General features: G+C 67.9%; 103 protein-coding genes and 2 pseudogenes (1 of these 105 running past the window's edge). 60 read left to right on the forward strand and 45 right to left on the reverse strand.

Translation table 11 applies throughout. The features are described from left to right. The 4 genes from VF329_05415 to VF329_05430 all read left to right on the forward strand — a co-directional run. Nucleotides 1–1,344, forward strand: a 1,344-nt coding sequence (locus VF329_05415) for a DUF222 domain-containing protein (GenBank protein ID HEX7080432.1), incomplete at its 5' end; no start/stop codon positions are given. Nucleotides 1,345–1,573: 229 nt separating this feature from the next. Continuing rightward, nucleotides 1,574–2,917 carry a hypothetical protein gene (locus tag VF329_05420; protein ID HEX7080433.1) on the forward strand — a complete coding sequence of 448 codons (1,344 nt, stop codon included), beginning with the start codon at nt 1,574–1,576 and terminating at the stop codon, nt 2,915–2,917. Nucleotides 2,918–2,994: 77 nt separating this feature from the next. After that, nucleotides 2,995–3,576, forward strand: a complete 582-nt coding sequence (locus tag VF329_05425) for a hypothetical protein (GenBank protein ID HEX7080434.1) — start codon at nt 2,995–2,997, stop codon at nt 3,574–3,576. A gap of 183 nt (nt 3,577–3,759) precedes the next feature. Beyond that, nucleotides 3,760–4,356 (forward strand): FtsX-like permease family protein, encoded by a 597-nt coding sequence (locus tag VF329_05430; GenBank protein HEX7080435.1) that lies wholly within the window; start codon nt 3,760–3,762, stop codon nt 4,354–4,356. Between the two features lie 27 nt (nt 4,357–4,383). Here VF329_05430 and VF329_05435 read toward each other — a convergent pair whose 3' ends face one another. Genes VF329_05435 through VF329_05445 form a run of 3 tightly spaced genes read right to left on the reverse strand, consistent with a single transcriptional unit; the run spans nt 4,384 to nt 6,151 of the window. Beyond that, entirely contained in the window at nt 4,384–4,716 is a 333-nt protein-coding gene (locus tag VF329_05435) for a P-II family nitrogen regulator (protein ID HEX7080436.1), read from the reverse strand. 2 nt (nt 4,717–4,718) lie between these two features. Next, nucleotides 4,719–5,459 carry a DUF1538 domain-containing protein gene (locus VF329_05440; protein ID HEX7080437.1) on the reverse strand — a complete coding sequence of 247 codons (741 nt, stop codon included), beginning with the start codon at nt 5,457–5,459 and terminating at the stop codon, nt 4,719–4,721. After that, nucleotides 5,456–6,151 carry a DUF1538 domain-containing protein gene (locus VF329_05445; protein ID HEX7080438.1) on the reverse strand — a complete coding sequence of 232 codons (696 nt, stop codon included), beginning with the start codon at nt 6,149–6,151 and terminating at the stop codon, nt 5,456–5,458. Before VF329_05445 ends, VF329_05440 begins: the two co-directional genes overlap by 4 nt. A gap of 183 nt (nt 6,152–6,334) precedes the next feature. Here VF329_05445 and VF329_05450 point away from each other — a divergent pair, with 183 nt between their 5' ends. From VF329_05450 to VF329_05460, 3 genes are read left to right on the forward strand one after another with little or no spacing between them, the layout of a single operon-like run. Next, nucleotides 6,335–6,637 (forward strand): DUF2934 domain-containing protein, encoded by a 303-nt coding sequence (locus tag VF329_05450; protein ID HEX7080439.1) that lies wholly within the window; start codon nt 6,335–6,337, stop codon nt 6,635–6,637. Between the two features lie 23 nt (nt 6,638–6,660). Next, on the forward strand, nt 6,661–9,102 hold the full coding sequence (gene ppsA / locus VF329_05455) for a phosphoenolpyruvate synthase (protein ID HEX7080440.1): 2,442 nt from the start codon (nt 6,661–6,663) through the stop codon (nt 9,100–9,102). Further along, complete coding sequence (locus VF329_05460; protein ID HEX7080441.1) at nt 9,080–9,529, forward strand: CBS domain-containing protein; 450 nt, start codon at nt 9,080–9,082, stop codon at nt 9,527–9,529. Before ppsA ends, VF329_05460 begins: the two co-directional genes overlap by 23 nt. Nucleotides 9,530–9,539: 10 nt before the next feature. Here VF329_05460 and VF329_05465 read toward each other — a convergent pair whose 3' ends face one another. From VF329_05465 to VF329_05475, 3 genes are all read right to left on the reverse strand, one after another. After that, on the reverse strand, nt 9,540–10,802 hold the full coding sequence (locus VF329_05465; GenBank protein ID HEX7080442.1) for a glycosyltransferase: 1,263 nt from the start codon (nt 10,800–10,802) through the stop codon (nt 9,540–9,542). Between the two features lie 88 nt (nt 10,803–10,890). Then, nucleotides 10,891–11,847: a universal stress protein gene (locus VF329_05470; protein ID HEX7080443.1), complete on the reverse strand. Its 957-nt coding sequence runs from the start codon at nt 11,845–11,847 to the stop codon at nt 10,891–10,893. A gap of 294 nt (nt 11,848–12,141) precedes the next feature. Next, nucleotides 12,142–12,378 (reverse strand): hypothetical protein, encoded by a 237-nt coding sequence (locus VF329_05475; GenBank protein ID HEX7080444.1) that lies wholly within the window; start codon nt 12,376–12,378, stop codon nt 12,142–12,144. A gap of 103 nt (nt 12,379–12,481) precedes the next feature. Here VF329_05475 and VF329_05480 point away from each other — a divergent pair, with 103 nt between their 5' ends. From VF329_05480 to VF329_05490, 3 genes are all read left to right on the forward strand, one after another. Further along, nucleotides 12,482–13,285, forward strand: coding sequence for a hypothetical protein (locus tag VF329_05480; GenBank protein ID HEX7080445.1), 804 nt, complete (start codon nt 12,482–12,484; stop codon nt 13,283–13,285). A gap of 315 nt (nt 13,286–13,600) precedes the next feature. Beyond that, on the forward strand, nt 13,601–14,896 hold the full coding sequence (locus VF329_05485) for a hypothetical protein (GenBank protein ID HEX7080446.1): 1,296 nt from the start codon (nt 13,601–13,603) through the stop codon (nt 14,894–14,896). An 84-nt stretch (nt 14,897–14,980) separates the two neighbouring features. Further along, entirely contained in the window at nt 14,981–16,090 is a 1,110-nt protein-coding gene (locus VF329_05490) for a CapA family protein (GenBank protein HEX7080447.1), read from the forward strand. Nucleotides 16,091–16,114: 24 nt separating this feature from the next. Here VF329_05490 and VF329_05495 read toward each other — a convergent pair whose 3' ends face one another. The 6 genes and pseudogenes from VF329_05495 to VF329_05520 form a co-directional block, all read right to left on the reverse strand. Next, nucleotides 16,115–16,354, reverse strand: coding sequence for a DUF1496 domain-containing protein (locus tag VF329_05495; GenBank protein ID HEX7080448.1), 240 nt, complete (start codon nt 16,352–16,354; stop codon nt 16,115–16,117). A gap of 83 nt (nt 16,355–16,437) precedes the next feature. Then, nucleotides 16,438–16,742 (reverse strand): annotated as a pseudogene (locus VF329_05500) (TCP-1/cpn60 chaperonin family protein). A gap of 30 nt (nt 16,743–16,772) precedes the next feature. Then, entirely contained in the window at nt 16,773–18,590 is a 1,818-nt protein-coding gene (locus tag VF329_05505; GenBank protein ID HEX7080449.1) for an adenosylcobalamin-dependent ribonucleoside-diphosphate reductase, read from the reverse strand. A 60-nt stretch (nt 18,591–18,650) separates the two neighbouring features. After that, nucleotides 18,651–18,884 carry a hypothetical protein gene (locus tag VF329_05510; GenBank protein ID HEX7080450.1) on the reverse strand — a complete coding sequence of 78 codons (234 nt, stop codon included), beginning with the start codon at nt 18,882–18,884 and terminating at the stop codon, nt 18,651–18,653. Nucleotides 18,885–19,026: 142 nt separating this feature from the next. Beyond that, complete coding sequence (locus VF329_05515; protein HEX7080451.1) at nt 19,027–20,616, reverse strand: AbgT family transporter; 1,590 nt, start codon at nt 20,614–20,616, stop codon at nt 19,027–19,029. A gap of 44 nt (nt 20,617–20,660) precedes the next feature. After that, a complete protein-coding gene (locus VF329_05520; GenBank protein HEX7080452.1) occupies nt 20,661–21,155 on the reverse strand; it encodes a DUF1269 domain-containing protein in 495 nt (164 codons plus the stop codon). A gap of 268 nt (nt 21,156–21,423) precedes the next feature. Between VF329_05520 and VF329_05525 the strand changes: the two genes are divergently transcribed. The 4 genes from VF329_05525 (at nt 21,424) to VF329_05540 (ending at nt 27,194) form a co-directional block, all read left to right on the forward strand. Further along, the gene (locus VF329_05525; protein ID HEX7080453.1) at nt 21,424–22,995 is read left to right on the forward strand and encodes an MFS transporter; all 1,572 of its coding nucleotides are present in this window, start codon (nt 21,424–21,426) and stop codon (nt 22,993–22,995) included. Between the two features lie 22 nt (nt 22,996–23,017). Further along, nucleotides 23,018–24,607, forward strand: coding sequence for an MFS transporter (locus VF329_05530; GenBank protein ID HEX7080454.1), 1,590 nt, complete (start codon nt 23,018–23,020; stop codon nt 24,605–24,607). After that, nucleotides 24,608–25,510: a hypothetical protein gene (locus VF329_05535; protein ID HEX7080455.1), complete on the forward strand. Its 903-nt coding sequence runs from the start codon at nt 24,608–24,610 to the stop codon at nt 25,508–25,510. 148 nt (nt 25,511–25,658) lie between these two features. After that, the gene (locus VF329_05540) at nt 25,659–27,194 is read left to right on the forward strand and encodes a M17 family peptidase N-terminal domain-containing protein (GenBank protein ID HEX7080456.1); all 1,536 of its coding nucleotides are present in this window, start codon (nt 25,659–25,661) and stop codon (nt 27,192–27,194) included. A 17-nt stretch (nt 27,195–27,211) separates the two neighbouring features. Here the strand turns inward: VF329_05540 and VF329_05545 are convergent, their stop codons facing one another. Both VF329_05545 and VF329_05550 read right to left on the reverse strand, forming a co-directional pair. Further along, a complete protein-coding gene (locus VF329_05545) occupies nt 27,212–28,084 on the reverse strand; it encodes a YihY/virulence factor BrkB family protein (protein ID HEX7080457.1) in 873 nt (290 codons plus the stop codon). A gap of 97 nt (nt 28,085–28,181) precedes the next feature. Then, entirely contained in the window at nt 28,182–29,204 is a 1,023-nt protein-coding gene (locus tag VF329_05550) for a DUF481 domain-containing protein (GenBank protein HEX7080458.1), read from the reverse strand. Between the two features lie 132 nt (nt 29,205–29,336). On the opposite strand from VF329_05550, the gene glsA reads away from it, so the two are divergent. The 6 genes from glsA to VF329_05580 all read left to right on the forward strand — a co-directional run bounded on the left by glsA (nt 29,337) and on the right by VF329_05580 (nt 36,285). Further along, a complete protein-coding gene (glsA, locus tag VF329_05555; GenBank protein ID HEX7080459.1) occupies nt 29,337–30,356 on the forward strand; it encodes a glutaminase A in 1,020 nt (339 codons plus the stop codon). 240 nt (nt 30,357–30,596) lie between these two features. After that, the gene (locus VF329_05560) at nt 30,597–31,211 is read left to right on the forward strand and encodes a TetR/AcrR family transcriptional regulator (GenBank protein ID HEX7080460.1); all 615 of its coding nucleotides are present in this window, start codon (nt 30,597–30,599) and stop codon (nt 31,209–31,211) included. An 89-nt stretch (nt 31,212–31,300) separates the two neighbouring features. Continuing rightward, the gene (locus tag VF329_05565; GenBank protein HEX7080461.1) at nt 31,301–32,551 is read left to right on the forward strand and encodes an efflux RND transporter periplasmic adaptor subunit; all 1,251 of its coding nucleotides are present in this window, start codon (nt 31,301–31,303) and stop codon (nt 32,549–32,551) included. Continuing rightward, nucleotides 32,541–34,079, forward strand: a complete 1,539-nt coding sequence (locus tag VF329_05570; GenBank protein HEX7080462.1) for a DHA2 family efflux MFS transporter permease subunit — start codon at nt 32,541–32,543, stop codon at nt 34,077–34,079. Before VF329_05565 ends, VF329_05570 begins: the two co-directional genes overlap by 11 nt. Before the next feature lie 92 nt (nt 34,080–34,171). Continuing rightward, nucleotides 34,172–35,143, forward strand: a complete 972-nt coding sequence (locus VF329_05575; protein ID HEX7080463.1) for an NAD-dependent epimerase/dehydratase family protein — start codon at nt 34,172–34,174, stop codon at nt 35,141–35,143. A 290-nt stretch (nt 35,144–35,433) separates the two neighbouring features. Then, nucleotides 35,434–36,285 (forward strand): hypothetical protein, encoded by an 852-nt coding sequence (locus VF329_05580; GenBank protein ID HEX7080464.1) that lies wholly within the window; start codon nt 35,434–35,436, stop codon nt 36,283–36,285. A gap of 412 nt (nt 36,286–36,697) precedes the next feature. Here the strand turns inward: VF329_05580 and VF329_05585 are convergent, their stop codons facing one another. Beyond that, entirely contained in the window at nt 36,698–37,246 is a 549-nt protein-coding gene (locus VF329_05585; protein HEX7080465.1) for a M56 family metallopeptidase, read from the reverse strand. Nucleotides 37,247–37,263: 17 nt separating this feature from the next. On the opposite strand from VF329_05585, the gene VF329_05590 reads away from it, so the two are divergent. Both VF329_05590 and VF329_05595 read left to right on the forward strand, forming a co-directional pair. Continuing rightward, on the forward strand, nt 37,264–38,202 hold the full coding sequence (locus tag VF329_05590) for an SPFH domain-containing protein (GenBank protein ID HEX7080466.1): 939 nt from the start codon (nt 37,264–37,266) through the stop codon (nt 38,200–38,202). 31 nt (nt 38,203–38,233) lie between these two features. Next, the gene (locus tag VF329_05595; GenBank protein HEX7080467.1) at nt 38,234–38,434 is read left to right on the forward strand and encodes an Arc family DNA-binding protein; all 201 of its coding nucleotides are present in this window, start codon (nt 38,234–38,236) and stop codon (nt 38,432–38,434) included. Between the two features lie 21 nt (nt 38,435–38,455). On the opposite strand, the gene VF329_05600 is transcribed toward VF329_05595, so the two are convergent. From VF329_05600 to VF329_05660, 13 genes are all read right to left on the reverse strand, one after another. Continuing rightward, nucleotides 38,456–39,904 carry an NADH-quinone oxidoreductase subunit N gene (locus VF329_05600; protein ID HEX7080468.1) on the reverse strand — a complete coding sequence of 483 codons (1,449 nt, stop codon included), beginning with the start codon at nt 39,902–39,904 and terminating at the stop codon, nt 38,456–38,458. After that, nucleotides 39,901–41,454, reverse strand: coding sequence for an NADH-quinone oxidoreductase subunit M (gene nuoM / locus VF329_05605; protein ID HEX7080469.1), 1,554 nt, complete (start codon nt 41,452–41,454; stop codon nt 39,901–39,903). Before nuoM ends, VF329_05600 begins: the two co-directional genes overlap by 4 nt. 83 nt (nt 41,455–41,537) lie before the next feature. Continuing rightward, complete coding sequence (gene nuoL / locus VF329_05610) at nt 41,538–43,505, reverse strand: NADH-quinone oxidoreductase subunit L (protein HEX7080470.1); 1,968 nt, start codon at nt 43,503–43,505, stop codon at nt 41,538–41,540. A 2-nt stretch (nt 43,506–43,507) separates the two neighbouring features. Continuing rightward, a complete protein-coding gene (gene nuoK, locus VF329_05615) occupies nt 43,508–43,819 on the reverse strand; it encodes an NADH-quinone oxidoreductase subunit NuoK (protein HEX7080471.1) in 312 nt (103 codons plus the stop codon). Beyond that, nucleotides 43,816–44,400, reverse strand: coding sequence for an NADH-quinone oxidoreductase subunit J (nuoJ, locus tag VF329_05620; GenBank protein ID HEX7080472.1), 585 nt, complete (start codon nt 44,398–44,400; stop codon nt 43,816–43,818). Before nuoJ ends, nuoK begins: the two co-directional genes overlap by 4 nt. Next, nucleotides 44,397–44,951, reverse strand: a complete 555-nt coding sequence (gene nuoI, locus VF329_05625) for an NADH-quinone oxidoreductase subunit NuoI (protein HEX7080473.1) — start codon at nt 44,949–44,951, stop codon at nt 44,397–44,399. The genes nuoJ and nuoI overlap by 4 nt, the downstream gene beginning before the upstream one ends. Beyond that, nucleotides 44,951–45,928 carry an NADH-quinone oxidoreductase subunit NuoH gene (nuoH, locus tag VF329_05630; GenBank protein HEX7080474.1) on the reverse strand — a complete coding sequence of 326 codons (978 nt, stop codon included), beginning with the start codon at nt 45,926–45,928 and terminating at the stop codon, nt 44,951–44,953. Before nuoH ends, nuoI begins: the two co-directional genes overlap by 1 nt. Further along, nucleotides 45,925–48,636 carry an NADH-quinone oxidoreductase subunit NuoG gene (nuoG, locus tag VF329_05635; protein ID HEX7080475.1) on the reverse strand — a complete coding sequence of 904 codons (2,712 nt, stop codon included), beginning with the start codon at nt 48,634–48,636 and terminating at the stop codon, nt 45,925–45,927. Before nuoG ends, nuoH begins: the two co-directional genes overlap by 4 nt. A 128-nt stretch (nt 48,637–48,764) precedes the next feature. Continuing rightward, nucleotides 48,765–50,039: an NADH-quinone oxidoreductase subunit NuoF gene (gene nuoF / locus VF329_05640; protein HEX7080476.1), complete on the reverse strand. Its 1,275-nt coding sequence runs from the start codon at nt 50,037–50,039 to the stop codon at nt 48,765–48,767. Next, complete coding sequence (gene nuoE, locus VF329_05645; protein ID HEX7080477.1) at nt 50,039–50,503, reverse strand: NADH-quinone oxidoreductase subunit NuoE; 465 nt, start codon at nt 50,501–50,503, stop codon at nt 50,039–50,041. The genes nuoF and nuoE overlap by 1 nt, the downstream gene beginning before the upstream one ends. An 83-nt stretch (nt 50,504–50,586) precedes the next feature. After that, nucleotides 50,587–52,422 (reverse strand): NADH-quinone oxidoreductase subunit C/D, encoded by a 1,836-nt coding sequence (gene nuoC / locus VF329_05650; GenBank protein HEX7080478.1) that lies wholly within the window; start codon nt 52,420–52,422, stop codon nt 50,587–50,589. Beyond that, nucleotides 52,422–53,078: an NADH-quinone oxidoreductase subunit B family protein gene (locus VF329_05655; protein ID HEX7080479.1), complete on the reverse strand. Its 657-nt coding sequence runs from the start codon at nt 53,076–53,078 to the stop codon at nt 52,422–52,424. Before VF329_05655 ends, nuoC begins: the two co-directional genes overlap by 1 nt. Nucleotides 53,079–53,080: 2 nt before the next feature. Then, a complete protein-coding gene (locus tag VF329_05660; GenBank protein ID HEX7080480.1) occupies nt 53,081–53,551 on the reverse strand; it encodes an NADH-quinone oxidoreductase subunit A in 471 nt (156 codons plus the stop codon). Nucleotides 53,552–53,871: 320 nt separating this feature from the next. On the opposite strand from VF329_05660, the gene VF329_05665 reads away from it, so the two are divergent. Beyond that, on the forward strand, nt 53,872–54,198 hold the full coding sequence (locus VF329_05665) for a hypothetical protein (protein HEX7080481.1): 327 nt from the start codon (nt 53,872–53,874) through the stop codon (nt 54,196–54,198). Here VF329_05665 and VF329_05670 read toward each other — a convergent pair. From VF329_05670 to VF329_05680, 3 genes are all read right to left on the reverse strand, one after another. Then, the gene (locus tag VF329_05670; protein HEX7080482.1) at nt 54,144–54,491 is read right to left on the reverse strand and encodes a hypothetical protein; all 348 of its coding nucleotides are present in this window, start codon (nt 54,489–54,491) and stop codon (nt 54,144–54,146) included. The genes VF329_05665 and VF329_05670 overlap by 55 nt on opposite strands. 221 nt (nt 54,492–54,712) lie before the next feature. Next, the gene (locus VF329_05675; protein HEX7080483.1) at nt 54,713–54,985 is read right to left on the reverse strand and encodes a helix-turn-helix transcriptional regulator; all 273 of its coding nucleotides are present in this window, start codon (nt 54,983–54,985) and stop codon (nt 54,713–54,715) included. Nucleotides 54,986–55,269: 284 nt separating this feature from the next. Further along, complete coding sequence (locus tag VF329_05680; protein HEX7080484.1) at nt 55,270–55,407, reverse strand: hypothetical protein; 138 nt, start codon at nt 55,405–55,407, stop codon at nt 55,270–55,272. Between the two features lie 189 nt (nt 55,408–55,596). Here VF329_05680 and VF329_05685 point away from each other — a divergent pair, with 189 nt between their 5' ends. Further along, nucleotides 55,597–56,703, forward strand: coding sequence for an alpha/beta hydrolase-fold protein (locus VF329_05685; protein HEX7080485.1), 1,107 nt, complete (start codon nt 55,597–55,599; stop codon nt 56,701–56,703). 135 nt (nt 56,704–56,838) lie between these two features. Here VF329_05685 and VF329_05690 read toward each other — a convergent pair whose 3' ends face one another. Both VF329_05690 and VF329_05695 read right to left on the reverse strand, forming a co-directional pair. Beyond that, on the reverse strand, nt 56,839–58,314 hold the full coding sequence (locus VF329_05690) for a pitrilysin family protein (protein HEX7080486.1): 1,476 nt from the start codon (nt 58,312–58,314) through the stop codon (nt 56,839–56,841). After that, nucleotides 58,311–59,576, reverse strand: a complete 1,266-nt coding sequence (locus tag VF329_05695; GenBank protein HEX7080487.1) for a pitrilysin family protein — start codon at nt 59,574–59,576, stop codon at nt 58,311–58,313. Before VF329_05695 ends, VF329_05690 begins: the two co-directional genes overlap by 4 nt. A gap of 60 nt (nt 59,577–59,636) precedes the next feature. Here VF329_05695 and VF329_05700 point away from each other — a divergent pair, with 60 nt between their 5' ends. The 6 genes from VF329_05700 to VF329_05725 all read left to right on the forward strand — a co-directional run bounded on the left by VF329_05700 (nt 59,637) and on the right by VF329_05725 (nt 65,240). Beyond that, a complete protein-coding gene (locus VF329_05700; GenBank protein ID HEX7080488.1) occupies nt 59,637–60,617 on the forward strand; it encodes a serine/threonine protein kinase in 981 nt (326 codons plus the stop codon). Nucleotides 60,618–60,719: 102 nt separating this feature from the next. After that, nucleotides 60,720–63,122 carry a xanthine dehydrogenase family protein molybdopterin-binding subunit gene (locus VF329_05705; protein ID HEX7080489.1) on the forward strand — a complete coding sequence of 801 codons (2,403 nt, stop codon included), beginning with the start codon at nt 60,720–60,722 and terminating at the stop codon, nt 63,120–63,122. Between the two features lie 105 nt (nt 63,123–63,227). Continuing rightward, a complete protein-coding gene (locus VF329_05710) occupies nt 63,228–63,377 on the forward strand; it encodes a hypothetical protein (protein ID HEX7080490.1) in 150 nt (49 codons plus the stop codon). Between the two features lie 51 nt (nt 63,378–63,428). Continuing rightward, a complete protein-coding gene (locus VF329_05715; GenBank protein HEX7080491.1) occupies nt 63,429–64,097 on the forward strand; it encodes a cytochrome b/b6 domain-containing protein in 669 nt (222 codons plus the stop codon). After that, the gene (locus VF329_05720; GenBank protein ID HEX7080492.1) at nt 64,094–64,519 is read left to right on the forward strand and encodes a hypothetical protein; all 426 of its coding nucleotides are present in this window, start codon (nt 64,094–64,096) and stop codon (nt 64,517–64,519) included. The genes VF329_05715 and VF329_05720 overlap by 4 nt, the downstream gene beginning before the upstream one ends. Nucleotides 64,520–64,751: 232 nt before the next feature. Continuing rightward, nucleotides 64,752–65,240, forward strand: coding sequence for a cytochrome c (locus tag VF329_05725; protein HEX7080493.1), 489 nt, complete (start codon nt 64,752–64,754; stop codon nt 65,238–65,240). A 249-nt stretch (nt 65,241–65,489) separates the two neighbouring features. Here VF329_05725 and VF329_05730 read toward each other — a convergent pair whose 3' ends face one another. Next, nucleotides 65,490–66,416, reverse strand: a complete 927-nt coding sequence (locus VF329_05730; GenBank protein ID HEX7080494.1) for a S1C family serine protease — start codon at nt 66,414–66,416, stop codon at nt 65,490–65,492. A 140-nt stretch (nt 66,417–66,556) separates the two neighbouring features. Here VF329_05730 and VF329_05735 point away from each other — a divergent pair, with 140 nt between their 5' ends. The 4 genes from VF329_05735 (at nt 66,557) to VF329_05750 (ending at nt 72,623) form a co-directional block, all read left to right on the forward strand. Next, a complete protein-coding gene (locus VF329_05735) occupies nt 66,557–67,696 on the forward strand; it encodes an efflux RND transporter periplasmic adaptor subunit (protein HEX7080495.1) in 1,140 nt (379 codons plus the stop codon). Nucleotides 67,697–67,764: 68 nt separating this feature from the next. Further along, the gene (locus tag VF329_05740) at nt 67,765–70,872 is read left to right on the forward strand and encodes an efflux RND transporter permease subunit (protein ID HEX7080496.1); all 3,108 of its coding nucleotides are present in this window, start codon (nt 67,765–67,767) and stop codon (nt 70,870–70,872) included. An 85-nt stretch (nt 70,873–70,957) separates the two neighbouring features. Then, nucleotides 70,958–71,542, forward strand: a complete 585-nt coding sequence (locus VF329_05745) for a cytochrome P460 family protein (protein HEX7080497.1) — start codon at nt 70,958–70,960, stop codon at nt 71,540–71,542. A gap of 133 nt (nt 71,543–71,675) precedes the next feature. Then, the gene (locus tag VF329_05750; GenBank protein ID HEX7080498.1) at nt 71,676–72,623 is read left to right on the forward strand and encodes an aldo/keto reductase; all 948 of its coding nucleotides are present in this window, start codon (nt 71,676–71,678) and stop codon (nt 72,621–72,623) included. Here the strand turns inward: VF329_05750 and VF329_05755 are convergent. Next, nucleotides 72,572–73,735 (reverse strand): immunoglobulin-like domain-containing protein, encoded by a 1,164-nt coding sequence (locus tag VF329_05755; GenBank protein HEX7080499.1) that lies wholly within the window; start codon nt 73,733–73,735, stop codon nt 72,572–72,574. The two genes, VF329_05750 and VF329_05755, sit on opposite strands and share 52 nt — an antisense overlap. Nucleotides 73,736–74,019: 284 nt before the next feature. Between VF329_05755 and VF329_05760 the strand changes: the two genes are divergently transcribed. Further along, nucleotides 74,020–74,778, forward strand: a complete 759-nt coding sequence (locus VF329_05760; protein ID HEX7080500.1) for an SAM-dependent methyltransferase — start codon at nt 74,020–74,022, stop codon at nt 74,776–74,778. A 120-nt stretch (nt 74,779–74,898) separates the two neighbouring features. On the opposite strand, the gene VF329_05765 is transcribed toward VF329_05760, so the two are convergent. From VF329_05765 to dapA, 4 genes are all read right to left on the reverse strand, one after another. Continuing rightward, complete coding sequence (locus VF329_05765) at nt 74,899–75,342, reverse strand: CHRD domain-containing protein (protein ID HEX7080501.1); 444 nt, start codon at nt 75,340–75,342, stop codon at nt 74,899–74,901. A gap of 36 nt (nt 75,343–75,378) precedes the next feature. Continuing rightward, nucleotides 75,379–76,839, reverse strand: coding sequence for a hypothetical protein (locus VF329_05770; GenBank protein HEX7080502.1), 1,461 nt, complete (start codon nt 76,837–76,839; stop codon nt 75,379–75,381). A 147-nt stretch (nt 76,840–76,986) separates the two neighbouring features. Further along, nucleotides 76,987–77,877 (reverse strand): fumarylacetoacetate hydrolase family protein, encoded by an 891-nt coding sequence (locus VF329_05775; protein HEX7080503.1) that lies wholly within the window; start codon nt 77,875–77,877, stop codon nt 76,987–76,989. Next, nucleotides 77,877–78,782, reverse strand: a complete 906-nt coding sequence (gene dapA / locus VF329_05780; protein HEX7080504.1) for a 4-hydroxy-tetrahydrodipicolinate synthase — start codon at nt 78,780–78,782, stop codon at nt 77,877–77,879. Before dapA ends, VF329_05775 begins: the two co-directional genes overlap by 1 nt. Nucleotides 78,783–78,962: 180 nt before the next feature. Here dapA and VF329_05785 point away from each other — a divergent pair, with 180 nt between their 5' ends. The 9 genes from VF329_05785 (at nt 78,963) to malQ (ending at nt 93,348) form a co-directional block, all read left to right on the forward strand. Further along, complete coding sequence (locus tag VF329_05785; protein HEX7080505.1) at nt 78,963–79,382, forward strand: 5-carboxymethyl-2-hydroxymuconate isomerase; 420 nt, start codon at nt 78,963–78,965, stop codon at nt 79,380–79,382. After that, a complete protein-coding gene (hpaE, locus tag VF329_05790; GenBank protein ID HEX7080506.1) occupies nt 79,379–80,893 on the forward strand; it encodes a 5-carboxymethyl-2-hydroxymuconate semialdehyde dehydrogenase in 1,515 nt (504 codons plus the stop codon). Before VF329_05785 ends, hpaE begins: the two co-directional genes overlap by 4 nt. Nucleotides 80,894–80,984: 91 nt before the next feature. Further along, nucleotides 80,985–81,302 carry an aromatic ring-opening dioxygenase subunit LigA gene (locus VF329_05795; protein ID HEX7080507.1) on the forward strand — a complete coding sequence of 106 codons (318 nt, stop codon included), beginning with the start codon at nt 80,985–80,987 and terminating at the stop codon, nt 81,300–81,302. Then, nucleotides 81,299–82,120: an extradiol ring-cleavage dioxygenase gene (locus VF329_05800; GenBank protein HEX7080508.1), complete on the forward strand. Its 822-nt coding sequence runs from the start codon at nt 81,299–81,301 to the stop codon at nt 82,118–82,120. The genes VF329_05795 and VF329_05800 overlap by 4 nt, the downstream gene beginning before the upstream one ends. A 294-nt stretch (nt 82,121–82,414) precedes the next feature. Then, nucleotides 82,415–85,450 carry a TonB-dependent receptor gene (locus tag VF329_05805; GenBank protein ID HEX7080509.1) on the forward strand — a complete coding sequence of 1,012 codons (3,036 nt, stop codon included), beginning with the start codon at nt 82,415–82,417 and terminating at the stop codon, nt 85,448–85,450. Nucleotides 85,451–85,830: 380 nt separating this feature from the next. Next, nucleotides 85,831–88,437, forward strand: coding sequence for an alpha-glucan family phosphorylase (gene glgP / locus VF329_05810; protein HEX7080510.1), 2,607 nt, complete (start codon nt 85,831–85,833; stop codon nt 88,435–88,437). Next, nucleotides 88,434–90,500, forward strand: a complete 2,067-nt coding sequence (glgX, locus tag VF329_05815) for a glycogen debranching protein GlgX (protein ID HEX7080511.1) — start codon at nt 88,434–88,436, stop codon at nt 90,498–90,500. The genes glgP and glgX overlap by 4 nt, the downstream gene beginning before the upstream one ends. Before the next feature lie 80 nt (nt 90,501–90,580). Then, nucleotides 90,581–91,858, forward strand: a complete 1,278-nt coding sequence (glgC, locus tag VF329_05820; protein ID HEX7080512.1) for a glucose-1-phosphate adenylyltransferase — start codon at nt 90,581–90,583, stop codon at nt 91,856–91,858. Continuing rightward, nucleotides 91,855–93,348 (forward strand): 4-alpha-glucanotransferase, encoded by a 1,494-nt coding sequence (malQ, locus tag VF329_05825; protein HEX7080513.1) that lies wholly within the window; start codon nt 91,855–91,857, stop codon nt 93,346–93,348. Before glgC ends, malQ begins: the two co-directional genes overlap by 4 nt. Here the strand turns inward: malQ and VF329_05830 are convergent. Together VF329_05830 and VF329_05835 are read right to left on the reverse strand one after the other, a co-directional pair. Then, nucleotides 93,291–94,760, reverse strand: a complete 1,470-nt coding sequence (locus VF329_05830) for a glycogen synthase (protein HEX7080514.1) — start codon at nt 94,758–94,760, stop codon at nt 93,291–93,293. The two genes, malQ and VF329_05830, sit on opposite strands and share 58 nt — an antisense overlap. A 47-nt stretch (nt 94,761–94,807) precedes the next feature. Beyond that, the gene (locus tag VF329_05835; GenBank protein ID HEX7080515.1) at nt 94,808–96,106 is read right to left on the reverse strand and encodes a citrate synthase; all 1,299 of its coding nucleotides are present in this window, start codon (nt 96,104–96,106) and stop codon (nt 94,808–94,810) included. A gap of 300 nt (nt 96,107–96,406) precedes the next feature. On the opposite strand from VF329_05835, the gene VF329_05840 reads away from it, so the two are divergent. The 12 genes from VF329_05840 to VF329_05895 all read left to right on the forward strand — a co-directional run bounded on the left by VF329_05840 (nt 96,407) and on the right by VF329_05895 (nt 108,235). Continuing rightward, a complete protein-coding gene (locus VF329_05840; protein HEX7080516.1) occupies nt 96,407–97,714 on the forward strand; it encodes a KamA family radical SAM protein in 1,308 nt (435 codons plus the stop codon). A gap of 56 nt (nt 97,715–97,770) precedes the next feature. Further along, nucleotides 97,771–98,775, forward strand: coding sequence for a D-alanine--D-alanine ligase (locus VF329_05845; GenBank protein ID HEX7080517.1), 1,005 nt, complete (start codon nt 97,771–97,773; stop codon nt 98,773–98,775). Further along, on the forward strand, nt 98,765–99,790 hold the full coding sequence (locus VF329_05850) for an ATP-grasp domain-containing protein (protein HEX7080518.1): 1,026 nt from the start codon (nt 98,765–98,767) through the stop codon (nt 99,788–99,790). The genes VF329_05845 and VF329_05850 overlap by 11 nt, the downstream gene beginning before the upstream one ends. Continuing rightward, entirely contained in the window at nt 99,791–101,521 is a 1,731-nt protein-coding gene (locus tag VF329_05855) for an acetylpolyamine amidohydrolase (GenBank protein ID HEX7080519.1), read from the forward strand. It begins immediately after the preceding gene. After that, complete coding sequence (locus VF329_05860; protein HEX7080520.1) at nt 101,518–102,063, forward strand: GNAT family N-acetyltransferase; 546 nt, start codon at nt 101,518–101,520, stop codon at nt 102,061–102,063. The genes VF329_05855 and VF329_05860 overlap by 4 nt, the downstream gene beginning before the upstream one ends. Before the next feature lie 204 nt (nt 102,064–102,267). Continuing rightward, nucleotides 102,268–102,522, forward strand: a complete 255-nt coding sequence (locus VF329_05865) for a hypothetical protein (protein HEX7080521.1) — start codon at nt 102,268–102,270, stop codon at nt 102,520–102,522. 87 nt (nt 102,523–102,609) lie between these two features. After that, nucleotides 102,610–103,386 carry a C39 family peptidase gene (locus tag VF329_05870; protein HEX7080522.1) on the forward strand — a complete coding sequence of 259 codons (777 nt, stop codon included), beginning with the start codon at nt 102,610–102,612 and terminating at the stop codon, nt 103,384–103,386. Then, a complete protein-coding gene (locus VF329_05875; protein ID HEX7080523.1) occupies nt 103,386–104,855 on the forward strand; it encodes a RimK family protein in 1,470 nt (489 codons plus the stop codon). The genes VF329_05870 and VF329_05875 overlap by 1 nt, the downstream gene beginning before the upstream one ends. Beyond that, entirely contained in the window at nt 104,824–106,083 is a 1,260-nt protein-coding gene (locus VF329_05880; GenBank protein HEX7080524.1) for a glutamate-cysteine ligase family protein, read from the forward strand. Before VF329_05875 ends, VF329_05880 begins: the two co-directional genes overlap by 32 nt. Further along, the gene (locus VF329_05885; protein HEX7080525.1) at nt 106,080–106,928 is read left to right on the forward strand and encodes an N-formylglutamate amidohydrolase; all 849 of its coding nucleotides are present in this window, start codon (nt 106,080–106,082) and stop codon (nt 106,926–106,928) included. The genes VF329_05880 and VF329_05885 overlap by 4 nt, the downstream gene beginning before the upstream one ends. Next, nucleotides 106,928–107,692, forward strand: coding sequence for an NYN domain-containing protein (locus VF329_05890; protein HEX7080526.1), 765 nt, complete (start codon nt 106,928–106,930; stop codon nt 107,690–107,692). Before VF329_05885 ends, VF329_05890 begins: the two co-directional genes overlap by 1 nt. Before the next feature lie 216 nt (nt 107,693–107,908). Continuing rightward, nucleotides 107,909–108,235, forward strand: coding sequence for a hypothetical protein (locus VF329_05895; protein ID HEX7080527.1), 327 nt, complete (start codon nt 107,909–107,911; stop codon nt 108,233–108,235). Here the strand turns inward: VF329_05895 and VF329_05900 are convergent. Continuing rightward, entirely contained in the window at nt 108,216–108,881 is a 666-nt protein-coding gene (locus VF329_05900) for a YqgE/AlgH family protein (GenBank protein HEX7080528.1), read from the reverse strand. The genes VF329_05895 and VF329_05900 overlap by 20 nt on opposite strands. A 178-nt stretch (nt 108,882–109,059) precedes the next feature. Here VF329_05900 and VF329_05905 point away from each other — a divergent pair, with 178 nt between their 5' ends. The 4 genes from VF329_05905 to VF329_05920 are packed head-to-tail and all read left to right on the forward strand — an operon-like array spanning nt 109,060 to nt 114,068. Further along, on the forward strand, nt 109,060–110,103 hold the full coding sequence (locus tag VF329_05905) for an agmatine deiminase family protein (GenBank protein HEX7080529.1): 1,044 nt from the start codon (nt 109,060–109,062) through the stop codon (nt 110,101–110,103). 44 nt (nt 110,104–110,147) lie between these two features. Beyond that, nucleotides 110,148–111,119: a deoxyhypusine synthase family protein gene (locus tag VF329_05910; protein ID HEX7080530.1), complete on the forward strand. Its 972-nt coding sequence runs from the start codon at nt 110,148–110,150 to the stop codon at nt 111,117–111,119. A 5-nt stretch (nt 111,120–111,124) separates the two neighbouring features. Then, a complete protein-coding gene (speA, locus tag VF329_05915) occupies nt 111,125–113,110 on the forward strand; it encodes a biosynthetic arginine decarboxylase (GenBank protein ID HEX7080531.1) in 1,986 nt (661 codons plus the stop codon). A gap of 34 nt (nt 113,111–113,144) precedes the next feature. Next, entirely contained in the window at nt 113,145–114,068 is a 924-nt protein-coding gene (locus VF329_05920; protein HEX7080532.1) for a carbon-nitrogen hydrolase, read from the forward strand. Between the two features lie 52 nt (nt 114,069–114,120). Here VF329_05920 and VF329_05925 read toward each other — a convergent pair whose 3' ends face one another. The 3 genes and pseudogenes from VF329_05925 to VF329_05935 form a co-directional block, all read right to left on the reverse strand. Continuing rightward, nucleotides 114,121–114,483, reverse strand: coding sequence for a hypothetical protein (locus VF329_05925; GenBank protein HEX7080533.1), 363 nt, complete (start codon nt 114,481–114,483; stop codon nt 114,121–114,123). Nucleotides 114,484–114,497: 14 nt separating this feature from the next. Then, nucleotides 114,498–114,713, reverse strand: coding sequence for a hypothetical protein (locus tag VF329_05930; GenBank protein ID HEX7080534.1), 216 nt, complete (start codon nt 114,711–114,713; stop codon nt 114,498–114,500). Between the two features lie 187 nt (nt 114,714–114,900). After that, nucleotides 114,901–115,343: pseudogene (locus VF329_05935) on the reverse strand (DUF899 family protein); it runs 7 nt beyond the window's last position.

The following is a 115,343-nucleotide window of genomic DNA, read 5'->3' on the forward strand; positions in this document are numbered from 1 at the left end:
GGAGGCGCCCCGATGGCCACCGACGCCGTTGCCCGCTCCGCGTCCGCTGCAAAAGTCCGGGCCGACCCTCATCCCTCCATCGACGCGCTGGACCGCGAGATCGTGAATCTCGCCGCTCGCATCAACGCCGCGACTTACGACTTCCTCGTGCTCATCCGCTGCTTCGACGAGCGTGCCGGCTGGCTCGCGTGGGCCTTCGACTCCTGCGCCGAGTGGCTGCACTGGCGTTGCGACCTCAGCTTGAACGCCGCCCGCGAGAAGGTCCGGGTTGCGCATGCGCTGAAGACGCTGCCCGCGATCGGCCGGGCGTTCGCCGAAGGCCGGCTCTCCTATTCGAAGGTGCGGGCGCTGACCCGAGTCGCCGGGCCTGCGAATGAAGACGAGCTGCTCACGTTCGCGCTCGGCACCACGGCGGCGCGGGTCGAGGAGCGCTGCCGCGAGCTGCGCTACGGCTCCGGCACCTCCACCCGCGAGGCGGTGCGCGCCCAGGCGAGGCGCGCATTGAGCTTGCACCGCGATCCGGCTCGGGGAACGGTGTCGATCACGGTCGAGCTGCCGCTCGAAGCCGGGGAGCTCGTCGACAAGGCGCTCGACCGGGCGCTGGAGCCGGTGCTCGAGGAGGGCGCCTCCGCAAGCCCCGAGCTTGCCGGCGAGAGCTGGAGTGCGCAGCGCGCGGATGCGCTGGTGGCGCTCGCAAAAGCGTACTTGAGCGGCCGAAAGGACGGCTCCTCCCGGACGTCGGACCATTACCAGGTCACGGTGCACGTCGAGGAGTCGGCCCTCCGCGGAGGCGGGGGCCGCTCGGGGCTGCCCATCGAAACGGTGCGGCGCATTGCCTGCGACAGCGATCTCATGGTGCTGGTGGAGAACCACGAAGGCGAGCCGCTGAGCGTCAGTCGCAGGACGCGGACCGTGCCGACGGCCCTCCATCGGGCGCTGTGGGCGCGGGACAAGGGTTGCCGATTCCCGGGCTGCGGTCGCACGCGGTTCGTCGACGCCCACCACATCAAGCACTGGGCGAACGGCGGCGAACATAGCCTCGAGAATATGCTGCTCCTGTGCACGCGGCACCATACTTGGGTGCACGAGGGCGGCTTCACGATCGAGAAGGACTACGCGGACCGCTGGTTTTTCCGGCGGCCCGACGGGCGGGCGGTGCCGGCGTGCGGCTATCGGCCGGAGGATATGACCGACGACGGCGCCGAAGCCGTGACGGAGTACTTCGACGGCCACGCCTCCGCGGAGGAGCTCGAGGCGGCGCACCCCTTCGCGGAGTTGCGTCCCCCCGCGGAAACGTCGATGGTGAGGGAGGCGCCGGCTTCCACACATTGTTTATGGCGCTGATCAATGACGCGCTGATCGATGGTGCTGGTCGATGGTGCTGCTCGATGGCGCTGATTCGCCGTGTCGATCGAGGAGCGCATCGTGGGCGACAGCGAGAAATTGTCCAAGAACCGTGCATCGGGGCGGCGCGAATATGTTCTCGTCGTTAGATGGCGTATCCTGCCGGCGGTCGGCCGGCCTCTCGAGCCGACTCCGCGGAGGTCGCACGATTAGGAGGGACAACAGGACGATGAAGGCATTCTCATCTCTTGCGATGGCCGGCATCCTCTTCGGCACGTCGCTTCAGGCGCAACAAGTCGTCGATCCCGGTTTCGACAGCGTGGGCCGCGGGTGGCCGCTTGCCGCCGACGCACGCGAGTACGAAGAGGTCGGCCCCGAGTTCTCGTTCGGCGCAGGGGGCGAGTTCGGCGGAACCGCGCGCGGCGGCGACGTGCCGCCGGGCGTGACGCCGCTGCCGGTGGATATCTTCACTACCGACGACTTCTACCGTGACAAGGCTCTGTGGAGCGATCCCCGATACTACCGCTGCAACAGCCCGATCGGCATCGAGGCCGAGTCGGGCGCGGTCGGCAATCCGTTGATCGTCAACAACGACCCGTCGACCGCGGCTTGGGGGCATTGCGACCGGGATTACCCGCGCGAGGCGATGGTGAGCCCGTACCCGTTCGAGAGCGCGCAGCAGCACTACGAGGCGCTGCTCGCCGAGACAAAGAAGCGCGGCGGGCCGACGACGCCGGCGTACGAGGACATCGCGGACTGGACCGGCTTCTATATGCGTCCGAGCGCGACGCCCGGTAACGACTATTGGTACAGAGGGCACCACAATCAGATACCGACGATCCTGTCGCTGCTCACCCCGGAGTATCAGAAGCGCATGGTGCAGCTGGCCTACCACGAGGGCCGCGGCCATGCCCAGTGGCCCTCTCAGTATTGCTGGCCGGAAGGTTTCATGCGCCGCTGGCATGAGGCGGCGGTGCGGGAGCATCAAATCATCGCGACGCCGCAGATCGTGCAGATCTTGGCGGGGGTGGCGCGCAACTTCATCACGAACATCTACATCGGGCGTGAATTCAACATGGAAGGCGCCGTGCCGCGGCTCGGCGCCGACGTGCCCCGCTGGTACGGCGAGACGATCGGCTTCTGGGATGGCGACACGCTGATCACGTGGACGTCGAACATACAGGGCTGGATGGTTCACGGGGCGTTCGAGTTCTCGAACAAGATGCAAACCGTCGAGATCTACACACCGGTCCGCGACGAGGCCGGGAGGTTCTTGGGTTTGAACCATGAGGCGATCTTCTACGACCCCGAGGCGCTCGTAGAGCCCGTCCGCATCATCCGCAACCTCATGAAGCGAAGCGACGTCTCCGAAGGCGACCCCTACACGTTCATCGAGTGCGTGCCGACGATCTATCCGATCGAAGGCAAGGCGTCGCCGGTCGTCCCCGGGCAGGTCATCGAATACGAAGTGCCCGACATCTACGGCCGGCCGTGGGCGCACATCTGGGAGGAGAATTTCGAGCAAGGCATGCAGAGGCCGGAGCCGAACGAGGATATCTTCAATTTCGAGTAAGACCCGGCGGCGTGTGGCACGCTCATTGCACGCCGGTCCCGTCGGCATCATTTCGCGGTGCCGGCGAGGAGACACCGATGGGACCGGTAAATACAGTGACGTCCGCGTGCGCGCTGCTTTTGCTTGGAACGGCCGGTGCTCAGCAAACGCAAACAACTGAAGAGCAAAGCCGGGAAGCAACTGAAGAGCAAAGCCGGGAAGGAATACCTGCGACGCGTCACCAGGAGGAAGCCGTTCGGGAGATAAGCAGCGATCTCTTCGAGCGGCTGGATGAGGACGGCGACGGCGCGATCTCCAGGCAGGAGGCGCAGGCCGAACCTTCCCTGACGGCGAGCTGGAGTCGCTACGATCGGAACGGCGATGACGTGCTCGATTCGGCGGAGTTCTCCGAATTCGACACGAGCGCGACGAGCTCGGCCGAAGGCGGAGACGCGGAAACGGGGCAGAGCGGGCCCACGGAGGAGGGCTTGCCCACGACACGCCACCAGCAAGAGGTGGTCCGAGATCCACGCGTCGAGCAGTTGGACGAGGACGGCGACGGCGCGATTTCGCGGCAGGAAGCGCAAGGCGATGCCCGGCTTTCAGCCGAGTGGGACCAGCTCGACCAGAACGGCGACCAGAAGCTCGACGCGACCGAGCTGGCCCGACTGGAGCAGTAGTCCGCGCGAGCTTTCGGCGCCTGGCCGCGCTGCCCCTGCCCGATACCGCGGCGGCGCGGCCGCGCTTCGGTGAAACCAGTCGGGCGCGAAACCGCGCCCGCCGATGCTCGGTCCCGGTTGCGGGACTCCGGGCTCGTTTGCGGGACGAGCTCTCGTGCCGGTCGTCGTCCACCGCCGGCCCGAATGCTTGAAAATCAATCGTTCCCGCTCGCGCAAGTGCCGGCGGCGTTCACGTTCATGTGGCCGACGCACTTGTTGGTGCGCACCGAGGGGGATCCGATGGCGCTCGCGGGCGCGATCCGTGCCGCCGTCTGGTCCGTCGACGCGGACCAGCCGGTCGCATCGATGCGCTCCATGGAGGAGATCTTCGACGCCGAGCTGGCGAACCGTAACCTCCAGATGATGCTCGTCGGAGGCTTTGCGGTGCTCGCGCTCGTGCTCGCGTCCGTCGGCCTCTACGGCGTGCTGTCCTACGCGGTGACGCAGCGCACCGCCGAGATCGGCGTGCGGATTGCGCTCGGTGCCGAGCGCCGCAACGTGATCGGCGCCGTGCTGCGCAGCGCGGTGCTGCTCGCCGCGTGCGGCGTCGGGCTCGGCATCGCAGGCGCCTTGGCCGTGACCCGGCTGTTGTCGTCGTTCCTGTTCGGTGTGGCTCCGACCGATGCGATCACCTTCACGACCGTGCCTACGCTTCTCTTCCTCGTCGCGCTGGCGGCGGCCTACGTTCCCGCGCGCCGCGCCGCGCGGGTCGATCCGGTCGAGGCGCTGCGGGCGGAGTGAGGGCGGCCGCGAGGAAGCCGAGGACGGTTAATCGTGATCGGACCCCGCCATCATGAAATGCGCTACTCCGACGACTTTGTCGACGGGAAGCACGAACGCAATGCCGCGGCCGGTGGTGTTCAGCTCGGCCGTGCGCACGATCTCGTCGAGAACCGAGTCCACCTGCTCCGAGCCGACCATGGTCAGCACGATCTCCTTCTCCGGCTCGATCGACATCCCGAAGATCTTCTCGTGCTCGTGAATGCCCGCACCGCGGCCGAAGAGCACGGTGCCGCCGCGCGCGCCCGCCTTCACCGAGGCCTCCAGCACGCTGCTGCCCCAACCTTTCCTGACGATGCTGACGATGAGCGAAGCGTTCATGTTCACGACTCCAACCTTTTCGGGCGCTCTTTCATCCGAACGACCAGACCCAGCAGCATCACCGAGATGATCGGTGCGAGCGCAATGAGGGCCACCAGACCCAAGCCCTGGACGAGCGGATCGCGACCGGTAGCGGCGGCCGATGTGCCGAGCGCGAGGGCCAGCAGGAAGGTGTTGGCCAGCGGACCCGTGGCGACGCCCCCGGAATCGACCGCGATCGCGACGAATTCTCGATCGCTGAGCCAGATCAAGACGATGGCGAGACCGTACCCGGGGATCAGAATCCAAAACAGTGGAAGATCGTACCCGATCCTCAGCATCCCGAGTCCCACCGCGACGGCGACGCCCGCACATATGGCCAGCAGCACCAAGCGTTGCCGAATCGCGCCCGCCGACGCCTGCTCGACCTGATCGGCGAGAATACGCACGGCCGGCTCACCCCACGTCGTGACGAAGCCGAGCACCGCGCCGAAAGGCACGAGCAGCCATTTTTGCGAAAAGGCGCCGAGCGTTTCGCCGATGGTGCGGCCGAACGGCATGAAACCGACGGCGACGCCGAGCAGAAACAGAAAGAGCCCGATCGAGGCCATCAGTGTTCCGACCGCGATCCTCGACACCTCGGAGCGCGGCAGCCTGAGAAACAGCATTTGAAACACGGTGAACAGCGCCGCGAGCGGGAGCACCGCGAGCGCGACTCCCCGGGCCGTGCGAACCACGTCCGTCACGAGCGGCAGGTCGCTCATCGCACGAGCCATCCGATGATCAAGAGGACGATGATCGGGCCGACGGATGCCATGCCGAGGAGCCCGAAGCCGTCGTTCACGGCCGAGCGTCCCGCGATCACCGCGCTGACGCCGAGCGCGACCGCCAGAACGACCGGACCGGTCAGGGCGCCCGTCGTCACGCTTCCGGCGTCGTAAGCGAGCGGAATCACCTCCGCGGGCGCGACGAGCGTCAGCGCGATCATCACGGCGTAGACGGCGGTCAACTGCCATGCCATCGAGAAGCCCCATATGATCCGTAGAAAGGCGACGGCCACGAACAGCCCGACGCCGCCCGCGATGATGTAAACGATGGGTTGGCCGGGTAGAGTGCCGCCGGAGACCTCTTCGACTTGCCCGGCGAGCACGAGGACGTCCGGCTCGGCAGCGGTGGTGGCGAAACCGAGCGCGAACGCGACCGCGAGCAACAGCAACAGCGACCCCTTCTCCGCCAGCTTCGCGCCGATGAACCGGCCCATCGGCAGCATACCGAAGTCCACGCCCATCAAGATCAGGAGCAAGCCGAGCGTGACCAGCAGCGACCCCGCGAGATACTGCAGCAGGACCGCCGGCGAGGCGCCGACGAGCACGACCTCGAGCAGGCCGACGACGATGATCAGAGGCGCGACGGCCCTGATGGTTTCGGACAATTTCAGCTTCAGCAGCGTGAGCATCGGCAGCCGATTCGTTCTTTTGGGAAGCGCATGATCCGTAGCGACGGCGGCCGCGCACCGTAAGGCGGCGCCGCCGGCGTCCCGCGCCGCACCGAGGCATACGCGCTACTACTGATATCGCGCCGCATGTCCCCGCGGCGAAAATCAGCCGTAACCCCAGCGACAGACCGGGGGAGAAGCGACATGACCATCATGACCGACGAGGAGCGACGCCGCCAGATGATCGCAGAGGCGGCTTACTTCCGAGCAGAGCGGCGCGGTTTCAGCGGAGGGGACCCGGTGCCCGACTGGATCGAGGCTGAAGCCGAGATCGACGCAAGGCTGCGACGTGAATCGGAGCGCCGCGCTTTGCTCGAGCGGCTCGAGGAGGGATTGGGCTCCCGGAAGCGTGAGCCTCGGCGCAACGGCGGGCGCGGGACGGCGGCGACGCCGAAGAGGAGGCGGGCGAACAGCGGCCTTGCGGGGGACGGCGCGAAGCCGGAATAAAGGTCGGGTCGCGCGGCGATCCGGTGAACGCGAAGACGCAAATTCTTTGGTTCGACCAGGTCGGGCGCGACGACGTGGCCCGCGTCGGCGGCAAGAACGCTTCGCTGGGCGAGATGATTCGAAGCCTCTCGGGGACCGGCATCCGCGTTCCCGAGGGCTTCGCGACGACGGCGGAAGCCTACCGGAGCTTCGTCGAGCGGAACGACCTCGGAGGGCACATTCGGTCGGCGATCGCCGATCTCGGCGCCGGGCGGCTGACGCTCGCGGAGGCGGGAAAGAGCATCCGCGAGGCCGTGCTTCGCTCCGATTGGCCTCCCGAGCTCGCCCGAGAGATCGGCGCGGCTTATCGGGAGCTTTGCCGGCGCTCCGGCATCACCGACGCCGACGTTGCCGTCCGCTCGAGCGCGACCGCGGAGGATCTCCCGGATGCGAGCTTCGCCGGGCAGCAGGAGACCTACCTCAACGTGCGCGGCGAGCGCGCGCTGCTCGACGCATGCCGCCGCTGCTATGCCTCGCTCTTCACCGATCGCGCTATCGCCTACCGGCACGCGAAAGGCTTCGACCACCTGCAAGTCGCACTTTCGGTCGGCGTGCAAAGAATGGTTCGCTCCGATCTCGCCGGGGCGGGCGTCATGTTCTCCATCGATACGGAGACGGGCTTCGACCGCGTCGTGATGATCGACGCCGCTTGGGGGCTCGGCGAGAACGTCGTCAAAGGCGCCGTCGATCCGGACCGGTACCAGGTGTTCAAGCCGTTGCTCTCCGATCCGTCGGTCTCGCCGATCATCGAGAAGAGACGCGGCGAGAAAACGCTCAAGATGATCTACACGGGTGATGCGGCGCGGCCGACGAAGAACGTCGCGACCTCGAAGCTGGAGCGGGCGGCGTTCGTGCTCGAGGACGGCGAGATCCTCGAGCTCGCCCGCTCGGCCTGCGCGATCGAGCGGCATTACGGCCTGCCGATGGATATCGAGTGGGCGAAGGACGGCGAGAGCGGGTGCCTTTTCATCGTGCAGGCGCGCCCGGAGACCGTGCATGCGCGGCGCGAGACGGCCACGCTGAAGACGTACCGCATCGCGCGGAAGGGCCGGCGCCTCGCCGCAGGTCTCGCGATCGGCGACGCTGTCGTCACCGGCCGCGTCTGCATCATCGAAAGCGCTCGCGACATCGATCGTTTCGTCGACGGGGCGGTGCTCGTGACGCGGAACACGGACCCCGACTGGGTGCCGATCATGAAACGCGCGGCGGCCATCGTCGCCGACCTGGGCGGACGCACGTCGCATGCGGCGATCGTCAGCCGGGAGCTCGGGCTGCCGGCGATCGTCGGGGCCGGCAACGCCACCGAGTTGCTTCAGGACGAGCAGGAGATCACCGTCTCGTGCGCCGAAGGCGACGAGGGTTTCGTGTACGAAGGCGCGGCCGAGTTCGAAGTCGAGGAGCTTTCGATCTCCGATATACCGGAGACGAGGACCGAGGTCATGTTGAACCTCGCCAATCCCGCCTCGGCGTTCCGATGGTGGCGACTGCCGGTGGACGGCGTAGGTCTCGCGCGCATGGAGTTCGTGATCAACACGCAGATCAAGATTCACCCGATGGCGCTCGTTCGCTTCGACCGCCTGCAGGACGTCGCGGCGAAGGATGCGATCGCGGAGCTCACGCGCGGCTACGACGACAAGACGCTCTTTTTCGTCGATCGCTTGTCTCGGGCGCTCGCCCGGCTCGCGGCCGCCCACTACCCGAAGCCCGTGATCGTGCGGATGAGCGACTTCAAGACGAACGAATATGCGAATCTGATCGGCGGCGCGGAGTTCGAGCCGGCTGAAGAGAATCCGATGATCGGCTTCCGGGGCGCGTCACGTTACTACTCGCCGCGCTATCGGGAGGGCTTCGCGCTCGAATGTCGTGCGATCCGTCGCCTGCGCGAGGACATGGGGTTCGCGAACGTCGTCGTCATGATCCCGTTCTGCCGCTCGGTCGCCGAAGCGGACCGCGTGCTCGGTGTGATGGCCGAGCATGGGCTGCGGCGCGGCGAGCGAGGGCTCGAGGTCTACGTGATGTGCGAGATCCCGTCGAACGTCGTGCTCGCGGGCGCCTTCGCGCAGCGGTTCGACGGCTTCTCGATCGGTTCGAACGACCTCACGCAGCTCACGCTCGGCGTCGACCGCGACTCGGCCGAGCTGGCGGAGCTTTTCGACGAGCAGGACGAAGCCGTGAAGTGGATGATCGGCACTGTCATCCGCGCCGCGAAGCAGTCGGACGTGAAGATCGGGCTGTGCGGGCAGGCGCCGAGCGACCATCCCGAATTCGCCGAGTTTCTCGTCGAGTGCGGAATCGACTCGATCTCGGTCAGCCCGGACAGCTTCGTGTCCGTCAAGCAGCACGTCGCCGCCGCCGAGGCGGCGCTCGGTTCGAAGGTCGAATCCGCCGCAAGGGAGCATTCCGATGGCCGTCAGCTCAATCTGTAGTCACAACGTCGCCACGATCGGGCCGGACGCGGACGTCGCCGAGGCCGCCGAGCGCATGCGCAAGGAGCACGTCGGCGACCTGATCGTCGCGGAGTTCAAGCAGGCGCGCCTCGTGCCGCTCGGGATCATCACCGATCGGGACATCGTCGTCGCGGTGGTCGCGAAGAAAGTGGATCCGTCCACGCTCACGGTCGGCGACGTCATGAGCGACCGGCTGCTGACCGTGCGCGAGGACAACGGCATCGACTTTGCGCTGCGCGAGATGCGCCGATTCGGCGTGCGGCGTGTGCCGGTCGTGGGCTCGGAGGGTGAGCTCGTCGGCGTCCTGTCGATCGACGACGTCGTCGACCACCTCGCGACTCAGCTCTCGCACATCGGCGACATCATTCGCTTCGGGCAGCGCGCGGAGGCCGAGGCTCGGCCCTGACCGGCCGAAGTCAAATCGCGCCGTCGAGGTGACCGCTCGCGAGGGCCACTCGCGGCAGGAGGACGTGATGGACGATCTCCGGCCACGAGAAGCGCCGAGCGGTCAGCTCGCCGTAGTCGCGAATCGCTCGCGCCTCCTCGGGCGCAGCGCGCAGGCGCGCGAACATGCCGAGGAACTCCTTGGGCTCGCCGGTCTCGAGCACGATGGCGTTTTGACCCGGCAGAGCGTAATCCTCGCCGGTACACCCCGTGCATGCGAGGCCGCCCGCCGCCATCGCTTCGAGCCCCACGAGCCCGAACGGCTCGTGGCTGCTATTGGCCAGCACGGCGTCCGATCCGCGGAACAGCAGCCGCTTCGCGGGCGGGTCGACGTGGCAACAGAGGTTCACGACATCGATCGAGCCGTCGATGTCACGCAGGGCTTCGAGCACGCCGTCGACGCCGGAGTCGCGCCACTCACGATCCAGCCGATTCAGTCCGTGCGCGTCGATCGAGGCGAGGACGTCCCGGCCGTAACTCTCGGAACCTCCGCGCGCGAGGAGCAGGGGCCGCCAGCCCGCACGCTTCATCTCGGCCACCGTCTCGATCGCGGCCATCCAGCGCTTGTCCGGATCCCAGCGCGCCATCTTGACGATGACGGTACGGTCGCGAAAGTGGCGGCGCAGCGCGGCGCACGCGCCGTCGGGCAACGGCTCGAAGGCCTCGGCGGACAGGCCGTTCGGAACGACGAGCGCCTCCACGCCGAGCGGCGTCATCTGATGTTTCATGTACCGGCTGACGGTCGTGATGATGGCCGAGCTTTTGAGGCGGGGCCAATCGATCCGGTCGAACCCGAACGTGTTGTTCGCGTTCCAGAGAACGGTGACCCGGTCGCGGATGCCGGCTCCGGAGAGCAGCCAGCTCAAGTGCATGACGGAGTGGACCGTGTGCCATTCCTCCGCCATCACGACCGCGTGCTCGCCGCGTTTCACGGCGGGCAGGAGTACTTCGTTCACGAGGTACGGGGGCAGAGTCCGGGCGTATTCCTCGTGCTTGCCCCATTCCCCGTCGTAAACACCCCCCGGATGATGACGGCTTACCCACTGAGCCCACCGATGCAAGTGCAGCGGTCCGCTGCTCGTATGCCCGGGCAGGTCGGGATCGCCGACGAACCACAGATGCGTTTCGAAGCCGAGCGCTGCGAGTGTGCGCACCAGTCCGTCGGCCCGAGTCGCGAGTCCGCCGGCCCGCGAGTAGGCGTCCGGCCCTTCGAAAGAGAGGACATGAAACTGCATGATCCGCTGCCCTCGTGGGATTTGTCGGGCGCGATGCGCTTCGTTAGGGTCGGCCTATCGGCCGCCCCGAGGCCATAAGGGGAACTACTTACGCGGCAGGATGCGAGTCGGCTCCGCGGTAGTCCCCCGCGCGTGACAGTCCGACGCCGCCGGCGTTGAGGATGAGGACATCGCAGCGCAAGTGGTCGAGGATTTGCTCTGCGGTACTGCCCAGAAACAGGCGCCGCAGGCCGCTGCGAGAAACGGCGCCCATGACGACGAGATCGGCCTTCAGCTCGTCGGCCAACGTCAACAAGCGTTCCCGCGTCACGCCTTGGCAAACGTGCACGTCACGACGCTCGACGGCATGCTTGTCGGTAAGGGCCCAGACGGCCTCGCGGTGCCGTCGCTTCAGCGTTTCGGTGATCTCGGCGATAGGCAGCGCCAACGGCGCGCTGATCGCATCACCCGAGGCGGCGAGGGCCGCGCCGATATCGAAGGCGTGAAATACGTGCAGCTCTCCGCCCACCGCCGTCTGCACGGCTTTGGCGGCGGACAGGATCTCGCCATCGAGGGTCCCTTGGTCGTCTCGCTTGTGCAGGGGGTCCACGGCGGCGATGACAATCGGCCGTCCGGCCACGGCACGGGGCTTCACGAGCCAAAGCGGGATTCGACTCGTCCTGATCAGGTTCCAATCCGTGTTCGAGAACACGGAGCGATGCAATGCCGGGTGATAATGCGTGTCCTTCATTACGAGATCTACCGCGGACTCGGTCGCTTTTCGTGCGATACCTTCGTGCAGCGGGTAGTCCCAGCGTGCCTCGACGGCGGTCGCCACTCCTTGCTTCGCCGCATCTTGCGCGAGACGCTTCAGCCTTCTCGTATGGTCCAGAATGCGGCTCGCGCGCGACTTCTCCAATGTGGTCCGATCGATGGATGGATCGGCGGCGAGGGCCGGATCGTAGTCGCAGACGAAAAGCTCGAGCGACGCACCCGCGCGCGTCGCGTACCACACTGCGCGCTCCAGCGCGGGTTGCTGCTTTGCTGTGGGGTCGACGACGACCAAGATGCGCTGCATCGGAGAGCCTCACGATGGCGTTGCGGGCGAAGCCGATTCTCGTCGCACGAAAGTATGCGCAGAAATCGGTGGAAGTGGTCGGATTGCCTCGGTAAGTACTTACGCGAGCCGTGACACCGAAGATGGCGGGCAGGCTGCCGGCTCCGGCGCGAATCGCCGGCTTCGTTGCGAGTCGTCGACCGCCGGAGCCGATGCCCGATGGCGGCGGCTAGTGCGTATGGCCAGGGTTTCCGAGGTTGTGCGAGAGTTTACGGGTAGCGGCGGCTTCCGCAGAGCGTCGATTCAGGGGCTGCGGGGGTGGGCGGCTGCGAGCTCCGTCTGGATCGTTTCGAGCAATTCGTCGCCGCGCAGCGGCTTCGTCAGCAGCCGGGCGCGCGCGACGGAGGCGATGTCGATACCTTGACCTGTGGTATTGCCGGTCAAGAACACGACGGGGATTTCCCGCTTCGCTCTCGTGCGCACGGCCTCGACGACCGTCAGTCCCGTTTCGCCACCCCGCAGATGGTAGTCGCTGATCACGGGTCGTACCCTGGTTCGGCACGGAGCGGACGCCGACTTCGAGCGCAAGCAGATTCGCGATGCGTCGGACGATCGACAATCCGAGGCCGAGACCTTCCGGCCGATGGCTGCCTCGATCGACCTGGTGGAACTCCTCGAAGACCGGCTCGATCTGATCGGGAGGAATGCCGACTCCCGTGTCCGTCACTTCGATCTCGAGCGTTCCACCGCAGGCGATCGCCCGGAGCCCCACGGTTCCCCTGTGGGTATAGCGTATGGCGTTCGAGACGAGGTTGCCGAGCAGGCGGCGCAACAGCGCGACATCGGTTCGCACGCCCTCGCCGCAGCGCTCGAACACGAGCTCGAGTCCCTTCTCGTTGGCCTGCGGCTCGAAGTCCGAGACGAGACGCTCGAACACGTCGTCGATGCGGCAGTCGACGAGCTCCGGTACGACTGCGCCGCTGTCGAGCTTGCTGATGTCGAGCACGGAGGCGAGCAAGTCGGACATCGAATCGAGCGCTCGCTGCTGCTTGTCGACGATCATTTCCAGCCGCGGGTTGCCGACCACTTCGCGGCGCGCCACGCGGTTCAACAGGTTCAGGGTTTGGAGCGGCTGGCGAAGATCGTGGCTCGCCGCTGCCAGGAAACGGCTTTTCTCCCGATTCGCTTGAAGGAGCTGATGCTCCGTATCCTTGTGCAGCGTGGCGTCGCGAATCGCGGCGACGACCAACAGCTGGCCGGCATCGGTACGCACCGGGCTCAAGCTGACCTCGACGGGAAACTCGTGTCCGTCCTTGTGCAGCCCATACAACCCGAGCCCGGTGCCCATCGGCTGGGGCTTGGGAGCAGCGGAGAACGCTTCGCGATGCACGAAATGGACGTTCCGGAATCTCGGCGGCAAAAGGACCTCGACGAGCGACTCGTATAGCTCGGAGGGCTCGTAGCCGAAGGCTTCTTTGATTCGGGCGTTGGCGAAGACGATCTTGCCTTCGGCGTCGACGATGACCGTCGCATCGGGCGCGGCCTCGAGGAGGCTTCTGGCCAGTTCGCCGGAAAGATGCATCCGAAAGGTCTCGAGTCCGATCGGAAGACCTCGACATGGGAATTCGTGCCCTGGTAGGTGATGGTACCCGCAAGTGCCGGACATCGTCCACGTCATCGGTAGGTACAAGTCGCAATCCAGCGCCGTGACTCCAATGTGATAGCGTGCCTTTGAACCTCGAATATCGGCGGAATACCGCGAATGCCACGAACCCTGCTCGCGCACGTATTGCCCGCCATCGCTCTGACCGCATCGCTCCTGGCGCCGGCCGCCGCCTGGTCGATGCCCGAGTTCGCAAGGCGCTACAACTTGAGCTGCTCGGTATGCCACGATGCGTTTCCGCGGTTGAACGCTTTCGGCGAGAACTTCGCGGACATCAACTACAAGCTGCCGAATTGGCGGGACTCGCATACGCTCGACCTGGGCGACGAGCGCCTTGCGTTGCCGGAGCGCGCACCGTTCGCCGTCCGCATGCAGGCGTATGTACAGGGGCGTGACGGCGAGGATGTCGACCCGATCACGGGCTCCACCGGGAACGACTCCGACTTCGATTTCCAGGCACCGTACCTGATCAAGCTGCTCTCGAGCTCGCCGCTCTCGGAGGACATCACGTACTACTTCTACGGCATCTTCGCGGAGAAGGGCGGAAACGGCGAGACGCTGATCGAGGACGCTTGGTTTCGCCATGGTGATCTCTTCGGAGCCGGCGTCGGCATGCAGCTCGGTCAGTTCCAAGCCTCGGATCTGATGTTCCCGCGCGAGGTCCGGCTGACGTTCCAGGACTTCTACGCGTATCGTGCGGCCGGGATCACTTATGACCGGGGCGTCATCTTCGACCGGGGCTTCGGCCGATTGGACGTGGCTTTAGGCGCGGTCAACGGCAACGGCATCACGGACAACTTCGCCATCGACAGTCCCGGGTACCGGCGACCGGACGCGATGTTCGACAGCGACAGCCGCAAGAACCTTTTCGGGCGAGTGGGCTTTCCGATCGGGCGCGCCGGAATCGGCGTTTTTGCGCTGACCGGCGAGCAGCGCAGCGCGGCCGGAGTCGCGGGCGAATCGCGCGGCATTCGCAACAGCGACAAGCGAATCCTCGGCCTCGACGCCGCCGGCACGCTTCCGAATGGACGCGTCCATTGGTACGCGCAGGCGTTGTGGAACGACTGGGAGGACTTCCTCGACGCGACGCCCGGGCGCGACTTCGAGTGGTTCGGCGGCTTCGGCGGCCTCGACTACATCCGTAACGATCGCTGGACCTTTTCGGTGCTCTACAACTATGCGGAAGCCGACGACTTCGACGATACGGGCACGATCTTCGAGGGCATTGCCATCGACTCGGTGACCTTCAATGCCTCGTACTACTTCATGCGCAACCTCAAGGTAGTGTTCGAGGTGAATGCCGATCTCCTCGGCGAAGAGCGGGGCGGCCCACCGTTCGTCGGCCATCAGACGAAAGAGCACTATGTGCTCGTCGGATTCGACATGGCCATTTGAAGATTTGAGGCCCCGGCGCCGAACTGCGCTATGGCGGCTGCGCCAGTCCGATCGTTCGATGTTCGCGAGGCGGGGCGGGCCGGGGTGACGCTGCTCTTCCTCTGCGGAGACGTGATGACCGGCCGCGGCATCGATCAGGTGCTGCCGCACCCGAGCGATCCGCGCCTCCACGAGCCGTACGTTCGCGACGCGCGCACCTACGTGGAGCTCGCGGAACGCGCCAACGGCGCCATTCCGCGCCCGGCGAGCTTCGCTTATATATGGGGCGCGGCTCTCGCCGACCTCGCGCGCGTCGCGCCCGATGCGCGCATCGTGAATCTCGAGACCAGCGTAACCCGCAGCGGCGCGTACTGGCCCGGCAAGGGCATCCACTACCGGATGCACCCCGCAAACGTCGGCTGCCTGACGGCGGCCGGCATCGATTGCTGCGTGCTCGCGAACAATCACGTGCTCGACTGGGGGTTCGACGGGCTCGTCGAGACGCTCGACGTGTTGCGGGGGGCGGGGATCCGCACGGCGGGCGCCGGCCGGAACCTCGGCGAGGCGCAGGCCCCGGCATCGATCGAGCTCGGCGCGGGACGCGTTCTCGTGTTCGCGTGCGGCGCCGCGACGAGCGGCATCCCTTCCGCGTGGGCGGCAACGGAGTCGGCGCCGGGCGTCAGGCTGCTGAGCGACCTGAGCCGCGCGGCCGCGCGACGCTTGTCCCGATACATCGAGCCCCTCAAAGCCGCGGGCGACGTCGTCGTCGTGTCCGTGCACTGGGGCGGCAACTGGGGCTACGCGATTCCGGAAGACGAGCGCATCTTTGCCCACGAGCTGATCGACGGCGGCTGCGTGGACGTCGTGCACGGCCACTCGGCGCATCATGCGAAGGGCATCGAGGTCTATCGGGGCAAGCTGATTCTGTACGGCTGCGGCGATTTCTTGACCGACTACGAAGGCATCACCGGTCACGAGCGCTATCGCGGGGACTTGTCCTTGATGTATTTCGTGACCCTGGACGCTTCCTCGGGCCGCCTGCAGCGCTGCGAAATCACACCGCTCAAGATGCTGCGGTTCAGCCTGCAACGGGCCGCCGATGCCGACGCGGCTTGGCTCGCGGCGATGCTCACTCGCGAAGGGGAGGCGCTCGGCACGAGCGCGTCGCTGTCGGCCGACGGCAGGCTGATGCTGCGGTTCCGGGTTCGAGCGTAGCGGCGGGCCGCGGCGCTCGTGCGCTCACGGATTGGTGGGGTCGCTGGGTCCCGCCGGGACCCACAGTCCGTGGTCGCAACGTAGCAGCACGTCCCCGCTCTTGACAGTCGTCCCATGGGGGTAAGCGCTGTCGTTGAAGAAGCACACCGGGTCCCCGGGGATCGACTCTCGCAGCATGTCGGTGTCCTCGTCCTCTTCCCAGGCCACCGGCGAGTTTCTGCGCTCGGGATCCTGCGCACCCACTTGCAGAGTCTTGCCTTCCATGTGTACCTCCTGTGGACGGACCGACTATGTGACCATTACTCGGGAGCGGCAAACGACAGGGCTGCCGGCCGTGGTCGAGGCTCCTAGATCGCCGGCTCGGCCGGCAGGCGCTCCTCGGGCTTCTCCGGCTTCTCGGTCATCGTCGCCTCCGTGAGCAGCAGCACGCTCGCGATGGAAACGGCGTTCTCGAGCGCGAGGCGCACGACCTTGGCGGGATCGACGATGCCGGCCTCGAAGAGATCGACGAACTCCTTGGGGCGGCATCATAGCCGACGTTGCCTGCGCTGCTCAGCATGCGATCGACGATCACGCCGCCGTCCGCGGCCGAGTTCTCCGCAATCTGCCGCGTCGGCGCCTCGAGCGCCCGGCGCAGAATCAGCACGCCGGTCGGTACGGTCAGGCGAACTCGGACGCGCTCCTAATCGGCCTCGCGCTCCGGCACGCAACAGAGCTTCGCGTCCTCCGCCGCGGCTTCGAGCACGGCCCCGGTGACCAGGTTCGGCCGATAGGTGGTGCAGCCCTTCAAGCCCTTGTCGAACGCGTACCGGTACACGTCCTTGAAGCGCTCGAAGGGGAAGTCCGCTGGCACGTTGATCGTCTTCGAGATGGAGTTGTCCACGTACGGCTGGAGCGCGGCCTGCATGTCGAGGTGCGCCTGCGGCGGCAGCTCGAGCGCGCTCACGAACCAGCGCGGCCGCGGCTCCGCGCCGCGCAGCGCGCGCCACCGCTCGAGCGCGTAATCGGTGAGCACGTGCTCGCTGAGCGAGCCGTCCTGCGAGAGCACGCGCCGGCGGTAGTGGAAGTCGAACACGGGCTCGATGCCGCTCGACACGTTGTTCGCGAGCAGGCTGATGGTCCCCGTCGGTGCGATCGCGGTGAGATGGCTGTTGCGGATGCCGTGGCGCGCGATGGCGTCGCGAATGTCCTCCGGCAGCGTGCGCACGAACTCGCCCTCTAGATAGCGGTCGCGATCGAAGAACGGGAACGGTCCCTTCTCGCCGGCGAGCTCCGCCGAGCAGCGGTATGCGGCGTGGCAGATCGTCCGCATCGCGCGAGCAGCGAGCGCGCGCGCCGGCGCCTCGCCGTAGTGGAGCCCGAGCATGATCAGGGCGTCGGCGAGCCCCGTCACGCCGAGACCGGCACGACGGGCGCCGCGCGCCATCTCCGCCTGCTTCGCCAGCGGAAAGCGCGACACGTCGATCACGTCGTCCATCATGCGCACCGCAATGCGTGCCGTCGCCGCGACGGCATCGAGGTCGAGCGCCGCATGCGGCGTGAACGGCTCGCGCACGAACGCCGCGAGGTTGATGGAGCCGAGGTCGCAGGCGCCGTACGGCGGCAACGGCAGCTCGCCGCACGGGTTGGTCGCGCTGATGTGCTCGCGATACCAGAGATTGTTCAGGCGATTGATGCGGTCGATGAAGAGCACGCCGGGCTCCGCGTGGTCGTACGTCGCGCGCATGAGCTCCTCCCAGAGCTCGCGCGCTGGCACGCGCGCATGCACGCGGCAGGGCACGGGCTCCATCGAGCCCGACCACCGCCGCACGATCGTCTCGTTCCCGCCGTCGCCCGGAAACACGAGCGGCCATTCCCGCCCGTCGCGCACGGCCTCCATCAGCTCGTCCGTGACGAGCACGGATAGGTTGAAGTTGCGCAGCTCCCCCGGCGTCTGCTTCGCGCGGATGAAGGTGAGTATGTCCGGATGGTCGCAGCGCAGTGTCGCCATCATGGCGCCCCGCCGGGCCCCCGTGGACAAGAGCGTCGCGCACATCGCGTCCCAGATGCGCATGAAGGAGACCGGGCCCGAGGCGACGCCGCCGACGGCTTTCGCCGGGGTGCCCTGCGGCCGCAGCGTCGAGAAGTCGTAGCCGACGCCGCCGCCTTGCTGCATCGTGAGCGCGCCTTCCTTGAGCGCGTCGAAGATGCCGTCCATCGAGTCTACGACGGTGCCCATCACGAAGCAGTTGAAGAGCGTGACGCGCCGGCCGGTGCCGGCGCCCGCCTGGATGCGGCCGCCCGGCAGGAAGCGGAAGCCCTCGAGGGCGGAGTAGAAGCGGGCTTCCCAGCTTCGCTCGCGCTCGGCGGCCGCAAGCGCACGGGCGATGCGGCGCCAGGTGTCCTCGATCGTGCGGTCGCCTTCGCCGTCGGCGCGGAAGCGGTACTTGGTCTCCCAGACGTGGTGCGCGATCTCGGTCGTGAAGGCCGACTCTGCCATCGTCTCCTCGCTCGCGGTCATTCTAGCTCCTCGCGCGATGCGGGAGGCTCGGAGAGCCTGGGCTCTCGAGCGGGATTGCGCTCAGATTCGGTCGACGGCTCGTCCGACGCCCTCGGAGTGGGCGCAGTGAGCGCAGCAATACATGCTGGCACTCGCTTCGATGCCGTGGCCTATGATGCGGTTGCCGCAATGCTTGCACGTGGGGGCCAGGGCGTTGATGGCGCACTCGAACGAATCGAACGTGTGGGCCTTGCCGTTCATCGTGACCTGAAAGGCCTTGTCGTAGTCGTTGCCGCACGTCTCACACGTGGTCATTTCGCACCTCCGGTGTCATTCGAGCTACATTCGCAACATAGCGCCGCATGGTCCGAATCGACGATACGAACATCTACCTAGGCATGGAGGCCGGCGCGTGCATGCCGAGCGGCGCCCGAGCGAAACGGTACGTGCAGACGGGCTACAGACCCCACGGAAGACCGAGCAGGTGCCAGAGGGCCAGCAGCAACGTCCACGCGACGAACAGGACGACGACATACGGCAGCATCAGGGCGATGACCGTCCCGACGCCGGCTTTCGGGTCGTACTTCATCGCGAAAGACACGATCAGCGCGAAATAAGCGTTCAACGGCGAGATCGCATTGACCGGCGAGTCCCCGACGCGATACGCCGCGAGGACGGCCTCGGGATCGACATTGAGCCGCATCAGCAGCGGCACGAACACGGGAGCGAAGATCGCCCACTTCGGTATCGCGCCGGTCATGATCAGGTCGAGTATCGCGACGACGAACACGAAACCGACCAGCAACGTCAGCGCGTTCAGGCCCGCCCCTTCGAGCACGTCGCCGAGGGACACGGCGGCGAGCGTCGCGAGGTTCGTGTAGGTGAAGAAGGCGAGGAACTGGCTGATCACGAACAGCAGGAAGATCAGGCCCGCGAGGCCGCGAACCGCCTTCTCCATGGCATTGACCGCGTCGACGCTCGTGCGCAGCGTCCGCGCGCCGACTCCATAAGCCCAGCCCGCCGCAAGAAAAACGATCGTGATGAAGACGATCAGGCCGTTCATGAACGGCGAGTCGGCGAGGAGGCTTCCCGTTTCCGGATTGCGGAGCGGCGCCCATGACGGCAGGGTCAGCAGCGCGAACACGGCGAGCGTTGCGAGGAGCGCAAAGGTCGCGTACTTCAGCCCCCTCGACTCGTCCTGCGACATGCCGCCCTCGCCGCTGACGGGCTCCGGGCGTTCGCCCGTGTATTCACCGAGACGAGGCTCGACGACCTTCTCGGTGATCAGCGAGACCAGGATCGTCAGCAATATCACGGACGCGACCGAGAACCAGAAGTTCGCGGTCAGCTCGATCGAGCGCGACGGATCGAGGATATGGATGGCGTCGTTGGTGATGCCGGTGAGGATGCCGTCGAGCGGCTTGATCAGAATGTTCACGCTGAAGACGGCCGCGACACCGGCGAACGACGCCGCAAGCCCCGCCAGCGGATGCCTGCCGAGGCTCAGGAACGCGGCGGCGGCGAGCGGGATGAGCACGAGGTAGCCGGCGTCCGCCGCGACGCTCGACAGGATCCCGATGAACACGAGGATGTAGGTCATCGCCTTGCGGGGCGCAACCAGCACGAGCTTGTGGATCAGCGCGCGGATGAGACCCGCTTCCTCCGCGACGCCGACGCCGAGCATCGCGACGATGATCACGCCCACCGCGGTGAAGCTCATGAAGTTGTCGACGACCCCCGTGAACATGAAGCGGAAGCCGTCCGCCGTCAGCAGGCTTTGAGCGGCGACGCTGTTTTCGACGAGCTCCCCCGTTTCCGGGTCGATCGCCTCGAACGTGACCGCCGCTCCGAAGAGATAAAAGACGTGAGACAGCAGGATCAGAATGCCGATCAGCATCACGAAGATGACGACCGGATGCGGGACCCTGTTGCCGACGCGCTCGACGACGTCGAGGAGCCTTTCGACACGAGATTTTCGTTCGCCGACCTCCTCGCCGACCTCGGACGGAAGTTCGGCAGGCGCAACCGGCTCCGATCGCTTCGCCATGGTCCATTTCTCCCCGCCGCCCCAGCGGCCGCGGACTTCCGTCTCTACGCTGCCTTCTCGAGCGCCTCCCTCAGCGATTCCTCCTCGTCCTTGTCGAGCGACGTGCGAAACACCCGCCCCTTGCCCGCGAACTCCTTCAGCCCGTCGAGGACCTTGTCGACGGTGGCGCGCCGGACGAGAACGAAGAGCGCCGATGAGCCGGGTTTGAGCGACCGCCCGAGCTCCTTCATCATCGCGTCGTCGATACCGATGTCCGAGAATCGTCCCGACAGCGCCCCCGCCGTGGCGCCTACGGCTGCGCCGAGGAGCGGGTTGAGAAAGATGAGGCCGATGAGCATGCCCCAGAAGCCGCCGCCCACCGCGCCGGCGCTCGTGAGGTTCACGATCTGATCCAGTTTCGTCTTGCCCTTCTGGTTCCGTGTGACGACGACGGAATCCTCCATCTCGATCAGGTATTCCTTCTGCATTTTCAGAAGCCGGTTGCGCATGTCGAAGGCGGTCGTTTCGTCGTCGAATACCACTGCCACCAGAGTGCTCATCTCCGTCTCCTTTGCGCCGCGGCGCATCGTCGGTCGAGCTCGAATTTCTTCCCCGGGCTGAACGCGTCGAGCCTGGAAGCCGCGAGCGCGGATCTACGACGCACGCTTGCACGCGGGAATGGAGACGGCAAGTTGGCCTTTGGTCCAATGGAGCCGGCAGCGCTCGCGGACATTACGATGAGTCATGCAGGAGGTGGGCGCAGACGCCGCGACCGCGACGGCGCCGGTTTCGGATGCGAGAGCCCGGGCCGAGCCGCATGCCTCCTGGATGCCGATGCTCACCATCGCGCTCGCGCAAATGCTGATGGTCTTCAACGTGTCGACGCTGCAGGTGTCGATCGAAAGCGTCGCGTCGAGCTTCAACGCGCCGGCCACCACTGTCGGTACGGCGATCGTGACCTACTCGCTCGTCGTCGCCGGGCTCATCATGCTGGGTGCGCGAATCGCGCAGGTGTTCGGTTCGCGGCGCGTGTTCCGCCTTGCCGTCGCGCTGTTCGGGGGCGCGATGGCCGTGATGGCGTCGAGCCGGAACGTTCCGATGATGCTCGTCGCGCAGATCGTGGCGGGGCTCGCGGCCGCAGGGCTGGTCCCGGCGCTCGTCGTGATGATCGCGGACCACTACAGCGGGCACCAGCGCGCGAAGGCCCTGGCCTGGCTTGGGGGAGCCCAGGCGCTCGGCATCGTGCTCGCGTTTCTGATCGCGGGCTGGCTCGCCACGACCGTCGGGTGGCGATTCACATTCGGCGGGCTCATTCTCGTCGCCGGCGTCGTCTACCTCCTGAGCGGCAAGCTCGAGGTGCGGCCGGCGCCCTCGGGCGTCAGCATCGACTGGACCGGTATCGTGCTCGCCGCTGCGGCTATCCTGCTGATCAGCGTCGGGGCGAACAACCTCACGGACTGGGGCGGGCTGCTGGCTCGGCCCGCCGCGCCGTTCAGCGTGCTCGATATGTCGCCGGCGCCGATGATGATCATCGCGGGTCTCTTCCTGATCGAGGCGTTCGTCACGTGGTCGCGCCGGCGCGAGGCGCGCGGCAAGACGCCGCTCGTCGCGCTCGACGTCGTCGACACGCCGGCGGAGCGCGCCGCCCTGCTCACGATGTTCACGGTCGGTGCGATCGGCTCGGCGCTCACGTTTCTGATTCCGCTCTACATCCAGGTCGTCCAGGGCGGCAGCGGGCTCGACACGGCAGCGGCCGTGATCCCGTTCTCGCTCGCGAGCTTCATGGCGGCCGTGCTCGTGGTCGGGCTCTATCGCTTCGCGAGCCCTCGCGTCATCGCGCGCTGCGCCTTTTTCGTCACGACGGTCGCGCTCGCGCTCCTCGCCGCGGTCATCCGCAACGACTGGGGCACCGGCATGGTCGTCTCCGGCATGGTGCTGGCAGGCCTCGGCGAGGGAGCCCTCGTCGCGCTGCTCTTCAACGTGCTCGTCTCCGCGTCACCGAAGGAGCTCGCGGGCGACGTCGGATCGCTCCGCGGCTGCACGAACAATCTCGCGGCGGGCGTCGGCACGGCGGTCGCGTCCGCGCTCGTCATCAGCGTCCTCGGCACCGGCGTGCACCGCGAGCTCGTCCACAATCCGCTGATCCCGGACGAGCTGAAGGCCGAGTTCAACCTCGACGACGTGCCGTTCGTCAGCAACGATCGCCTGCTCGCCGCGCTCGCGAACACGGCCGCCACGGGCGAGCAAAAGAACGAAGCCGTGCGCATCAACACGGAGGCTCGGCTCGTGGCGCTCAAGATCTCGTTCATCGCGCTGTCCGGTTTCGCGTTGCTCGCATTCTTCCCTTCCGGAGCGCTGCCCGGTGCCGCGCGCGGCCGCGTCGTGCCGGACGGCGAGTGACCCCGTGGCGCGATCGCTTCCCGTGAGCGCAGCAGAAGCCGAGGCGCGTGCGTCATGGATGCCGCTGGTCGTCATCGCGCTCGCGCAATTGCTCCTGGTCTTCAATCTCACGACGCTCAAGGTCTCCGTCGACGCCATCGCGGAAGGCCTCGGCACGCCCGCGAGCTCCGTCAAGACGGCGATCGTCCTGCACTTCCTCGTCGTCGCGGCCTTTATCATGCTCGGCGCGCGCATCGCCCAGCGCTTCGGCGCCCGGCACGTATTCCGAGCGACCGCCCTGATGCTGACCGCGGCCATGGCACTGACGGCCGCGGCTCGAAACGCAGGCGCGATGATGCTTGCGCAGACGATCGCGGGCATGGCGTCGGCGGCGTTGATTCCGACCTCGGTCGTGATGATCTCGGACCATTACCGCGGGAGTCAGCAGTCCCGGGCGCTCGGCTGGCTCGGCGCCATGCAGGCGATCGGGATCGTGCCGGCGTTTTTGATCGCCGGCTATCTCGCCGTTTCGGCGCAATGGCGCCTCACTTTCGCGCTGCTCGCGGTCTTCGCCGCAGGGCTCTACTTCTCGGGCGCGAGCCTGCGCGGCGCCGACACGCGCGCCAGGATCCACATCGATGCCGCGGGCGTCGTTCTCGCTGCCTCCGCGATGCTGCTGATCGGCATCGGCGCCGACAAAGTCGCGTATTGGGGCGTCTGGCGAGCGCGGCCGGCCGCCCCGCTCAGCGTTTTCGATTTGTCGCCGGCGCCGATCGCGATCGTCGCGGGCGTTTTGCTCTTGCATGCGTTCGTCGTGTGGACGCGCCGGTGCCGGGCGACCGGCCGCATGCCGCTGTGCGCGCCTGAATTGCTCGGCAGCACCCGAGAGCGGTCCGCGCTGTTGTCGATGTTCACGATCGGGGCGCTCGGCGCCGGCCTGACCTTCCTGATCCCTCTCTACATCGAGGTCGTGCAGGGACGCACTAGCCTCTATACGGCCGTCGCGCTCGTGCCTTTCACGTTGGCGAGCTTCGCGACGGCGATCGTCATCGTGCGCTTCGACTCGCGGCTCGGCGCGCGGCGCATTGCGCGGGCCGCGTTTCTGCTGGTCGCGTGCGGGCTGGCGCTGCTCGGCGCAACGGTTCGCAACGACTGGAGCGACACGATGGTGGTGCTCGCCTTGATCGTGACCGGGCTCGGCGAAGGCGCCCTGGCGGCCGTGTTGTTCAAGCTGCTCTCCTCGAGCGTGCCCGGGGATTTGGCGGGGGACGTCGGCTCCGTCTGCGGCAGCACGAGCTTCCTCGGCTCGGGCGTCGGCACGGCCCTCGCTGCCGGGCTCCTCGTCGGCGTGCTCGGCTCGAGCGTGCGGAGCCATGTGTCGGCGAATCCGCTGATCTCCGCGGAGATTCGCGCGCAATTCGACCTCGACAGCGTTTCGTTCGTGAGCAACGAGCAGTTGCTGCGCGCGCTCGAGCGCACGAACGCGACCCCAAACGAGGTGAGTGAGGCGGTGCGCATCAATACCGAGGCGCGCCTCGACGCGCTCAAGGTCTCCTTCTACGTGCTGGCCGGGCTCGCGCTGCTCGCGTTCGTTCCCGCAGCCGGCGTGTCCAAAGCTCGGGGAGGCAAGTGAATGGACGAGACGGCCCGCCGCTCGACGGCTCCGCCCGGGTTTCTACTGATCGTCGCCTTCTTCGCGCCCTCGCTGCATGCCGCGGATCCCTGGGACATCGGCGACGACTACGGGGGCGTCGCCATGGCCGAGGAACATTGGACGATCGACGAGGCCTTTCCGGGCACCAAGGTGATCCTCGACGGGCGCTACTCGTTCCGGCGCCGCACGGGTCAACCTCGCGCTCGCGCGTGCGACTGCGGCGAGCCGCTGCCCGCCGCGGAGCGGCTCCGCAATACGATCGGCGCGCATTTGCAGTGGGGCAAGGGCGAGACGGCGCTCGAGTACGGGATCCTTTCCTTCGCATGGAAAGCGTCGCAGCGCAACTACGAGCCTTCGGCCGAAGGGGGGTTCCGCACGCTGCGCGATACGCTCGAGTGGGGCATTCTGAACGTCGCGAAGGACGATCCGCTCGGCATAGATTCATACGTCGAGCTCAACGTCGCGAGAGCGTCGCGCACATGGCAGTTCGCCGTGCCGAGCTCACCGTGGAGGTTCACGCTCGGCATCAACGCGTCGGCGGGCTATGCCTGGGCGGACTCCTTCGACGAGACCTACGATGATGTCTCCAACATGACGATCGGCTCGTGGGGCAAAGGGACCGTGAGCCGCGGGCGGTGGGGCATGATCTACGTCGAGCAGCGCGTCGTGAACGGGTGGACGTTCAGCAGCCCGTCGGCCGGCGGCACCGTGCAGCGCGAGGCGCGCGCACGCGCGGGCTACACGAACCGGCTGCGCGGCTGCCTGGATATCGAGGTGTTCGCGGAGAAGCGGTCGTTCAACTTCACTGATCCCCGGCTGACCGATCTCTACACGAAGAGCAAACGTGTCGGGGTTGCGCTCAGCTGCGCATTGACTCGCTAGTGGCCGGTAACAGCTGGTTTTCGCGCCATTAGACCTAAGGGCAACTAGCGCGGTCGACGCGCGAGTGACAGTGTTGCCGAAAGTATTGCCCGAACGGCGCGGACGCCCGGACGCTTGCCGACGGCGATCCGACAGCAACCGAGCGCAAATGGAGTTCGTCATGGCCGCCTTTCTCGGACGACATTCTTACCCTCTTGCACCGTCGAGCAGCCAACTCGAGGGCGTCCGTGTCACGGTCGCCGCCGCACCGGCACCGGATGCCGTTCTGGGCGTGCCCGTGGTACCTCACGGCAAGCTGCCGACGGACGCGAACGTGACCTGGCAAACGCTCGCGGGCTGCAACTTCCAAGCGAAGCCCGGCCAAACCTTCGTGCTCCCGCGGGACAAGGCCACGCTGGTGCTGGTCGGCTTGGGGGACGCTGGCGAGCTCGACGCCGCCAGGCTGCGCAATGCGGCCGCCGCCTTCGCGCGCGCAACCGAATCGCATGGCCGCTTGACCATGATGCTCGCCGATATCGGTGCCGTGCCTGGCGACGTCGCCGCGCAGGCGGTCGTGGAGGGCATCTTGCTGGCCCGCTACCGGTACGGCGTGCTCAAGGCCGACACGGCCGTCACCCCCATCGCCGAGATCGTGCTCGTCAGCGATCGGGACATCGCGGCCGGGGCAGAGCGAGGCAAGGTGCTGGCCGCGGCGACCACCGTCGCGCGTGATCTGGCGAATGCGCCGCCCGCGCTGTTGACCGCCACCGCGATGGCGCAGGCCGCGCAGTCGCTGGGCCGCGAGCGCGGGCTCGAAGTCGAGGTTTTCGACAAGGACGCGCTGATCGAGCTCGGCTGCGGCGGTCTGCTCGGGGTCAACGCCGGCAGCAGTGAGCCGCCGGTGATGATCAAGCTCACGTACAAGCCGCGCGCTGCGGACGGCAGCGCTGCTACCTCCACCGGGCATCTCACGCTGGTCGGCAAGGGCATCATGTACGACGCAGGCGGCCTCGCGCTCAAACCCGCCGACGATGTTCACGCGAACATGAAGAACGACATGACCGGAGCGGGCTCGATTCTGGCGGCGATGCTGAGCTTGCCTGCCCTGCACTGCCCCACCGAGGTCGTCGGTTATCTCATGTGCACTGACAATCGGCCGTCGGGCACCGCACTCGCCATGGGCGATGTGCTCGTAACCCGCGGCGGAAAGACAGTCGAGGTTACCAACACCGATGCCGAGGGACGCCTGGTGATGGCCGATGCGCTGGTGCTGGCGACGGAGAACGAGACCGATGCCATCGTCGACATCGCCACCCTGACCGGCGCCTGCATGCGGGCGCTCGGCACGCAGATCGCCGGTGTGCTCGGCAACGATGAACAGCTGATCGACCAGGTGAAAACGGCAGCGTATGCGACCGACGAGCCCGTCTGGCAGTTCCCTCTCGCGCGCCGGTACCGCAAGGAGCTGGACTCGAACGTGGCCGATCTCAAGAACCTTGGCGGTCCGAACGCCGGAACGATCATCGCGGCGCTGTTCCTGGAGGAGTTCGTCGCGGGCAAGCCCTGGGCCCACATCGATATCGCCGGGACGGCCGAAAGCGACGACGACGTGTCGTGGCATCCGGGCGGTTGCACCGGCTTCGGTGCGCGGCTGCTCGTGCAGCTGGCTGTCGACTTCAGGCCTGTCACGGGGAGCGGGCGGTGACGCTATGGGACCTGATCCTATCGGTCAGGTAGGAACGCGTCTGCAGGTGCGGCCGCCCGACCGGCGCCGGCGACCACCTTGCACATCTCGGCACCGAAGAACAGCATCTTGAAGACCGCGTTCATCCACAACATGAGCACGAGCAACGCGCCGAACGCACCGGATGCGCTCGGGCTGCTGCCGAGATAGAGCCCGTAGAGCGCGAGCACTTCGGCTGCGACACCCCACGCGACGGTCGAGATGAGCACGGCGAGCCACACGTCTCTCCAGCGGAGGCGGACGGGCGGCAGGATCTGGTACAGGATCGCAAAGGTGACCGCCGCGAGCACGAGGGCGCCGACCGGCGGGAGCAGTCGCTCGGCGGTCCAGCCGAGCAACGGCAAGCCGCCGAGGGCACGTACGATCCACTGGGAGACCGCCATCAGCGCGAGAGCGGCGAGAAGCAGCGCGCCGCCGCCGAGCACCATCAGGAACGAGAGCGCGCGCTCGAGAAGCGTCGCCCAGACCACCGTGCGGACGCGCCCGGAAACCAGCGGCGGATCGCGCTTCCAGATCGCCCGAAAGGTCATTCTGAGATGGCGAAACAGCACCGATGCAGTGAGCAGGAGACCCGCGAGGCCGATCGCCGTCGCGCCGACAGACTCCTGCTGCAACGCGCCGAGAAGGCCTTCGATCGTCGCGTGCAGCTCGCTCCCGAACCTGACCTCGATCTGCTCGAGCACCTGCCGCTCGGCCGCGGCGGCACCGTCCGAGAAGCGGAGCAGCAGCCCGAGCACCGACAGCAGTAACAAGAGCAGCGGGACGAGCGAGACGAACGCGAAGTACGCCATCGCCGCGGCGAAGTAGCGCGCGCGATCGCGTTCGTATTCGACCCAGGTAGCACGCAGCACACGGACGATACCGAGACGACGGCGCCTGCCGGGCGAGCTCTCGCGCTCTTCGACCCGGGACGGTCCGTGCACGCGCGCTGCCAAGACGATGCGAGCCTCAGAACGATCGCCCGATCGCGAACGAGAGCCCGAGATCGCTGTTCTCGAGCCCCTCCGGCGGATCGCTGTCGTAGCTTTCGTAGAGGCTCACGCTCCAGTGCACGTTGCCGATGATCGAGCGATGCAGGCTCGCATCGACCTCGACACGCCTTCGGGAGCGGTCGAAGCTGAAGAACGTCGTCGCGTCCGTCGTCACCTGGGTGTCGCCGCCGAGCTCGAACCAGTCCCACTCCAGCGTCACGAAGGCCTCGGCGCTCTCTTCCGTCCCTGGAATGTCGCGGTAACGCTCCCGATCCCCTGCGAGGCCGCCGTACAGCGCCACGACCGCACGGTTCGACTGGAGCAAGGTTCGGCCTCCGCCGAAGCCGAGCAGCGTTCTCGAGTCGAGGTCGAGCTCGAGATCCTCCTCGAGGTGCAAGCGGCCGATCGCGAACCACCGATTCTCGAGCAGGCGGCGCGACCTGAGCTGGAGGTAGTTGCGCCGTTGCGCCGTCTCGTCGTCGATCTCGCTGACGATCGCGTCGACCGACAGCGTCGTGACGTACTTGCGCATCACGTTCTCGGCTTCCGCGTAGATCTTGAGGTCGAGCTCGTCGTTCGCGGTCAGGAAGTCGAGACCGAAGTCGACGTAGCCGGACGTTCGCTCCGCGGGCGTGGCCGCGATCGGCGTGATGCGGATCACTTCCTGGGCCTCGACGTCCGCGGGGGCCGTCCCGGCCGTGACGGCGAGCCGCCCGGGAGACGTCGAGACGATCGACCCCGACAGCCGCTGTCCGGACTCGAGCTCGACGTCGAACTCTCGCGGGCTCGTCAGCGCCTCGACATTGCTCCAGTCGATGTCGACCGTGCCGGCTCCGTCGATCGAGAACGCGAGCTTGCCGCGCGCGAGCTCGATGACCTCGCCTGCGAGCCGATTGCCCGTGGTCAGAACGACGACGTCTCTCTCGTCCTCTTGCGCGTATGTGCAGCATGCCGCGGCGAGCAGCGCCGCACAGGCTGCGCCCGAAACGCACTTCCGCATAGAAGCCTCTCTCCGATCGTCATCACGGCTCGGCAGTGCGACTCGAATGCTAGCGGGCGCTCGAGCCCCGGTAACGTGGACCTTTGTCCAATGGCCTGCGCGGATGCGAGGCGGTGAAATGCTTCCGCAGGCATGAGCGCGCGAACCGCACGGCGCGCCGGTGAGGCTTATGTCTCCACCGGCGTGTTGCCCCCTTCCAGGGCTGTCCACGAAGCCGTGTCCGATGCGTACGAGCGCTACCGGACGAATGCGGATGGGCGGCTCTCGGACGTCTACCCGAGCCTCCTCGCGGCCCGGCCGGACCGCTTCGGAATCTGCGTCGCGGGCGTCAGCGGCAACCTCTATTCGGCGGGCGACGCGAAGGTCGAGTTCGCGATCATGAGCGTGGCGAAGCCCTTCGTCTTCGCGCTCGTGTGCGCGGCGCTGGGGCCGGCACGGGCCCGGGATTGCCTCGGCGTCAACGCTACGGGCTTGCCGTTCAACTCGGTCGCGGCGATCGAGAGAAGCGCGGACGGACGCACCAATCCGATGGTCAATGCGGGCGCCATCGCCGCGACGAGCCTCGTGCCCGGCGCAACCGCGGACGCGAAGTGGCGCGCCATCCGGGAGGGGCTGTCCCGGTTCGCCGGCCGGGAGCTCGTGCTCGACGAGGAAATCTACGCCTGCGCGTCGGCGGCGAACCATCGTAACCGCGGCATCGCCCGGCTGCTGGCGAGCTGCGACCGCCTCTACTTCGATCCGGTCGAGACCGTCGACCTCTATACGAAGCAGTCCTCGCTGAAGGTCGCCGCGCGCGATCTAGCCGTGATGGGCGCGACGCTCGCCGACGGGGGGATTCATCCGCTCACACGCGAGCGCGTCGTCGATGCCTCCGTCGGCCGCTACGTCCTCTCGGTGATGACGACCGCGGGGCTGTACGAAACCTCGGGCGATTGGCTGTACGAGGTCGGACTCCCGGGAAAGAGCGGGATCGGCGGCGGCATCGTCACCGTCTCGCCGGGCAAGTGCGGTCTCGGCACTTTCGCGCCGCTGCTCGACGTCGCGGGGAACAGCGTGAAAGGGTGCCTGGCTACCGCATTTCTGTCGAAAAGGCTCGGACTGGATCTCTTTGCGTCCGAGCCCTGGGGCGAGCCGAAGTCCGACGATTGGTGATTCGCCCAACGCCAAACCTTGTGCCGTAAAGTGCCTCGAGCACCGTGCGCGCGGCGTAGCTTGCGCTCGCGTGGGCCGACGGATAGCTCGGGAAGCACGGCGTCGGGACGAACGGCTCGAAGCCATCGAACTACGCGCGGCCCGTGCTGGCTACTCCACGATCTGTAGCAGGCATGCTTCCGGGAGGGTTTGCATTTGACCGTCCAGTCAACTATCATGCGCCCCATCGAGGTGGTGGTCATGGGACGAGTCAGCGACGCCCGAGAGCGATTGATGAGCGCGGCCGCCGAGTTGACCTGGGAAGCAGGCTACAACGCGGTGACCGTGGATGCCATTTGCGAGCGCGCCGGCGTCAAGAAGGGCAGCTTCTATCATTTCTTCGAGTCGAAGGCGGCGCTCGCCGTCGCCGCGCTCGACGCCTGGTGGGAAACGCACACGCGTCCGACGCTCGATGCCGCGTTCTCGGTGACCGTGCCGCCGCTCGAGCGCTTCGAGCGCTACCTCGACGCGGTGTATCGCACCCAGCTCGAGATGCGGAAATCCAAGGGCCGCGTGCTCGGCTGCCCGTTCTTCAGCGTCGGCATGGAAAGCGGCGGCTTGGAGCCCGAGGTCTGGGAGGCTTCGCAACGCATCGTGGCGCGCAAGCGCAAGTACATCGAAGCGGCGATTCGCGACGCGAAGGAGGAAGGTCTCGTCGACGTGGACGACGTCGAGGAAGCGGCACAAAGCGTGCAGACGTTGATGGAAGGGGCGCTCGCGCGCGCCCGGGTCCAAAACAGCCCCGAGCCCATGCACGGCCTCTATGCGCCCGTGTTGCGTCTGCTCGGCGCCCGCAAGGAGCGGGTCCGCGCATAGCGGGCCTGATTCCATCCCGGTTTCTCTTTTTTTGTCAAAGATTTGACTAGATAGTCAACTATTGTCTATCGGTTTCAGGAGGTCCGGCCATGCCCCAAGAAGAAGGACGCACCCATACTCCCGACCCTCGTCGCCGCCGCCGTCGCATCGCGCTCGCCGGCCTCGCCGCGCTTTTCGCCGTCGCCGGCACGGGCTACGGCGCCTATTGGCTCACGACCGGCCGCTTTCATGAATCGACCGAGGATGCCTACGTCGCGGGCAATCGTGTGCCCGTCATGGCCGAGGTCCACGGCACCGTCGTCGCGGTCATGGCCGACGACACGATGCTCGTGCGCCAAGGACAGACGATCGTCCGGCTCGACGACACCGACGCGCGCGTAGCGCTCGAGCAGGCCGAGGCGAAGCTCGCATCGACCGTTCGTCGGATCCAGGGCGAATACGCGAAGGAGAAGCAGCTCGAGGCGGAGGTGGCCACTCGGCAGGCGTCGCTCGCGCTGGCCGAAAGCGACTACCGGCGTAATCGAAGATTGCACGCGAAGGGCGCCGCTTCGACGCAAGTGCTCGAGCACAGCGCGACGAGCGTCGAGGTCAACCGACACGCTCTCGCCGCGGCCGAGCGCGCGCTCGAGGTCCTACGGGCCGATTTGGGCGAGACCGACCTCGCGCATCATCCCGACGTCGCGCTCGCGGCCGCCGAGGTCCGTGCAGCCTACCTCGCGCTCGAGCGCACCAAGATCGTCGCGCCCGTGTCGGGCGTCGTCGCCAATCGCAACGTGCAGGTCGGACAGCAGGTCGATCCCGGCGCGCCTCTGATGGCGATCGTGCCGAGCGACGAGATCTGGGTCGATGCGAACTTCAAGGAGTCCCAGCTCGACGGCATCCGCATCGGCCAACCCGTCCTCTTGCACGCCGATGCTTACGGCGGCTCGGTCGCCTTTCACGGCAAGGTGATCGGCATCGGCGCCGGCACCGGGAGCGCGTTCTCGCTGCTGCCGCCCCAGAACGCGACCGGCAACTGGATCAAGATCGTGCAGCGCGTGCCCGTCCGCATCGGCATCGCCAAGGACGAGATCGAGGATCATCGCCTCCAGATCGGCCTGTCGATGGAAGTCACGGTCGACACGCGGCCGAGCGCTGCCGCGCCGGACTCGCTCGAGATCGTCGATCCCGGGAGCTATACGACCTCCGTGTACGACTTGCGCGCCACGGACGCCGACGGGCTCATCGCGCGGATCATCACGGCGAACAGCGCAGGCCGCATCGAGGAGGCCTCGACGAGCGGCCCGACGCGGTTCGCGCAGGACCTCGAGACCGGCGAGGCGGACGGCCATGGGGGCTAGGCAGCCGCCCGTCACGGGCGCCAAGCTCGCGTTGTTGACGATCGGCGTGTCGCTCGCGATCTTCATGAACGTGCTCGATACGTCGATCGCGAACGTCGCCATCCCGACCATCGCGGGCGATCTCGCCGTGAGCCCGAACGAAGGCACGTGGATCATCACGTCGTTCGCCGTGAGTCTCGCGATCGCCCTGCCGCTCACGGGCTGGCTCGGCAGGCGCGTCGGCGAGGTACGGCTCTTCGTCTGGGCCACGCTGCTCTTCTCGCTGCTGTCGCTGCTCTGCGGGCTCGCGACGTCGCTGCCGATGCTCGTGATTTTTCGTGTGCTTCAGGGCGCGGTCGCGGGCCCGATGATCCCGCTGTCCCAGAGCCTCTTGCTGATGAACTATCCCGAGGAGAAGCACGGCACCGCGCTTTCGATATGGAGCATGACCGCCGTCGTCGCCCCCGTCGCGGGGCCGATCCTCGGCGGCTGGATCACGGAGAGCTACAGCTGGCCTTGGATCTTCTATATCAACGTGCCGATCGGGCTCATCGCTGCGTGGCTCACGGCGAGCCTGTTGCACGGGCGCGAGACGGAGACCGAGCGCCGCCCGATCGATGTCGTGGGCCTCGCCCTGTTGATCGTCGGCGTCGCGAGCCTCCAGGTGCTGCTCGACAAGGGCAACCAGCTCGCGTGGTTCTCGTCGCCGACCATCTGGGCGCTCGCCGTCGTCGCGGCCGTCGCCTTGAGCTTCTTCGTGGCGTGGGAGCTCACGGAGCCGAACCCGGTCGTCGATCTGTCGCTGTTCCGGCAGCGCAATTTCACGGTCGGCGTCGTCGCGCTGTCGCTCGGGTATCTGACCTTCTTCGGCAGCGTCGTCATCTTTCCGCTCTGGCTGCAGACGCAGATGGGCTATACGGCTTCATGGGCCGGCATCGCGGCCGCGCCGCTCGGCCTCCTCGCGATCGCCGTCTCGCCGTTCCTCGGCGCGCTCATGCGCCGCTACGACCTCCGCGTGCTCGTGACGATCTCGTTCGTGCTGTTCGCAGCCGTCTCGTTTTGGGTCGCGGGCTACACGACCGAGGTGAGCCTTGCGCAGCTGATGGCGCCGCGGCTCGTGTTCGGCATCGGCATGCCGCTTTTCTTCGTGCCGCTGATCGCGATGTCGCTGTCCGGCCTGCCGGCGCAGCGCGTCGCGAGCGCGTCCGGGCTCGCGAATTTCCTGCGCATGCTCGGCGGCGGCTTCGGCGCCTCGATCAGCGTCTCGATCTGGGAGCACCGCCAGGCGCTGCACGACGCGCGGCTCACGGCCGCGGCGTCGACGCCCGACCTCTTCAATGACGGGTTCGTCGGGCGGCTCGGCGACCTCGGCCTCGGTGCCCACGCCTCGGCCGTGCAGCTCGCGCAGATGATCGGCAAACAAGCCTTCATGCTCGCGACCAACGACTACTTCTGGCTCTCGGGGTGGCTCTTTCTCGCGCTCATGGTGCTCGTCTGGGCCGCGAAGGGACCGTTCGGCCGGGCGGCCGCGGGGGCGGGCGGGCACTGAGGCTGCGGGCCGCCGCGCCTGACGCTATGCTGCACGCGCTCGGCTCGCGCCCGAGATGGCAGAAAGAAGGTTCGAAGAACGAAGGAGCTGGCATGCGAGTGCTCGTGATCGGCGGCACGCAGTTCATTGGCCGCGAGATCGTGCGGCGCCTGCTCGCTCGCGGGCACGACGTCGCGGTGCTGCACCGGCGCGAGCGTCACGATCTCGGCGCCGCGGTGCGCAACGTGCAGGCGGACCGCAGCGATCTGCCCGCGCTCACCGCGGCGGTCCGTCGCGAGCGGCCGCAGGCGCTGTTCGACATCGCATACGACTGGGCGAAGGGCACCACGGCCGCGCAGGTGGAGGCCGCCGCGCGCGCGTGCGGCGCAACGCTCGAGCGCTATGTCTTCATGTCGAGCATCGCGGTCTATGGCGCGGGGCTCGACCACACGGAGGACGATCCGCTCGTCGGCGACGACGATCCGCGGCCGTACGCCGCGCACAAGGCGTCGTCGGAGCGGGCGCTGTTCCGCATGCACGCGGAATCGGGCTTCCCGGTCGTGACGTTCCGCCCGCCGTACGTGCACGGCCCGCATCAGGCGCTCTATCGAGAGCAGTTCTTCTGGGACCGCATGCGCGACGGCAGGCCGATCGTGCTTCCGGACGGCGGCACGGATCCGATCCAGTGGGTGTTCGTCGGCGATCTCGCGGAGGCCTGCGTTCGCACGCTCGAGACGGCGGCCGCGGTCGGCGAGGCTTTCAACGTCGCGCACGTCGAGCCGCTGACGCAGCGGACCTACGTCGAGCTGCTCGCGCGCGTTGCGGGCGTCGAGCCCGAGCTCGTGCCGGTGCCGCGGGAGCGGATCCGGGCGGCCGGGGGGGAGCTTGCGGGCCCCGGGATGTATTTCGGCGAGGCGCTCGACCGTCCCCCGATGACGGAGCGGGTCGAGAAGGCGCAACGCGTGCTCGGTGTGGCGCCGACGCCGATCGAGGACGCGCTTCGCACGACGTATGCGTGGTACGTCGAGCAACCCCGCCGCGCGGTGGACTACACGTTCGAGGACGGGCTGCTCGGCCGCGCCTGAGCGGCCGCGGAGGAGCGCCGCGGCCCTCGAGCGGCTCGCTCCAGGGCAGATTTCGGCCCCGACGACGGCGACTCGACGTCGCGACCGCCGTTTCGCGTGGCTCAGTCGCCCGGCGTTGCGCCGATCGAGGCCGCAGCGCACACTTCCAATCGTCGCAGGAAGGGACCGCATTCAGGCTCGGGGCCGGGGTTTCGGCATCGCGCTGCCTATCCTCTGCGCGGCGCACCCGAGACTTACGTGACGCCGTCCGTGCCGATCATTCGGCTGTCCTGTTCGGCGAAGTGGATCGAATGCTGACCAACAGGGGGGATTTCATGACTTGTCGCTTCTACGCTGCCGCGGTCCTCGCGAGCCTCACGCTTGGCGTATCGCTCGCCGTTGCCCAACCCGGTCCGCCGAACGGGGCGGCCGCGCAGCCTCGCAGGGCCGAGCCGGGACAGCCTGCGGGGCCGGCGCCGCGCCGAGCGGACGGGCGCGTGCTGCTCGGCGGCGCGAGCCCGGAGCAGAAAGGGATCTGGGCGCCGGTCGGAATCGGTGAGCCTCTCACGAACGTCGAGCAGGTGCCGTTCAAGAAGTGGGCGCGCGCGCTGTACGACGCGCGGCTCACGACGCGAATGGAGCCGCACTCGCGCTGCAAGCCCTCGGGCGCGGCACGCCAGTTCCAGACCCCCTACGGCGTCGAGTTCGTCGAGTTCTCGCAGCTCGAGCGCATGTATATCTTCGATATCGGCGGCCCCCATACCTTCCGCACGGTCTACATGGACGGCCGCGCCCATCCGCGCGATCTCGCTCCGACGCACTACGGCCACTCGATCGGCTGGTGGGAAGGCGACACGCTCGTGATCGACACCGTCGGCTACAACGAGGGATTCTGGCTGGATCGCCGAGGCCTGCCGCACACCGAGGCCCTTCACACGATCGAGCGTTTCACTCGACTCGACGCCGGGACGATGAAGTACGAGATGATCGTCGACGATCCCGGCGCTTACACGGCGCCGTGGACGGGCACGTTCAACCTGCGCTGGGAAGAGGGAACGGAGCTCTTCGAGTACATCTGCCAGCAAGCCAACGAAGCCGGCGAGCTGCTCGTCGGCTTCGAAGGTAGGACGTCCGTCGACCGGACGAGCCCTATCGTGCCTTGAGGAGACCGCCGGCACGGCGGCCTCGGACCGCCGGCCGGCAGCCTCGCGTCTTCATTGCTCGCCGGGAGCTCGCGTCGCGCGCCCGTCCGGTCGGACGATCTTCGGGTTTTCGGCCGACAGCGGGGGAAGGTCTTCGCGCGGCTCGACCCCCGGCTGCCGCAGCCTGATGACATTGCCCGCTTCGTCGACCGCTGGAGCGTGCCGAATCGGCTCATGCGCAGCGCATTGAGCATGAGGTCGGCTTGCTCCTGGGTGATATAGGCCGCGTTCACGCCGGCTTCGAGCCACTCCGCGGCGCGCTCGAGTCGTGCATTTCGAGAGCACGAAGGCATCGCAGCAGATTTCCTCGCAGACTCTAAGATTGCGTCTAGCCCACCAGGCCAGCGGATTCCACCAAAGGAGGATGCCGGTGTCAACGCCGGTCGAGCCAGCGCACGATGTGATCGCCCCGCCTCACGTGCGCGATCTCGTGTGCCAGGATGGCGTGGAGCGCCGGCGGCTCGAGTGCCTGAACCGTCGTGCGCGGCAGGTAGACGCGGACGGAGCCGCCGATCCACCAGACCATAGGGGGAATAGCCGCCTCGGTCGTGAAAATGGCCGGCGCACGCCGCACGCCGAGGCCGGCGGCAGTTCGTAATGCCTCGTCGCGCAGCGCACGCCCGGCCGGTGAAGACGTCTGACGCAACAGGCTGTTGAAGCGCAGCGCATGCCGGCAAGCCCAGACCGATATCGCGGCGCTGCCGAGGAGCCAGATGCCGACCGCTGCGATCTTCCAATCCCAATGCGCCGCGAGCGACGGAACCGTAGCGGCGGCCGTCTCACCTGAATGAGCATGCCGCAAAACAGGCTGGATGGGGACGGCCCGTCGAGCGCTCGCACGCCGGCCGCCATGCGCGCCCTTCCTCGTCGTCCTGTCGCCGTCGGAATGCGATATTATTATGCTATCATATTGATAGCACATCCGGCCGGAGGCCTGCGATGACGAAAGAGATTCTTTTCACCCCGCGATCGGGCTGGACACCTTTGGCGGTGTGTCTGGCGACCCTCGTGCTCGGCGTCGTCCTGATCCCCGTGTCGGCCATCGCTCAAATCGGTCCACTGGGGCTGCTCGCCGTCCTCATGATCGTCGGTGCGCTCATCAGTCTGTTCGGCTTCATGGCGATCGCGCCGAACGATGCGCGCGTGCTCCTCTTGTTCGGCGAATACAAGGGCTCGGTGAAGGAGTCCGGGTTTTACTGGGTGAATCCGTTCTATTCGAAGAAGAAGGTCACGTTGCGCGTCAGAAACTTCGAAACGGGCGGATCGCGTGTGGAGGAGAGAAAAGACGCAGTCGGCAAAGTCGTTCAGCGCAAGGGCCGCTCGGCGGGCCGGCCGGCCAAGGTGAACGATCGCGACGGCAACCCGGTGGACATCTCGGCCGTCGTCGTCTGGCGCGTAGTGGATACGGCCGAGGCATTGCTCGAAGTCGACGACTACGAGGATTACGTCGCGATTCAGAGCGAATCCGCGTTGCGCAATCTGGCGAGCCGGCACCCGTACGACAGCGAGGACCACGAGGTCTCGCTGCGCGGCAATCCCGACGAGGTCGGGGACCAGCTGCGCGCGGACATTCAGGAGCGCGTGGACAAGGCCGGCGTCGAGGTGATCGAAGCGCGCATCAGCCATCTCGCGTACTCGTCCGAGATCGCCGCGGCGATGCTGCAGCGCCAGCAAGCCCACGCGGTGGTCGCCGCCCGGGCGCGAATCGTGGACGGCGCGGTCGGGATCGTCGAGATGGCGCTGCAGCGGCTCGAGCGAGAGGGGGTCATGCCGCTCGACGACGAGCGGCGGGCGGCCATGGTGTCGAATCTGCTCGTCGTCCTGTGCAGCGACAGGCACACTCAGCCCGTGATCAACACCGGAAGCCTATACCAGTAACCTGTATGCGGCGCGCAAGGAGAGCGGCAGCTTGGCCAAGAAGGTCACGTTTCTGCTGAGGACCGATCCCGAGGTGCTCGACGCGCTGAAACGGTGGGCCAACGACGAGCTGCGCAGCGTGAACGGCCAGCTCGAGTTCATACTGCGGCGCGCGTTGCTGGACGCCGGGCGTCTGAAGCGGAAAGATCCGGAGGCCGATGCGAAATCTCGTTCCGACGGCGACGGCGAATGATGCGCGTCCGCGCCCGACCGACTAGACCAGGCTGAACGCCGTCGCCCGCACGAAATCGATCAGCTGTGCCGGAAAGATCCCGAGCCACAGCACGGCGAGCGTCGCGGCCGCGAGCACGACGTGCCCCGACGGCGAAACGGCGGCCTCGTGCCGCGCGAGCGTCGCTTCCTCGGGATCGAGATACAGCGTCACGAGCACGCGCAGATAGTAGAAGAGCCCGATACCGCTGCCGATGATCACGAGCGCGAGCAGCACCCACAGCGAGGCATCGATGCTCGCGGCCACGACGTAGAACTTCGCGACGAAGCCCATCGTCAGCGGAATGCCGGCGAGCGAGAGCAGCATCAGCGAGAAAACGCCGGCGAGCCACGGCCGGCGCCAGAAGAGCCCGCGGTACTGGCCGAGCATCTGCATCTCCTCGCCGGCGGCGGAGGAGAGCACGGCGACGATCCCGAACGCGCCGATCGTGCTCGCGAAATAGGCCGCGAGGTAGTAGCTCGCGGCCTCCACGGCGACCTCGCCGCCGGCGATGAACGCGACGAGCAGATAGCCGAGGTGCGCGATCGACGAGTACGCGAGAATTCGCTTCACGTTCTGCTGCAGCAGCGCGAGGATGTTGCCGAGCAGCATCGAGGCGCCGGCGAGGAGCGAGAGGGCGACCAAGAGCGGCACGTAGTCGAACGCGCCGGCCTCGAGGAAGTAGCGCAGCAGCACGACGAAGATCGCGCCCTTCGAGACGGTCGCAAGGAAGGCCGTGATCGGCGCCGGCGCACCCTGGTAGACGTCCGGCGTCCACAAGTGAAACGGCACGAGCGAAAGCTTGAACGCGATGCCGGCGACGATCAGCGCGACGCCGGCTGTCGCATAAAGGCCCGTTCCATCGGCCGCGGCGAGCAGATCGGCGACGCGCGCGAACTCGAGCGTGCCGAGCTCGGCGTAGACGAGCGCGATGCCGAAGAGCAGGAACGACGACGAGACGCCGGAGAGAATCAGATACTTCGCGCCGGCCTCGAGGCAGGGCTTGCGCTCGCGCGAGTAGGCGAGCAGCGCGAAGAGCGAGACGCTCAAGAGCTCAAAGCCGAGGAAGAGCGCCGCGAAATGCGCGCTCGCGGCGAGCACCGCTGCGCCGAGCACGGCCGTGAGCAGCAGGATATAGAGCTCGCCGGGCGCCTCGTCGCGCCCGCGGAGGTAGCCGGCGGAGAGGCCGGTCACGCCGAGCGTGCAAAGGAGCAGGAACCCGGTGTAGAGCAGCGCGGCGCCGTCGATACGGAGCAGCCGCGTGACGTCGAGCGGCGCGACGTCCGCGGCGATCGGCAGCGTCAGGAGCGTCGCGACGAGCCCGACGACGGTCGCGATCGCGCTGACGTCGCGCCGGCGCACGAACGCGACCAGCAGCATCACGACGATCGCCGCCGCGGCGAGCGTGATGATCGGCAGAAGCGCGACGAAATGGGCCGTCGTGAAGCTCATTCGTCGCCTCCCGATGCGGCCGCCACCGGGTCATCCGGCGGGCCCGGCCGTGCAACAGCGGCGGCGCCGGCGGAAGGCACCTCGAGCGCCTCGAGCGTCGGCCGCGCGGTCTCGAGCACGGGCTGCGGGCGCACGCCGAGCCAGACGAGCACGAGGATCATCGCGCCCGAGTAGGCGAGCTCGCGGCCGCCATAGTCCGCGACGCGCACGGCCCCCGCACGCGGCACGCCGTGGAACGAGCGCTGGATCAGCGCGAGCGAGTAGATCACGGCGGCGATCAGCCCGCTCGCCGCGATCACGGTGAAGATCGGAGCGACGGGGAACGCGCCGAGCAGCACGAGGAACTCGGCGACGAAGTTCGCGAGCCCCGGCAGCCCGAGCGACGCGAGCGCGAAGAACAGCGCCACGCCGCCCATCCGCGGCAGGCGCGCCCAGAGCCCGCCCATCCGTGCCATCTCGCGCGTGTGCAGCCGCTCCTGCAGCGCGCCGGCGATCACGAAGAGGCCGCCCGTGCTCAATCCGTGCGCGACCATCTCCATGATCGCACCCTGAAGCGCGATCTCGTTCCACGCGAAGACGCCGAGCAGGACGAAGCCCAAGTGACTCACGCTCGTGTAGGCGACGAGCCGCTTGAAGTCGGTCTGCGCGAACGCGAGCACGGCGCCGTAGAGGATGCCGATTACGGCCAGCGCCATCGCGTAAGGCGCGAGGCGCATCGCGGCCTCGGGGAAGAGCGGCACGACGAAGCGGATCAGCCCGTACGCGCCGGTTTTCAGCAGGATGCCGGCGAGGATCACGCTGCCGGCGGTCGGCGCGTCGGTATGCGCGTCCGGCAGCCAGGTATGGAGCGGCACGGCGGGAAGCTTCACGGCGAACGCGACGAAAAAGCCGAGCATCAGCCACATCGCGACGTCCGGCGCGAGCGAGGTGCCGAGCAGTTCGAAGTAGTTGAACGTCCACGTGCCCGTGGCCTGCCAATTGACGTACGCGAGCCCGATGATGCTCGCGAGCATCAGCAAGCTGCTCGCCTGCGTGAAGATGAAGAACTTGATTGCGGAATAAATGCGGTTCTCGTGCCCCCAGATCGCGATCAGGAAGTACATCGGCACGAGCATGACTTCCCAGAGGAAGAAGAAGAGGAAGAGGTCGACCGCGATGAACACGCCGATGATGCCGGCGAGCGACCAGAGCAGGTTCGCGTGGAAGAACCCGACGCGTTCCTGTATCTCGGTCCACGAGCAGGCGACGGAGACGAGGCCGAGGAAAAGCGTGAGCGCGACCATCAGCAGCCCGAGGCCGTCCATCGCGAGGTGGAAGCCGATGCCGAAGCGCGGGATCCACGGCGCGTCGACCTCGATGAGCCACCCCGGGCGCGGCGTCTCGACGATCGCCGGTGCGCCGAGCCAGATCGCGACGACGAGCGCGAGGTCGAGGCCGAGGGCGAGCACGGAGATCCAGCGGCAGAGGCGCGCGCCGTGACTCGCCGCGAGCCACGCGAGCGCGCCCGCGACGAGCGGAATCGCGATGAGCCATGCCAGGATCGTCGGCACGGCGTCAGCTCGATGATGACCCGGCGGAGATCATTGGAACAGCGTCACCTCGCTGAGCACATCGTCACCTCGACGAGCACCGATCATAGGAACAACGCCACCGCGACCACGACCACGAGACCCGCGAGCATCCCGGCCGCGTACCAGCGGAGCTCGCCCGTCTGGCTTTGACCTGAACCGCGCCACGCCGCGCGCAGCGACCCGGCGACGCCGTCGTAGACGCCGTCGACGGGATCGCCGCGGAGCAGAGCCGCAGTCGTCACGAAAGGCCTGACGAACACGGCGTCATAGAGCCGGTCGAAGCCCCAGCCCGAGGTCCACGTGCGATCGAGCGCCGTCGGCCACGGCGGTCTTTCCGGCACGCGGGCTGCGCGCGTGCGCCCCGGGAAGAAGAGGAAGTACGCGACGGCGATCCCGCCGAGCGACGCGAGCGCGGCGGCGAGCTCGAGCGCGAGCTCGCCGGCGCCGCTTTCCGCCTCGTTCGCGGCCGGCAGGGTCGTCGCCAGGAAATCCGAGAAGAGCGTCAGATGCCCGAGGCTCGCCGGCGTCTCGACGAAGCCGCCGACGATCGAGAGCACGGAGAGCACGGCGAGCGGAATCAGGATCGCGTAGCGGGCGCCGCCGCGCGCCGCGGCGGCCGCCGCATCGTCCGGAGGCCGGCCGGCCCCCCGCTCCTCGCCGTGAGTCTCGTGATAAGCCTCGTGCGCCGCGTGCGCGGGCTCGCCGAAGAACACGATGAACACCGCGCGGAAGATGTAGACGGCCGTGACGAACGCCGCCGCGAGCCCCGCGAGCCCGAGCCAAAAGCCGCCGGTCTCGGCCGCCCACGCGCCGGCGAGGATCTGCTCCTTGCTGTAGAAGCCTGCCGTCACGAGCGGCACCGACGCGAGCGCGGCCGCGCCGATCAGGAACGCCCAGAACACGCCCGGCATGCGCTTGCGCAGTCCGCCCATCCGGAAGATGTCTTGCTCGTGATGCAGCGCGAGGATCAACGCGCCGGCGGCGAGGAAGAGGAGCGCCTTGAAGAACGCGTGCGTCATGAAATGAAAGACGGCCGCGCTCCATGCGCCGACGCCGAGCGCGAGGAACATGTAGCCGATCTGGCTCATCGTCGAGTACGCGAGAATGCGCTTGATGTCGCGCTGCGAGAGCGCCGCGAACGCGGCGAGCAGCAGCGTCAGCGCGCCGACGACGGCGACGGCGAGCTGCACGGCCGGCGCCAGCGTGAAGAGCGTGTGCGTGCGCGCGATCAGGTACATGCCGGCGGTGACCATCGTCGCCGCGTGGATCAGCGCGCTCACGGGCGTCGGACCCGCCATCGCGTCCGGCAGCCAGGTCTGGAGCGGAAGCTGCGCCGACTTGCCGACCGCGCCCGCGAGGAGCAGCGCCGCGGCCGCGAGCGCGATGCCGGAGCCGACCGGCCATTGCTCGGCCGCGCGGGCGAGCGCGGTCTGGATATCCAGGGTGTCGAGCGACGTCGCGATCAGGATCAGACCGATCAGCATTCCCGTGTCGCCGGCGCGCGTGACGACGAAGGCCTTGCGCGCGGCGTAGCCGTTCTCGGGGTCCCGATACCAGAAGCCGATCAGGAGGTAGCTGCAAAGGCCCACGCCTTCCCAGCCCAGATAGAGCAGCAGCAAGTTGTCCGCGAGCACGAGGATCAGCATCGCGAACATGAAGAGATTCATGTAGGCGAAGAAGCGGCTGTAGCCTTCGTCGCCCGCCATGTAGGCGGTCGAGTAGAGGTGAATCAAAAAGCCGACGATCGTGATGACGAGGATCATCACGACGGAGAGCGCGTCGAGATGAAGCCCGAAGCGTACCGCGAAATCGCCGGCCGAGATCCACGTGACGATCCCCGCGCGGGCGGCTTCCGCGCCTTCGCCCGCGAGGAACGCGCCGCCGACGAGCACGGCGACGACGGCCGCGAGCCCGACGGAGCCGACGCCGACGAAGCTCACGATGCGATCGGACAGCTCGCCGCGCGTGACCATCAGGATCACGCTGCCCGCGAGCGGCAGGAGCGGAACGAGCCACAGCCATTCGATCATCGCTAACCCTTCATCTCGCTGACGGCGTCCGCGTCGAGCGTGCGGAAGCGCCGGTAGAGCTGGATCAGCAGCGCGAGCGCAACCGAGACCTCCGCCGCCGCGAGCGTGAGCACGAGAATGAACATGACCTGACCGTCGGGCTGCGACCAGCGGGCGCCGCCGACGATGAAAGCGAGGCCCGCGGCGTTCAGCATCACCTCGATCGAGATCAGCATGAAGATCAGGTTGCGCCGCACGAGCACGCCGATCAGGCCGAGCGCGAACAGGATCGCGGCGAGCAACATGCCGTGCTCGATCGGGACGACGGCCGTCATGCCTCCACCGCCCTTTCGCGCTCCGCCGGCGCTTCCTCGGGCACGGCCGCCTCGGCCGCGCTTTCGGGCGCGTCGACCTCCGCGTGGCGCGCCTCGAGTCTCTGCGCGAGCCGCCACGAGCCGACCAGCCCCGCGAGAAGCAGCATCGAGGCGATCTCGACGGCGAGGAGGTACGGTCCGAACAGCGCGAGACCCACCGCCTCCGCGCCGACGACCTCGTCGCCGGTCGGGCCGAGCGGACCGACGCCGAGCACGTACAGCATTTCGACCAGCAGAATCGCGCAGAGGATCGACGGGCCGATCCAGAGCTGCGGCCAGAGCCACCGCCGCTCCTCCTCGATCGTCGCGTCGCCGAGATTCAGCATCATCACGGCGAACACGAACAGGACAATGATCGCGCCGGCGTAGACGATCACCTCGAGGACGGCGGCGAACGGCGCGCCCAGCGTGAAGAAGACGGCCGCGAGCGCGAGCAGCGACACGATGAAGTACAAGAGCGCGTGCATCGCGTTCAGGCGCGTGATCGTCATGATCGTCGCGAGGACCGCCACGGCGCCCGAGATGTAGAAGACGGCCGTCACGGCATCAGCCCCCGCACGTCGATGGGCGGCGCCTCGTTCTCGGCCTCGCCCTTGTCCTTGCCGCCGATTGCGAGCCCCGACACTCTGTAGAAGCTGTAGCCGGGATACTTGCCGGTGCCGCTGATCAGGAGATCCTGCTTCTCGTAGACCATGTTGCGGCGGTCGTACTCGCTCATCTCGAAGTCCGGCGTGAGCTGGATCGCGTACGTGGGGCAGGCCTCCTCACAGAAGCCGCAATAGATGCAGCGCGAGAAGTTGATGCGGAACCATGCGGGGTACCAGCGGCCGTTCTCGTCCTCGGTCTTCTCGAGCGAAATGCAGTCGACCGGGCAAGCGACCGCGCAGAGATAGCACGCGACGCAGCGCTCCTCGCCGTCCGGATCGCGCGAGAGGATGATCCGGCCCCGATAGCGCGGCGCCAGATACGGCTTCTCCTCCGGGTACTGGATCGTCTCGCGTTTGCGAAAGCCGTGCATGAAAACGCCGGCCATGCTCACGATCTGGCTCCAGAGCACGTCGAGCTGGTATGCGAGCCAGTTCTTCCCGGCCATCACGAAGCCCCTCCGGACGCGCCGTCGCCGAGCGCGACCACGACGGCACCGGTCACGAGCACGTTCAAGAGCGCGAGGGGCAGCAGGAACTTCCAGGCGTACGCCATCAGCTGGTCGTAGCGCGGCCGCGGGAGCGTCGCGCGCAGCAGCAAGTAGAGGCCGACGAACACGGAGACCTTCAGCAGGAACCAGACGATGCCGGGCAGGAAGGCCGGGCCTAGCCAGCCGCCGAAGAAGAGCGTCACGATCATCGCGGAGGCGAGCAGGATGCCGAGATACTCGCCGAGGAAGAACAGGCCGAACTTCATCCCCGAGTACTCGGTGTGGTAGCCCGCGACGAGCTCGTGCTCGGCCTCGGGGAGATCGAACGGCAGCCGGTGCGTCTCGGCGATCGACGCGAGGAAGAACACGAGCAGCCCGACGCACTGCGGGACGAAGTACCACATGCCGCGCTGGGCTTCGACGATCGCGGTGAGGTTGAACGAGCCCGCGAGAATCACGACGCCGACGAGCGAAAGCGCCATGAATACCTCGTAGCTGATCATCTGCGCGGCCGTGCGCAGGCTGCCGAGGAGCGAGTAGTTGTTGTTCGAGGCCCAGCCCGCGAAGGTCACGCTGTAGACCGCGAGCGACGTCATCGCGAGGAAGAAGAGGAGGCCGACGTTGAGGTCGGCGATCACGAGCCCGGGCGCGAACGGCACGACCGCGAACGCGAAGAGCATCGTCACCGCGACGATCGTCGGCGCGATCACGAACACGGGCTTGTCGGCGAGCGGCGGGATCCAGTCTTCCTTCAGCAGGATCTTCACGACGTCCGCGAACGCCTGAAGGATGCCGAAGGGGCCCGCGCGGTTCGGGCCGTAACGGTCCTGCCACCACGCGAGCACGCGCCGCTCGATCCACGTGAGCATCGCGGCGCCGATCAGCAGCACGAGGATCAGCACCGCGAGGAACACGAGCATGCCGAGCGTGCTCATGCCGCGCCTCCGGCGGCGGCGCGGATCACGGCCGTCGGCGCGTCCACGAAAGGCATGCCGGGCAGGCCTGCCGGCAGGCCGGCGATGCCGCGCGCGAGCCCGGAGTCGATCCGCACCGGCAGCGTCAGCGACGTGTCGGGGAGCGCGACCTCGGCGAGTGCGCCGGGCGCGAGGCGGCGCGCGCCGGCTTCGTCCGGATGCAGCGCCACGTAGGGCGGAGGGATGCGCTCCGCGAGCGGGGGCGACGCGGCCGAAAGCTCGTCGCTCCCGAAGATGTGGTGGAGCGCCACGAGCCGCAGGCTGCCGTCGCTCGGCGGCTCGGTGGCCGGGAGGCCCGCGAAGAATCCGTCCGCCGCGCGGGCCTGCGGCTCGACGAGCCGCACGCCGGGGTCGCCGCCGCGCAGGCTGCCGCCGATCTCGTCCTGAAACTTGTTCACCGACTGCACCGAGTTCCAGCGGGGCGCCCAGAAGTACGGGATCAGGGCCGGCGGCATCTTCGGGCCGTAGTAGCCTTCCATCGAGAAGGCCAGCGGCGCGTCGGGGTCGGGCGGCGGCTTGCGCTCGCGGATCTCGACGTTCGCATGCATCGCGGTGCGCCCGCTGTATCGCGCGGGCTCGCGGCTGATCCTGCGCCCCACGGTGCGGAACGATGCGTTCGGCGCGGCGGCCGTGATCCGCTCGAGCGCGGGCACGGAGCGCGCACATTCGGCCGTGACGTCGTCGAGCGTGTGCCAAGCGCAGCGCTCGCCGCGGAAGCGCATCAGCTCGGCGAGCCACCGCCACGACTCGCGAATCTCGCCCTCGGGCACGAAGACCTGGAAGAAGCGCTGCGCGCGCCCCTCGCTGCTGACGAGCGTGCCGTCGCCTTCGGCGAATGCGGCGGCCGGCAGCATGACGTCGGCGCGGCCGGCCGTGGGCGTGAGCGTGTGATCGATGACGACCAGATGCTCGAGACCTGCGCGGAAGCGCTCCGCGAGCGCGCGCGGCATTCGCCGGTCGAGGTCGTTCTCGAGCACGATCGCCGCGCGGACTTCCCCGGCCGCGATTCGCTCGAGCGCGTCGCCGAGGCCGCGGCCGCCGAGGAGCGCCAAGCCCGCGCTGTTGCATTCGGGAAGCATCAGTGCGAGGTCGGCGGCACGCCCGAGCCGCCGGGCGAGCGCGCGCGCGACGTTCGCCGCGGCCTCGATCACGGCCGTGCTGCGCGCGCCGGTGCCCGAGACGACGAGCGGCCGCTCGGCGGCGCCGAGGGCCGCGGCGATCCGGTCCGCGAGCCCGGCCGGGTCGGCCGGCAAATCCGGCGCGTCCGGCGCCGCGCCGTCGAGGCGATGCGCCACCGCGAAGCCGAGCCGCGCGATGCCTTCGGGCGCGTCGCGATACGTGCCGGCGGCGACGGCGTCGAGCTTCGTCGCCTGCGGCGTCGCGATAAACAACGGGCTCCACTGGCCGAGGCCGGCCGTGCGCACCGGCTGATCGAGCCACTCGGGGATCCGGAGCTGCGCCGCAATCTCCTTTTGACGGTTGCGTGCGGCTTGGCGCAGCGTCAACGCGAGCCGCGGCGCGGTGTGTGTCGGGTCCTCGCCGAGCACGAGCACGGCATCCGCGTCGCCGGCTTCGCGCAGCGACGGCGGCCGCGCTCCGCCCTCCGCATAGATCGCGGCCGCCGCCGCGACCAGGCGCCGATCCGTCTCCGAGATGCCCACGTGGAACCGGTCGGCGCCGACGAGCCGCCGCAAGGCGAAGTTCGCTTCGAGCGACGCGCGCGGCGAGCCGATGCCGATCGCGCCGCCGTCGAGCGCGCCGGCGATGCGCTCGAGCGCGTCCTCGATCCCCACCGCTTCGAGCTCGCCGGCCGGGCCGCGCGCGAGCGGCGCGCGGATGCGCGTGTCGCCGTTGACGAAGCCGTAGCCGAAGCGGCCGCGGTCGCAGATGAAGTACCGGTTCACCTCGCCGTTGTAGCGGTTCACGATGCGCCGCAGCCGCCCGTATCGCTCCTGCGGAATGATGTTGCAGCCGAGGCTGCAGTGGACGCAGACGGACGGCGCGGACTGAAGATCCCATTTGCGCACGTAGCGGTCGCCGAACGGCTTGTCGGTGAAAACGCCCGTGGGGCAGACCTCCGCGAGATTGCCGCTGAACTCGTTCTCGAGGACGCCGTCCTCGTGGCGCCCGAAGTACACGTGGTGATGCGATGCGAACGCGCGCAGATCGTCGCCGCCGGCGTAGTCCTGATAGAAGCGCACGCAGCGGTAGCACGCGATGCAGCGGTTCATCTCGTGGTTGACGAACGGGCCGAGGTACTGATTGCGGAACGTGCGCTTCAGGCCGCGATAACGGCGGTAGTTGTGACCGGTCATCACGGTCATGTCCTGAAGGTGGCACTCGCCGCCTTCCTCGCAGACCGGGCAGTCGTGCGGATGGTTGACCATCAGCCACTCGATCACGCGCGCCCGGAAGTCGCGGGCCTCGGCCTCGTCGAGGCCGATGCGGGTGCCGTCCGCGGCGGGCGTCATGCAGGCCATGACGATCCGGCCCTGCCGGTCGTTCTCGTCGCGATACTGCTTGACGGCGCACTGGCGGCAGGCGCCGACCGAGCCGAGCTCCGGATGCCAGCAGAAGTACGGCAGGTCGAAGCCGAGCGAGAGGCAATGCTCGAGGAGGTTCTTCTCGGGCGCCGCCGGGTACTCGCGATCGTCGACGTAGATCGGCACGGGTTACGGCTCTCCCCGCCGAAAAGGTGGCCGCGGAAAAGGTGTCAGACACGTTTTTTGGGGAACAGGTGTCTGGCACTTTTTCTCTCGCCAAAAAAGTGTCTGACACCTTTTTTCGAGGCTTGCGGTCATCGGTACGGGCACCTCCGTTCGGCGATGTGGCGCTCGAAGTCGTCGCGGAACCACCGGAGCGCGCTTTGCAGCGGCTCCATCGCGCCCGGTGCGTGCGCGCAGAACGTGCGGCCGGGGCCGAGATGGCGCGTGTGCATCTCGAGAAGGTCGAGATCCTCGAAGCGGCCGTCGCCATCGTCGATCGCGGCGAGAAGCTGCTCGACGTAAGGCAGGCCGTCGCGGCACGGCGTGCACCAGCCGCACGACTCCTGTGCGAAGAAGTGCTCGAGGTTGTGGACCATCGCGACGGGGCACGTACGGTCGTCGAGCACGATCATCGTGCCGGTGCCGAGGCGGCTGCCGAGCTTCTGGATGGCATCGAAGTCCATCGGCGCGTCGAGATGCTCCTCGACGAGGAAATCCGTGGATGCGCCGCCGGGGAGAACGCCGCGGAAGCGGTATCCGCCCCGCATTCCTCCCGCGTGCTCCTCGAGCAGCTCGCGTATCGTCGTCCCCATCGGCAGCTCCCACGCGCCGGGGCGCTTCACCTTGCCGCTGACGCCGTAGATCTTCGTGCCCGCGTTGTCGGTGCGGCTCAAGCCTTTGAACCACTCCGCGCCGTTGTTCACGATGTGCGGGACGTTGCAGAGCGTCTCCACGTTGTTCACCACGGTCGGCTTGCCCCAGAGGCCGACCGCCTGCGGGAACGGCGGCTTTGTGCGCGGAATCGCGCGCCGGCCTTCGAGCGCGTTGATCAGCGCCGTTTCCTCGCCGCAGATGTACCGGCCGGCGCTCGTGTGCAGGTGGATGTCGAGGCTGAAGCCCGTGCCTAGAATGTGCTCGCCGAGCCAGCCGCGCCCGGCCGCCTCGGCGAGCGCGCGGCGCAGCCGCTCGGCGGCCAGGCGATACTCGTCGCGCAGGAAGATGTAGCCGGTCGTCGCGCCGATCGCGTACGCGCTCACGATCATGCCTTCGATCAGCAGGTGAGGGTCGCCTTCGAGGAGCAGCCTGTCCTTGAACGTCCCGGGCTCCATCTCGTCGGCGTTGGCGATGAGATAGCGCGGGGTGGGCGCTCCTTCGCCCCGCGGCATGAAGCTCCACTTTTGGCCGGTCGGGAAGCCCGCTCCGCCGCGGCCGCGGAGGCCGGATTCGGTGACGGCGGCGAGCACGTCCTCCGGCGTCATCCGCTGGAGCGCCTCACGCACGGCGCGGTAGCCGCCGGCCCGCTCGTAGCCGTCGATATCGAGCGGCTCGCGGTCGGGCCTGATGTTGGCGGTGAGCGGCCGTTCCATCAGTCGTAACGTTCCAGCACTTCGTCGACCCGCGACGGGTCGAGATCGGCATGCAAGTTCCCATCCACGAGCATTGCAGGCGCCCGGTCGCAGCAGCCGAGGCACGGGATCGGCAGCACCGTGAAGCGCGCGTCGGCAGTCGTCTCGCCGAACGACACGCCGAAACGCTCGCGCAGCCGATCGGAAATCGCCTCCGTCCCCATCAGCCAGCAGCTCACGCTGTCGCAAACGTGCACGACGTGCCGTCCGACCGGGCGGCGATAGATCAGGTTGTAGAACGTCGCGACGGCGTCGAGCTCGTCGACCGGCATCTCGAGCAGCCCGGCGATGTCGCGGAGGTCCTCGTCCGAGATCCATCCGCGCCGCTGCTGCACGATCTTCAGCGCGTCGATGCAGGCCGCCCGTTTCCGGTCGTACAGCGCGACCTCGTGCTCGATCGCTGCAACTTCTTCCGGGCTCAACATCGTCGAGGTGCCTCCGCTGCCCGAAAAAAGGTGTCAGACACCTTTTCGGCGAAAAAGGTGTCTGACACCTTTTTTTCAGGCTCTCATCGGTCCACGTCCGCCATCACGAAATCGATGCTCCCCAGGATCGCGATCAAGTCCGCGATCAGCAGTCCGCGCGAGATCAGCGGCAGGATCTGCAAATGCGGAAACGACGGCGTGCGGATGCGCACGCGGTACGGGATCGGGCCGCCGTCGCTGATCAGGTAGTACCCGTAAGCCCCCTTCGTGCCTTCGATCGTCACGATGCCTTCGCCCGCCGGCACCACCGGCCCCCAGCTGACGTTGAGGAAGTGATGGATCAGCGTCTCGATGTCGTGCATCGTGCGGTCCTTGATCGGAGGCGTCGCGAGCGGATGTCGCGACTTGTAGTCCCCCGGCGGCATGTTCTCGAGGCACTGCTCGATGATGCGCAGGCTCTGGCGAATCTCCTCGGCGCGCACGACGCAGCGGTCGTAGCAGTCGCCGTTCCTTCCGAGCGGCACGTCGAACTCGAAGTGCTCGTAACCCGAGTACGGCCGCTTCTTGCGGAAGTCCCAATCGAAGCCGGTCGCACGCAGGTTCGGGCCCGTCACGCCCCATTCGATTGCTTCCTGCGCGGTCATCGCGCCGACGCCGACGGCGCGCGCCTTCAGAATCCGATTGTCGAGCGCTATGCGCTCGTACTCGCGCAGCCGCGGCGGCATCCATCGCAGGAACTCGCGGACCATCCGATCCCATCCGTTCGGGAGGTCCGCGGCGACGCCGCCGATGCGGAACCACGCGGGATGCATCCGAAATCCGCAGATGGCTTCCATGATCTCGAACACGCGCTCGCGATCCGTGAACATGTAGAACACGGGTGACAGCGCGCCGACGTCCTGCGTGAACGTGCCGTAGAAGACGAGGTGGCTCGCGATGCGGAAGAGCTCGGCGAGCATCACACGAATGACGCGCGCGCGCTCGGGCACCTCGATGCCCGCGAGCTGCTCCACGGCGAGCACGTACGGCAGGTTGTTCATCACGCCGCCCAGGTAGTCGACGCGATCGGTGTACGGAATGTACGTGTGCCACGACTGTCGCTCGCCCATCTTCTCGGCCGCACGGTGGTGCCAGCCGATGTCCGGGACCGCGTCGACGATCTCCTCGCCGTCGAGCTGGAGCACGATGCGGAACACACCGTGCACGCTCGGATGATTTGGACCGAGGTTCAGGAACATGAAGTCGGTCGTCGGGCTGCTGCGGCGCATGCCCCACTCCTCCGGCACGAAACGCAGCGCCTCGGTCTCGGTCTCGTAGCGGTCGTCCGGCAGCGCGAAGCGGCCCATCTCGGTCGCGCGCGCCGGGTGCTCCTTGCGCAGCGGATGGCCTTCCCAGGTCGGCGGCATCAGGATGCGCCGAAGGTTCGGGTGGCCCTCGAAGCGAATGCCGAACATGTCCCACGCCTCGCGCTCGTACCAGTTCGCCATCGGCCAGAGGCTCGTGATGCTCGGAACGTCGAGCTCGTCGTCGCGGAGAGGCACCTTGATGCGCAGATCGTCGTTGCGGCTGAAGGAGAGGAGGTGGTAGACGAGGGAGAAGTCGGAGTCCGGCTGGCCGTCGCGGCGCTCGCGCATGCGCTCGTCGATTGCCGTCAGGTCGTAGAGCATCTCGTAGGGCTGCTCGAGCCTGGTCTTCAGATGCTCGAGCGCGCCCGGCACGTGCTCCTTGTGGAGCCAGAGGGTCGGAATGCCGTCGGCGGTCGCCTGCCGCGGCGCCGCGAAGATCCGGGCGCCGAAGCGCCGCTCGAGCAGGGCCGCGGCTTCCTCCGCGGCGTGCATCCCCGGGTGGAGGGCGGCGGACGGAGCGTCGCTGCTCGTCCGTGGCGCGCTTCGGTCGAGTCCTTCGTCCAAGCCTTCCACTACACCGAATCGGGCGGACGTAACGTGCGCTGACTCGTGCGCTCCGCGCGCTTCTGATCCCGGAAGCTCGGCCGCGGCGCGCGCTCGACGCCCTGGGGGCCCACGACCCAGCTCAGCGGGCGTCTTTCGGTCCCGACGGCCGCTTGCAGCAACGTGAGCCCTTCGAGCAGCGCGTCCGGACGGGGCGGGCAGCCGGGCACATAGACGTCGACCGGCAAGAAGCTGTCGACGCCCTGCACGACGCTGTACACGTCGTACATGCCGCCGGAGTTTGCGCACGAGCCCATCGAGATGACCCATCGCGGCTCCATCATCTGCTCATAGAGCCGCCGGATCACCGGCGCCATCTTCTTGAACACGGTGCCGGAGATCACGATCAAGTCCGACTCGCGGGGCGTTGCGCGAATCACTTCCGCGCCGAAGCGCGCGATGTCGAACTTGCTCGTGAACGACGTCGCCATCTCCACGTAGCAGCACGAGAGCCCGAAGTTGAACGGCCAGATCGAGTACTTGCGGGACCAGGCAGCGAGATCCTGCAACGTGCTGAGGAACACGTTGCGCTGCATGACCTCTTCGCTGACTGCCCGGTTTTCGTCCGCGGCTTGACGGCGCTCGCCATCCGTTCCGTCCGCAGCCCTCGTCAGCCACCAGCGCATCGTCAATCGCCCCGGAACCTGGCGAGCGACTCGCGGCCCGCCGGTGTCAGCGTCGGTCCGAGGCGCGCGGCCGTCGGGAAGAGGCGTGAGCGCGAGGCCGGTCGGCGCCCGTGCGGGCCCCAGTCGAGCGCGCCGACACGCCACAAGTAGGCGAGCGCTGCGATCAGCACGACGATGAAGATCGCGATCTCGATGTACGCCGGCCAGCCGCCCTCCCGGGCGATGACGGCCCACGTGATCACGAAGATCGCTTCGAGATCGAAGATCACGAACAGCACGGCCAAGACGTAGAACTGCGCATCGACGCGAAAACGCGCACGGTGCACCGGCACCATGCCCGACTCGAACGGATCGCCGGTCGCCCTCTCTCGATGGCGCTCGCCGAGCACGTGGGAGGCGCCGAGCACGAGGGCGACCAGCACCAGAACGGCGGCCAAATAAAGACCCAGCGGCCACAGCGCTTCGTCGGGCATCGGGGTGAGCCAGCCTTGGGGTATCGAGTCGCCGATGCAAGGATGGTGCCAGTGGGGTCGGCGCGAGAGGCCGGACGTATCCGGCGGGAGACAGGTGTTCTACGCGCCCGAGGCTCGCGTCTGATACCCGCGTGGGTGCGCTGGCGCGCCGCAGCAGCTGCAAAATTTGGAAAGATGCCGAGCAGAGCTTGGGGCGAAGCGGGGGAGAACGAAATCCTCCTGGGTCCGATAAGGGCCGGAGCCTCGGAGATTTCACGATCGAGTCATTTAGTTGACAGAAATCCGCACGGATCCCGGTAGAAATAGAGCAGGTGAACGACATGAAGCGACCATCGCGCCGCGACATCGGCCTGGAGCTCGTCGAGCGTGCCCTGTGGGAGCGCTGCCGGGAGCTGCGGAACCGGCTCGAATCCGGGAACTCGGTGTGCGTGGAGGACCGGGCGGCCGGGCTGCGGCGTCTCGAGCCGGCACCGGCTCCGCGCAACCCCTACGTGATCTGGCCGCCCGTGCCCGGCACGTGTCCAGACCCCTTCGACGCGCCCGCGCGCAGGCGGGCCGTCTTCGAGTCGCTGAACGCCCTGGCCAGTCTGCTTCAGGACTTGGACTGCCGTGAGCGCGGCGTGCCCCGCGCGGACCGCCTCTCCTGACGCCGGCCCGGCCCGGCGCCCTTCGCCGGCGGCCCGCGGCCGGCCGGCTGCGCGGTGAGCAGGCGCTCCAGCGACGCGATCACCTCGGCTGCGCCTTCGATTTGCCCGTGCAGCCTTGCCCCGACGCAATGCTTCAAGACACGCGCGACATCGCGGTCGACGTCGACGTTCTGCCGCTCGAGCGCGGCCGTCGTCACGACGATCTCGGCGTGCACGAGCTGAAGGTGCCGGTGCAGCGGCCTCAGCCGGTCGCGAACGAGCTGCACGAGCGCCACGGAATCCTTTCCGCTCATCGGTGCTTCCCGAGCTGTACGAAAAGACAGCTTACCGGCCGAGGAGAGGCCTGGCGCGTGTCGATTCGCGGCAAAGCGACCGGAAATCGGAGTGGACAATCGCAAAGACTCGCTCGCCGCGGCGGCTTCCGCAGTGCACGACGCGAAACGCGTAACGGGCGGCAACGCCTTACTCTCGAAGCAAGTCGCTCGACGCCGCGGCCTGCACCCGCCGGCGCCGCTCAGCGTCTGCGCGCCGACGCTGCACGGGCGGCCATCAGTCGACGCACGACCGCGTCAGGCTCCACGTGCAGGGCGTCGCACAGCGCGAAGAGACTGACCAGCGACGGCTGACGCTGCCCTCGTTCGAGCAGCGACACGAACGTCTGATCGAGATCGCTTTCGAGCGCGAGCTGCGACTGAGAGAGGCCTCGTTCTTCGCGGAGCTCCTTCAGCAGTCGTCCGAACGCGGTCCTCAGCCAGTCGCCCTCTTCCATGCGGCGCAGCATGGGCATTGCGCCCGAGTCGACCAAAGACTATAGTCTTTGCTGCCGCGTCGATATCCGTGCTCGCGCCCGCGCCACACTCAGGAGGCCCTGCTGCCCGGGGAGATGCCATGAGCCGAAAACGGCTGCGTTGCGGCGACCGTCGGCAGCTTCGCAGCGACCTGCAGGAGGTGCACCGCCTCCTCCTCGCTCTGGGGGGCGAGCGCAGCCGCGGCGCAATCGAAGCCGACGGTCGCGGCCGCCTTCGGAATGTGCAGGATGCGGGGCCGGGGGGCGCCCGGTTCCCCGCACGTTCAGTCCGCTGCGAGCCCGAGACGGCGGGCGCCGGCGATGATCTCCGCATCGCCATCCTTCGCGCGCTTCGCGAGCTCGCGGCCCTGCTCCGCGAGCTCGATGCGGCCGGTCCGGGCCGAGCGGGCGGCTCCTCGCACGGGCGCGCGTAGCGGCTCGCGTCATCCCGTCCGCGGCATCCCGTTCGCTGAGCCCGGCCAACGCGCCCGGCAACACCGTGCAAATCGGCCGCGCTCCCGCCGCCGACGGCCATCCCGTCCGTCCTGCCCGCCGCGGGCTGATAGACTCTCGCCCGTTCGAGCCCTTCGAGACTGCGGCCCCGAGACAGGATGGCGCTGAAGAGACCGAGATGGCCGGAAGGCCGCGTCGTCACGTTCGAGATCACGTCGCGAGTCCTCGCTGACAATCCGCTCGGCGATCCCCACGTGCGCCCGCTCGACGTCTGGCTGCCGCCCGGCTACGACGAGGGCCGCGGTCCCGGCCTCGGGAAGCGCTATCCGGTGCTCTACGACCTCGTCGGCTTCGCGGGCTCCGGCCGCTCGCATACGGGGTGGAAGAACTTCGAGGAAAACGTGCCCGAGCGCGCGGCGCGGCTCGTCGCGGAGCGTAAGATGGGGCCTTGCATCATCGCGTTCCCGGACTGCTTCACGGCGCTCGGCGGCAATCAGTACATCAACTCTCCCGCAGTCGGCCGCTACGCGGATTACCTCACGCGGGAGCTCGTCCCGTTCGTCGACCGCGAGCTCCGCACGCTCGCCGATCGGAGGCATCGAGGCTGCTTCGGCAAGTCGTCGGGCGGGTATGGCGCGATCATCCACGGCATGAAGTACGCACGGTACTGGGGCGCCGTCGCGAGCCACTCGGGCGACGCCTATTTCGACTTCGTCTACGGCTGCGACTGGCCGAGCACGCTCGACGAGCTCGCGAAGTACCGCCAGAAGCCGCGTCGTGAAGGGCCCGTGGATGTCCTTGCGGAGGCGCCGGCCGCCGAGCCGGGCGTCGACGACGGACGCATTCGGCGCTTTCTCGAGGCCGTCTGGCGCAAGCCTCAGCCGACGAACGCCGAGGTGCACTGCCTGATGAACATCGCGATGGCCGCGACCTACGATCCGGACCCTGCCGATCCCCGTCGGATCCGCGTGCCGTTCGATCTCGAGACCGGGGAGCTGATTCCGGAGCGGTGGCGCCGGTGGCTGAGGCACGATCCGATTCGCCTCGTCGGGCGGTACGCGGCGAATCTGAAGACGTTGCGCGGCATCTTCATCGATTGCGGCTGGCGGGATCAGTACCGCATTCATTACGGCTCGCGGATCCTGTCGAAGCGGCTGGCCGAGCACGGAATCGCGCATCGATACGAGGAGTTCGACGGCACGCACTCCGGGATCGACCACCGGATGGACCGCAGCCTGCCGTTTCTCTACAAGGCGCTGAAGTAGCTCCGCCGCCGGCTCACGCGCCGAAGCGCGACGCCCGCATCTCCCGGTCGCACTCGCGGCCGAGGCGCGCGACGACCTCTATCGCGCGCTCGACGTCTTCCTCGGCGGTCCGAAAGTTCACGATGCGTCGCCGCTTCAGCGCGCAAACGCCTCTTCCACCGGCATCACCCGGATAGCGTCCGCGGCGATCGGCAGCGGATGGCGCTCGATCTCGCGATCCTCGCCGAGCACGTCGGGCGGCTTCGGCGTGGCATAACGGATCGGGCTCGGCGCGCCGTCCGCGAGGGCCTTCGCGAGCGCGTCGGCCGCGCCGGTCACGATCGCGATCTTCGCGCGATCCGCGCGCAAGTGCCGCGCGACCGCCATGTTCACGTCGTCGACGGTCAGCTCGTCCATCGTCCGCACGAAACGCTCGAGGTGGCCTTCGCCTTCGAGCCCGTAGAAGCGGTCGTCCATCGCATAGCCGAGCCGCCGCGACGTGGTCTCGGCGAAATGGCGCACGTACTTCGAGAGGAACGCGCGCGTCAGATCGAATTCCTCGCGCGTCATTCCACGAGTCACGAGCCGTTCGAGCTCCCGCAGCGCGGCGCGCAGCGCGAAGTGCGCGTGCTCGTTCGGGAGCGTCCGGATCCACACCTCGAACAGCTGGTGCCGGCGCGGCACGTTCACCGGCGGCATCGTGCGCTCGCCGCCCTCCGGAAAGGCCTCGATGTACGAGTAGTCGCCGTAGTTCAGCCCCCGCATCTCGCGGATCACCTGGAAAAGGTGGCTCGACTGGTTGCGGTGCTCGCCGAGCCAGGAGTTCGCGACGGCGAGGGCGTAGAAGTCGCGCTCCCCGCGCCGGACGCCGAGCGGGTAGCCGAAGCTGATCGACGCGTCCGCGCCCGGCTTGTCGATCAGGAGCACCTCGAAGCGATCGACCGGCCGCGGCGAAACGACCGGCGGCGTCGCCGGCGCTCCGGGCGGGAGCTCGGCTTTCGTCTCGGCCATGCGCCGGACGAGCGCGTCGTCGAATCCGCCGGCGAGCCCGATCGTCACGTTCGCCGCCGTGAAGCGGCGCCGATAAAGCGCGCGCACGTCGTCGAGCGTGACGTTGCGCAGGCCCGCGGCCGTGCCTTCGGGCGGATGCGCGTAGGGCGTGCCCTCGAAGACGAACGCGTGCAGCGCCGCCTTCGCGAGCTCCTCGTCCTGAGCGTAGCGCAGTGTGTTCTCGATGTCGTTCACGGCGTCGCTCCTGAGCCGCTCGAAGTCGCGCGCCGCGAACGCGGGCTTGAGATACGCGTCCGTCAGGAGCGGAACGTAACGGTCGAGGTTGTCGCGGTGCGTGCGGCCCGTGAGGGTCGTCGTCTCCTTGTCCACGCGGACGGCGTAGCCGGACGCGAGCGGATAGAGCGCCTCGAGAATCTCGTCGAACGAGCGGTTCTCGGTGGCCGCCTCCGCGAGCATCAGGCCGGTGAGGTATGCGAGGCCCTCCTTGCCGGGCGGATCGTCCTGGGAGCCGACGCGGAACGAGATCGAGAACGACACGGTAGGCTCGGCCGGCACGGGCAGCAGCACGTCCACCCGAGGTGCACCCGGCGCTCCGCTTCGCTCGTGCGCGCTCGCGCTCATTCGCGGCCCCGCAGCACGCCGACGGTGCGCCGCTCGGGGGCGAGGTACGCGGCGGCGTCCCGAACGTCGCCCGGCGTGACGCGGTCGTACGCCGCATAGAGCGCCTCGAGCGCGTCGAGACCGCGGCCGACCGCGACGTAGCGCGCGGCGCGCTGCGCGACCGAGTCCGGCGTCTCGAGTCCCATCAGGAAGCCGTGCTTCAAGCGCGACTTCATCGGCGCGAGGCGCTCGGCGTCCGGCGGCGCGTGGCGGTGCGCCGCGATCGTGCCGTCGATCACGTCGAGCACGTGATCGATCTTCGCCGGATCCTTGACGCGCGCAAAGATGTCGAAGAGCCCCGGGTCGCGGTTCGCCGCGGCGCCCGCGTCGAGATGCTCCACGATCTGCTCGTCGAGGACGAGCCGGCGATAGGCCTCGCTCGTCGGGCCGAACGCGAGGTCGGCGAGAAGATCGGCCGCGACCCGGCGGCGGTTCGCCGGGTCGAACGCGTCGATCTTGTACGCGAGCCAGACGATCGGAAGCGTGCGGCCGTCGTAGGCGACGTCGACCCGCCGCGGCGCCTGCTGCGCGGGCTCCTCGGGGATCGGCGGGGCACGATATCCCGGCTCCCAGTCGCCGTAGTGCCGCTCGACCATTCGCAACACGCGGTCGGGATCGACGTCGCCCGCGACGAGCAGGGTCGTGTTGTCCGGACGGTAGTAGCGGGCAAAGAACTCGCGCGAGTATTCGTAGAGCTTCGGCATTGCTGCGATGTCGGCTTCGTAGCCCATCGTGGTGTGGCCGTAGGGATGCACGTCGAAGGCCGCCTCGACGACCGCTTCGTGCAACGTGAACGTGGGGTCGGTGCGGCTCTTGCGGTACTCGCCGTAGACCGCGCCCGCTTCGGTCTCGAAGTCCGCCTCCGAGTAGCAGAGGTTCTTGAACCGGTCGCTTTCGAGCTCGATGACCGTCTCGAGGTCCTCGGACGCCATGGACACGTGGTAGGCGGTGAGGTCGTCGGTGGTGTACGCGTTTGCGTCGGCGCCGATCTCGGTCAGAATCCGCTGATAGACATCGGCCGGGTAGCGCTCCGTGCCGCGAAACATCATGTGCTCGAAGAAGTGCGCGAAGCCCGTGCGTCCCGCCTCGTATTCGTCGCGGGAGCCCGTGCGCACGATCGACCAGTAGGCCGTGAGACCGTTGCTCGGCATCGGAACCTGGATCACCTCGAGCCCGTTGTCGAGCGCGTGGGCATGCGTAGGGTAGGGGATGATCCGGCTCACGTTCGCCTCTTCGATCGTGAAACGATTACATCATAAGCCGGAGCCCGGGCGGGAAGTCTCATGAACGCAGAGCTGCCTTACGCGCGACTCGGACCGGACCTGATCCTCGCGGCCGTCGAGAGCGTCGGCTGCGAGTGCGACGGCAGGATCATCGCGCTCGCAAGCTACGAGAACCGGGTCTATCAGCTCGGCTCGTCCGACGGGTTCATCGTCGCGAAGTTCTATCGGCCGGATCGCTGGTCGGACGAGGCGATTCTCGAGGAGCATCGGTTCGCGCTCGAGCTGGCCGAGGCCGAGATCCCGGTCGTCCCGCCGATGGTGCTCGGCGGCGCGACGCTGCACGAGCACGAAGGGTACCGGTTCGCTGTCTTCGAGCGGCGGGGCGGGCGGTGGCCGGAGCTCGCGACGGCCGCCGAGCGCGGGCAGATGGGCCGCCTGATCGCCCGCATTCATGCGATCGGCGGCCGCGAGCGCTTCCGGCACCGTGCGTCGCTGTCGATCGAGGCGCTGGGCTGGCGCTCGGTCGAGACGCTCGAGCAAAGCGGCTTCATCCCGCCGCATCTGTCCGCGAGCTATCACGCGATCGCGGTCGACGTGCTCGAAGCCGTGGAGCGCCGGTTCGAGGCCGCCGGCGGCTATTCGGAGCTGCGGATCCACGGCGACTGCCACCCGGGCAACGTGCTCTGGACCGACGCGGGCCCTCATTTCGTCGATCTCGACGATTGCATGAACGGCCCGGCCGTGCAGGACTTGTGGCTGTTTCTGTCGGGCAGCCGCGACGAGATGACGGTTCAGCTCGCGGACCTCCTCGAGGGGTATCGGCAGTTCCGCGACTTCGACTATCGGGAGCTGCATCTGATCGAGGCCCTGAGGAGCCTCAGGATGATCCACTACAACGCCTGGATCGCGCGGCGGTGGCGCGACCCCGCCTTTCCGCGCGCGTTCCCGTGGTTCACCGAGCCGAAGCACTGGGAAGAGCACGTGCTCGCGCTCCGCGAGCAGCGTGCTGCCGTCGACGAGCCGCCGCTCTTCGTCGGGTAGCCTGCACGTCCGGCACCGAATGCGCTAAACGCAGATCCGGCACCGAATGCACGGTGCCGGCCGTCTCCGGTATCATCCGGGCACTGCCCGAGGAGAGTCGCGATGGCATACACGTTGCTCGGCAAGGATTTCGTTCCGCCCGATCTGCGGGCGAAGGTCACCGGCAGGGCCAGGTATGCGGAGGACTTTCGCGCCGACGGCATGGTGTTCTGCAAGCTGCTCACGAGCCCGTTCCCGCATGCCCGCGTGCGGAGCGTCGATCCGAGCGAGGCGCTCGCGATGCCGGGCGTGGTGGGCATCCTCACGGCCGACGACGTGCCCGCCTTCCCCGCGCCTCAGGACCCGATTCTGACGAACGAGCCGCTCTTCGTCGGCGCACCGATTCTCGCCGTCGCGGCCGAGGACGAGACGACGGCCGCCGACGCGCTCGAGCGCGTTCGTGTGGACTACGAGGAGCTGCCGTTCACCGTCGATCCGCTCGAGAGCCTCTACCCCGGCGGGCCGGACGCCCGCGTCGAAGGCAACGTCGCGCAGGGCCGGATCCCGCTGCAGCGGTACAAGTGGACCGCGCAGGATTTCGCCGCCGCCGGCGAGGAGCGGCTGCCGGAGGGTGCCCCGATCACCGAGTGGTCCTACGGCGACGTCGACGGCGGCTTCGCGCAAGCGGCGCTCGTCCTCGACGAGACTTTCGTCACCGCCGGCGTGTCGCATCATTCGCTGGAGCCGCGCAGCGTCCTCGCGTACTGGCAGAACGGCAAGTGCTTTCTGCATGCCTCGTCGCAAAGCCAAAGCTTCCCGGTACCGACCATCGCCCGCTTCATCGGCGTCGAGCCCGAGAATCTCGTGTTCATCGCCGAGTTCTGCGGCGGCGGCTTCGGGTCGAAGGGCGGCGCCTACCCGATCGTCGCGGTCCCCGCGCTGATGTCGAAGAAGATCGGCCGGCCGGTGATGATGCGGATCGCCCGGCACGAGGAGTACTACATCGGCTCCGCACGCGCCGGCTTCCAAGGGCGAATCAAGCTCGGCTTCGCCTCCAACGGCCGGGTCACCGCGGCGGATCTCTACATCGTCCAGGAGAACGGACCGCACGGCGGCTTCAGCGACTGGCTTTCCGCGGCGGATGCCCTGTCGCTCGTCTACACGCCGCCGGCGATGCGCTTCCGCGGCGTGCCGGTGCTCACGAACACGCCGCCCCGCGGGCCGCAGCGAGGGCCGGGCCAGAACCAGATCGCGATGGCCGTCGAGCCGCTGATCGACAAGGCGGCGCGTCAGCTCGGCGTGGATCGCCTCGAGATCCGGCGGATCAACGCGCCGAACGACGCGACCCGCTACGGCGCGGACCAGGGCGGCGTCACGAGCGCGCACATCCGCGAAGCGCTCGAGAAGGGAGCCGCCGAGTTCGGCTGGGAAGAGAAGCGCGCGTTGAGCGGCCGGCGCAACGGCTCGAAGGTCACCGGCGTCGGCATCGGGCAGGCGTACCATCCGGCCGGCGCGAGCGGCTTCGACGGGCTCGTCGTCATCACACCGGACGGCAAGCTCCACATTCACACCGGCGTCGGCAACCTCGGCACCTATTCCTATGCCACCACGTCCCGGGTCGCCGCCGAGACGCTGAAGTGCCGCTGGGAGAGCTGCGTGATCGAGCGCGGCGACAGCAGCAGGCACCTGCCGTGGAACCTCGGTCAGTTCGGCAGCAATACGTCGTTCACGATGACGCGGACCAATTACGTCGCGGCAATGGACGCGGTGGCGAAGCTCAAGGAGATCGCCGCAATGGATCTCGGCGGCGCGCCGGACGATTACGACATCGCCGACGAGCGCGTCTTCCGCAAGGACGATCCGGCCACCGGGCTCACTTACGCCCAAGCCGCGCAGCGGGCGATCGAGCTCGGCGGCAAGTTCGACGGCCACGAAGCGCCCGACGACCTGAACCCGATGACGCAAGCGTCCGTCGCGGCGCTCGCCGGCACCGGTCTCGTCGGCGTCGCGAAGGACAATCTCGAGCACACCGGCACCGTCGCCGCGCTCGCGGCCGGGTTCGTGCAGATCGAGCTCGACGTCGAGACCGGCAATTTCGAGATCGTCGATTACGTCGGGGTCGCGGACTCGGGCACGGTGATTCACCCGCTCGGGCTCGCGGCGCAGATCAGGAGCGGCGCCGTGATGGGCTTCGGGCTCGCGACGCTCGAGCGGCACATCTACGATCCGCAGAACGGGCTGCCCGGCAACGTCGGCCTGCTCCAGGCGAAGCCCGCGTCGTATCTCGACGTCGCGTCCGGCATGCGCACGGCGGCCGTCGATATCCCCGACCCGCAGAACCCGGTCGGCGCGAAGGGTATCGGCGAGCCGGTGCAAGGCTGCGCGGCCGCGGCGCTCCTCTGCGCGATCTCGGACGCGCTCGGCGGCCACTACTTCAATCGCACGCCGGTCGTCACGGACATGATCGTGAACGCCGCGGCCGGCCGCCCGCAGTCGCACAAGCCGTTGCAGGTGAACACGGCGTAGGGTCGTTCGGCGAAAAAGGTGTCAGACGCGAAAATAAAGGTGTCAGACACGTTTTCTTCGGAAAAAGGTGTCTGACACCTTTTTCTCGCGGGGATGGGTGATCGGATGGAGCTGTTCCGCGTGAGCCGCGACGTGTACGGGCAAGAGGTGCTCGAGGGCATGTCTTGGGATCTGCTGTGGGTGTTCCTCGCTGCGGGCATCGCCTTCGTGTGCCTGCACGCGCTTTACCGTTTGCTCCTCGCCCCGAAGGAATAGGAGCCTGTCCGAGCAATGGATGCGACGGGTTCCCGGCGAGGCGGCAACGACGTGAGCACGACGAAGTCAGCGGCAGGCAGCGTCCGATCGCCGGCCGACCGCGTTCTCCGGCATGCGCTGATCGACCGCGTCTTTCACTGGGTCACCGCGGCGGCCGTCCTCACGCTGCTCGCCACGGCGTTCCTGCCGATCGTCGGCTTGCAGTTCCCTTGGGTCGCGGCACATTGGATCGCGGGCTTCGTCCTGATTGCGTCGATCGTGTTTCACGTGTTCCGCGCGCTGCTTGCTCAAAGCCCGAGAAGCATGTGGATCGGCGGCGCGGACTGGCGCGATCTCACGTCCATCGCACGTTGGAACCTGCGGCTCACGTCGCAGCCGCCGCGCAAGCCCGGAAAGTATTCCCTCGCTCAGAAGCTCATCCATCATCTGTTCGCGCTCGTGCTGATCGCCGCGTCGATCACGGGTGCGTTGATGATGGTGCGCATCGACACGCCATGGTGGGAGAGGAATCCTTATTGGCTTCCCGCGCCCACGTGGGGCGTGATCTATGTCGTTCACGGGCTCGCCGCGCTGTGCCTCGTGACGATGGTGATCGCTCACGTCTATTTCGCGCTTCGTCCCGAGAAGCTCCTCTTCACGCGCGCGATGATCCGCGGCTGGATCACTCGGGACGAGTACCGGAGCCATCACGACGAGCAGCGCTGGCAGGTGACCGAATGAACGTTGAAGACGGCCCGCGTGCCGAGCTGGACCGGCACATCGAGGCGATCGAGTCCGGCTACGAGTTCCTGCTCGCCTACGCCGCCCAGGGTCGCGACACGGACCGCGGCGCGGGTGCCGGCCGCAACGTTCGCGAGTTCCTCGAAGCGATGCAAGCGGCGCTCGAAGGTCTGGGCGCCGTCGTGCGGGAGTGCATCGCGCGCCGCGGCGGAGCCACCGCGGAAAGCGCCGGCGCGTTTCTCGAAGCGCTCGACCGCGACGCGGCCGTCGCACGCTCCGCCGTGCGTCTCGTGCTCGCGCAGCCCGATATCGGCTCCCAGCTCGTCGACAATCTGAACGCGTCGATCCACCTTCGTGCGTTGCTCACCGACTTGTTCCTGATCGACGAGGTGCTGACGGAGCGCCGCGCCGCCCGCACGTGAGTGTTGCCGGCGTCGAAACGGCGTGGAGACGACGTACGCCGTTCGACTCGTCGGGAGCGAACGACGGCGTACCGTTCGACTCGTCGGATATGAACGACGGTCCGCCGTTCGAAACTCGCCAGTTCGCTGCGCGATTCCGCACCGCACGATTCTTGCCCGCGCTTGCGGCGCCTCGAAGGATTTGTTTATCCTGCTCCGCTATTTCGTCCAGGAGATAACCAGAAGGTCCAAGATGAAGAGATTGCCCAGCAGAATTGCAGCCGCCGGTGCCTTCATCGGCATGGCGATGTTGGCCGGATGCGGTGGAGGCGGCCCGGCCGAGGTCGAGGACACGCCTGAGGGCGAAGCGTTCGTATTCCGCGACGCCGTCATGCACGCGGTCGCGTACAAGATGACGCCGATCGGCGGCATGGCGCGTGGTGAGATTCCGGTGGACGACGCCGTGTTCCGCAAGGCGGCGAGCGACGTCGCCACGCTGTCCGGCATGCTGCTCGAGGGCTTCATGCCCCAGGGAATCCCGGCGGGGAGCCGAGCAACGCCCGACATCTGGATGAACTGGACGGATTTCGAGCAGCGCGCCAAGGCGTTTCAGGACGCGGCGCAGGCGGTCGCCGAGGCTGCGGAGAGCGGCGGTGTCGAGGCTGCCCGCGATCTCGTGCGGCCGCTGCTCGACACCTGCGGCGGCTGCCACCGCACGTATCGCGCGCCCGAGGAGGGGTAGCCCGAGGGTCTCGAGCTCCCGCTTGCGGGCTTCGAACCGAGGCGCGGCGGACCGCTGGTCCCCGCGCCTTTTCCACTTTTGAGAATGGCATTCTCGAGAATGCGTGCTCGGCGCGGCGGGCACGCAAAGCCGGAGCGCGCGTTCACCGACCTGGAAGGCGCGGCGTTCACCGACCTGGAAGGCACGCCGTCCGGGTGCGGTGCGGAGCGACGGCAACGGAGGGCACGGCGCGACGAGCGCGCCAAAACGCTACTGGACGGTGCCTTTGTGCAGAAACGCCGCGCGATCGGCCGACCGCACGACCACGTCCAGCCGATCCGTGCCCCGCAGCACGCTGATCGGAATCTCCACGCCCGCGCTGCCGCGGTCCCAGACCTCGCGAAACAAGTTCGCGAGCCCGGAGACGGGCCCGCCGTCGAGCCCGACGATCACGTCGCCCGGCTTCAACCCGGCGTTGTCCGCCGGGCAGTTGCGGTACACGCCGACGATCATCAGCTGATCCTGAGAGTCGTCGACGAGCATCCCGAGCCAAGGCCGAGGCGGCGCTCTGCGCCGCCCGCGCTCGCAAATGTCGTCGACGATCGGCACGAGGAGGTCGATCGGCACGAACATGTTGACCGTGGCGAGCTGACTGCCGATCTCGAAGTTCTGGATCACGAGGGAGCCGAGGCCGCAGAGCCGGCCGCGCTCGTCGAGCAGCGAGGCACCCGACCAGCTCGCGTGCGGAGGCGAGGTAAAAACCGCCTCGTCGAGGACGTACTCCCATCGTCCGGCGAACTCGCGCTTCGCGACGACGTGGGCTTCGAGCCCCGCGTCGTCATCGCTGCCGATGACCACGACCCCGTCGCCGACGGCGAGCGACGTCGCGGAGCCGATCTCGATGCTGGCGCCCTCGAGCGGCATCGCGGGCTTGACCAAGCCGAACCCGCTGTCGAAGTCGTAGCCGACGACGAAGCCGGGGACCGTCGCGCCGTTCCGCGCGCCGATCCATACGCTGTCGGCTTCGTTGATGACGTAGCCGATCGTGGCGATCAAGCCGTCGTCGCGGATGCGCACTCCGTGGCCGAATCGCTCGGTGCCGAGAAGGCCCGCGCTCATCGCGTCCTCCGGCACGCGCGCCTTCACGGATACGAGCGCGTCGAGCGGCGGCGGGGTCGGTGCCGAGCGGAGCGTCATGCAGTTATGGTATCCGATCGCGCGCGGACTTAAGAAAAAATGAGACATACCGGCCGCGCGCCGTTTCGCTGGCCCGATCCAAGCGTGTGGCATAATCGGTCGATTCCTCACTTCGAGTCGAGCGGCTCGCCGAGCGGCGAATGAAATACGTGCTTCCAGTCGTTTTGGCCCTCGTCGTCATCGGTGGCGGCGTGTGGTATGCCATGCGCGACGAAAGTGCCGTCGTCCCGCCCCGCGGCGCGGCGGCCTCCGCGCAGGGCGGCGGTTTCGGCGCGGCGCAGGAAGAACCGCTCGTCATCGTCGACCGGGTGCGCCGCGAGGAGCTGAGCGAGACCGTGGAAGCGCTCGGCACGGCGCTCGCGAACGAGTCGGTCACGCTCACGGCCAAGGTCACCGACACGGTCAGCGCGGTGAGCTTCGAGGACGGCGACTACGTCGAGGCAGGCGAGATCCTCGTGCAGCTCACGAACCAGGAGGAAGAGGCGCTGCTCGCCGAGGCGGAGGCCAACCTCGAGGATGCGGAGGCGCAGCTTCGCCGCGTCGAGGATCTGGCGGAGCAAGGCCTCGCGCCGAGGTCCGAGCTCGACGTCGCACGCACGCGCGCGGCCGCCGCCCAAGCCCGGCTCGACAGCATCGTCGCGCGCTTGCGCGACCGCCTGATTCGGGCGCCTTTCAGCGGCCTGCTCGGCTTTCGGCAAGTCAGCCCCGGCACGCTCGTGCAGCCGAGCACGCCGATCACCACGCTCGACGACATCTCCACGATCAAGCTCGATTTCACGGTTCCCGAGTCGTTCATCGGCGACATGAAGCCGGGCTCGCGCGTCGTCGCGCGGAGCGTCAGCTACCCGGGCCGGGAGTTCGAAGGCGTCGTGCGCACGGTCGGCTCCCGCGTCGACCCGATCACCCGCGCAGTCCCCGTTCGCGCGCACATTCCGAACGAGGACCGGGCCCTGCGCCCGGGCATGCTGCTCACGGTCGAGGTCGTCACGCAAAAGCGCATGGCGCTCGTGGTGCCCGAGAGCGCCGTGTTCCAGGTCCAGGATCGTGCCTACGTGTACCGGGTCGGCCCGGACCACGTCGCCCGCCAGCATCAGATTCAGGTCGGGGCTCGGCGGTTCGGGATCGTCGAGGTCACGGCCGGGCTCGAGGAGGGCGATCTGATCGTCGCCGAGGGCATCATCAAGCTGCGCGACGGCGTCCGCGTGCGCTTCGAAGGCGCCGAGCAGGAGATCAGCGACTCCGCGACCTCGGAGCTCCGGTCCGCGGTCGCGAGCGGGTAGGAACAGCGGTACGGCGAGCCCGGTGTTGCGGAACGGGCACGTCTGGAGGAAATAGGAGCGGATAGCCGATGTGGCTGTCGGACGTTTCGGTCAAGCGGCCGGTCTTCGCGACCGTCATCAGCCTCGTGCTCGTCGCTTTCGGCGTGCTGTCGTTTCGCGATCTCACGGTCCGGGAGCAGCCGGACGTCGTGCCGCCGGTCGTCCAAGTCCAAACCTCGTATCCCGGGGCGTCCGCGGCGATCATCGAGACGCGCATCACGCAGATCCTCGAAGGTGAGCTGAGCGGCATCGAGGGGGTCAAGTCGATCCGCTCGACGAGCCGCGACGGGCAGTCCAGCGTTACCGTCGAGTTCGAGCTCGACCGCGATCTGGACGAGGCGGCGAACGACGTGCGCGACCGCGTCTCGCGCATCCTCGGCCGCTTGCCGGAGGACGCGGATCCGCCGTCCGTATCGAAGTCCGACTCCGACACGCAGCCCATCATGTGGCTCACGCTCACGAGCGACCGCATGGGCATGATGGAGCTCACGGACTACATGGAGCGCTACGTCATCGACCGCTTCGCGTCGATCCCGGGCGTCTCGCAGATCCGGGTCTTCGGGGCCGGCGGCCCGTCGATGCGCATCTGGCTCGACCGGCACGCGCTCGCCGCGCGCAACCTCACCGTCACCGACGTCGAGAACGCCCTCCGCGCGGAGAACATCGAGCTCCCGGCCGGGAGGATCGAGTCGCTCGACCGCGATTTCCAGGTCCGCATCGCACGCAACTACCAGACGGCCGAAGACTTCCGCCGCCTCGTGCTCTTCGAGGGCGAGGACGGCCACCTCGTGCGGCTCGGCGAGGTTGCGGACGTCGAGGTGGGCCCGCGGCAGCACGAGCGGATGTTCAGAACGAACGGCGCGACCACGACCGGGTTCGGCGTGATCAAGCAATCCACCGCGAACACGGTCGAGGTGCTCGACGCCGTGAAGGCCGAGGTCGCGAAGCTGAACGACGAGTTTCCGGAAGGCATGCGGATCATCACGAGCGGCGACGATTCCATCTATATCCGCTCGGCGATCAGGTCCGTTTACGAGACGATCCTGATCACCACCGTCCTGGTCGGCTTCGTGATCTTCGTCTTCATCGGCAATCTTCGCGCGATGCTGATTCCGCTCGTGACGATCCCGGTGTGCCTGATCGCGTCGTTCTCCGCGCTGGCCGCTTTCGGGTACTCGATCAATCTCGTCACGCTGCTCGCGCTCGTGCTCTGCATCGGGCTCGTCGTCGACGACTCGATCGTCGTGCTCGAGAACGCGCATCGCCGCATCGAGACCGGTGAAGCGCCGCTGCTCGCCGCCTTCAACGGCACGCGCCAGGTGTCGTTCGCGATTCTCGCGTCCACGGCCGTGCTCGTATCCGTGTTCGCGCCGGTCGCGTTCCTGAAGGACAACATCGGCCGCATCTTCGCCGAGCTTGCCGTCACGATGGCCGCGGCGATCATCTTCTCGTGCGTGCTCTCGCTGTCGCTCGCGCCGATGCTCTGCTCGAAGCTGCTGAAGCCCGCCACGAGGGAAGGGCGGCTTACGCACGCGCTCGACAAGGGCTTCGAGTGGGTCGCGGCGAAGTACAAGGCCGCGCTGCACCATAGCCTGAAGGCGCCTTGGGCGGCCGCGGTGGTCAGCATCGCAATCGGCTTCGGCGCGTATGCGCTCGTCCGGCAGGTGCCGCAGGAGTACGCGCCCGAGGAGGACCAGGGGCAGTTCAACGCGCAGCTCCAGGCGCCCGAAGGCATGAGCTTCGAGCAGATGGTCGAGGCCGGCATGCAGGCCGAGTCCTACATGGAGCCCTACTTCGAGGACGGCACGATTCAGCGCGGCGTCGTCTCGGTGCCCGGATGGGGCAACGCCGCGGGCATCGTCAACGTCACGCTGCGCCCGTGGGACGAGCGCACGATCACGACCGACGAGCTGATGGAAGAGCTGAACCGCAAGTGGGCGCAGATCCCGTCCGTGCGGATCATCGCGTTCCCGCGCCGCAGCGGCGGCGGCGGAGGCGGCGGCGGAGGCCAGCCGGTCCAGATCGTGCTCGGCGGGCCGACCTACGAGGAGCTCGCCCACTGGCGCGACATCATCATCGACCGCGCGTCGGAGAATCCCGGGTTGCTGCGCTTCGACTCCGACTTGAAGGAGACGCAGCCTCAAGTGCTCGTGCGCATCGACAGCGACCGTGCCGCGAGTCTCGGCGTCTCCACGCGCGCGATCGGGCAGACCCTGCAGACGATGATGAGCGAGCGCACCGTGACGACGTACGTCGTCGACGGGGAGGAGTACGACGTAGTGCTGCAGGCGAAGCCGGAGCAGCGCGCGACCTACTCGGACCTGCGCAACATTTTCGTCCGCTCCGAGCGCTCCGGGCAGCTGATCCCGCTGTCGAACCTCGTGCGCCTCGAGAGCATAGCGGGCCCGAGCGAGCTGAACCGCTACAATCGGCTGCGCGCCGTCACTATCAGCGCGAGCCTCGCCGACGGCTACACGCTCGGCGAAGCGCTCGACTATCTCGAGAATCTCGTCCGCACCGAGCTGCCGCCCACCGCACAGCTCGATTATCGAGGCGAGTCGCTCGAGTTCAAGGAGGCGTCGGGCTCGCTGCTCTTCACGTTCGGCGTCGCACTCTTCGTCGTTTTCCTCGTGCTCGCGGCGCAGTTCGAGAGCTTCGTGCATCCGCTCGTGATCATGGTCACCGTGCCGCTCGCCGTGGCGGGCGGGCTGTTCGGGCTGTGGATCACCGGGATGACGCTGAACATCTACAGCCAGATCGGCATCATCATGCTGGTCGGCATCGCGTCGAAGAACGGAGTGCTGATCGTGGAGTTCATCAACCAGCTCCGCGATCAGGGGCGGGAGTTCACGGAGGCCGTGGAAGAGGCGGCGCGCATCCGCTTCCGTCCGGTGATCATGACCGCGTTCGCCACGATGATGGGTGCCGTGCCGCTGATCTTCGCCACGGGTCCCGGGTCGTCGAGCCAGAACACCCTCGGCGTCGTGATCTTCTTCGGCGTGTTGGTCGCGACGATGCTCACGCTGTTCGTCGTGCCGTCGTTCTACCATCTCTTCGCGCGGCATACGGGGTCGCCCGGCGAGGTCGCGGCAAAGCTCCGCGCGCTGCAGGCGGGGATCGCTCGGTCCGCCAGCTGATCGAAGCGGGACTCGAGCTCGTGCGGGAGATCGATACCGGCGCCGGTATCTCCGGCGTCGAGGCGACGTGCCGGAAGGCGTAGCGATGCGACTCTCTGTTCAGAATGCCGTAGCGGCGGCGCTCTCGGCGGCCGCGGTGCTCGTCGCGGCCGGCGCGGCGCTCGGTCAATCGAACGGCGAAGCGGATGCCGCGCTCACGGCGGCCCGCTACACCGACGGCGGCGATCTCGAATTTCCGGCGAATACCGACGAGTGGATCGTGCTCGGCACCGGCATCGGCGGCGGCTACGAGGAGGGCGTGCTCGACCCCGCGAACCCCGGCCCGATCACGGTCGCGCAGATCGAGCCGAGCGCGTACCGCTATCTGCTCGAGCACGGCCGCTATGCGGACGGCACGATGCTGCTGCTCACGTTCTACCGCACGCAGGAGAAGCCGGAGCCCGCGCTTCGCGGCTTCGTGCAGGGCGACGTCGCCCTCCGCGAGATCCACGTGATCGATCGCGAGCGGTATCCGGAGGAAGGCCGTGCGTTCTTCCAGTACCCGCCCGGGACCGCGGTCAGCGAGAAGCTGCCGCTCGGCAGCGAATGCGTCGCTTGCCACGCCGAGCACGGCGCCTTCGACGGGACGTTCACGCAGTTCTACCCTCCGGTGCGCCGTTTCGCCGATTAGCAGCGCCGCGGGCGCATTCCGCGCGCGCCGTCCCGGTCCATCCTCCTGCACACCGACGCGGATTGCGCGATACTCCGGGTACCGACGCATGAGTCTCTCCTGATCGATCGAGGCGAGCGGGGAAGGAGAACCGATGAGCACACTGCCGAAGTCGATACTCGGCCGTACCGGGCTCGAGGTGACGAAGCTCGGCTACGGCGCCATGGAGCTGCGCGGGGTCGATCACTTCCCGCGCCTGTCGGCCGGTGAGGCGAGCGCCCTCCTGAACGGCGTGCTGGACCACGGGATCAACTACATCGATACCTCGCCCGATTACGGCTACTCCGAGGAGCTGATCGGCCGGCACCTTGCGCATCGCCGCAACGAGTTCTATCTCGCGAGCAAGTGCGGTTGTCCCGTGGAGCCGCCCGACGTGCCTTACGAGGATCGCAAGCCGCACAGCTTCACCCGGGAGAACATCCGCGCCGGCGTCGAGCAGAGCCTTGCGCGCATGAAGACCGATCATCTCGACGTCGTGCAGTTCCATCTCAGCCCGTCGCGCTCGGTCCTCGAGCGAGACGACTCTCTCGCGGAGCTCGAGGCGCTCAGGGACGAAGGCAAGGTCCGCTTCATCGGGATGTCGGGTACTCGTCCCGAGCTCGAGGAGCACATCGAGATGGGGGTCTTCGACGTCTTCCAAATTCCGTACTCGGTGCTCGAGCGCGAGCACGAAGCGCTGATTCACGAGGCGGCGCGGCGCGGCGCCGGCATCGTGATTCGCGGCGGCGTCGCGCGGGGCGTGTTCGTCAAGGACGAGTCGGTCATCGACGACTATCCCGCGTTTCTCCAGGCCGGGTTCCGGGCCAGACGGCGGCTGTGGCAGCAGACGAAGACCGACGACCTGCTCGAGGGCATCACGCCGATGGAATTCATGCTGCGCTTCACGATCAGCAATCCCGACATGTCGACCACGATCGTCGGAACGGCGAGCCTTGCGCACTTGAAGGACAACGTGGAGGCGGCCGCCAAGGGGCCGCTGCCGAACGATCTCTACGAAGAAGCCCGGAAACGATTTGCCGCCGCGGGGCAACGCTCGGAGTGAGCTCTTCGTCGTGGGCCCCGCGTCTTTGCGTTGCCGCGACGTCCGAGCATCGCGCACGAAACGAGCAGCAGCAGCGCCGCCCCGGCCGCGCCTCCTCCGCCGCCGCCGGCGGGCTCCCGGGGTACGACCTCGACCGTCCGCGTCGCCGTGGTCACGTTTCCGGCGCTGTCGACGACGTCGTAGGTGACGCTGTATCGGCCTATCACGTTCGTATCGACAGGGTTGTCGACGACGATCAGGCTCGTGAGATCGCCGTCGACGTCGTCGACGGCGCTCGCACCGGCGTCGTCGTACGTCTCGCCGACGGTGATCGTGATCGTCGAGTCGCCGTTCAACGTGAGGACCGGCGGGCTGTCGGGCCCGCCGTCGCCCGGCCCGGCCTCCGTCACGCGCAACACGGCGCGCGCCTCGTCGTTGGCGGGATTCCGGTCGGTCGGGACGGCATCGACTATGGACACGCGCGCAACGGCGAGGACCTCGCCGGCCGCGCTCGCGATGGCGCTCACGTCGGCGGATCTCGCTGCACCGGCCAAGAGCGGCGACCAGCGACACACGACGGCCGTTTGATCCCCGCGCGGCTCGATGGAGCAGGATTGGTCGTCGACGGCGTCGATGCCGAAGGGCGGATCGCCGGAGAACGCGGTCTCGAGAACGAAGTTCGCGACGTCGGCATCCGCCAGGTTCCGCGCCGTCACTTGCCAAGTGACGCGATCGCCGACGGCGGCGGGATTCGGGGTCACGGTGATAGACGCCGCGAGGTCCGCGCCTTCCGGCGGCGGGCCGCTCGGCACGACGTCGACCGTGATCGAGAACTCCTGATCGACCTCGTCGCGTTTCACTTTGGCGCGCAGCCTTATCCGGTGCTCGCCGATGTCTTCCAGACCGGGCGTGCCGAAAATCGTGTCGTGTCCGTCGAACTCGAGCCACCGCGGCAGCGCTCGCGCGATGAATCGGAGTCGGCCGTCGTCGTCGTCATCGTCATCGTCGCGATCGTCGTCGTCGGGGACGTTCTCGGCGGTCATCCGGTACGAGTAGGTTTGGCCGACGGTCGCGGTCGTGGGCGGCTCGCTCGTGAAGACGAGCTCGGCGAGCGCCGGTGCGTTGGCGATCAAGGCTACCAGGGCGGTGATTACGGCCAGTCGCCGCGAAAAAGGCTCTAAGCGCATTCTTTTTGTATTCGAGAGACGTTCCTGGGTTTGATGAATAAGCAGGCAAGAAGCGTGCCGCCAGGATTGGCAGCCGCACGGTGCGGCCTGCCGCGCCCCGATATTTCCGCGCCGGGGCGTCGTTTCGATTCTTGACCCGATTGCCGCTTGTGTGCAGGAATGACGGCTGTCGGGGGGTGTGCGCGGTCGGTGGTCGGCCGGCAAACCTCCTCGGCCCGGCATGTAGGCTGTTGAACGAGGTGCTCTCGATGAAGTGGGTGGTGCCGCTGCTCGTCGTGCTCTTTAGCGTCGTCTCGCCGTCTCGAGCGATGGCTCAACCCGACCTCGCGTCGATTCTCGAAAGTCCGGCCCGTCCCCAAGAGGACCGCGACCGGGATGCGAGCCGCCGCCCGGCCGAGGTCATCGAGTTCTTCGGCATCGAACGGGGCGCGCACGTCGCCGATCTGCTTACGGGCGGCGGCTATTGGACGCGAATCCTCGTCCCGTTGGTCGGTCCCGAAGGCCGCGTCTTCGCCGGCAACAATCCTTTTTTCGACGAGTTTTTCGGCGATGCGTTCGATGCGCTTCTCGCGGAGCCGGCGTTCGCGAGTGTCGTGAGAATCGACGGCCCGGTCGATGAAATCGCGTTGCCGGAGGACGGCTCTCTCGATGCCGTGATAATGGTCATGGCGTACCATGATCTTTTCCTCACGGACGAGGATCGCGGCGTGCTCAATCGCAAAGTTTTCGCCGCGCTGAAGCCCGGGGGCGTCTACGGGATCATCGACCACGAGGCCGGGGAGGGCGTCGGCGCGAGCCAGGTCGAAGCGCTGCACCGCATCGAGAAACGGATCGTCGTCGACGAGATCGAGGCCGCGGGGTTTCGGCTCGCCGACGAAGCGGACTTCCTGCGCAACGAAGCCGACGATCACTCGTCGGGGATTTTCGACCCCGAAATCGCCGGCAACACCGACCGCTTCGTGCTGCGCTTCGAAAAGCCGTCCGAGTAGCGCGGGCCCGGCCCCGAGAGATCGATGCCGCCGCCGCGGGGCGCGAATCCCGCGGCGGTCGGATCGGTGAGCTGCGAATCGGTCTATGACATCGGGCCGCGGGCGATCAGGTGCCTTCCGTCACTTGCGGATTTGGCCGCGAAGGGCACCGACCGGGTACTCGCGGTTGAGGACGACGAGGTAGTACTTCTCCGGCGAGGCCGCGATCGTCGCGATGATGTTCGGCTTCGCCGACTTCCTCCGGCCGACGAGCGTGCCGTCCTCGTTGCTTTCGATCACGATGGGCACGACGACGTTTCCCTCCGAGCCTACCGCGCCTTCGCGAATGTGCAGTGCCGTGGGCGGGGCGATATTCGAGTAGCTGAGGCGGACTTCGACCTCGTTCGTTTCCGGGTTCATCGTGACCGTGGCCTCTCCCCGGCCGTCCGGATCACCCGACGCTTCCGGGCCCGACAGGGTCACTTCGAACGTGGCCTGCTCGCCGAACGCGAGGAGCGGCGCGAGCAGCAGGGCGCACGCCGCTGCCGCGAGAACGGAAGGTCTGTTGCGGAGTTCGAGGTTCATTTTCACTATTCGGTCTCCTGTGCGCCGCCTGCCGATTCAGCTGCCCGCTGCATCTATCCGCTTGAAGGTCACCGGCATCGTGCCCTGAATGCTGTAGATGCCCCCTTCCAGCGTCCCGTCCTCGGTCAGCGTGACGGTCGCGCTCCAAGGGTCGACGTTCGGGAACGTGAATTCGAGCTTGCGCCCGTCGATGCTGAAGTCCCTGAGGGGCTTGTCGATCTCGCCGAGCGTCGTGCCGATCAGCTTGCCGTTGACGGTGCCGTCCGCGTTCTTCGTGAACTCGAGCTCGATATCGAGGTCGATCGTGACGATCCGCGGGCGGCCGACCCAGCGGCCCGCGAGCGCATCGGCCACGTCCGCGGCGACCTCGACCGGAGGCTGCTCCGGCTCGGGCGTCGGGTGAGCGCGCTCGTACCGGTTCGTTTCGATGTAGTTGCGGACGATCGTGTTGCCCTCGTGGCAGGCGTACTCCGGGAACACGTAATCCGGATCGTGCCGCATCGGATAACGGACCGTGAACGGCTCCGTCAGGATGACCGGGTCCTCGGTCGTGATTTCATAAAGCCAGGTGTCGTCGTTCAGACGAATGATCCGTTCCGTGGTCTTCATCTGGTCGCTGGCCGGAAAGCGGTTGCCCGGCGGCGAGCCTTGCACGGCGAGATTGATCATCGGATTGTTGACCGCCATGCCGTCGCGGTAGTTGGTCGTCTCGACGACGAACGTGGTGCCTTCCCAGTGCCCCCGTGACTCGCCGAGCCACTGCTTGATCGCCGGGTCCAGCGGAGCGCGGCCGTCAATCGGAATGATCCGGGCCTCGTGAATCATCTCGGTTTGGAAGACCACGTAGTTCGGCGTCTGCCAGATGCGGAATCCGCCGTTGTAGCGGTACGGCATCATCATCGACGGCATCCCGCGCGTGACGCAGCGGTCCCAGCTGTCGAAGTTCTCGACGGACTCGAACGTGATGTCCTCGCCCGGCAAGGCCCAGTCGCTGCCCATCTCGTAGGCGCGCAGCTTGCCTTCGGGCGTCAGCGGCGGAAGCAGGCCGTTCGGCGGATCCACGAGCAGGTTGGTCTGCCGCTGCGGAATGCGATTCGGCTGGCCGCCCCGGAACGCGGTGGAAAGGTCGCCGCGCGCGAGCGCCTCGGCGGTCCGGTCGACGCGATTGCGGTACTCCTCCATGCGCCGGTTGTATTCCTCCTCCGGAACCCACTTCTGGTCGAGGTCGCACGGGGGCGCGTTCGGCCGGTAGCTGTCCGCGCAGCGCTCGAGCGGGACGCGCGAAGCCTGCATCATGTCGAGCGTGGCCTGGATATCCGGGTCCCCCCAGGGCGTCATCGGATGCTCCCAGCCTTCCGGGGTCCCGATGAAATGGTTGGCTTCGCTCGGCTCGCCGCGGATGTCGTCGCTGATCTGCGCATACGCCGTGACCGCCGGCATCGCGGCGAACCCGGCCGCGATCAGTGCGGCGCGAATCGGGGTTATCTGTGCGTGCATCGCGCGCTCCTAATGAATTCGGCAAAACGCTCTGTGGTGCTACGGAGAAAATAACCCGCGCGCGGGCTTCAGGTCCACCGGGGCAGGGTGTCCGCGCGCCGCGAGCGGCGTCGGAGCCTGCCCGCGAGATCGAGCATCGAAAGCCGTTCAGGTCGTTCGCGCCGTGGAGCGCTCCCCGTCGACGATCTCGTCGGCCACCGGGTTTCGCAGCGTGCCGATCTCCGGCACGTGGACCTCGACGACGTCCCCGGGCTTCAGGTATTTCGGCGGATCGAAACGTGCGCCGGCGCCGGTCGGCGTGCCGGTGGCGATCAGATCGCCCGGCTTCAGCGGCATGAAGGTCGAGACGTAGGCGATCAGCCGCGCGAACGGAAACATCAGATTCGCGGTCGTGTCGTCCTGGCGCACCTCGCCGTTCACGCGGGTCGTGAGGTGCAGCGCATCACAGCGCGGGATCTCGTCGGCCGTGACCATCCACGGGCCGAGGCTCCCGGAACGCGCGAAATTCTTTCCCGGCGTCACGTTGAACTTCGCGTGCCGCAGCCAGTCGCGTACCGAGCCTTCGTTCATCAACGTGAAGCCTGCGACGTGCCGCAGTGCGTGCGCCTCCGGTATCCGTCGGCCGGCCTGCCCGATCACGAGCACGATCTCGCCCTCGTAGTCGAGCTGCTCCGATTCCGGCGGCCGGAGGATCGGTTCCCCGTGCGCGACGAGGCTCTCGGGCGTGCGGAAGAAGACGCTCGGGTACTTCGGCTCCTCCACGGGCGAGGCGCCGTACTCGCGATCGCGGTTGCGGTAGTTGATGCCGATGCAGACGATCTTGCCCGGATCGGGCACCGTCGGCAGGAGGCGCACGTCGTCGAAGCCGTAGTCCGGTGCGCGGCCGGCGAGCGCGCGCGCCGCGGCGAGATTGTCCCGCTCGAGAAGCGCCCGCAGCGAGCTGCAATCCGCGAGCCGGCCGCCGAGGTCGACGATGCCGCCGTCGGCGACGATCCCGAAACCCGGCGAGCCGGCCGCCGTGAAGCTCGCGAGGCGCATCAGGCGCCGGCGCCGAGGAGGCCCGCCCGCGCGAGCACCGAATCGAGCTTCGCGGCGAGCTCCTCCGTTGCCGGCGTCATCGGCAGGCGATGCTCGTTCCTCGGGATCAGCCCGCAGCGCATCATCATGTACTTCACGGGAATCGGGTTCGTATCGAAGAACACGGCCTTGTTGATCTCGAGCAGCGCGTCGTGCAGCGCGCGCGCCTGCGCGAGATCGCCGCGGTCGACGGCCGCGCAAAGATCCGCGAGCGCACGCGGCCGCAGATTGCCGACCGCGTTCATCAGCCCGCACGCCCCGACGGCCATCATCGGAAAGCTGAGCTCCTCGAGGCCGACGAAGATCCGAAAGTCCGGTCCTAGCGCGGCGAGGCACTCCGAGACGAAGCCGAGATCGTTCACCGCATGCTTCATCCCGACGAAGCTCGGCGAGCCGTCCTTGAGCGCCTTCAGGGTATCGAGCGTGACACTGACGGCCGTGCGGCCGGGGATGTGGTAGACCATCCACGGCGTCTCGAGCTGCGCCGTGAGCGCGAGGTAGTAGCGCACGAGGCCTCGCTGCGGCGGGCGGATGTAATACGGCGTGACGATCAGGAGCGCATCGGCCCCGGCCGCGACGGCGTGCTCCGTGAGCAGCGCGCTTTCGCGCAGCGATTGCGACCCGGTGGCGGCGACGACGGGCACGCGCCCGGCCGCCGCCTCCACGGCGAGCGAGACCAGACGGTTGCGCTCTTTGACGGTGAGCGTCGAAGGCTCGGCCGTCGTGCCGTTCACGAGAATGCCGTCCGAGCCCTGCTCGATCTGAAACTCCACCATTCGCGCGTAGGTGTCGTAGTCGACCTCGCCGCCGGCGAACGGCGTGATCAGCGGCGGGATGGATCCGCGCAGTCGTTCGATGCTGCTCATTGTCCTCGGCTCGCCACGTCCCGAACGGCGAGCGTACGACGTGCCGCGTCCCGCCGGCAATCGGCGGCGCGGCCGGGCGCGATTGACGCCGCTCGCGACCGGCCTCTAGCATGCCGAATGGCGCAGGCAGCGCCTTTCGGCATCCGAAGCCGCGCCTCCGCCGCAACGGAGCTTTGCGACGTGCCACACCTGACCATCGAGTACTCCGCGAACCTGGAAGGGCGCCTCGATCTCGACGGGCTGCTGGACGTGCTTTATCGCGCGGCGCTCGAAACCGGTGTCTTTCCGCTCGGCGGGATCCGCGTCCGGGCCCACCGCGCCGACCACTACCGGATCGCGGATTGCGATCCCGCGAACGCGTTCGTGCACGTCACGGCGCTGATCGGGCACGGCCGCCCCCTCGACGTGCGGCGCCGCGCCGGCGAGCACCTTTTCGCGGCGCTGACCGATTGCCTCGAGCCGCTCTATGCGGAAGGTCCGCTCGCGATCTCGTTCCACGTCGAGGAGTCGCATCCGGACCTCAACTTCAAGAAGAACAACCTGCATCGGTACGTGGCCGAGCGGAAGGAACGCGCGCAAGGAGGCGCATCGAACGGATGAGCGATCGGCTGCAGGAGAATCTCGCGAAGGCGGAACGGTATCTCGAGCGCTACCGCGAGCAGCCGCTCGCGCACCGGATCGGCGGCGAGCAGCGGCCGTCCGCAGGCGGAGGCACGTTCGAGAACCGCTCGCCGATCGACGGCGGCCTGCTCGGGCGCGTCGCGTCCGGCGACGAGCGCGACGTGCATGCGGCCGCGTCCGCGGCGCAAGCGGCCTTCCCCGCATGGCGCGATCTGCCGTGCGCCGAGCGCCGCCGGCTGCTGCACCGGATCGCGGACGCCATCGAAGCACGCGCCGAGGAGATCACGCTCGTCGAGTCGATGGACACCGGCCAGCCGGTGCGCTTCATGGCCGCGGCCGCGAAGCGGGGCGCCGAGAACTTCCGGTTCTTCGCGGACAAGGCGCCCGAAGCCGGCAGCGGGCTGTCGCTGCCCGCGCGCGAGCACGTGAACTACACGCTGCGCCAGCCGATCGGGCCGGTGGGCGTGATCACGCCCTGGAACACGCCGTTCATGCTCGCCACGTGGAAGATCGCGCCCGCGCTCGCCGCCGGCTGCACCGTCGTGCACAAGCCGGCGGAGTGGAGCCCGCTCACGGCGGACCTGCTGGCCGAGATCGCGGCCGACGCCGGCCTGCCGCCCGGAGTGCTGAACGTCGTGCACGGCCTCGGCGAGTCCGCCGGCAAGGCGGTCACCGAGCACGAGGCGATCAAGGCGATCGCGTTCGTCGGCGAGTCGGCGACGGGGAGCCTGATCATGGCGCAGGGGGCGCCGACGCTGAAGCGCGTGCATTTCGAGCTCGGCGGCAAGAATCCGGTGATCGTCTTCGACGATGCGGATCTCGAGCGCGCGCTCGAGGCCGTCGTCTTCATGATCTACAGCTTGAACGGCGAGCGCTGCACGTCGTCGAGCCGGCTGCTCGTGCAGCGGCCCCTGCACGACGGGCTCGTGGAGCGCGTCGTCGAACGGGCGCGGCGCATCCGCGTCGGCCATCCGCTCGATCCCGCCACCGAGATCGGCCCGTTGATCCATACGAGCCACGTCGAGAAGGTGCTCGGCTACTTCGACGTCGCCGCCGAGGAGCGCGTCCGGGTCGCCGTGGGAGGGCGGCGGGCGGCCGCCGGCGGCAATTTCGTCGAGCCCACCGTGCTCGTCGGCGCCGCACCTTCGATGCGCGTCGCGCAGGAGGAGATCTTCGGGCCGGTCTTGACGGTGATGCCGTTCGACGACGAGGCGGAGGCGGTCGAGATCGCGAACGGCGTGCGGTACGGCCTCGCGGCCTACGTCTGGACGAGCGACGTCGGCCGCGCGCACCGGATGGCGCGTGCGCTCGACGTCGGGATGGTCTGGATCAACTCGGAGAACAACCGGCACTTGCCGGCGCCGTTTGGCGGCATGAAGGCGAGCGGCATCGGGCGCGACGGCGGCGACTACAGCTTCGACTTCTACATGGAGACGAAAAACGTCTGCGTCGCCCTGGGCACCCACCGAGTGCCGTCCCTCGGCGCCTGATGTCGAAAAAAGGTGTCAGACACCTTTTTCCTCGAAAAGGTGTCTGACACGTTATTCCCGGAAGAAGGTGTCAGACACCTTTTTTTTCGGAATGGGTATGAGCCTGTATTACGTGCAGAAGCTGCTGTGGCAGCTGAACCGGGACCCGGCGGTGCGGCGGCGGTTCGCGGACGACCGTGACGAGCTGCTCGGTGAGTACCGATTGACGGACGAGGAGCGGCGCGCGATCGTCGAAGGCGATATCGGGCTGCTCTACGTGATGGGCGTGAACGGCCAGCTGCTGATGCATTACTCGGCGCTGCTCGGGCAGAGCTGGGACGAGTACATCGCCGCGATGAGGGCCGGCGTCGAGAAATACGGCCCGGTGCGGGGCGGCCTCTACACGCTGCTCGAGGACCGCGAACGATGAGCCTCGTCTTCGCCGGAGCATGCAGCCATGCGCCGGGCATCACGGGACGCGCCGAGCGCGCCGACGCCGCGGTCCGCGACGCGTTCTACGCGAAGCTCGACGAGCTTCGTGCCCGGCTCGAAGCCTCGGCACCCGACGCGCTCGTCGTGATCGCGGCCGAGCATTTCGCGAACTTCTTCATGAACAACATGCCGGCTTACTGCATGGGCATGGCCGATGTGTACGAAGGTCCGATCGAGGACGAGAAATGGCTCGGAATCGCCCGAGCGGACGTGCCCGGCCACCGTGACCTTTCGCGGCGGCTCATCGAGGCGATGCTGCGCGACATCGACCTCGCCTACGCCGAGGAATGGAAGTTCGACCACGGCATCATGGTGCCGCTGCACTTCCTCACGCCGCGCTTCGATCTGCCTGTCATCCCGGTGAACATCAACTGCCAGGGGCCGCCGCTGACGCCGCTCGCGCGTGCCTACGAGTTCGGCCGGGCGTTGCGTCGTGCATGCGACGCGCAGCCCGAGCGCATTGCGCTCGTCGGCACCGGCGGTATCTCGCATTGGCCGGCTACACCGGACTCGGGCACGATCAACGAGGCCTGGGACCGTGAGTTCCTCGACCGCTTCATTCGCAACGATCGCGAGGCACTCCTCGCCTACAGCGATGCCGAGACGTTCCGCGACGCCGGTCAGGGCGGGTTCGAGATCCGCACGTTCGTCGCCGTCGCCGGCGCGACGGAAGGCGCCGGCGGCGAGCTGCTCTTCTACGCGCCGATCCCGATCTTCGCGGTCGGCTGCACCGTCGCGACGATGACGGTGCGGTGACGACGTGAGCGAGCCGGCGCAAGCGCAGCCGGCCGCGTCCCGCGGCGGTTGATCCCGTTCCTCCCGGCGCCGTCGGCCGGCGGCGCACGTCTTGATCGAGCGCTTCACGACTTCGACATAATATGGGCTCGATATCGTCGCGCACTGCACACAATTCGCCCGATACCCTTGGCCTTGTGTTCTCGTAACTTACGGAAACTACCTATATTTTCGGTTTGTCGGGCGGCTTGAGAAGAGTGTTGCGTCAAGCTTACAATCGGGCAAGTTGGACCACAGTCGGCCAAGGAGGCGGATATGGAACATCGTCCTGCTTTGCGCCGCGCGCACCGTCGCGGCCAGTCCTTGCGTCTTTCCAGAATCGCTTTCGCCGTCAGGACCGGCGTCGCCTGCGCTTGCGTGCTGTCGGCTGCGGGTGTGGCCGGCCTCGCGAACGCTCAAGTCGAGCCCCCTCAGCCGCCGGGTGCGCCCGAGGAGATCACGGTCACCGGCTCGCGGATTCAGCGCACCGGCATGACGACGCCGACGCCGGTCACGGCTGTGGACGCCGGGCAGCTCGCGCAAATGGCGCCCGGCAACCTGATCGATTCGCTGAACCAGCTGCCGCAGTTCTTCAACAACGCAAGCCCGCAGACGCAGTTCAACTTCGCGGGGACGGCCGGCGCGAGCAACCTGAACATTCGCGGCATCGGATCCGACCGCACGCTCGTGCTCCTCGACGGCCGCCGGATCGTGTCGTCGAATCGGCTCGGTACCACCGATATCAACGTGTTCCCCGAGGCGATGATCGAGCGTGTCGAGGTCGTGACCGGCGGCGCGTCGGCGGCGTACGGCTCGGACGCCGTCGCGGGCGTGGCGAACTTCATTCTGAACACGGACTTCACCGGAATCGACACGCATTTCCAGGGCGGGCTCACCGGCGAAGGCGACGCCGAGAATTCGGAAGCCTCCTTCACGTACGGCACGGACATCGGCGACCGCGCGCACTGGATCGGCTCCGTCGACTACTACAGCGCTGCAGGCGTGGACGGATACGAGGGCCGCGACTGGTATCAAGGCTGGGGCACCGTCACGAATCCCGAATGGGTCGCATCCGGCGGCGCGGTGGGGCCGCAGCTCATCATCGCGCCGAACGTCGTCTCCACCGAGTACACGTTCGGCGGAATGATCCGCGCGCCGGGCACGTCGCTCGATCGGCTGATGTTCCTTCCGGACGGGTCGGTCACGCCGTTCGTGCAGAGCGAGCTCTCCGTCTTCGACACCGGCACGCAGTCGCAGTCGATCGCCCCGCAGTTCGGCGGCGGCAGCGGTGACAACATCGAGGCGGATCGCGGCGGCGAGGGCGGTCTCGTGCCGAGCATCGACCGCGGGAGCGCGTACACCTATTTCGATTACGACCTCTCGTCGAACCTCAACGTTTTCGTCCAGGCGCTTTACGGCAACAACAAGACGAACTCGCCGGCGTTCACGTCGCTGATGTTCGGTCCGTGGCAGGCCACGCTGTTCCGCGACAACGCGTTCCTGCCCGAAACGGTTCAGGAGCTGATGGACGAGGAAGGCCTCACGTCCGTCGGCTTCTCGCGCCTCGCGAGCAGCGCGGATCTCGGCATCGCGCGCTTCGAGCAGGAGAACGGCACGCTGTCCGGAACGGTCGGCTTCAACGCGCTGATCGAGGGCGACGGCTTCTTCGACGGATGGTCCATCGACGGCTACTACCAGTACGGCGAGAACCGCAATCGCGTGCGCATGTTCAATTTCCCGCGTGTCGACCGCATCTTCCAGCAGATGGACGCGGTGTTCGCCGACGACGGCTCGATCGTATGCCGCGCCGCGCTGTTCGACCCCGCTCGATACGGCGATTGCATCCCGCTCAACCTGCTCGGCGAGGGGCGTGCTTCGCCCGAAGCGATCGCCTACGCGACGGAGGGCACGAAGGTCGTGCGCGCGGATCTGGTCCAGCACTTCGTCGAGGTCGTCGCGAACGGCGAGCTGTGGGACGACCGCGATGCGGGTGCCGTGTCGGTGGCGTTCGGCGCGTCGTATCGTGAAGACTCGATCGATCAGGTCGTCTCGGACATCACGAATCCGACGAACGACCCGGACTTCGACGCCGTGCCGTTCAACGATCCGTCCCGGGGCATTCAGGGCATTCCGCTCGGCTACCAGGGCGTGTCGTCGGGCTTTCAGTTCTCCACGTCGCCGAACATCGACGGCCGCTTCAATGTGAAGGAGATTTTCGCCGAGACGCTCGTGCCGCTCGTCACGGATGCCGCGGCGGCGGATGAGCTGAATCTGAGCCTCGCGGCGCGGATGGCCGACTATTCCGGCAGCGGCAGCGTTGCTTCGTACAAGCTCGGGCTCGACTGGCAGATCTACGACGACTTGCGTCTGCGCGGGACCTACTCGCGGGACGTGCGCGCGGCCACCCTGTCCGAGCGCTTCGACCGGCAAGGGCAGGGCGCCTCCGCGGAGGATCCGTTCCTCGGCAACATCAGCTACGCGTTCGGTCAGACGATCGGCGGTAACCCGGAGGTGGATCCGGAGGAGGCGGACACGCTCACGGTGGGCGTCGTCTATCAGCCTTCGGTCGCGCCCGGGCTCTCGTTCTCGGTGGACTGGTACGAGATCGACATCGCAGGCGCCATCGATCAGCTCGGCGTGCAGCGCATCGTCGACGATTGCTTCCAGGGCGCCGAGGAGCTCTGCCAGCTGATCACCCGCTCGGACGAAACGTTGCCGGGCGAGCCGATCGGACGCATCACGAACGTCGAGAATCTCTTCCTCAACGTGAGCGCGGCGAAGGTCAGCGGCGTCGACACCGAGGTCACGTACACCAAGGAATTCGGCCAGCATTCGATCGCGTTGCGCGGCCTGGTGAGCTACCTCGACGAGAACTCGATCACGAACATCGGTGCGCCGACGGACAACGAGGCGGGTGACATCCTCGCGGGCCTGCCTCGATGGAAGGCGACGGCCGGCGTCAATTACAGCAACGGTCCGTTCTCGGTCTATGTGCAGGAGCGCTACATCGGCAGCGGTTACCGCAACAACGACGACCTCGAGGGCAACGTGACGCCGCCGCCGGGCTTCACGGATGCGACGATCAGCGACAATACCATCGAGTCGACTCTGTACACCGACATGCGGCTGTCGTACACGTTCACGCGGGGCGGCGCCGAATGGGAGATCTACGGCAATGTGAACAACGTGTTCGACGAGGAGCCGCCGATCGTTGCCGGTTTCTTCAACTTCTTCGGCTCGACGCAGGTGAACGAAGCGCTCTACGATGTCCTCGGCCGCCGGTTCACCGCCGGCTTCACGTTCCGCTACTGAGCGCATGCACTCGGTGCCGGGCGTTCGACTAGTGCATTCGGTGCCGGACGTGCACTTCGGGCACTTCGCCGACCGGCACTTCCCCGGGCATGCGGACCGCTCGGTCCGCATGCCCGAGTCGTGCCGGTATCGGCCTCCGCCAACGGTCGTCGGCTGACCGGCGGTGCGGGGTGTCTCCGTCCGGCGACGCTCCGCTCCGCCGACGACCGGTGGAGCACCCCTCCCCGACGCCCGCCCGTGATCGGTTAATCTAACGGCTTGCACCAGGCGAAGCGGCTCCGGTTCCCCCGACGCTGCCGGGACGAGGGTCGGTCCGTGTCGCGACCGGCCGGCGGGCATTGCGTTTCCTTCGCCGGCTGCTGGAACGCGCCATGAGGAACATGATCTTCTCACTCCAGGTTTCCCCCCGCCTGCCGCAGGCGATCGAGCGGCTCGAGGAGCTTGCGTCGAATTTCTGGTTCAGCTGGCACCCCGCGTCGCGCTGGCTTTTCCATCGGCTCGACGAGAGCCTTTGGCGCCGGACGGACAACAATCCGAAGCTGTTCCTGCGCTGCGTGGACCAGGGAATTCTCGAGCGGGCGGCCGACGACGAGAACTTCGTCAGCGCTTACCGCAAGGTCTTGACCGAGTTCGATGCATACGTCGAGCAGCACCCGCAGCCGTACAAGGCGGCAGGGCTCGGAGAGCACGACCTCGTCGCTTATTTCTGCGCCGAGTACGGCTTCCACGAGAGCTTCCCCATCTATTCGGGGGGCCTCGGCGTGCTCGCGGGCGATCATTGCAAGACGGCGAGCGACATGCGCCTTCCGTTCGTCGCCGTCGGGCTCCTGTACGGCCAGGGGTACTTCAACCAGCACATCGACCGGCACGGGCAGCAGATCCCCGAGTACGTCAATATCGATCCCGAGAACACGCCGCTCAGACCCGCACGCAACGGGGCCGGTGAAGACATCTACGTCACGTGCCCGTTCCCCGACCGCACGATCGTCGCGCGCGTGTGGCGCGCCGACGTCGGTCGCGTGCCGATCCTGCTGCTCGACACCGACGTCGACGCGAACGTCGATGCCGACCGGCAGATCACGCACGTGCTCTACGGCGGCGACCGCGGGATGCGGCTGCAGCAGGAGTCCGTGCTCGGGATCGGCGGCGTGCGCGCGCTTCGCGCCGTCGGCTTCCGGCCGACCGTATGGCATATCAACGAGGGCCATGCGGCCTTCCTGATCCTCGAGCGGATCCGCGAGCTTACGACGGCCGGCATCCCGTTCAAGGTCGCCCTCGAAGCGGTCGCTGCCGACACGATCTTCACGACTCACACGCCGGTCGCCGCCGGGCACGACGCGTTCCCGGCCGACCTGATCGCGCGTCATTTCCGCGGCTATCTCGAGGATTTCGGCGTCACGGAGCACGAGCTCCTGAGCCTCGGGCGCACAGGCCCGGACTCGGAGTTCAACATGACGCGGCTCGCGCTGAGCGGCTCGCGCGCCGTGAACGGCGTGAGCCGCATTCACGGCGCCGTGTCGTCGGAGCTCTGCAAGGAGGCATGGCCCGACGTTCCGCCGCTCGAGAACCCGGTCGGCTACGTCACGAACGGCGTGCACGTGCAGAGCTTCATGCGTCAGGCGTGGGCCGACCTGCTCGACGAGCATCTCGGCCCGGGGTGGCAGCAGCGCATGCTCGACCGCTCGCTGATCGAGCGGATTCGCGACATCCCCGACGATCGCTTCTGGTACACGAACCAGCGCGTGAAATGCGAGATGCTGACCGTGCTCCGCGAGCGGCTCACGCGCCAGCACACCCGTAACGGGCTCAGCGAGGCGCACATCCACCGGCTCTCGCATCTCGTCGACCCGGACAACCCGAACGTCCTCACGATCGGCTTCGCGCGGCGCTTCGCCACGTACAAGCGCGCCGCGCTGCTCTTCACCGATCTTGCGTGGCTCGAGACGCTGCTCGGCAACGGCGAGCGGCCCGTGCTCTTCATCTTCGCCGGCAAGGCGCATCCCGCGGACGAGCCGGCGCAACAGGTGATGCGCGAGATCCATCGCATCTCGAATCAGCCGCCGTTCCTCGGGAAGGTCCTGCTGATCGAGGGCTACGACGCGGGCTTGAGCCGGTCGCTCACGTCCGGCGTCGACGTCTGGCTCAACAACCCGATCTATCCGTTCGAGGCGAGCGGCACTTCCGGCATGAAGGCGGCGATCAACGGCACGATCAACCTGAGCGTCCTCGACGGCTGGTGGGCGGAAGGCTACGACGGCGAGAACGGATGGGCGATCCCGCCGTCGATCAATCACGAGGATCCGGCGGAGCGCGACCGCCAGGACGCGATGACGCTCTACGAAATTCTCCAGGACGAGGTCATCCCGCTCTATTACGCGCGCGATCCGAAGCTCGGGTACTCGCCGGGTTGGGTCGAGAAGTGCAAGCGCTCGATGTCCTCGGTGCTGCCGCGCTTCAACTCGCAGCGCGTGATGCACGACTACGCCAGGCTCTTCTACGGGCCGGCCGCGCGGCACGGCCGGGAGATCGCGGCCGACGACTACCGTGTCGCGCGCGAGCTCGCGGACTGGAAAGCCCGCGTGCGCGCGCGATGGCCGGGCGTCAAGCTGCAGACCGCCATGAGCGGACCGGACCGCGTCGCGTTCAACGACACGGTCCGGATGGAGGTCGACGTCACGTTGAACGGCCTTCGGCCCGAGGACGTGCGCGTCGAGTGCGTGCTGCATCGCCGGCTGTGCTCCGAGCTCACGGTGCCCGTGCAGGGCTATGCCGACAATCGCAGACCCCAGAGCTGGCTCGCCTACATCGGCGACGAGGCCGCGGCGATATGGCTCTTCGAGCCGCAAGAGCAGCAGGGCGACGTGTGCCGCTACCGGCTCGAGTATCGGCCGCCGTGGGCCGGCGCGATGACCTATGAGATACGCGCCGTGCCGCGCCATCCGGCGTTGTCGCATCCTTACGAGCTCGGCCTCATGCGCTGGCTGTGAGCGGACCGGCCGGTCGGTCCGCGCGCTTTGCCGCGCGACCCGGGACGCACTGCCCCCCGGGCGCCACCCCCGGCGACGGCGGCGTCAACTTCTCGCTGTTCAGCCGGCACGCGACCCGCGTCGCGCTCGTCCTCTACGAGCACGCGTCCGCGTCCGAGCCCCTCGCGGTCGTGGAGCTCGACCCGGAGGTGAACCGCACGTTCTTTTTCTGGCACGTCTTCGTCGACGGCGCGGGACCCGGGCTCTACTACACGTGGCGCGTAGACGGTCCGCGGGATGCCGCGGCGGGCCTCCGCTTCGACCCCTCCCGCGAGCTGCTCGATCCCTGGGCCCGCGACGTCAGCGACGCGTTGTGGAACCGCGAGGCGAACCGGCGTCAAGGCAAGACGGCGATACGCGGCCGCGTCGTGCCGCGAGACGATTACGACTGGGAAGGGGACGCGCCGCTTCGCCGCCCGCTCGAGGACACGATCATCTACGAGCTGCACGTCCGCGGCTTCACGCGCCACCCGTCGTCCGGAGTCGCGCATCCCGGAACGTTCCGGGGCCTGATCGAGAAGATCCCGTACCTCCAGTCGCTCGGCATCACGGATGTGGAGCTGCTGCCGATCGCCGCGTTCGATCTGCAGGACGTGCCGGCGGCCGTCGCCGCGCGCGGCCACCACAACTTCTGGGGGTACAGCCCCTACGGGCTGTTCGCGCCGCACCCGCACTACGCGGCCCCCGGCGCCGCGCGCGACGAGTTTCGCGATCTCGTCAAGGCGCTGCACCGCGCCGGCATCGGCGTCATCCTCGACGTCGTGCTGAATCACACGGCCGAGGGCGGCTCGACGGGGCCCGTGATCTCGTTCAAGGGCTTCGCCAACGAGATCTTCTACCACCTCGACCCCGCGGACCGGCGCAAGTACCGCGACTTCACGGGCTGCGGGAACACCGTGAACTGCAACCATCCGCTCGTGGCCCGCTTTCTGCTCCAGTGTCTCGAGTTCTGGGCGACGGAGATGCACGTCGACGGCTTCCGGCTCGACCTCGCGAGCGTCCTGGCGCGGGGCGAGGACGGGTGGCCGTCGGGCCATGCCCCGGTGCTGTGGAGCATGGAGCTCTCGGAGGTGCTGGCGCGAGCGAAGCTGATCGCCGAGCCATGGGACGCCGGCGGCCTCTTTCAGGTCGGCAGCTTCCCGGGCTTCCGCTGGCTCGAGTGGAACGCGCGGTATCGAGACGTCGTGCGGCAGTTCCTGCGCGGCGACCCGGGCCTGCTCGGCGAGGCGGCGACGCGCATCACCGGGAGCAGCGATTTCTACGAGGCGAGCGACCGGCGGCCCACCAACAGCGTCAACTACGTCACCTGCCACGACGGTTTCACGCTGCACGATCTCGTCGCCTACGACCGGAAGCACAACGAGGACAACGGCGAGGGCAACCGCGACGGCGCTCACGACGACTTCAGCTGGAACTCCGGAGCGGAAGGGCCGACGGACGACCCCGGGATTCAGGCGCTCCGCGAGCGGCGCGCGCGGAACTTCGTCGCGCTGCTGCTGCTGAGCCAGGGCGTCCCGATGCTTCTCGCAGGCGACGAGCGGCTGCGTACTCAGCGCGGCAACAACAACGCGTACTGCCAGGACAACGAGATCGGCTGGGTCGACTGGACTCCCGATCCGCGGCGCGACGCGATGCTGCGCTTCACGCGCGAGATGATCGCGCTGCGCAAGCGCCATGCGAGTCTCCGGCGTACGCGTTTCATCCATCCCGAGGCCGACGGGCAGGGCGGCATCCGCTGGTACGGCGCGGGCCTCGAGCCGCCGAACTGGGACGACCCCGAGGGCCGAATCCTCTGCTTCACACTCGCCGGGCTCGAGGAAGGCGAGCCGGCGCTGCACGTCATGCTGAACATGTCGTCCGAGGCGGTCGAGCTGCCGCTGCCGGAAGGCCGCTGGCGACGGCTCGTCGATACCTCGCTTCCTCCGCCGGACGACATCGTCGCGCCGGCGGACGCGCCCTTCGCGACCGAGCCGCGCCACGCTCTCGCGTTTCACGCGCTCGCGGTATTCGAAGCCGCGGAGTAGCGCCGCGCGGGGACGGGTTCGCGTCGACGCCTTTCTTCGCGTCAACGTATACTCGAAGCGATGTCGGCCGCAGCTCGCCAATGAAACCGCCGCTCGTGCATCGCGTGGTCAGCCAGCTGACCCGCCGCACGATGGCCGTGATCATGGCCGGGGGGCGCGGACAGCGCCTGATGCAGCTGACGGACAATCGGGCGAAGCCGGCCACGCCGTTCGGCGGCAAGTACCGGATCATCGACTTCTCGCTGTCGAATTGCGTCAACTCGGGCATTCGCCAGATCCTGATCCTCACTCAGTACAAGGCGCAGTCCCTGATCCAGCACGTGCGGCGCGGGTGGGGGTATCTGCACGGCGAGCTCGGCGAGTTCGTCGACATCGTCCCGGCCCAGCAGCAACACGGCGAGTGGTGGTACCGCGGCACGGCGGACGCCGTGTTCCAGAACCTCGACATCATCGAGCAGCACCGCCCGGAGACCGTCCTCGTCCTCGCCGGAGATCACGTCTACAAGATGGACTACGGGCCGCTGATCGCCTTCCACAAGGAAACGCGGGCGGATCTCACGATCGGGGGCGTGCAGGTGCCGACGTCGCAGGCCCACGAGTTCGGCGTGATGAGCGTCGACGCCGGGCATCGCGTGATCGGCTTCGACGAGAAGCCGATGAACCCGCGCTCGATGCCGGGGCGGGAAGGCGTCGCTCTCGCGTCGATGGGGATCTACGTCGCCGAGCCCGGCTTCCTCCGCGAGCGCCTCGAGCGCAACGCCCGCGCGGACGCGGGTCACGACTTCGGCCGACACGTGATCCCGGACCTGATCAAGGACGCGCGCGTGTTCGCCTATCCGTTTCAGGACATCGAGACGAAGGCGCAGGCGTACTGGCGCGACGTCGGCACGGTCGACGCCTACTACCGGGCGAACATGGAGCTCGTCCACGTCAGCCCCGAGCTCAACCTCTACGACGACGCGTGGCCGATCTGGACCTATCAGGAGCAGGTGCCGAGCGCCAAGTTCGTGCTCGACGACGACGGCCGCCGCGGGACCGCGATCAACTCGATGGTCGCGGGCGGCTGCATCGTCTCGGGCGCCGTCGTGCGGGAGTCCCTGCTCTTTTCGAACGTCACCGTCGACGAGCGCTCGCTCGTCTACCGTGCGGTCGTGCTGCCGAACGTCTCGATCGGGCGCCGCTGCCACATCGAGCGCGCGATCATCGACGAGGACACGGTCGTGCCGGACGGCACGGTCATCGGCCGCGATCTCGCGGCCGATCGTCGCGACTATCACGTCACCGAGCAGGGCGTCGTCCTCGTGACGCGCGCGATGCTCGCACAGCGGGCGGGAAGCAGCCCGCCCGGATCGGGATGACGGACGTTCTCGGCCGGCGCCGGGCGGGCGTGCTGCTCCATCCAACCTCCCTTCCGGGGTCAGGTCCGAACGGCACGCTCGGCAACGACGCGCTGCGCTTCGTCGATTGGCTCGTCGGCGGCGGCTTCACGGTGTGGCAAACGCTTCCGCTCGGTCCGGCCGACGCCTACGGCTCGCCTTATCGGCTTCAGTCGACGTACGCGGGCGATCCGCGCCTGATCGATCCCCGCCGGCTGGCCGAGCTCGACGAGCTGCCGAAGCGCATGGCGCACGACGCGGTGCACGGCGCGCCGCTCGATGCGTACCGGTCGTTCTGCGCATGCGCGAGCCCTGAGCAGCAGCGCCGTTTCGCGCGCTTCATGCGGCGCGATCGCAAGCGGCTCCTGCCCTACGGGCTCTTCGAGCTATGCAAGCATCGGTTCGGCGGCGCCCCGTGGTGGGAGTGGCCGCCGGCGTTTCGCCGCCGGCCGTCGGCGGAGCTCTTGCGGCTCCTCGCCGCCGAGCGCGAGCGCTTTCGCGCGACCGCGTTCCGCCAGTACCTTTTCGAGCTCTCGTGGTCGGCGGTCAAGCGGTACGCGAACGCTCGCGGCGTGTATCTTTTCGGCGATCTGCCGTTCTACGTCGATCACAACAGCGTCGAGGTCTGGTGGGAGCCGCACCTCTTCCAGCTCGACGCCGACGGCCGGCCGTTCGCGATCGCCGGCGTGCCGCCCGACTACTTCAACGAAAACGGTCAGCTCTGGGGGAACCCGCTCTACGACTGGCGTGCGCACGAGCGGTCCGGCTTCGATTGGTGGATGCGCCGCCTCGAGCGCGCGCTCGAGCGCTTCGATCTTCTCAGGATCGACCATTTCCGCGCCCTCGAGTCGTACTGGGAGGTGCCGGCATCCGCGGCGAGCGCGCGCGAGGGGCGGTGGCGGGAGGCGCCGGGCGCCGCGCTCCTCGAGACCGTCCGCGCGCGTTTCGGCAGCATGCCGCTCGTCGCCGAGGACCTCGGCCTGATCACCGACGAGGTGCGCGCGCTCCGCGACCGATTCGAGCTGCCGGGAATGGTCGTGCTTCAGTTCGCGTTCGACGGGCTGCCGGACAACCCGCACGTGCCGGAGCACCATCGCCGGAACGAGGTGGTTTACACCGGAACGCACGACAACGACACGGTCGTCGGCTGGTACGCGAGCCTCGACGACGCGACCCGCGCGCGGGTGGACGCCGCGCTCGGGAGCTCGCCTCCGGACCTGCCGGCCGCGCTCATCGAGAAAGCCTACGCGTCGCCCGCGCAGCTCGCGATCGTGCCGATGCAGGACTTGATGGGGCTCGGCAGCGAAGCACGAATGAATCGCCCCGGCACCGCCGAGGGCAACTGGGGCTGGCGCTTCGACTGGCGCGACCTCGACCCGCGCATCACGGTCGAAGCGCGCAGGCGAGCGGAACGCTACGAGCGGGCCGTGCCGCCGTCAGAGGGGGGTGCGGCGCCGACCAGCTCGGCGTAGACCTTCTCGTACTCGGGCGCCTGCCGGTCCCACGAGAAATCTGCCTGCATCGCGTTGTCGATCAGGCGCCGCCGCAGCGCGGCGTCGGCGTGCCAGCCGAGCGCCGTCGTGAGGCCCCAGATCAGCCCTTGCGCGTCGGCGTGCTCGAAGACGCTGCCGTTGCCGGTGCCGCTCGCCGGATCGAAGTGGACGACGGTATCGGCGAGACCGCCGGTGGCGCGTACGACCGGGATCGTGCCGTATCTCAGCGCGTAAAGCTGCGTGAGACCGCACGGCTCGTACCGGGACGGCACGACGATGAGGTCGCTGCCGGCGAGGATCAGGTGCGCGAGCGCTTCGTCGTAGCCCCGGTGGAACGCGACGCGGGCCGGATGGCGCCGCGCGAGCGCCGTCAACGCCTCCTCGAGCGGCGTGTCGCCGGAACCGAGCAGCGCGAACCGGGCGGCGGTGCTGTCGAGCAGCGCCGGCATCGCGGCGATCAGAAGATCGATGCCCTTCTGCTCGACGAGCCGGCTGACGGCGCCGACCACGGGTGCGTCGTTCTCTAGAGCGAGCCGCGCGCAGAGCGCGCGCTTCACCAGCGCCTTGCCGGCCGGCGCCGCGCGGCCGTAGTGGTGCTCGAGGAACGGATCGGTTTCGGGGCTCCACGTGCCGTAGTCGACGCCGTTCAAGATACCGACGAGGTCGGCGGAGCGCCGCCGCAGCAGCGCGTCGAGTCCCATGCCGTGCTCGGGCGTCCGGATCTCGCGCGCGTACGTCGGGCTCACGGTGGTGAGCCGGTCCGCGGCGCGGATCCCGATCTTCAGGAACACGACGGCGCCGTCGGCGCGGTCCTCGTCCGCGACGAGCGCGCCGAGCCGCCCGAGGCCGTTTTGCACCAGAACCGACTCCGGGAAGACGCCCTGATAGCCGACGTTATGGAGCGTCAGGACGGTGCGAGCACCGGCCAGCGAGGGCGGCGCTTCGGCCGTGCGGAGGAGGGCGGGCACGAGCGCCGCGTGCCAGTCGTGACAATGGACGATATCGGGGCGCCAGCCGATCGCGTCCGGGAGATCGAGCGCGGCGAAGCAAAGCTTCGCGAACCTCGCCGCGTCGCGGTCGTCGCCGGCGTAGACCGCGCCGCCGGCGCCGATCTCCGGCGCGTCGAGCTGATAGACGCGCGGCCCCGGGCGTCCGGCGCTTGCCTCGACGAAGACCGAAGCGTTCGCGACCGCCGCCGCCCCGCGGCTCCAGCCGGTCGGCAGGCCGGGCGCATAGGCCGGGAGCAGCACCCGCACGTCGTGCCCGCGCTTCACGAGCGCCGCCGCGAGGCCCGCCACCGCATCCGCGAGCCCGCCGGCCTTCGCGAGCGGAGCGTACTCCGCCGAGACCATCAGCACCTTCACGGCGCGCCCGAAAAAGGTGTCAGACACCTTTCTCCGCGGAAAAGGTGTCTGACACGATTTTCGCCGAAAAGGTGTCAGACACCATTTTCGCGGCGCTCGGCGAGGGGCACGTAGGCGCGCTCGGTGGGGCCGACGTAGATTTGCCGCGGGCGATCGATGCGGGAATCGCCGATCCGCACCTCGCGCCAGTGCGCGATCCAGCCGGGCAGGCGGCCGATCGCGAAGACCACGGTGAACATGTTCGTCGGGATGCCGATCGCCCGCATGATGATGCCGCTGTAGTAATCGACGTTCGGGTAGAGCTTGCGCTCGATGAAGTAGGGATCGTTGAGCGCGATCTCCTCGAGCCGCACCGCGAGGTCGAGCAGCCGATCGTGCACGCCGAGCTTGTCGAGCAGCGCGTCGCAGGCGGCCTTGATGATCTTCGCGCGCGGGTCGAAGTTCTTGTACACCCGATGGCCGAAGCCCATGAGCCGGACGCCGTCGTCCCGCCGCTTCACGCGCTCGACGAACTTCTCGAGCTGCTCGCCGCTCTCCTGAAGCCGGAGCAGCATCTCGATCACGGCGACGTTCGCGCCGCCGTGGAGCGGCCCCCAGAGCGCGCAGACGCCGGCGGCCACCGACGCGTACAAGTTCGCCTGGGACGAGCCGACCATGCGCACGGTGGACGTCGAGCAGTTCTGCTCGTGGTCGGCGTGCAGCAGCAGGAGGCGGTCGAGCGCGTCCACGACGACGTCTTCGGGCTCGTAGAGCTTGTGGGGGTTCGAGAACAACATGTGCAGGAAGTTGGCCGTGTAGCGCAGGTCCGGCCTCGGGTAGTTCATCGGCTTGCCGATCGACTTGCGGTAGCTCGCCGCCGCGATCGTCCGGACCTTGCTCATCAACCGGGCCGCCGGCTCCATGAAATGGTCGTTGTCCTCCGCCTGCATGAACACTGGCTGAAAGCACCCGACCGCGTTGATCATGGCCGACAGGATCGCCATCGGAGGCGAATTCGGCGGAAAGCCGTCGAAGTGATGGCGCATGTCCTCGTGGATCAGCTCGTGCTCGACGAGGAGCGCGCGGAAGTCGGCGAGCTGCGCGGCCGATGGCAGCTCGCCGAATATCAGGAGATAGGCCGTCTCGACGAACGAGGACCGCACCGCGAGCTCCTCGATCGGATAGCCGCGGTAGCGGAGGATGCCGCGGTCGCCATCGATGAACGTGATCGCGCTTCGGCAGGCGCCGGTGTTCGCATAGCCGCTGTCGAGCGTGACGAGGCCCGAGCGTGCTCTGAGCTGCGTGATGTCGACGGCGGTTTCCTGCTCGGTGCCGACGACCAGCGGCAGCTCGAGGCTCTTGCCGTCGTAGGTCAGGGTGGCGGTCTTGGTCATTGAGGGATCTCCAGTCGGTGAAAACATTCTACGCTGGGCGCTCACCGACCGGCGTCGCAATTACGCGGCGAATGCAATGCTCGTCGATGCCCGATCTTGGGCGCCTCGCGAAGAAGACCGCACTTTCTCGGAGGCGTTCACGGCGTCGATAGAAATCGCAAAAAAAACGCTTGCATTCCTATCGCGGCGATCTATATTTACGCCGTTTTTTCGGAGGCAGGTGGTCTGCCTCGCCGGGCGCAACGGCAGCGACCCGGTGAACCGCACCCAAAGGGCCGCCCGGCCCGGGACACGGACGCAGTGAACAAGCTGCTGTCTCTGGAGGAGGAGCCTCCTAGTTCGGCGCTTGCCGAACGTAAAGCCCTCGAACAGTCCGCCATCTCCCCGACCACCGCCACGAAGCAAGCGCCTCGCCTGCTCGCGGTGCCGCGTCCGCGCTCGACCGTCAGCGCGGCGAGCAACGCGTTCCGCAAGCGCTTCTTCCCGGCGGTCAAGAACGCGGAATGGAACGACTGGCGCTGGCAGAACCGCAACCGGATTCGCAGCCTCGATCAGCTCGAGCGCTTCATCCGCGTCACGGAGGACGAACGCGAAGCCATCCGGCGCCATCGCGGGCCGCTCCCGATCGGGCTCACGCCTTACTACATGAGCCTGATCGACCCGGAGGATCCGAGCCAGCCGCTCCGGCGCACCGTGATCCCGACGCTCGGCGAGTTCGAGGCCACGCCCGGCGAGGAGGACGATCCGCTCGGCGAGGACGGCACCAGCCCCGTTCCCGGCCTCGTGCACCGCTACCCGGACCGCGTGCTGCTGCTCGTCACGAACTTCTGCTCGGTGTACTGCCGCTACTGCACGCGAGCGCGGCTGGTCGGCGCGGGCGGCGAGCGCGCGCTGAAGAAGGCGGACATCGACCGCGCGATCGAATACATCCGTGCGACGCCGGCCGTGCGCGACGTGCTGATCTCGGGCGGTGACCCGTTGAGCCTGGACGAGGAACGGCTCGAGTACGTCGTCTCCGCGCTGCGCGCCATTCCGCATGTCGAGTTCATCCGGATCGGCACGAAGCAGCCCGTGGTGCAGCCGATGCGCGTGACCACGGCGCTCACGCGCATGCTGCGGCGCTACCATCCCCTGTGGATGAGCCTGCACTTCACGCACCCGGCGGAGCTCACTCCGGAGGTCGCCGAAGCCTGCGGACGTCTTGCGGACGCCGGCATCCCGCTCGGCAGCCAGACCGTGCTGCTGAAGGGCATCAACGACGACCTCGATACGCTGAAGGCCCTGTTTCACGGCCTCTTGAAGATCCGCGTGCGCCCCTACTACCTCTACCAGTGCGACCCGATCCGCGGCTCGAGCCATTTCCGCACGACGGTGGATCGCGGCATCGAGCTGATTCAGGGGTTGCGCGGCTTCACGACGGGCTATGCGGTGCCGCACTACGTCGTCGATGCACCCGCGGCCGGCGGCAAGATCGCGTTGCTGCCGGACGCCGTCCTCGGCCGCGACGGCGACGACCTGCTGCTGCGCAACTACAGAGGCGACGTCTGCCGCTACCCCGATCCCGAGGGCAGCCTCGGACGCGCCGCGGCGGCGAACGCCGCGCTCTGAGCGGCGAGGCAGTTCTCGCGCCGCCGCGTAACGCGTTCCCGCGACGGGAGCCATCCATGCTGATCGGCCTCACGTACGACCTCAAAGACGACTACCTCGCCCGCGGATTCTCCGAAGCCGACGTGGCCGAGTTCGACACGCGCGAGACCGTCGACGCGGTCGCAGGCGCGCTCACGGCGCTCGGCCACGAGTGCGTACGGATAGGCGGAGTGCGCGCGCTCGCCGAGCGTCTCGTCGCCGGCGAGCGGTGGGACCTCGTCTTCAACATCGCGGAAGGCGTCGAGGGTTTCGGCCGCGAGTCGCAGGTTCCGGCGCTGCTCGAGGCCTTCGGCGTGCCGTACACGTTCTCCGACCCGCTCGTCTGCGCGCTCACGCTGCATAAAGCGATGGCGAAGCACGTGGCGCGCGGATGCGGAGTGCCGACGCCCGACTTCGCCGTCGTCGCGAGCCCTGCCGACATCGATGCCGTGCTCTTGCCCCTGCCGCTCTTCGTCAAGCCCGTGGCCGAGGGGACGAGCAAGGGCATCACGGCGGCATCACTCGTGCGCTCGCGCGATGCGCTCGCGAAGATTTGCCTCGAGCTGCTGCGCGCCCATCGGCAGCCCGTGCTCGTCGAGCGCTATCTTCCGGGGCGTGAATTCACCGTTGGCGTCCTCGGCACCGGCGACGAAGCGCGGCCGATCGCCGTGCTCGAAGTGAGCCTGCGCGACGGTGCGGACGAAGGCGTCTACTCGTACCGCAACAAAGCGCAGTGGCGGGAGCTCGTGGAGTACCGGCTGCTCGAGGCAGGCGCGCTGCGTGACGGCGTCGAGCGCGTGGCGCTCGCCGCGTGGCGCGCTCTCGGCGCTCGCGACGCGGGCCGCGTGGACGTGCGCCTCGACGACGACGACGCCCCGCAGATGATCGAGGTGAATCCGCTCGCCGGCTTGACTCCCGGCCATTCCGACTTGCCGATCATGGCCGAGCTCGCGGGCATCGACTACCGCAGCCTGATCGGAGCGATCGTCGCCTGCGCGTGCGAGCGGTTGTCGGCCCGCGCCGAGCACGCGGATGCCGCCTAGCCGAGCGCCTGCCGGAAGCCTGCCTGCGACGCCCTCCCGCCCGTCGATCGTCGTGCTGCACGACGAAGCCGCGGCCGACGGACGCGCCGACGCGCACGACGTGCTGCACGAAGCCGCCCACGTCGCCCGCGCGCTCGAGACGTTGGGATACGTGGCGGCGATCGAGCCGGTCGGCCTCGATCTCGGCGGCGTCGAGCGGGCGCTCGCCCGCCACGCGCCGGTCGCGGCCGTCAACCTCGTCGAGTCGCTCGGCGGCCGCGCGGCATTGATTCACGTCGTGCCGGCATTGCTCGAGTCGCTCGGCCTGCCGTTCACCGGCTGCTCCGCGGCCGCGCAGCTCCTGACGTCGAACAAGCGGCTCGCGAAGCGTCGGCTCGCCGAGGCGGGCATCGCGACGCCCGAGACGTGGCGGCCGGGCGCGCGGGGCGGCCCGTGGATCGTGAAATCCGTCTGGGAGCACGGCTCGCTCGGGCTCGGCGACGATTCGGTCGTCCGCGACGCCGAAGGCGTGCCCGCGGCGATCGAGCGGCGGCGCGCGGAGTGGGGCGGCGACTGGTTCGCCGAGCGCTTCGTCGCCGGCCGCGAGCTCAACGTCGCGCTGATCGCGGCGCCGGACGGCCCGAAGCCCCTGCCGGTCGCCGAGATTCGCTTCGACGCGTTTCCCGAAGACAAGCCGCGGATCGTCGGCTACGCCGCGAAGTGGGAGGCCGAAAGCTTCGAGTGCCGCGCGACCCCGCGCACGTTCGGCGTGGAGCGATCGCTCGCGGAGCGGGTGACGCGGCTCGCGCTTCGATGCTGGGATCTCTTCGGCCTCGAAGGGTATGCGCGCGTGGACTTCCGAGTGACCGCGAGCGGCGAGCCGTTCGTTCTCGAGGTCAACGCGAACCCGTGCTTGTCGCCGGACGCGGGGTTCGCCGCGGCGCTCGCGGCGGCCGCCATCCCCTTCTCAGAGGCCGTCCATTGGCTCGTCGACGACGCGTTTCGCCGCCGGCTTCGACCGGCCGGGAGCGCGTAGGTGTTCAGCATCCGCCGGATCTACGACGCGACGACCGCCGCGAACCGCGAGCGCCTGGCGCAGGTGCAGGCGATCCTGCGCGCGCAGTTCCCGCAGCTCGGCGAGGCGCAGATTGCGAAGCTGCCGGATCAGCTCACGAACCCGCTGAAGTACCGTTTCCGCGCCGTGGTGCTCGTCGCCGAGGATGGGCGCCACGGCGTGCGCGGCTTTGCGCTGATGCTGCATGCGCCCGACCTCGCGTTCTGCTACCTCGACTTTCTCTCCGCCGGGCGAGGCCAGACGGGGCACGGCGTCGGCGGCGCGCTGTACCAGCGCGTGCGCGAGGATGCGGCCGCGCTCGGGGCCGTCGGGCTCTTCTTCGAATGCCTGCCGGACGACCCGGCGCTTTCGCCCGATCCCGGGATTCGCGCGCAGAACGCGGCCCGGCTCCGCTTCTACGAACGCTACGGCGCGCGGCCGATCGCGAACAACGCCTACGCGACGCCGCTCCGCCCGGACGACCACGATCCGCCGTACCTCGTGCTCGATCCGCTCGGCCGCGACGTGCTTCCCGGCCGCGATCACGTGCGCGCGATCGTGCGTGCGATCCTCGAGCGCAAGTACGGGGACCGCTGCTCCCCGGACTACGTGGAGCGCGTCGTAGCGTCGTTCGTGGACGATCCGGTGAAGCTGCGCGAGCCCCGGTTTCGGCCCACGCGGCCGCCGCCCGGCGCCCGGCGGCCGGGCAAGCAGCCGATCGCGCTCGTCGTCAACGACCGGCACGAGATCCACCATGTGCGCGAGCGAGGGTACGTGGAGGCGCCGGTGCGCATCTCGTCGATCCTCGAGGAGCTGAGCCGGACGCGCCTCTTCGAGACCGCGACGCTCGAGCGCTTCCCGGCAAGGCACATCGAGGCCGTGCACGACAAGAGCTTCGTGCGCTATCTGAAGAGCGCGGCCGAGAGCGTGCCCGAGGGAAAGTCCGTGTATCCGTACGTGTTCCCGATCCGCAACCGCGCGCGCCCTCCGCAGTCGTTGCCGCTGCGGGCGGGGTATTACTGCATCGACACGTTCACGCCGCTCAACGCGAACGCCTATCGCGCCGCGGTCCGCGCGGTCGACTGCGCGCTCACCGCCGCGCAGCTGATTCTGGACGGCCGGCGTCTTGCGTACGCGCTCGTGCGCCCGCCCGGTCACCACGCGGAGCGGGCGAGCTTCGGCGGCTTCTGCTACTTCAACTCGGCCGCGGTCGCGGCCCATTTTCTGAGCGGCAACGGCCGGGTCGCGATTCTCGACGTCGATTATCATCACGGTAACGGCACGCAGGACATCTTCTACGACCGGGACGACGTGCTGACCATTTCGATCCACGGCCATCCCCGCTTCACGTATCCGTACTTCTCGGGCTACGAGGACGAGACCGGGGAAGGCGCGGGGCGGGGCTTCAACGTGAACTTGCCGCTGCCCGAGTCGATCGGCGCGGAGCACTACCGGCCGGCGCTAGAGCGCGCACTTGCGCGGATCCGCAAGTTCGCGCCCGCGTTTCTCGTCTTGTCGCTCGGCCTCGACATCGTGCGCGGCGACCCCACCGGCTCCTGGCTGCTCGGTGCGAAGGACCTGAAGGAAAACGGGAGGCTGATCGGCCGGCTCGGGCTGCCGACGCTCGTCGTGCAGGAAGGCGGCTACCGGACGCGAACGCTCGGCGTCAATGCCCGCAATTTCTTCGACGGTCTATGGCAAGGCGCGCATTGACCGCAGGACTGGACGCGGCCGCCCGGGCTGCCGCGCTTCGCTCGTCCCCCGGCATTCGCTTGCGGAGATCGCCGCGCCGCACGGACGTCGCCGCCGTGCGCGCGCTCGCGCGCAAGACCGGCGTCTTCACGGACGCGGAGCAGGCGGTCGCGGCCGAGCTCGTCTCCGAGCGGCTGCGCGCGGGCCGCAAGAGCGGCTACTTCTTCGCGTTCGCCGATCTCGATGGGGCGCCGGTCGGGTACGCGGCATGGGGGCCGGTGCCGATGACGGCGGCAAGCTATGACCTCTACTGGATCGTCGTCGACCCGGCCGTCCAGCGTCTCGGGCTCGGCCGCCGGCTGCTCGAGCTGGCCGAAGCCGCGGTGCGCGAACGCGGCGGACGGCGTCTCTACGTCGAGACGTCGTCGCGCGAGAGTTACGCGCGTACGCGCAGGTTTTACCGTCGCGCCGGGTACCGCCGCGCCGCCGTGTTTCCGGACTTCTACGCGGACGGCGATCACAAGTTCGTCCTGTGCAAGCACCTCGATCGAGAGGCTTTTTAAGCTATTGTCTGAGAACGCATTATCTTTCTTGACACCGCCCCGGAACCGCCCGATAGTGGCGCCGCTCGACGGATCATCGCGAAGCGGCCGGCCGGCCTTCGGTGTCGTGTCGGTTGTACCTCCCGGCGCGAAAACCACCTCGGCCGATCCGCTGTCTAAGGCGACGGAATCCTTCGTGCATTGGATGGCGTCAAGGAGCGTTAGATGCGTAAGTCCAAGTCGGGAGCCGGTGACGAGTTCAACGATCTTCCGTTTTTCACGGGCGACGACGATGGCGACCTCGAGGACTTCTATCTCGATCAGGAGGGTTTGGATCCCGAGACGCAAGCCTCTCGCCGCCGTTTGCCCGCGCGACAGCGGGTGGAGCTGCGGAACGAGCAACGAACGTTGCGCGAGCAGCTGTCCGATTGGGACGACTACGACAACGAGGATTTCGAGGATTTCGATACGCGGCTCTGACGCTCGCGCGCTTCCCCCGTGGACCTTCCGCAGGCGTCGTCAGGACGGCGCCGCAAGGCGCTCGTCCGGCGCCGCTCGGCGCGCGGCGTGACGAAGGCGCCTGACGGGCCGCGCCGGCGGCCGGCCGCGCGGCCGCTGACCGAGCCCGGTCTCGGCCTGATCGTCGATCCGCAGCCGGACGACGTCACGTGCGGCCCGGCGTGCCTGCACGGCGTCTATCGTTACTACGGCGATGCGATCAGCCTCGCCGAGATCTCGGCCGACGTGCGGATGCTCGACGCCGGCGGCACGCTCGACGTGTTCCTCGCGAACCATGCTCTGTCTCGCGGCTACCGCGTCACGCTCTACACTTACAACCTCCGTCTCTTCGATCCGACGTGGTTCACGCTGAAGCCGGCCGCCGTGCGCGAGAAGCTGCGTGCGCAGGCCGAGGCGAAGCACGATCCGAAGCTGCAGCTCGCGACTCGCGGCTACGACGAGTTTCTCGATCGCGGCGGACGGCTGCGGTTGCGCGACCTCGAGCCCAGGCTGTTGCGCCGTCTACTGAAGCGTGGTATCCCGCTGATCACGGGATTGAGCGCCACCTATCTGTACCGCTCCATCCGAGACTTGCCGGAGACGAACGAGGATGACGACGTCCGGGGCGAGCCGGTCGGGCATTTCGTCGTGCTGACGGGCTATCGCCCGGAGACGCGGGAGGTGCTCGTCGCCGATCCTTACCCGAGCAATCCGTTCGCGCGTGCCGGCTACTACGCCGTGCGCATCCATCGCCTGATCAACGCCGTGCTGCTCGGCATCATGACCTACGACGCCAATCTGCTCGTCATCGAGCCGAAGCCCGGGTCCGCGCGTACGCCGGAATAATGACGGCTCTGATCATCGTCGACGATCCGGCGGAGTGGCCGCTCGCGATCCGCTCGGCCGAGGTGGTGGCCGCGGACGACTACCTTCGCGATCCGCGATTCAGCGAGCGGCGTCGCCTGCGCGTCTTCAACCTCTGCGATTCGTACCGCTACCAGAGCGTCGGCTACTACGTCTCGCTGCTCGCGACGGCGCGGCGGCACCGTGCGATGCCGAGCGTGACGACGATTCAGGACATGAAGTCGCGCTCTCTGATCCGCCCGGCGGACGATCTGGAGGAGCTGATTCAGCGCTCGCTGCACGACATCGTCTCGAAGCGCTTCGAGCTCAGCATCTACTTCGGCCGCAACCTGGCGGAGCGGCATTCGCGCCTCAGCCGCGCGCTGTTCAATCTGTTCCCGGTGCCGCTGATGCGGGCGACGTTCGTAAAAGGCACCCGCTGGCGGCTCGCGAGCCTCACCCCGATCCCGGTAGGCGATATTCCGGCCACGCACCGCGAGTTCGTGCACCATGTGATCGAGGAGCACTTCGCGCGGCGCGGCCCGGCCGGCCGGGCCGGCCGAGGCGTGCAGTACGAGCACGACCTCGCGATTCTCGTGAACGAGGACGAGCGCTCGCCGCCGTCGAACCGTGAAGCGCTGAAGCGGATCGAGCGCGCGGCCCGCGCGAACGGCTTCGACGTCGCCTTCCTCTCGCGCGACGACTACGGCCGGCTCGCCGAGTTCGACGCGCTCTTCATTCGCGAGACGACGAACGTGAATCACCACACGTATCGGTTTGCGAGCCGGGCGCGGGGCGAGGGCCTCGTCGTGATCGACGACCCGGAGTCGATCATCCGCTGCGGCAACAAGGTCTATCTCTTCGAGCTCGCGAGGCGGCTCAATCTCCCGATTCCGCCGACGATGGTCGTCGGCAGCCCGAAGCCCGATGACGTGATCGCCGAGCTCGGCCTGCCGTGCGTGCTGAAGCAGCCGGACAGCGCGTTCTCGGAAGGGGTGTTCCGCGCGGAAACGCGCGAGCAGCTGGCCGCGGGTCTCCAGAAGCTGCTGTCGCGCAGCGACCTCGTGGTCGTGCAGTCCTTCGTGCCGACGGAGTTCGATTGGCGCATCGGCGTGCTCGACCGCAAGCCGCTCTACGCGTGCCGCTACTACATGGCGCGCGGCCACTGGCAGATCTACCACCACGGGGCGAAGCGCTCGAAGGAGGGCGACTCGGAGACGCTGCCGGTGGAGGAGGTGCCCCGGGAGGTCGTCGACCTCGCCGTCAAGACCGCGAACGCGATCGGCGACGGCCTTTACGGCGTCGACATCAAGAGCGTGAACGGCAGGTGCGTGCTGATCGAGGTCAACGACAACCCGAACCTCGACCACGGCGTGGAGGATCTCGTGCTCGGCGACGAGCTCTATGCGCAGATCATGAAAGTTTTCAAGGCGCGGGTCGATGCCGCCAAGCAACCCCGAAACTCCCAGTAAGCCGCTCGGCCTCTTCGAGGCCTACGGCATCGAGCTCGAGTACATGATCGTGTCGGCGGAGACGCTCGACGTCGAGCCGGCCGCGGACCGGCTGCTCGAGGCCGTCGCCGGCGAGCTCACCGACGAGCACGAGAACGGCGAGATCGCCTGGAACAACGAGCTCGCGCTGCACGTGATCGAGCTGAAGTGCAACGGGCCGCGCCGCTCGCTCGCGGGCCTCGCGGATGCGTTCCAGGCCAACGTGCGGATCGCCGGCGACGCGCTCGAGCGCGACGGTCTGCGCCTGATGCCGACGGCCATGCACCCATGGATGGACCCGGCGGGCGTGCGCCTCTGGCCGCACGGCTCGCGCACGATCTACGAGACGTTCGACCGCATCTTCGGCTGCAAGGGGCACGGCTGGGCGAACCTGCAGAGCGCACATCTGAACCTGCCGTTCGCGAACGACGAGGAGTTCGCCCGGCTGCACGCCTCGATCCGGTTGCTGCTGCCGATCTTGCCTGGGCTCGCGGCGAGCTCGCCGGCGATCGAAGGCGCGCTGACCGGCATCGCGGACAACCGCCTCGTCGCTTATCGCGGCAACTGCGCGAAGATCCCGTCGATCACCGGAGACGTGATCCCGGAGCCGATCTATTCGATCGGCGAGTATCAGGAGCGTCTGCTCGAGCGGCTCTACGCGGACCTCGCCCCGCACGACCCGGACGGCGTGCTGCGCCACGAATGGGTCAACGCGCGGGGCGCGATCGCGCGCTTCGAGCGGATGGCGATCGAGATCCGCGTGCTCGACGTGCAGGAGTGCCCGGCGGTCGACGTCGCGTACGCGGCCGTGATCGCCGCCACGCTGAAGAGCCTGTGCGAGGAGCGCTGGACGGATCTCGCGTCGCTGCAGCGCTGGGAGACGCGCCCGCTCGCGCAGCTCCTCGATCGCGTCACGCGCGACGCCGAGGACGCGGAGATCGGCGACCGCCGCTACCTCGCCGCGCTCGGCCTGCCGCGCGCCGGGGAGCGGCTCGCGAAGGTCTGGGAGCATCTGATCGATACGGCGGCGGCCGACGGCGCGCTCGGCGCCGCGGACGAGCGGGTTCTCGAGCATTACCTCCGCCACGGCACGCTCGCGACGCGCATCCGCCGCGCGCTCGGGACGATCGTGCCGTCGCGTGCCGACCTCGAGCGCGTCTATCGCGACCTCTGCGACGCGCTGGCGGCCGGCCGCCCGTTCGGTCCGTGACCGGCCGCGGGCCGACGCCGGAGGGCGAGCGCACGACGAAAGGCGCGCCGCCGGCGCGCGCCGGCCTCGAGCTGCTCGTGACATGCGAGCACGGCGGGAACCGCGTGCCGGAGGAATACGCGCCGCTCTTCGCCGGGGCAGCGGAGCTGCTCGAGTCGCATCGCGGCTTCGACGCCGGGGCGCTCGACGTCGCGCGTGCGCTCGCGGCACGGCTCGGCGCGCGGCTGATCGCCGCCGAGACCACGCGGCTGCTCGTGGACTTGAACCGGTCACCCCGACATCCCCGGCTCTTCTCGGAGCTCACGCGCGGCCTCCCGCCGGAGCGCAAGCGCACGCTCCTCGCCGATCACTACGCGCCGTACCGGCAAGCGGTCGAGTCGGTCGTCGCAGCGGCGGCCGGCGCGGGCCGCTTCCTGCTGCACGTCTCGTCGCACAGCTTCGTGCCGGTGCTCGACGGCGTCGAACGGAAGGCCGAGATCGGCCTGCTGTTCGACCCCCGCCGCCCGGCCGAGGCGAGCTTCGCCGCCGCGTGGCGGAGCGCGCTGCGCAAGGCGGCGCCCGCGTGGTCGGTCCGCCGCAATTATCCGTATCGCGGCGTCGCCGACGGGCTCACGACGCACCTGCGTCGGCGGTTCGCGGATGCGGCCTATGCGGGCCTCGAGCTCGAGGTCAACCAGCGTCTCGTGACCGACCCCGCGTGGACGGCTCACGTGAAGACGATCGCCGCGGCGCTCGGCAGGGCCGTCGACGAGCTGCGGGCAATGCCTTGCGCCGGCAAGGTCCGATCGCCGAAGATGCCGCGGACACCCCCCATGCGCCGTTCATCCACCCCGAAGGTTCGTTGATGCCCATAGACACTTCCCACACCGAGCTCTCGATCGCCGTCTTCGTGGACTTCGAGAACCTCGCGCTCGGCGCCGAGCAGAGCAACAAGGGCCGGTTCCAGATGGATCCCGTCATGAAGCGGCTGCTCGAGCGCGGCCGCATCGTGTTCAAGCGGGCGTACTCCGACTGGAATCGGTTCCAAAAGTTCATGCGCGAGTTCCACATGCTCGGCTTCGAGATGATCGACATCCCCCATTCCTCGGCGAGCGGCAAGAACAGCGCCGACATCCGGATGGTGGTCGACGCCATCGACCTCTGCTACTCGAAGTCGCACATCGACACGTTCGCGCTGCTCACCGGCGACAGCGATTTCTCGCCGCTCGTGTCGAAGCTCAAGGAGAACGACAAGCGTGTGATCGGTTGCGGGGTCCGCAGCTCGACGTCGGACCTTCTCGCGTCCAGCTGCGACGAGTTCATCTACTACGACAACCTGATCGCCGAGCACAAGCGCCCGCGCCGCCGCAGCGCGAAGGAAGTCTCGGAGAAGCAGCGCGAAGCGTTCGAGCGGCTCACGACGACGGTCGCCTCTCTCGAGGAGGAGTACGACCCGGTTTGGGGCTCGGTCGTGAAGAAGGCGCTGAAGCGCGTGTATCCCGACTTCGCCGAGAGCTACTACGGCTACCGCAGCTTCTCGGACCTCCTCGCCCACGCCCAGCGCGAAGGCCTGATCGAGCTCGAGGAAGGCGAAGGCGGCAACTGCAAGATCCGCACCGTCGCGACCTGAAGACACCTTTCTCCGAGAAATCGTGTCTGACACCATTTCCGGGACTGAGAAATGGTGTCAGACACCTTTTCCGCAAAAATCGTGTCTGACATCTTTTCCCGGACACCTTTTTCCGAGGCGGAAAGTCCGTGCGCTGCGTCGCAGAATCCGGACGCGCGCGCCGGCATACTTCGCTTCGGCCAGGGACGGCCTCTCCAGTCCTCGGAAGCGACGGCAATGCCTCAGGGTTCGATGGTGATGAAGGACGGAGTGCGGGTGATCCAGGGCACGCCGACCTCGCCGCTGAAAGGCCCGGCCCTTTTCCTTCGTCTCTGGCGCGTCGCCCCTCCCGGTGAGAAGCCCCGCACGCTCGCGTCGTTGGCGATGGCCCGGCCCGCTCGGACGGGCTACATCGTGAAGGATCTGATCGCGGACATGGAGCTCGGCCCGAAGGAGGCGCTCGACAAGGCGGTCGCGATCGCGAAGCGGGGCGACGTGAGCGAGGTCTACGTGAACGCCGACCTGTCGAAGCTGCCGAAGGGTCCTATCGCCGCAACGGGTTGACGCGGCGGACGAGCAGCTCCTCGCCGCCCGACGAAAGCTCCTTCCAGAGCCGTTCCGGCTCGGCCGAGAAGATCCGGTCCGCGCTGCCGTTCACCACGGTCCAGCGCCCGTCCGCGATCTCGCGCTCGAGCTGCCCGGCGAGCCATTCCGCGTGCCCGGCATAGAGCCGCAGGCGGCCGGGGCCGGCCGCGGGCGCGAGCTGCGAAAGCGCCTGCAGGTCGCCGCTTGCGTAGACGCCGTCGAGAATCGGCGTGGCCTCGAGCGTCTCGAGGGAGGGATCGCGCACGAGAAAGATCATCTGCGTCGGCGCGATCGGCCCGCCGCGATAGACGGTGCCGTAGCCTTCGACGTCGCCGAGCTCCGGCTCCACTTGCTGCGGCGTGACCCACGTCGGCCGGTTGATCGCGATGCCGAGAGCGCCGTTCTCGTCGTAGTGCAGCAGCAGCATGACGGTCTCGGCCCAGCTCGGGTCGCCGATCTCCGGCGTCGCGACGAGCAGCTTGCCTTGAGCGGGCTCGATCTGCGCCGCGGCCGTGCCGGCGAACGCCGCCGCCGCGACCGCCAGCGCGCCCGCGAGAACGCGTGCCGCCCGGCGCCGGGGCTTGCGCCGCCGGCCGGTTGCCGCGTGCCGTTCCTTTCCGTTCATGGCGTCATGATACAGGCTCGGCGCGCCTTGTGCCGCGACGGGCGCGGAGTATGATGGCGCCCCTTCGCGCGCGCCCGCCGCGCGAGAATACGTTCGCCGCGCCCGCGGCGACCGCCATCGGACGGAGCCGACGTTGAATTCGCACCCAGATTCGAACGCTGCCGACGCGCGCTACCGAATGCCGGCCGAATGGGCCCCGCACGCGGCCACGTGGCTGTCGTGGCCGCACAACCGCGACACTTGGCCCGGCTGCTTCGACCGTGTGGAGCCGGCGATGGCCCAGGCGGCCGCGGCGCTCGCGGAGACCGAGCTCGTATACATCAATGTGCTCGACGCCGAGCACGAGGCGCACGTCCGACGTCTGCTCGCGCCGCTTGCACCGCCGGACCGCGTCCGCTTCTTCCGCATCCCGACGAACGACGCATGGGTGCGCGATCACGGCCCCATCTTCGTCACGCGGCCCGGCCGCGTTCCGCTGCTCGCGCTCGACTTCGACTACAACGCGTGGGGCGGAAAGTATCCGCCGTACGATCTCGACCGCGCCGCGGCGCAGCGTATGGCCGAGGCGCTCGGCGTGCCGCGCTCCGCGCGGAACGTCGTGCTCGAGGGCGGCTCGATCGACGTGAACGGCGCCGGGGCGCTGCTGACGACGGAGCAGTGCCTGCTGAACCCGAACCGTAATCCGACACTCGGCCGCGGCGACATCGAGCGCGTATTGAAGGAAGCCTTCGGCGTCGAGCAGATCGTCTGGCTCGGCGACGGCATCGTCGGCGACGATACGGACGGCCACATTGACGACTTGACCCGCTTCGTCGCGGAGCGCCGGGTCGTGACGGCGGTCGAGCCGAACCGCCGCGATCCGAACCATGCGCCGCTCGCCGCGAACCTCGAGCGGCTCGCCGCCGTCGAGATCGGCGGCCGTCCGCTCGAGGTCGTCGAGCTGCCGATGCCCGAGCCCCAATTCAACGCCGGGGAGCGGCTGCCGGCGAGCTACGCGAACTTCTACGTCGCGAACGGGCTCGTGCTGCTGCCAGTCTTCGCGTGCCCGCAGGACGAGACCGCGCGCGATGTGATCGCCGGCTGTTTCCCGGACCGGCGCGTGGTGCCGATCGATTGCCGCGCGCTCGTCGCCGGCCTCGGCGCGCTGCATTGCCTGACTCAGCAGGTCCCCGCCGTTTCCTCGCCGCCCCGCGCTATTGTCGCAGGTCCGCCGATTCCCTAACCTTGTTGGATTTCCCTCACGAGCCCTCGCCTGGAGATCACGCCATGGGCGCCATTTCCGCTTTTATTGAGCACCACTACCGCCACTTCAACAGCGCGGCGCTCGTGGACGCGGCCCGCGCCTACGCCCGGCACATCGACTCGGGCGGCAAGATGCTCGTGACGTTGGCCGGCGCGATGAGCACGGCGGAGCTCGGCTTGTCGCTCGCTGAGATGATTCGCCGCGGCAAGATCCACGGCATCTCGTGCACGGGAGCGAATCTCGAGGAGGATCTTTTCAATCTCGTCGCTCACGACCATTACGTCCGGATCCCGCACTACCGTCACCTCTCGCCGGAGCAGGAGGAAGCGCTGCTCGAGCAGAATCTGAACCGTGTGACGGACACGTGCATTCCCGAGCACGAGGCCATGCGCCGCATCGAGAAGGTGATGCTGCGGCGCTGGCAGGCGGCCGATGCCGCGGGCGAGCGGTATCTGCCCCACGAATTCATGTACGCGGCGCTGCGCGCGGGCGAGCTCGAGCCGTTCTATCAGATCGACCCGGCGGACAGCTGGCTGGTGGCCGCGTGCGAGGCGGAGCTTCCGCTGTTCGTGCCCGGTTGGGAGGATTCGACCCTCGGCAACATGTACGCGGCCCACTGCATCGCGGGTCACGTCGAGAACGTCGGGACCATACGTTCGGGAATCGAGTACATGATCAGGCTCGCGGAGTGGTATCAGGCGGTCGCGTGGGACACGCCGATCGGCTTCTTCCAGATCGGAGGAGGCATCGCCGGCGACTTTCCGATCTGCGTGGTGCCGATGCTCGAGCAGGATCTGCAGATGGACGACGTGCCGAAGTGGGGCTATTTCTGCCAGATCAGCGACTCCACGACGAGCTACGGCTCCTATTCGGGCGCCGTGCCGAACGAGAAGATCACGTGGGGCAAGCTCTCTGCCGACACGCCGAAGTTCATCATCGAGTCCGACGCGACGATCGTCGCGCCGTTGATCTTCGCCTACGTTCTCGGGGAGTAGGGCCGATGGCATCCCGTCCCGAAGCGGCGCCTTTGCAGGCCGAGCCCGGCTGGTCGATCGACGATACGGCGGACCTCTATCGGATCACGAGCTGGGGGGAGCCGTACTTCTTCATCAACGAGCACGGCCACGTCGCCGTGCGGGCGCTCGACGCGGCGTCGACCACGATGGACGTCGTCGCGATCGTCGCCGAGCTGCGCCGCCGCGGCGTGAAGTTCCCGATCCTGATCCGGTTCCAGGACGTGCTGCGCGCGCAGGTGAAGCGCATCAACGAGGCGTTCCGCGAGGCGATCGCCGAGTCCGGCTACCAGAACGAGTACCGGGGCATCTACCCGATCAAGGTGAACCAGCTGCACGAGGTCGTCGACGAGCTGCTGGACGCCGGCAGGCCCTACGGGATGGGGCTCGAGTGCGGATCGAAAGCGGAGCTTCTCGCCACGCTGCCGCACGTCGACAACGACACGCTCCTCGTCTGCAACGGCGTCAAGGACCGGACGATGCTTTCCCTGATGATCAACGGCCAGCGCCTCGGCCAGAACGTCGTGCCGGTGATCGAGAAGTACTCGGAGTTCACGGACCTTATGGATCTCGGGGCGAGCAAGGGTTTCCCGCCGAAGCTCGGAGTGCGCGTGAGGCTGTTGACGCGCGGCTCGGGCCGCTGGTCGGAGTCGTCCGGTGCGAACTCGAAGTTCGGCTTGACGATTACCGAGCTCGTGCGCCTCGTCGGCGAGCTCGAGGCGAGCGGGCTCACCGACAGGCTCGTGCTCCTGCACTGCCACATCGGCAGTCAGATCGCCGACATTCAGGTGCTGAAGCAGGCAACGAAGGAGGTCACGCAGATTTACGCGGCGCTGATCCGCCGCGGCATCGATCTCAAGTACCTCGACGTGGGCGGCGGCCTCGGCGTGAACTACGACAAGGGGCACTACGAGGAGGATGCAGGCATCAACTACAGCCTGCAGGAGTACGCGAACGCGGTCGTCTTCACCGTGAAGGAGGTCTGCGACGCGAACGAGGTGCCGATGCCGATCCTCGTCACCGAAAGCGGGCGCGCTCTCACGGCGCACCACTCGATGCTGATCGTTCCGGTGATCGGCGCGCAGGCGAAGGACGACTCCTCGCAGCAGCTCACCGTGCCGGACGACGTCGAGGAGTCGGTGCAGGCTCTCGCGCGGATTCTGGATGACCTTCCCGAGATCAGGAAGCCGGGCGAGCTGCTCGAGGCGTTCCACGACGCGAAGGAGCGTCTGGACGAGGTCGGGACGCTGTTCACGCTCGGCTACCTTTCGCTCGAGCAGCGCGCGCTCGCCGAGGCGCTCTACTGGCGCGTCTGCAACCGGCTGCTGAAGGCCGCGAAGCAGGACGAGGAGCTCGAGGCGGCGCCGGAGATCGCCGAGCTCGAGGCGGCGCTCACGGATCTTTATCTTTGCAACTTTTCCGTCTTCCAGTCGATGCTCGACCATTGGGCGATCGGCCAGCCGTTCCCGATCATGCCGATCGACCGTCTGGACGAGGAGCCGAAGCGGCGCGGCCTGCTCGTCGATCTCACCTGCGACTCGGACGGCAAGGTGAGCCACTACGTGTCGAGCTATCCCGACAACCGCTTCCTGCCGTTGCACAAGCTGAACCCCGGGCAGCCGTACTATCTCGGCTTCTTTTTGATGGGCGCATACGAGGACATCGTCGGCGACGCCCACAACCTCTTCGGTCGCGTGGCCGAGGCGCACGTGTATGCGGACGCCGAGGAGCCGGGCAGCTTCTGGATCGAGAAGATCATCCCGGGCACGGCGATCCAGGACATGCTGGCTCAGGTGCAGTATTTCCCGAACGACCTGCACCGCAGGATGAGCGAGCTCGTGCGCGCGAAGATCCAGGCGGGCGTCGTGCGTCCGACGCAGGGCATGGAGATCCTCGATCAGTACATGGCGACGTTCGCGGCGAACACGTACTGCGACTCGCGCGACATGGGCAGGGAGGAGCACCGCGTATGAGCGCCGCGGCGCCCGTACGCAAGGCGGAGCGGGCGTGAGCGCGGGCGCGCAGGCGAGGCCGCTTGCGGTCGGTCTCGTGCAGATGGCGATGTCGGAGTCGCCGGACGAGAATCTCGCGCGCGCCGAGGGCTTCATCCGCGACGCGGCCCGCCGAGGCGCGAAGCTGATCGTGCTGCCCGAGCTCTTCCGATCCCGTTACTTCTGCCAGAGCGAGGACGCCGCCCACTTTGCGCTGGCGGAGCCGGTGCCGGGGCCGACGACCGATCGGCTCGCCGCCGTCGCCCGCGAGCTCGGCGTGACGATCGTCGCGAGCCTGTTCGAGCGCCGCGCGCCGGGGCTCTATCACAACACGGCGGCCGTCTTGGACGGAGCCCGGGGTTACGTCGGCAAGTACCGCAAGATGCACATTCCCGACGATCCCCGCTACTACGAGAAGTTCTACTTCACGCCGGGCGATCTCGGCTTCAGGACTTTCGAGACGGCCGCCGCGCAGCTCGGCGTGCTCGTCTGCTGGGACCAGTGGTATCCGGAGGCCGCGCGCCTCACGGCGCTTCGCGGCGCCGAGCTTCTGATCTACCCGACCGCGATCGGATGGCATCCCGAGGAGAAGGCCGAGTACGGCGCGCGCCAGCACGAGGCCTGGGAGACGATGCAGCGCAGCCACGCGATCGCGAACGGCTGCTTCGTGGTATCGGTCAACCGCGTCGGCTTCGAGCCCGCGCCCGGCGGCGGCATCGAGTTCTGGGGGCAGAGCTTCGTCGCGGCGCCGGACGGCCGCGTGCTCGCCCGGGCGCCGGCCGACGCCGAGGCCGTGCTCGTCGAGAGCGTCGACCTGAGCGACATGGAGGCGTTCCGGGTCGGCTGGCCGTTCTTCCGCGACCGGCGGATCGACGCCTACTCGGCCCTGACCGAGCGCTTCATCGAGAGCGACGGGGTGTCAAGCAAAAAAGGTGTCTGACACCTTTTTCTCGAGAAAAGGTGTCTGACACCTTTTTTGCTTCGGGCCCCTTTTACGTCAGACGCCCTTTCGTGTCCTTTCTCTTCTTGGCCCCGGCGCGCATGATTTCGTCCCAAATCGACCCGAGCGGCTCTTCGCGCTCGTCGGAAAGGTCGAGAGCTTGGGTGTCCATGCGCCGCGACACGCGCATTCCCGCGCGGAACGCGCGGATCGCGAGGTACGTGAACACGATCCCGATCAGCACGTAGACCGTCATGGCCCACCAGCGCGGCCGCACGCCGGTCGAGAATTGGAGCGCGGTCATGCTCCAGCCGAGCAGCGCCGCGGAGCCGGCGGCCGCGAAAACGACCCACACGCGATCGCGGAACCGCCTCAACCGTTCGCGCCGGGCAAGCGCGCGCTGTACGCGACTCATGCGTCTCGTTCCTCCTACCCTGTTGCGCCTCTGCGAGCTGGTAAAGCGGCACCGCCGGAAACGCCGGCGACGAACGCGGCGAACTCGATGTGGCGATGCCCAGCCGAGCTCGGCTCGTCCGGTCCGATTCGCATCGGGATGCGCCGGATCGGCCGGTCGAACAGATACGCGACGGCCGCCGATACGGCGGCCGCGGTCACGAACATCACGAGCAGGAGGCTGAAGGACATGGGCCCATTGTCCCATCATTCGCAGCACCTGGCACCCTGGCGGCCGCCTTTGCCCTTGGACGGCCCGCGGGCAGGTGCTTGCGGCCGGGTGCGCGGTCTCGCGCTCGCAGGCCCGGCGGCCGGCTCGAGGGACGCTAAGCCGGCGCGGAGCGTGAATCGACCGTCCTTCGAGGCCGGCCCGAGCCCGTCAGTCGTCTCCGTACTCGTCGTGTCGCCGCCACCACTCGTACGGCGGAGTCTGCGGGTAGCCGGCGGGCGAATCCTCCCACGTCTCCTGCCGCCCGAGCGGCGTCAGGTCGAGAAAAGTCCATACGCTCCCGAGCGCTTCGACGCCGCGTCCGTTCGTGAAGTAGGTGCGATAGACCTGTCCGTCGTCGTGCAGAAACACGCTCAGGCCGAACACCTCGCCGTCCTGATGCAGGTTCGGGTCGGGACGCTCCGGGCCGACGCCGAAGTCGTGATTGAAGCTGCTGCCGGCGGACGAGTACCACGGAATCGTCCAGCCCATGCGCTTGCGGAACGGCTCGAGCTTCGCGATCGGCGCGCGGGACACGAGCACGAAAGAGGTGTCGCGCGCATGCAGGTGGGCGAGGTGGCCGATTTGATCCACGAACATGCAGCAGCCGGAGC

It is taken from the genome of Gammaproteobacteria bacterium, from assembly GCA_036381015.1.
GTDB lineage: Bacteria > Pseudomonadota > Gammaproteobacteria > Steroidobacterales > Rariloculaceae > ZC4RG20.

Bases quoted from the DNA above. Each gene is read 5' to 3' on its own strand.
- VF329_05765 (HEX7080501.1), bottom strand. From the start codon at position 75,342: ATGAACCTCGAACTCCGCAACAGACCTTCCGTTCTCGCGGCAGCGGCG.
- VF329_05430 (HEX7080435.1), top strand. From the start codon at position 3,760: ATGCTTGAAAATCAATCGTTCCCGCTCGCGCAAGTGCCGGCGGCGTTC.
- VF329_05720 (HEX7080492.1), top strand. From the start codon at position 64,094: ATGAACGTTGAAGACGGCCCGCGTGCCGAGCTGGACCGGCACATCGAG.
- VF329_05420 (HEX7080433.1), top strand. From the start codon at position 1,574: ATGAAGGCATTCTCATCTCTTGCGATGGCCGGCATCCTCTTCGGCACG.
- VF329_05445 (HEX7080438.1), bottom strand. From the start codon at position 6,151: ATGCTCACGCTGCTGAAGCTGAAATTGTCCGAAACCATCAGGGCCGTC.
- VF329_05700 (HEX7080488.1), top strand. From the start codon at position 59,637: ATGAACGCAGAGCTGCCTTACGCGCGACTCGGACCGGACCTGATCCTC.
- VF329_05560 (HEX7080460.1), top strand. From the start codon at position 30,597: ATGGGACGAGTCAGCGACGCCCGAGAGCGATTGATGAGCGCGGCCGCC.
- VF329_05660 (HEX7080480.1), bottom strand. From the start codon at position 53,551: ATGCCCGACGAAGCGCTGTGGCCGCTGGGTCTTTATTTGGCCGCCGTT.
- VF329_05425 (HEX7080434.1), top strand. From the start codon at position 2,995: ATGGGACCGGTAAATACAGTGACGTCCGCGTGCGCGCTGCTTTTGCTT.
- VF329_05905 (HEX7080529.1), top strand. From the start codon at position 109,060: ATGCCGGCCGAATGGGCCCCGCACGCGGCCACGTGGCTGTCGTGGCCG.
- speA (HEX7080531.1), top strand. From the start codon at position 111,125: ATGGCATCCCGTCCCGAAGCGGCGCCTTTGCAGGCCGAGCCCGGCTGG.
- VF329_05795 (HEX7080507.1), top strand. From the start codon at position 80,985: ATGGGTATGAGCCTGTATTACGTGCAGAAGCTGCTGTGGCAGCTGAAC.
- VF329_05580 (HEX7080464.1), top strand. From the start codon at position 35,434: ATGCTGACCAACAGGGGGGATTTCATGACTTGTCGCTTCTACGCTGCC.
- VF329_05835 (HEX7080515.1), bottom strand. From the start codon at position 96,106: ATGACCAAGACCGCCACCCTGACCTACGACGGCAAGAGCCTCGAGCTG.
- VF329_05875 (HEX7080523.1), top strand. From the start codon at position 103,386: ATGACGGCTCTGATCATCGTCGACGATCCGGCGGAGTGGCCGCTCGCG.
- VF329_05535 (HEX7080455.1), top strand. From the start codon at position 24,608: ATGGACGAGACGGCCCGCCGCTCGACGGCTCCGCCCGGGTTTCTACTG.
- VF329_05805 (HEX7080509.1), top strand. From the start codon at position 82,415: ATGGAACATCGTCCTGCTTTGCGCCGCGCGCACCGTCGCGGCCAGTCC.
- nuoK (HEX7080471.1), bottom strand. From the start codon at position 43,819: ATGACGGCCGTCGTCCCGATCGAGCACGGCATGTTGCTCGCCGCGATC.
- VF329_05600 (HEX7080468.1), bottom strand. From the start codon at position 39,904: ATGAGCTTCACGACGGCCCATTTCGTCGCGCTTCTGCCGATCATCACG.
- VF329_05435 (HEX7080436.1), bottom strand. From the start codon at position 4,716: ATGAACGCTTCGCTCATCGTCAGCATCGTCAGGAAAGGTTGGGGCAGC.
- VF329_05440 (HEX7080437.1), bottom strand. From the start codon at position 5,459: ATGAGCGACCTGCCGCTCGTGACGGACGTGGTTCGCACGGCCCGGGGA.
- VF329_05525 (HEX7080453.1), top strand. From the start codon at position 21,424: ATGCCGATGCTCACCATCGCGCTCGCGCAAATGCTGATGGTCTTCAAC.
- VF329_05590 (HEX7080466.1), top strand. From the start codon at position 37,264: ATGACGAAAGAGATTCTTTTCACCCCGCGATCGGGCTGGACACCTTTG.
- VF329_05745 (HEX7080497.1), top strand. From the start codon at position 70,958: ATGCGACTCTCTGTTCAGAATGCCGTAGCGGCGGCGCTCTCGGCGGCC.
- VF329_05865 (HEX7080521.1), top strand. From the start codon at position 102,268: ATGCGTAAGTCCAAGTCGGGAGCCGGTGACGAGTTCAACGATCTTCCG.
- VF329_05845 (HEX7080517.1), top strand. From the start codon at position 97,771: ATGCTGATCGGCCTCACGTACGACCTCAAAGACGACTACCTCGCCCGC.
- VF329_05540 (HEX7080456.1), top strand. From the start codon at position 25,659: ATGGAGTTCGTCATGGCCGCCTTTCTCGGACGACATTCTTACCCTCTT.
- VF329_05770 (HEX7080502.1), bottom strand. From the start codon at position 76,839: ATGCACGCACAGATAACCCCGATTCGCGCCGCACTGATCGCGGCCGGG.
- VF329_05480 (HEX7080445.1), top strand. From the start codon at position 12,482: ATGGCTGCCTCGATCGACCTGGTGGAACTCCTCGAAGACCGGCTCGAT.
- VF329_05565 (HEX7080461.1), top strand. From the start codon at position 31,301: ATGCCCCAAGAAGAAGGACGCACCCATACTCCCGACCCTCGTCGCCGC.
- VF329_05910 (HEX7080530.1), top strand. From the start codon at position 110,148: ATGGGCGCCATTTCCGCTTTTATTGAGCACCACTACCGCCACTTCAAC.
- VF329_05570 (HEX7080462.1), top strand. From the start codon at position 32,541: ATGGGGGCTAGGCAGCCGCCCGTCACGGGCGCCAAGCTCGCGTTGTTG.
- VF329_05505 (HEX7080449.1), bottom strand. From the start codon at position 18,590: ATGACCGCGAGCGAGGAGACGATGGCAGAGTCGGCCTTCACGACCGAG.
- VF329_05550 (HEX7080458.1), bottom strand. From the start codon at position 29,204: ATGCGGAAGTGCGTTTCGGGCGCAGCCTGTGCGGCGCTGCTCGCCGCG.
- VF329_05585 (HEX7080465.1), bottom strand. From the start codon at position 37,246: ATGTGCTATCAATATGATAGCATAATAATATCGCATTCCGACGGCGAC.
- VF329_05800 (HEX7080508.1), top strand. From the start codon at position 81,299: ATGAGCCTCGTCTTCGCCGGAGCATGCAGCCATGCGCCGGGCATCACG.
- glgP (HEX7080510.1), top strand. From the start codon at position 85,831: ATGATCTTCTCACTCCAGGTTTCCCCCCGCCTGCCGCAGGCGATCGAG.
- glgC (HEX7080512.1), top strand. From the start codon at position 90,581: ATGAAACCGCCGCTCGTGCATCGCGTGGTCAGCCAGCTGACCCGCCGC.
- VF329_05675 (HEX7080483.1), bottom strand. From the start codon at position 54,985: ATGCCCATGCTGCGCCGCATGGAAGAGGGCGACTGGCTGAGGACCGCG.
- VF329_05710 (HEX7080490.1), top strand. From the start codon at position 63,228: ATGGAGCTGTTCCGCGTGAGCCGCGACGTGTACGGGCAAGAGGTGCTC.
- nuoF (HEX7080476.1), bottom strand. From the start codon at position 50,039: ATGGAACGGCCGCTCACCGCCAACATCAGGCCCGACCGCGAGCCGCTC.
- VF329_05485 (HEX7080446.1), top strand. From the start codon at position 13,601: ATGCCACGAACCCTGCTCGCGCACGTATTGCCCGCCATCGCTCTGACC.
- VF329_05925 (HEX7080533.1), bottom strand. From the start codon at position 114,483: ATGAGTCGCGTACAGCGCGCGCTTGCCCGGCGCGAACGGTTGAGGCGG.
- nuoL (HEX7080470.1), bottom strand. From the start codon at position 43,505: ATGATCGAATGGCTGTGGCTCGTTCCGCTCCTGCCGCTCGCGGGCAGC.
- nuoH (HEX7080474.1), bottom strand. From the start codon at position 45,928: ATGAGCACGCTCGGCATGCTCGTGTTCCTCGCGGTGCTGATCCTCGTG.
- VF329_05890 (HEX7080526.1), top strand. From the start codon at position 106,928: ATGCCCATAGACACTTCCCACACCGAGCTCTCGATCGCCGTCTTCGTG.
- glsA (HEX7080459.1), top strand. From the start codon at position 29,337: ATGAGCGCGCGAACCGCACGGCGCGCCGGTGAGGCTTATGTCTCCACC.
- VF329_05465 (HEX7080442.1), bottom strand. From the start codon at position 10,802: ATGCAGTTTCATGTCCTCTCTTTCGAAGGGCCGGACGCCTACTCGCGG.
- VF329_05705 (HEX7080489.1), top strand. From the start codon at position 60,720: ATGGCATACACGTTGCTCGGCAAGGATTTCGTTCCGCCCGATCTGCGG.
- VF329_05450 (HEX7080439.1), top strand. From the start codon at position 6,335: ATGACCATCATGACCGACGAGGAGCGACGCCGCCAGATGATCGCAGAG.
- dapA (HEX7080504.1), bottom strand. From the start codon at position 78,782: ATGAGCAGCATCGAACGACTGCGCGGATCCATCCCGCCGCTGATCACG.
- VF329_05670 (HEX7080482.1), bottom strand. From the start codon at position 54,491: ATGAGCGGAAAGGATTCCGTGGCGCTCGTGCAGCTCGTTCGCGACCGG.
- VF329_05740 (HEX7080496.1), top strand. From the start codon at position 67,765: ATGTGGCTGTCGGACGTTTCGGTCAAGCGGCCGGTCTTCGCGACCGTC.
- VF329_05665 (HEX7080481.1), top strand. From the start codon at position 53,872: ATGAAGCGACCATCGCGCCGCGACATCGGCCTGGAGCTCGTCGAGCGT.
- VF329_05725 (HEX7080493.1), top strand. From the start codon at position 64,752: ATGAAGAGATTGCCCAGCAGAATTGCAGCCGCCGGTGCCTTCATCGGC.
- VF329_05850 (HEX7080518.1), top strand. From the start codon at position 98,765: ATGCCGCCTAGCCGAGCGCCTGCCGGAAGCCTGCCTGCGACGCCCTCC.
- VF329_05515 (HEX7080451.1), bottom strand. From the start codon at position 20,616: ATGGCGAAGCGATCGGAGCCGGTTGCGCCTGCCGAACTTCCGTCCGAG.
- VF329_05690 (HEX7080486.1), bottom strand. From the start codon at position 58,314: ATGAGCGCGAGCGCGCACGAGCGAAGCGGAGCGCCGGGTGCACCTCGG.
- VF329_05880 (HEX7080524.1), top strand. From the start codon at position 104,824: ATGCCGCCAAGCAACCCCGAAACTCCCAGTAAGCCGCTCGGCCTCTTC.
- nuoI (HEX7080473.1), bottom strand. From the start codon at position 44,951: ATGGCCGGGAAGAACTGGCTCGCATACCAGCTCGACGTGCTCTGGAGC.
- VF329_05735 (HEX7080495.1), top strand. From the start codon at position 66,557: ATGAAATACGTGCTTCCAGTCGTTTTGGCCCTCGTCGTCATCGGTGGC.
- VF329_05495 (HEX7080448.1), bottom strand. From the start codon at position 16,354: ATGGAAGGCAAGACTCTGCAAGTGGGTGCGCAGGATCCCGAGCGCAGA.
- VF329_05575 (HEX7080463.1), top strand. From the start codon at position 34,172: ATGCGAGTGCTCGTGATCGGCGGCACGCAGTTCATTGGCCGCGAGATC.
- VF329_05775 (HEX7080503.1), bottom strand. From the start codon at position 77,877: ATGCGCCTCGCGAGCTTCACGGCGGCCGGCTCGCCGGGTTTCGGGATC.
- malQ (HEX7080513.1), top strand. From the start codon at position 91,855: ATGACGGACGTTCTCGGCCGGCGCCGGGCGGGCGTGCTGCTCCATCCA.
- nuoE (HEX7080477.1), bottom strand. From the start codon at position 50,503: ATGTTGAGCCCGGAAGAAGTTGCAGCGATCGAGCACGAGGTCGCGCTG.
- VF329_05900 (HEX7080528.1), bottom strand. From the start codon at position 108,881: ATGAACGGAAAGGAACGGCACGCGGCAACCGGCCGGCGGCGCAAGCCC.
- VF329_05895 (HEX7080527.1), top strand. From the start codon at position 107,909: ATGCCTCAGGGTTCGATGGTGATGAAGGACGGAGTGCGGGTGATCCAG.
- VF329_05750 (HEX7080498.1), top strand. From the start codon at position 71,676: ATGAGCACACTGCCGAAGTCGATACTCGGCCGTACCGGGCTCGAGGTG.
- VF329_05520 (HEX7080452.1), bottom strand. From the start codon at position 21,155: ATGAGCACTCTGGTGGCAGTGGTATTCGACGACGAAACGACCGCCTTC.
- VF329_05460 (HEX7080441.1), top strand. From the start codon at position 9,080: ATGGCCGTCAGCTCAATCTGTAGTCACAACGTCGCCACGATCGGGCCG.
- hpaE (HEX7080506.1), top strand. From the start codon at position 79,379: ATGAGCGATCGGCTGCAGGAGAATCTCGCGAAGGCGGAACGGTATCTC.
- VF329_05930 (HEX7080534.1), bottom strand. From the start codon at position 114,713: ATGTCCTTCAGCCTCCTGCTCGTGATGTTCGTGACCGCGGCCGCCGTA.
- VF329_05655 (HEX7080479.1), bottom strand. From the start codon at position 53,078: ATGCGCTGGTGGCTGACGAGGGCTGCGGACGGAACGGATGGCGAGCGC.
- VF329_05510 (HEX7080450.1), bottom strand. From the start codon at position 18,884: ATGACCACGTGTGAGACGTGCGGCAACGACTACGACAAGGCCTTTCAG.
- VF329_05730 (HEX7080494.1), bottom strand. From the start codon at position 66,416: ATGACGCTCCGCTCGGCACCGACCCCGCCGCCGCTCGACGCGCTCGTA.
- VF329_05685 (HEX7080485.1), top strand. From the start codon at position 55,597: ATGGCGCTGAAGAGACCGAGATGGCCGGAAGGCCGCGTCGTCACGTTC.